The organism is Amycolatopsis sp. NPDC051128, from assembly GCF_040682715.1.
Taxonomy (GTDB): domain Bacteria; phylum Actinomycetota; class Actinomycetes; order Mycobacteriales; family Pseudonocardiaceae; genus Amycolatopsis.
The window spans coordinates 1-99,934 of sequence record NZ_JBFBBN010000039.1 but is presented as its reverse complement, the minus strand read 5'-3'; the positions used below and the strand labels follow the sequence as shown (position 1 = coordinate 99,934).

87 protein-coding genes and 1 other RNA gene are annotated in these 99,934 nt (G+C 72.3%); 54 read left to right on the top strand and 34 right to left on the bottom strand.

The genetic code is table 11. The features are described 5' to 3' along the window. Window positions 1-250: 250 nt before the first annotated feature. A complete protein-coding gene (locus AB0M82_RS32160; RefSeq protein ID WP_364729959.1) occupies window positions 251-1,342 on the bottom strand; it encodes a DnaJ domain-containing protein in 1,092 nt (363 codons plus the stop codon). 448 nt (window positions 1,343-1,790) lie between these two features. Continuing rightward, on the bottom strand, window positions 1,791-2,603 hold the full coding sequence (locus AB0M82_RS32155; protein ID WP_364729957.1) for a CPBP family intramembrane glutamic endopeptidase: 813 nt from the start codon (window positions 2,601-2,603) through the stop codon (window positions 1,791-1,793). A gap of 109 nt (window positions 2,604-2,712) precedes the next feature. On the opposite strand from AB0M82_RS32155, the gene AB0M82_RS32150 reads away from it, so the two are divergent. Continuing rightward, window positions 2,713-3,363, top strand: a complete 651-nt coding sequence (locus AB0M82_RS32150; protein WP_364729955.1) for a TetR family transcriptional regulator C-terminal domain-containing protein — start codon at window positions 2,713-2,715, stop codon at window positions 3,361-3,363. A gap of 78 nt (window positions 3,364-3,441) precedes the next feature. Further along, window positions 3,442-4,392 carry a TIGR03557 family F420-dependent LLM class oxidoreductase gene (locus AB0M82_RS32145; protein WP_364729953.1) on the top strand — a complete coding sequence of 317 codons (951 nt, stop codon included), beginning with the start codon at window positions 3,442-3,444 and terminating at the stop codon, window positions 4,390-4,392. A 23-nt stretch (window positions 4,393-4,415) separates the two neighbouring features. Here AB0M82_RS32145 and AB0M82_RS32140 read toward each other — a convergent pair whose 3' ends face one another. Beyond that, the gene (locus AB0M82_RS32140; RefSeq protein ID WP_364729951.1) at window positions 4,416-5,522 is read right to left on the bottom strand and encodes an aldose epimerase family protein; all 1,107 of its coding nucleotides are present in this window, start codon (window positions 5,520-5,522) and stop codon (window positions 4,416-4,418) included. Window positions 5,523-5,625: 103 nt separating this feature from the next. After that, window positions 5,626-6,873 carry a helix-turn-helix domain-containing protein gene (locus AB0M82_RS32135; protein ID WP_364729948.1) on the bottom strand — a complete coding sequence of 416 codons (1,248 nt, stop codon included), beginning with the start codon at window positions 6,871-6,873 and terminating at the stop codon, window positions 5,626-5,628. Window positions 6,874-7,127: 254 nt separating this feature from the next. Here AB0M82_RS32135 and AB0M82_RS32130 point away from each other — a divergent pair, with 254 nt between their 5' ends. From AB0M82_RS32130 to AB0M82_RS32100, 7 genes are all read left to right on the top strand, one after another. After that, a complete protein-coding gene (locus tag AB0M82_RS32130; protein WP_364729945.1) occupies window positions 7,128-9,137 on the top strand; it encodes an MMPL family transporter in 2,010 nt (669 codons plus the stop codon). Further along, entirely contained in the window at window positions 9,134-10,555 is a 1,422-nt protein-coding gene (locus AB0M82_RS32125; protein WP_364729943.1) for an MFS transporter, read from the top strand. Before AB0M82_RS32130 ends, AB0M82_RS32125 begins: the two co-directional genes overlap by 4 nt. A gap of 93 nt (window positions 10,556-10,648) precedes the next feature. Next, window positions 10,649-12,406 (top strand): fatty acyl-AMP ligase, encoded by a 1,758-nt coding sequence (locus tag AB0M82_RS32120; protein WP_364729940.1) that lies wholly within the window; start codon window positions 10,649-10,651, stop codon window positions 12,404-12,406. Continuing rightward, window positions 12,403-18,963 (top strand): beta-ketoacyl synthase N-terminal-like domain-containing protein, encoded by a 6,561-nt coding sequence (locus AB0M82_RS32115; protein WP_364729938.1) that lies wholly within the window; start codon window positions 12,403-12,405, stop codon window positions 18,961-18,963. The genes AB0M82_RS32120 and AB0M82_RS32115 overlap by 4 nt, the downstream gene beginning before the upstream one ends. Beyond that, a complete protein-coding gene (locus AB0M82_RS32110; RefSeq protein WP_364729935.1) occupies window positions 18,960-20,543 on the top strand; it encodes an acyl-CoA carboxylase subunit beta in 1,584 nt (527 codons plus the stop codon). The genes AB0M82_RS32115 and AB0M82_RS32110 overlap by 4 nt, the downstream gene beginning before the upstream one ends. 9 nt (window positions 20,544-20,552) lie before the next feature. After that, the gene (locus AB0M82_RS32105) at window positions 20,553-21,527 is read left to right on the top strand and encodes an alpha/beta hydrolase family protein (RefSeq protein WP_364729933.1); all 975 of its coding nucleotides are present in this window, start codon (window positions 20,553-20,555) and stop codon (window positions 21,525-21,527) included. A gap of 46 nt (window positions 21,528-21,573) precedes the next feature. Continuing rightward, the gene (locus AB0M82_RS32100; protein WP_364729930.1) at window positions 21,574-22,785 is read left to right on the top strand and encodes a lipase family protein; all 1,212 of its coding nucleotides are present in this window, start codon (window positions 21,574-21,576) and stop codon (window positions 22,783-22,785) included. A 70-nt stretch (window positions 22,786-22,855) separates the two neighbouring features. On the opposite strand, the gene AB0M82_RS32095 is transcribed toward AB0M82_RS32100, so the two are convergent. Further along, on the bottom strand, window positions 22,856-23,515 hold the full coding sequence (locus AB0M82_RS32095; protein ID WP_364729927.1) for a cutinase family protein: 660 nt from the start codon (window positions 23,513-23,515) through the stop codon (window positions 22,856-22,858). Between the two features lie 182 nt (window positions 23,516-23,697). Beyond that, complete coding sequence (locus tag AB0M82_RS32090; RefSeq protein WP_364729924.1) at window positions 23,698-24,375, bottom strand: TetR/AcrR family transcriptional regulator; 678 nt, start codon at window positions 24,373-24,375, stop codon at window positions 23,698-23,700. Between the two features lie 80 nt (window positions 24,376-24,455). Between AB0M82_RS32090 and AB0M82_RS32085 the strand changes: the two genes are divergently transcribed. After that, window positions 24,456-25,649 carry a helix-turn-helix domain-containing protein gene (locus tag AB0M82_RS32085; RefSeq protein ID WP_364729923.1) on the top strand — a complete coding sequence of 398 codons (1,194 nt, stop codon included), beginning with the start codon at window positions 24,456-24,458 and terminating at the stop codon, window positions 25,647-25,649. 93 nt (window positions 25,650-25,742) lie between these two features. Here AB0M82_RS32085 and AB0M82_RS32080 read toward each other — a convergent pair whose 3' ends face one another. Continuing rightward, complete coding sequence (locus tag AB0M82_RS32080; protein WP_364729922.1) at window positions 25,743-26,597, bottom strand: SDR family oxidoreductase; 855 nt, start codon at window positions 26,595-26,597, stop codon at window positions 25,743-25,745. 119 nt (window positions 26,598-26,716) lie between these two features. Between AB0M82_RS32080 and AB0M82_RS32075 the strand changes: the two genes are divergently transcribed. From AB0M82_RS32075 to fgd, 8 genes are all read left to right on the top strand, one after another. Further along, on the top strand, window positions 26,717-27,118 hold the full coding sequence (locus AB0M82_RS32075; protein WP_364729920.1) for a helix-turn-helix domain-containing protein: 402 nt from the start codon (window positions 26,717-26,719) through the stop codon (window positions 27,116-27,118). 122 nt (window positions 27,119-27,240) lie between these two features. Beyond that, window positions 27,241-28,008 carry an SDR family oxidoreductase gene (locus AB0M82_RS32070; RefSeq protein ID WP_364729918.1) on the top strand — a complete coding sequence of 256 codons (768 nt, stop codon included), beginning with the start codon at window positions 27,241-27,243 and terminating at the stop codon, window positions 28,006-28,008. Continuing rightward, window positions 28,005-28,886: an SDR family oxidoreductase gene (locus tag AB0M82_RS32065; RefSeq protein WP_364729916.1), complete on the top strand. Its 882-nt coding sequence runs from the start codon at window positions 28,005-28,007 to the stop codon at window positions 28,884-28,886. Before AB0M82_RS32070 ends, AB0M82_RS32065 begins: the two co-directional genes overlap by 4 nt. Continuing rightward, complete coding sequence (locus tag AB0M82_RS32060) at window positions 28,886-29,626, top strand: enoyl-CoA hydratase family protein (protein ID WP_364729914.1); 741 nt, start codon at window positions 28,886-28,888, stop codon at window positions 29,624-29,626. The genes AB0M82_RS32065 and AB0M82_RS32060 overlap by 1 nt, the downstream gene beginning before the upstream one ends. Next, window positions 29,616-30,479 carry a CoA-transferase gene (locus AB0M82_RS32055; RefSeq protein ID WP_364729912.1) on the top strand — a complete coding sequence of 288 codons (864 nt, stop codon included), beginning with the start codon at window positions 29,616-29,618 and terminating at the stop codon, window positions 30,477-30,479. The genes AB0M82_RS32060 and AB0M82_RS32055 overlap by 11 nt, the downstream gene beginning before the upstream one ends. 73 nt (window positions 30,480-30,552) lie before the next feature. Beyond that, window positions 30,553-31,284, top strand: a complete 732-nt coding sequence (locus AB0M82_RS32050; protein WP_364729910.1) for a CoA-transferase — start codon at window positions 30,553-30,555, stop codon at window positions 31,282-31,284. Beyond that, a complete protein-coding gene (locus AB0M82_RS32045) occupies window positions 31,281-32,336 on the top strand; it encodes a nitronate monooxygenase (protein WP_364729908.1) in 1,056 nt (351 codons plus the stop codon). Before AB0M82_RS32050 ends, AB0M82_RS32045 begins: the two co-directional genes overlap by 4 nt. A 6-nt stretch (window positions 32,337-32,342) precedes the next feature. After that, window positions 32,343-33,347 (top strand): glucose-6-phosphate dehydrogenase (coenzyme-F420), encoded by a 1,005-nt coding sequence (gene fgd / locus AB0M82_RS32040; protein WP_364729906.1) that lies wholly within the window; start codon window positions 32,343-32,345, stop codon window positions 33,345-33,347. 74 nt (window positions 33,348-33,421) lie between these two features. Here the strand turns inward: fgd and AB0M82_RS32035 are convergent, their stop codons facing one another. The 3 genes from AB0M82_RS32035 to AB0M82_RS32025 are packed head-to-tail and all read right to left on the bottom strand — an operon-like array spanning window position 33,422 to window position 36,524. Then, the gene (locus tag AB0M82_RS32035) at window positions 33,422-34,573 is read right to left on the bottom strand and encodes an acetyl-CoA C-acetyltransferase (protein ID WP_364729904.1); all 1,152 of its coding nucleotides are present in this window, start codon (window positions 34,571-34,573) and stop codon (window positions 33,422-33,424) included. Between the two features lie 23 nt (window positions 34,574-34,596). Continuing rightward, window positions 34,597-35,382, bottom strand: a complete 786-nt coding sequence (locus tag AB0M82_RS32030) for an SDR family oxidoreductase (RefSeq protein WP_364729902.1) — start codon at window positions 35,380-35,382, stop codon at window positions 34,597-34,599. Further along, on the bottom strand, window positions 35,379-36,524 hold the full coding sequence (locus tag AB0M82_RS32025) for an acyl-CoA dehydrogenase family protein (protein ID WP_364729900.1): 1,146 nt from the start codon (window positions 36,522-36,524) through the stop codon (window positions 35,379-35,381). Before AB0M82_RS32025 ends, AB0M82_RS32030 begins: the two co-directional genes overlap by 4 nt. An 82-nt stretch (window positions 36,525-36,606) precedes the next feature. Between AB0M82_RS32025 and AB0M82_RS32020 the strand changes: the two genes are divergently transcribed. Genes AB0M82_RS32020 through AB0M82_RS32000 form a run of 5 tightly spaced genes read left to right on the top strand, consistent with a single transcriptional unit; the run spans window position 36,607 to window position 42,101 of the window. Continuing rightward, a complete protein-coding gene (locus tag AB0M82_RS32020) occupies window positions 36,607-38,151 on the top strand; it encodes a FadD3 family acyl-CoA ligase (protein ID WP_364729898.1) in 1,545 nt (514 codons plus the stop codon). Beyond that, on the top strand, window positions 38,148-39,008 hold the full coding sequence (locus tag AB0M82_RS32015; RefSeq protein WP_364729896.1) for an enoyl-CoA hydratase: 861 nt from the start codon (window positions 38,148-38,150) through the stop codon (window positions 39,006-39,008). The genes AB0M82_RS32020 and AB0M82_RS32015 overlap by 4 nt, the downstream gene beginning before the upstream one ends. Then, window positions 39,008-40,138, top strand: coding sequence for an acyl-CoA dehydrogenase family protein (locus tag AB0M82_RS32010; protein WP_364729894.1), 1,131 nt, complete (start codon window positions 39,008-39,010; stop codon window positions 40,136-40,138). The genes AB0M82_RS32015 and AB0M82_RS32010 overlap by 1 nt, the downstream gene beginning before the upstream one ends. Then, window positions 40,135-41,067 (top strand): acyl-CoA dehydrogenase, encoded by a 933-nt coding sequence (locus AB0M82_RS32005; RefSeq protein WP_364729892.1) that lies wholly within the window; start codon window positions 40,135-40,137, stop codon window positions 41,065-41,067. Before AB0M82_RS32010 ends, AB0M82_RS32005 begins: the two co-directional genes overlap by 4 nt. Further along, window positions 41,064-42,101 carry an acyl-CoA dehydrogenase family protein gene (locus AB0M82_RS32000; RefSeq protein WP_364729891.1) on the top strand — a complete coding sequence of 346 codons (1,038 nt, stop codon included), beginning with the start codon at window positions 41,064-41,066 and terminating at the stop codon, window positions 42,099-42,101. The genes AB0M82_RS32005 and AB0M82_RS32000 overlap by 4 nt, the downstream gene beginning before the upstream one ends. Before the next feature lie 18 nt (window positions 42,102-42,119). Here the strand turns inward: AB0M82_RS32000 and AB0M82_RS31995 are convergent, their stop codons facing one another. Together AB0M82_RS31995 and AB0M82_RS31990 are read right to left on the bottom strand one after the other, a co-directional pair. After that, complete coding sequence (locus AB0M82_RS31995; RefSeq protein WP_364729889.1) at window positions 42,120-42,557, bottom strand: VOC family protein; 438 nt, start codon at window positions 42,555-42,557, stop codon at window positions 42,120-42,122. A 10-nt stretch (window positions 42,558-42,567) separates the two neighbouring features. Next, on the bottom strand, window positions 42,568-42,816 hold the full coding sequence (locus AB0M82_RS31990; protein WP_364729887.1) for a hypothetical protein: 249 nt from the start codon (window positions 42,814-42,816) through the stop codon (window positions 42,568-42,570). A 195-nt stretch (window positions 42,817-43,011) separates the two neighbouring features. On the opposite strand from AB0M82_RS31990, the gene AB0M82_RS31985 reads away from it, so the two are divergent. Then, window positions 43,012-44,241: a DUF222 domain-containing protein gene (locus tag AB0M82_RS31985; RefSeq protein WP_364729886.1), complete on the top strand. Its 1,230-nt coding sequence runs from the start codon at window positions 43,012-43,014 to the stop codon at window positions 44,239-44,241. Between the two features lie 71 nt (window positions 44,242-44,312). Here AB0M82_RS31985 and AB0M82_RS31980 read toward each other — a convergent pair whose 3' ends face one another. Continuing rightward, a complete protein-coding gene (locus AB0M82_RS31980; RefSeq protein ID WP_364729884.1) occupies window positions 44,313-45,929 on the bottom strand; it encodes a CocE/NonD family hydrolase in 1,617 nt (538 codons plus the stop codon). After that, a complete protein-coding gene (locus AB0M82_RS31975) occupies window positions 45,926-46,516 on the bottom strand; it encodes a helix-turn-helix domain-containing protein (RefSeq protein ID WP_364729965.1) in 591 nt (196 codons plus the stop codon). The genes AB0M82_RS31980 and AB0M82_RS31975 overlap by 4 nt, the downstream gene beginning before the upstream one ends. 80 nt (window positions 46,517-46,596) lie before the next feature. Between AB0M82_RS31975 and AB0M82_RS31970 the strand changes: the two genes are divergently transcribed. Further along, window positions 46,597-47,610, top strand: a complete 1,014-nt coding sequence (locus tag AB0M82_RS31970) for an alcohol dehydrogenase catalytic domain-containing protein (protein ID WP_364729881.1) — start codon at window positions 46,597-46,599, stop codon at window positions 47,608-47,610. A 151-nt stretch (window positions 47,611-47,761) separates the two neighbouring features. Here the strand turns inward: AB0M82_RS31970 and AB0M82_RS31965 are convergent, their stop codons facing one another. Next, window positions 47,762-48,682 (bottom strand): alpha/beta hydrolase, encoded by a 921-nt coding sequence (locus AB0M82_RS31965; protein WP_364729878.1) that lies wholly within the window; start codon window positions 48,680-48,682, stop codon window positions 47,762-47,764. Window positions 48,683-48,811: 129 nt separating this feature from the next. Here AB0M82_RS31965 and AB0M82_RS31960 point away from each other — a divergent pair, with 129 nt between their 5' ends. Together AB0M82_RS31960 and AB0M82_RS31955 are read left to right on the top strand one after the other, a co-directional pair. Continuing rightward, on the top strand, window positions 48,812-49,714 hold the full coding sequence (locus AB0M82_RS31960; protein WP_364729875.1) for a diiron oxygenase: 903 nt from the start codon (window positions 48,812-48,814) through the stop codon (window positions 49,712-49,714). 4 nt (window positions 49,715-49,718) lie between these two features. Continuing rightward, complete coding sequence (locus AB0M82_RS31955) at window positions 49,719-51,206, top strand: FAD-dependent oxidoreductase (protein WP_364729872.1); 1,488 nt, start codon at window positions 49,719-49,721, stop codon at window positions 51,204-51,206. A gap of 4 nt (window positions 51,207-51,210) precedes the next feature. Here the strand turns inward: AB0M82_RS31955 and AB0M82_RS31950 are convergent, their stop codons facing one another. Together AB0M82_RS31950 and AB0M82_RS31945 are read right to left on the bottom strand one after the other, a co-directional pair. Beyond that, on the bottom strand, window positions 51,211-52,152 hold the full coding sequence (locus AB0M82_RS31950; protein ID WP_364729870.1) for a sugar kinase: 942 nt from the start codon (window positions 52,150-52,152) through the stop codon (window positions 51,211-51,213). Then, window positions 52,149-52,823, bottom strand: a complete 675-nt coding sequence (locus AB0M82_RS31945; protein ID WP_364729867.1) for a class II aldolase/adducin family protein — start codon at window positions 52,821-52,823, stop codon at window positions 52,149-52,151. The genes AB0M82_RS31950 and AB0M82_RS31945 overlap by 4 nt, the downstream gene beginning before the upstream one ends. 56 nt (window positions 52,824-52,879) lie before the next feature. On the opposite strand from AB0M82_RS31945, the gene AB0M82_RS31940 reads away from it, so the two are divergent. Both AB0M82_RS31940 and AB0M82_RS31935 read left to right on the top strand, forming a co-directional pair. After that, complete coding sequence (locus AB0M82_RS31940) at window positions 52,880-53,515, top strand: TetR family transcriptional regulator (protein ID WP_364729864.1); 636 nt, start codon at window positions 52,880-52,882, stop codon at window positions 53,513-53,515. Window positions 53,516-53,546: 31 nt separating this feature from the next. Further along, complete coding sequence (locus AB0M82_RS31935) at window positions 53,547-54,056, top strand: hypothetical protein (RefSeq protein ID WP_364729861.1); 510 nt, start codon at window positions 53,547-53,549, stop codon at window positions 54,054-54,056. Here AB0M82_RS31935 and AB0M82_RS31930 read toward each other — a convergent pair. Continuing rightward, window positions 54,034-55,095: a LacI family DNA-binding transcriptional regulator gene (locus AB0M82_RS31930; protein WP_364729858.1), complete on the bottom strand. Its 1,062-nt coding sequence runs from the start codon at window positions 55,093-55,095 to the stop codon at window positions 54,034-54,036. The two genes, AB0M82_RS31935 and AB0M82_RS31930, sit on opposite strands and share 23 nt — an antisense overlap. Before the next feature lie 167 nt (window positions 55,096-55,262). Between AB0M82_RS31930 and AB0M82_RS31925 the strand changes: the two genes are divergently transcribed. The 7 genes from AB0M82_RS31925 (at window position 55,263) to AB0M82_RS31895 (ending at window position 66,432) form a co-directional block, all read left to right on the top strand. Further along, the gene (locus tag AB0M82_RS31925; protein WP_364729856.1) at window positions 55,263-56,570 is read left to right on the top strand and encodes a sugar ABC transporter substrate-binding protein; all 1,308 of its coding nucleotides are present in this window, start codon (window positions 55,263-55,265) and stop codon (window positions 56,568-56,570) included. 5 nt (window positions 56,571-56,575) lie between these two features. Continuing rightward, entirely contained in the window at window positions 56,576-57,499 is a 924-nt protein-coding gene (locus tag AB0M82_RS31920; RefSeq protein WP_364729853.1) for a sugar ABC transporter permease, read from the top strand. Next, window positions 57,496-58,299: a carbohydrate ABC transporter permease gene (locus tag AB0M82_RS31915; RefSeq protein WP_364729850.1), complete on the top strand. Its 804-nt coding sequence runs from the start codon at window positions 57,496-57,498 to the stop codon at window positions 58,297-58,299. The genes AB0M82_RS31920 and AB0M82_RS31915 overlap by 4 nt, the downstream gene beginning before the upstream one ends. 12 nt (window positions 58,300-58,311) lie before the next feature. Beyond that, window positions 58,312-60,219 (top strand): beta-L-arabinofuranosidase domain-containing protein, encoded by a 1,908-nt coding sequence (locus AB0M82_RS31910; protein ID WP_364729847.1) that lies wholly within the window; start codon window positions 58,312-58,314, stop codon window positions 60,217-60,219. A gap of 147 nt (window positions 60,220-60,366) precedes the next feature. Further along, entirely contained in the window at window positions 60,367-61,452 is a 1,086-nt protein-coding gene (locus AB0M82_RS31905) for an RICIN domain-containing protein (protein ID WP_364729845.1), read from the top strand. Window positions 61,453-61,467: 15 nt separating this feature from the next. Further along, complete coding sequence (locus tag AB0M82_RS31900) at window positions 61,468-64,155, top strand: RICIN domain-containing protein (protein WP_364729842.1); 2,688 nt, start codon at window positions 61,468-61,470, stop codon at window positions 64,153-64,155. 57 nt (window positions 64,156-64,212) lie between these two features. Next, window positions 64,213-66,432 carry a beta-L-arabinofuranosidase domain-containing protein gene (locus AB0M82_RS31895; RefSeq protein ID WP_364729839.1) on the top strand — a complete coding sequence of 740 codons (2,220 nt, stop codon included), beginning with the start codon at window positions 64,213-64,215 and terminating at the stop codon, window positions 66,430-66,432. Window positions 66,433-66,509: 77 nt separating this feature from the next. Here the strand turns inward: AB0M82_RS31895 and AB0M82_RS31890 are convergent, their stop codons facing one another. Together AB0M82_RS31890 and AB0M82_RS31885 are read right to left on the bottom strand one after the other, a co-directional pair. Further along, on the bottom strand, window positions 66,510-67,844 hold the full coding sequence (locus AB0M82_RS31890) for an acyltransferase (RefSeq protein WP_364729836.1): 1,335 nt from the start codon (window positions 67,842-67,844) through the stop codon (window positions 66,510-66,512). A gap of 93 nt (window positions 67,845-67,937) precedes the next feature. After that, window positions 67,938-68,165, bottom strand: coding sequence for a hypothetical protein (locus AB0M82_RS31885; protein WP_364729833.1), 228 nt, complete (start codon window positions 68,163-68,165; stop codon window positions 67,938-67,940). 142 nt (window positions 68,166-68,307) lie between these two features. On the opposite strand from AB0M82_RS31885, the gene AB0M82_RS31880 reads away from it, so the two are divergent. Continuing rightward, the gene (locus AB0M82_RS31880) at window positions 68,308-68,739 is read left to right on the top strand and encodes a heme-binding protein (RefSeq protein ID WP_364729830.1); all 432 of its coding nucleotides are present in this window, start codon (window positions 68,308-68,310) and stop codon (window positions 68,737-68,739) included. Here AB0M82_RS31880 and AB0M82_RS31875 read toward each other — a convergent pair. From AB0M82_RS31875 to AB0M82_RS31865, 3 genes are read right to left on the bottom strand one after another with little or no spacing between them, the layout of a single operon-like run. Then, entirely contained in the window at window positions 68,720-69,361 is a 642-nt protein-coding gene (locus tag AB0M82_RS31875; RefSeq protein ID WP_364729827.1) for a response regulator transcription factor, read from the bottom strand. The genes AB0M82_RS31880 and AB0M82_RS31875 overlap by 20 nt on opposite strands. Window positions 69,362-69,400: 39 nt before the next feature. After that, the gene (locus AB0M82_RS31870; protein ID WP_364729824.1) at window positions 69,401-70,534 is read right to left on the bottom strand and encodes a sensor histidine kinase; all 1,134 of its coding nucleotides are present in this window, start codon (window positions 70,532-70,534) and stop codon (window positions 69,401-69,403) included. Further along, complete coding sequence (locus AB0M82_RS31865; RefSeq protein WP_364729821.1) at window positions 70,531-71,205, bottom strand: sensor domain-containing protein; 675 nt, start codon at window positions 71,203-71,205, stop codon at window positions 70,531-70,533. The genes AB0M82_RS31870 and AB0M82_RS31865 overlap by 4 nt, the downstream gene beginning before the upstream one ends. A 163-nt stretch (window positions 71,206-71,368) precedes the next feature. Between AB0M82_RS31865 and ssrA the strand changes: the two genes are divergently transcribed. Continuing rightward, window positions 71,369-71,736, top strand: a transfer-messenger RNA (tmRNA) gene (ssrA, locus tag AB0M82_RS31860). A gap of 500 nt (window positions 71,737-72,236) precedes the next feature. Continuing rightward, on the top strand, window positions 72,237-72,446 hold the full coding sequence (locus AB0M82_RS31855) for a hypothetical protein (protein ID WP_364729818.1): 210 nt from the start codon (window positions 72,237-72,239) through the stop codon (window positions 72,444-72,446). Window positions 72,447-72,450: 4 nt separating this feature from the next. Here the strand turns inward: AB0M82_RS31855 and AB0M82_RS31850 are convergent, their stop codons facing one another. The 3 genes from AB0M82_RS31850 to AB0M82_RS31840 all read right to left on the bottom strand — a co-directional run bounded on the left by AB0M82_RS31850 (window position 72,451) and on the right by AB0M82_RS31840 (window position 75,980). Beyond that, the gene (locus AB0M82_RS31850) at window positions 72,451-73,689 is read right to left on the bottom strand and encodes a GGDEF domain-containing protein (RefSeq protein ID WP_364729815.1); all 1,239 of its coding nucleotides are present in this window, start codon (window positions 73,687-73,689) and stop codon (window positions 72,451-72,453) included. Between the two features lie 139 nt (window positions 73,690-73,828). After that, complete coding sequence (locus AB0M82_RS31845; protein WP_364729813.1) at window positions 73,829-75,046, bottom strand: MFS transporter; 1,218 nt, start codon at window positions 75,044-75,046, stop codon at window positions 73,829-73,831. Window positions 75,047-75,197: 151 nt separating this feature from the next. Next, entirely contained in the window at window positions 75,198-75,980 is a 783-nt protein-coding gene (locus AB0M82_RS31840; protein WP_364729811.1) for an IclR family transcriptional regulator, read from the bottom strand. 196 nt (window positions 75,981-76,176) lie between these two features. Here AB0M82_RS31840 and hutH point away from each other — a divergent pair, with 196 nt between their 5' ends. The 5 genes from hutH to hutI are packed head-to-tail and all read left to right on the top strand — an operon-like array spanning window position 76,177 to window position 82,973. Continuing rightward, window positions 76,177-77,703 carry a histidine ammonia-lyase gene (gene hutH, locus AB0M82_RS31835; RefSeq protein ID WP_364729809.1) on the top strand — a complete coding sequence of 509 codons (1,527 nt, stop codon included), beginning with the start codon at window positions 76,177-76,179 and terminating at the stop codon, window positions 77,701-77,703. 2 nt (window positions 77,704-77,705) lie between these two features. Next, window positions 77,706-79,358, top strand: a complete 1,653-nt coding sequence (gene hutU, locus AB0M82_RS31830) for a urocanate hydratase (RefSeq protein ID WP_364729806.1) — start codon at window positions 77,706-77,708, stop codon at window positions 79,356-79,358. Beyond that, window positions 79,355-80,551 carry an allantoate amidohydrolase gene (locus tag AB0M82_RS31825; RefSeq protein ID WP_364729804.1) on the top strand — a complete coding sequence of 399 codons (1,197 nt, stop codon included), beginning with the start codon at window positions 79,355-79,357 and terminating at the stop codon, window positions 80,549-80,551. The genes hutU and AB0M82_RS31825 overlap by 4 nt, the downstream gene beginning before the upstream one ends. Continuing rightward, entirely contained in the window at window positions 80,548-81,840 is a 1,293-nt protein-coding gene (locus AB0M82_RS31820) for a formimidoylglutamate deiminase (RefSeq protein ID WP_364729801.1), read from the top strand. Before AB0M82_RS31825 ends, AB0M82_RS31820 begins: the two co-directional genes overlap by 4 nt. Further along, complete coding sequence (gene hutI / locus AB0M82_RS31815) at window positions 81,828-82,973, top strand: imidazolonepropionase (protein ID WP_364729799.1); 1,146 nt, start codon at window positions 81,828-81,830, stop codon at window positions 82,971-82,973. Before AB0M82_RS31820 ends, hutI begins: the two co-directional genes overlap by 13 nt. A gap of 22 nt (window positions 82,974-82,995) precedes the next feature. Here hutI and AB0M82_RS31810 read toward each other — a convergent pair whose 3' ends face one another. From AB0M82_RS31810 to AB0M82_RS31800, 3 genes are all read right to left on the bottom strand, one after another. Further along, entirely contained in the window at window positions 82,996-84,414 is a 1,419-nt protein-coding gene (locus AB0M82_RS31810; protein ID WP_364729797.1) for a nitrilase-related carbon-nitrogen hydrolase, read from the bottom strand. A gap of 427 nt (window positions 84,415-84,841) precedes the next feature. After that, on the bottom strand, window positions 84,842-85,588 hold the full coding sequence (locus AB0M82_RS31805; protein ID WP_364729794.1) for a hypothetical protein: 747 nt from the start codon (window positions 85,586-85,588) through the stop codon (window positions 84,842-84,844). After that, on the bottom strand, window positions 85,585-85,794 hold the full coding sequence (locus AB0M82_RS31800) for a hypothetical protein (RefSeq protein ID WP_003082038.1): 210 nt from the start codon (window positions 85,792-85,794) through the stop codon (window positions 85,585-85,587). Before AB0M82_RS31800 ends, AB0M82_RS31805 begins: the two co-directional genes overlap by 4 nt. Before the next feature lie 41 nt (window positions 85,795-85,835). Between AB0M82_RS31800 and AB0M82_RS31795 the strand changes: the two genes are divergently transcribed. From AB0M82_RS31795 to AB0M82_RS31785, 3 genes are read left to right on the top strand one after another with little or no spacing between them, the layout of a single operon-like run. Beyond that, window positions 85,836-86,558, top strand: coding sequence for a dienelactone hydrolase family protein (locus tag AB0M82_RS31795; RefSeq protein WP_364729791.1), 723 nt, complete (start codon window positions 85,836-85,838; stop codon window positions 86,556-86,558). Window positions 86,559-86,605: 47 nt separating this feature from the next. Then, window positions 86,606-88,186, top strand: coding sequence for a histidine kinase (locus tag AB0M82_RS31790; protein WP_364729788.1), 1,581 nt, complete (start codon window positions 86,606-86,608; stop codon window positions 88,184-88,186). Continuing rightward, window positions 88,183-88,857, top strand: coding sequence for a response regulator transcription factor (locus tag AB0M82_RS31785; protein WP_364729786.1), 675 nt, complete (start codon window positions 88,183-88,185; stop codon window positions 88,855-88,857). Before AB0M82_RS31790 ends, AB0M82_RS31785 begins: the two co-directional genes overlap by 4 nt. Here the strand turns inward: AB0M82_RS31785 and AB0M82_RS31780 are convergent. Continuing rightward, window positions 88,802-89,944 carry an FAD-dependent monooxygenase gene (locus tag AB0M82_RS31780; RefSeq protein WP_364729783.1) on the bottom strand — a complete coding sequence of 381 codons (1,143 nt, stop codon included), beginning with the start codon at window positions 89,942-89,944 and terminating at the stop codon, window positions 88,802-88,804. The genes AB0M82_RS31785 and AB0M82_RS31780 overlap by 56 nt on opposite strands. A gap of 50 nt (window positions 89,945-89,994) precedes the next feature. Between AB0M82_RS31780 and AB0M82_RS31775 the strand changes: the two genes are divergently transcribed. After that, window positions 89,995-90,540, top strand: a complete 546-nt coding sequence (locus AB0M82_RS31775; RefSeq protein ID WP_364729781.1) for a TetR/AcrR family transcriptional regulator — start codon at window positions 89,995-89,997, stop codon at window positions 90,538-90,540. A gap of 132 nt (window positions 90,541-90,672) precedes the next feature. Here AB0M82_RS31775 and AB0M82_RS31770 read toward each other — a convergent pair whose 3' ends face one another. The 4 genes from AB0M82_RS31770 to AB0M82_RS31755 all read right to left on the bottom strand — a co-directional run bounded on the left by AB0M82_RS31770 (window position 90,673) and on the right by AB0M82_RS31755 (window position 95,673). Next, window positions 90,673-91,452, bottom strand: coding sequence for an ABC transporter permease (locus AB0M82_RS31770; RefSeq protein WP_364729778.1), 780 nt, complete (start codon window positions 91,450-91,452; stop codon window positions 90,673-90,675). Next, window positions 91,449-92,363, bottom strand: a complete 915-nt coding sequence (locus AB0M82_RS31765) for an ATP-binding cassette domain-containing protein (RefSeq protein WP_364729775.1) — start codon at window positions 92,361-92,363, stop codon at window positions 91,449-91,451. The genes AB0M82_RS31770 and AB0M82_RS31765 overlap by 4 nt, the downstream gene beginning before the upstream one ends. A 98-nt stretch (window positions 92,364-92,461) precedes the next feature. After that, window positions 92,462-94,846, bottom strand: a complete 2,385-nt coding sequence (gene hrpB / locus AB0M82_RS31760) for an ATP-dependent helicase HrpB (RefSeq protein ID WP_364729772.1) — start codon at window positions 94,844-94,846, stop codon at window positions 92,462-92,464. Beyond that, window positions 94,843-95,673, bottom strand: a complete 831-nt coding sequence (locus tag AB0M82_RS31755; protein ID WP_364729771.1) for a glutamate ABC transporter substrate-binding protein — start codon at window positions 95,671-95,673, stop codon at window positions 94,843-94,845. Before AB0M82_RS31755 ends, hrpB begins: the two co-directional genes overlap by 4 nt. Before the next feature lie 87 nt (window positions 95,674-95,760). Here AB0M82_RS31755 and AB0M82_RS31750 point away from each other — a divergent pair, with 87 nt between their 5' ends. The 6 genes from AB0M82_RS31750 to AB0M82_RS31725 all read left to right on the top strand — a co-directional run bounded on the left by AB0M82_RS31750 (window position 95,761) and on the right by AB0M82_RS31725 (window position 99,555). After that, window positions 95,761-96,267 carry a MauE/DoxX family redox-associated membrane protein gene (locus AB0M82_RS31750; protein ID WP_364729962.1) on the top strand — a complete coding sequence of 169 codons (507 nt, stop codon included), beginning with the start codon at window positions 95,761-95,763 and terminating at the stop codon, window positions 96,265-96,267. Window positions 96,268-96,333: 66 nt separating this feature from the next. Beyond that, window positions 96,334-97,080: a thioredoxin domain-containing protein gene (locus tag AB0M82_RS31745; RefSeq protein WP_364729768.1), complete on the top strand. Its 747-nt coding sequence runs from the start codon at window positions 96,334-96,336 to the stop codon at window positions 97,078-97,080. Window positions 97,081-97,190: 110 nt separating this feature from the next. Next, window positions 97,191-97,538, top strand: a complete 348-nt coding sequence (locus tag AB0M82_RS31740; protein ID WP_364729766.1) for a hypothetical protein — start codon at window positions 97,191-97,193, stop codon at window positions 97,536-97,538. Continuing rightward, window positions 97,535-98,662, top strand: a complete 1,128-nt coding sequence (locus AB0M82_RS31735; RefSeq protein WP_364729763.1) for an NlpC/P60 family protein — start codon at window positions 97,535-97,537, stop codon at window positions 98,660-98,662. The genes AB0M82_RS31740 and AB0M82_RS31735 overlap by 4 nt, the downstream gene beginning before the upstream one ends. Window positions 98,663-98,671: 9 nt before the next feature. Next, window positions 98,672-99,046 carry a YbaB/EbfC family DNA-binding protein gene (locus AB0M82_RS31730; protein WP_364729761.1) on the top strand — a complete coding sequence of 125 codons (375 nt, stop codon included), beginning with the start codon at window positions 98,672-98,674 and terminating at the stop codon, window positions 99,044-99,046. A 5-nt stretch (window positions 99,047-99,051) separates the two neighbouring features. Next, window positions 99,052-99,555 (top strand): YbaB/EbfC family nucleoid-associated protein, encoded by a 504-nt coding sequence (locus AB0M82_RS31725; protein ID WP_364729758.1) that lies wholly within the window; start codon window positions 99,052-99,054, stop codon window positions 99,553-99,555. The last annotated feature ends 379 nt before the right edge of the window (window positions 99,556-99,934 follow it).

The window sequence follows — 99,934 nt, the reverse complement described above, 5'->3', positions numbered from 1 at the left end:
CATGCCGCCCCAGCGCCCAACTTACGGCCGTGAATGGCCCATTGAGGGACTCTATGTCCCTCAATGGGCCATTCACGGCCTTGGGCGAGCACCTGAAACGGGCCAATCGGGTCATTCGGGCAGCTTGGCAGCTCGCTGCCGCAGCTAACTGCCCGGCCTTGCGTGAATGGCCCATTCACGGACGTCAAGTCCCTCAATGGGCCATTGACGGCTTTCCGGGGGTGGCTGCCGAGGACGCGGTCCGGCGGGGTCACGCCGCCCGGCCGCCGCCGACGACCTGGCCGCGGATCGTCCGCAGGGCCTCGTGGTCCACTGTGGACGGTTCGGCGGCGAGCCATTCGCCGATCTCGTGCAGGAAGTCCTCCGGCGTCATCGGCGCGGCGGGCAGGTCGCCGGGGTCGGCCGTGGTCAGGTCGCCGCTGCGGCTCGGGTACACGATCATCGCGCCGCGCAGCGCCACGCCGGGCAGCAGGTCGCGGTAGGCGGCCAGGCTCTCCGTGAGCCGGCTGCCGCCGCCGCGGAACGGCCTGCCGTTGCGCAGCAGCCTGCCGTCCTCGGCGGTTTCGTAGTGCCCGGGCAGCCACAGCTTCGATTCGATGAGGACCAGGCGCTTCCCGCACAGCACGGCGTGGTCGACGTCGGCGAACACCGAGCCCGGCCAGGCGAGCCCGTGGAAGATCCGGGCACCGGGCAGCCGGGTCAGGTAGCCCTCGAGCAGGTCGGCGGTGAGCCGCTCGGCCAGTTCGTCGCGCTCGGTGCCGGGGTTGCCGAAGACGGTGCGGCCGCCGAACTCCTCGGCGTAGGCCTCGCGGGCCCGGGCCGCCCGCAGGTATCCGCGCGCCAGCCGCTGTACCAGCAGCGCGGTGCCGGCGGTCAGCAGCAGCCAGACGATCAGCACCGGCGGCGGGAACCCGACCCCGGTGACCAGCGGCAGCAGCACGAGCACCATCCCGGCGACCGCGGCGACCACCGGCGTGTGCCCCGGCCCGCGGTGGCGGCCGTGCCGCACCCGGGTGTCCTGCCCCGCGAAGTGCCACCACGTCAGGTCTTCGGCGTCCAGCTCGGGCAGGTCGGGGACGAAGCCGGGCTCGTCGCCGAAGCGCCGCCGGGGCCGCGGCCGGACCGGGACGGCCACCACGGCGACGCCGCCCGAGTCGTACCGGGCGCGCCGGACGGGGTCGCTCAGGACGTCGTAGGCCTCGCGGAGCAGCCGGAACGTGCCGACCGTGCCACCGCCGTCCGGGTGCCTGGTCTTGGCCAGCCGGCGGTAGGCCGTCTTGACGTCGGCCGCCGTGGCGTCCCGGCGGACGCCGAGCACCTCGTAGTAGTCGACCTCGGGCACGCGGGCGTTCACCTCCGGATGGCTGCGCGAAGACTTTATGGGGTGGGGTCGCGGGGACGGTCACCGCCTCCGCGGCACGCGAGGGTGATGGTCCCGCGACGCAGGTCAGGGCGGTGTCAGGAGTTTGGGGGGTTCGCGCCCCCGGTTCGCCGGGTGACCGGGTCTCGCGCCGGGGCGTGGGCGCGTTCACGGTGGTCATCAAGTGTCCATTGAGGACAGATTGTCGCCCGGAAGTGTTGCCGTGGCGGGAAACTGGTGGCCTGTGGTGACTTTTCGTAGTCGGAGCTCACCTGAACGGCCCTGAACGGGTGTTCGAATACTCGGCTAGGATCGAGGTGTGTCCCCAGCACTCCCCAGACGTGACGGGCCCATCGCCACCCCACCTCGGCAGCGGGCCCGTCACCCCCGTCAGAGCTCGCGCAGCAGGAAGCGCTGGTCTAGGGCCTGGTCACAGCAGGGATAGCAGGACGGGTATGGCGTTGACGGCACCGTGGATGACGACGATGGGCCACATGGTGCGGTACTTGCTCCAGAGATAGCCGAGGAACAGTCCGAGGACGCCCTGGTTGACGAAGGTCGACGCGAGATCCACCGGCAGGTCACCGGTGCCCTGGATGGCGACGTGCCAGGCGGCCCAGAGCAGGGACGCGAGCACGATCGCCGGCCAACGGCCGAGGATCGCCTCCCACCTGGACTGCAGCCAGCGGCGGTAGAAGACCTCCTCGAGCAGGCTGTTGACGAGGAATCCGACGACGAGTACGAGCACGAGCGTGGCCAGGTCGACGGTTGCCGCGAAGTCGCTGGACGGCATGGCCCACGGGCTCGCGTAACTGAGGACGGCCCACGCGGCGACGGGTATCGCGGGTGTCCAGCGTCGCCACACTTCCGGTTCCGCACCCGCCGGACGCCAGGCCGTTCCGCTGCGCCGCAAGCTCCAGAACATCGCCACGGGAACACCGAGCAGTAGTAGCAGCTTCAACAGGGTGTGGGCGGGCTCGCCGCCACCGGCCAGTCGCAGCGTCACCGCGAAGAGCACGGCTGAGGCCAGGAGGACACCCGCTTCGAGACGGGGTTGGCGTTGCGTCGGCGTGGTCGCGGCGGCCGGGATTGGCATCAGGCGTACCAGCGCGAGGCCGGCGAGTACGGGAATCCAGCGGAACCACATCGGGATGGTGTCGTCGGTGTCCGCCGAGTACCGGACGCCGGTGTTGCCGGTCAGCACGAACCAGAGGGCCGATCCGGCGATCAGCAGCAATCCCACGACGAGGACGACCATCCCCGTGGCCCGCGTGGGTGTAGTGGTGAACCGAGTCTTATTTAGCACAGTTGTACTGTATAAGAGACCGTACAGGCGTGCTATAAACCGGGGTGTGCCGAAGCTCGTCGACCATGACCAGCGGCGTGAGGAACTGGTCCGTGTGGTCTGGGACGTCATCAGCCGGGACGGTATCGAAGGTGTGACCGTGCGGAAGATCGCCGACCGGGCCGGTGTCTCGGTGGGCGGGCTGCGGCACTACTTCGACAGCCAGCGTGGCCTGTTCCTGTTCGCGGCGAAGGCGATGGCCGACAAGGTCGCCGCCCGCATCGCCGGGCATCTCCGCGGCGACCTGCCCGGCCGCGACCGGGCGCGGCTGATACTCGAGGAGTTGCTGCCGCTGGACGCGGACCGGCGGGTGGACGTGGACGTGTGGCTGGCCTGCATGATGCGCTCGCGCTTCGACGAATCACTGGCCGAATTGCACGCGTTGGGACTCCCCGGCGAACGGCACGTCTGCCGGCTCGCGGTGGCGTACTTCTGCGGGCAACCGCCTCCGGAGCGCAACGGGGACCCGCTAGGGGACGCTCACCTCGACCGGCAGGCCCTGCGCCTCCACACGTTCATCGACGGGCTGACCCTGCAGGCGGCGATGTACCCACGGGAGTTCCCAGTCGACGACATCCGGCGGCTCCTGGACGAAGAACTGGCCGCCCTGCTTCCCGATGAACCCCCGAATCAACGACCGGGCGCCTCGGGCCGGTGATCCACTCGACCAACGGAACGGAGAAGCGCTGTCAGGACCGGTCGTTTTCGCCGGGCGCGCCGGTGGTAACCGGCCGTCATGGTGAGTGTCGGATATTTCCTGTCGTCCGAGGAGTTTTCGCCGCGTGAGCTGGTGCGTCAGGCCCGGCTCGCCGAGGCCGCCGGGTTCGAGCGGCTGTGGATCTCCGACCATTTCCACCCCTGGCTCGACGAGCAGGGCAGCAGCCCGTTCGTCTGGTCGGTGATCGGCGCGCTGAGCGAGGTGACGACGCTGCCGATCTCGACCGCCGTGACCTGCCCGATCATCCGGACGCATCCCGTGGTCGTCGCCCAGGCGGCGGCCACCGCGGCCGTCCAGTGCGAGGGCCGCTTCGTGCTCGGCGTGGGCACCGGGGAAGCGCTGAACGAGCACGTGACCGGGGAACAGTGGCCGCCGGCGCCGGTCCGGCTCGAGATGCTCGAAGAGGCGATCGACGTCATCCGGAAGCTGCACACCGGCGAGGAGGTCAGCCACCGTGGCCGGTACTACACCGTCGACCACGCCCGGCTCTACACCGTGCCGGACGAGCCGGTGCCGATCTACGTCTCGGCGTTCGGGCCGGCGGCCACCGAGCTGGCCGCCCGCGCGGGTGACGGCTTCTGCACCGTCATGCCGGACGCCGACCTGGTGCGGGAGTACCGGAAGGCCGGCGGCGGTGACCGCCCCGTGCAGGGCGGCCTGAAGGTGTGCTGGGCGGACTCCGAAGAGGACGGTGCCCGGACGGCGCACCGGCTGTGGCGCAACGAACTGCTGCCCGGCAAGCTGCCCTCGACCCTCCCCACGCCTGCCGACTACGCGGCCGCGTCGAGCCTGGTGACCGAGGACATGGTCCGGGAGCGGTTCGCCTGCGGCCCGGACGCCGACCGGCACGTCGAGGCCGTCCGCGCCTTCGCCGACGCCGGGTTCGACGAGGTGTACGTCCAGCAGATCGGACCCGACCAGGAGAAGTTCTTCGAGGCCTGGCGCACCCAGGTGCTGCCGCGGCTCTGACCCCGGTCAGGCCGCGGTGACCGTCACGACGCCGGACCCTCCGGCAGCCGGTCCGCCGTGGCCAGTTCGACCACCGTCTCCTGGTGGTAGACCTCGCCCGGGCGCAGGACCGTGCTCGGGAAGTCCGGCCGGTTCGGGGAGTCCGGGAAGTGCTGGGCCTCCAGCGCGAACCCCGCGCCGCGGTGGTACGGGCGGCCGCTCGGGCCGGTCAGGTCGGCGGTGAGGAAATTGCCCGAATAGAACTGCAGGCCGGGCTCGGTCGTCCACATCGTGAGCAGCCGGCCGGACGCCGGATCCCAGGCGCGGGCGGCGAAAGGGGCGCCCGCGTCGAGCACCCAGTTGTGGTCGTAGCCGTGCCCGATCGCCAGCTGGGGGTCGGCCGCGCCGAGGCGGGCGCCGATCGTCGCCGGACGGCGGAAGTCGAACGGCGTGCCCTCGACCGGGGCCGGGTCGCCGGCCGGGATCAGGGTGTCGTCGGTGGGGCAGTACCGGCTCGCGTTGATCGCCAGCCAGTGCTCGTGGACGTCGCCGGAGCCTTCGCCGGCCAGGTTCCAGTAGGTGTGGTTGGTCAGGTTGACGACCGTCGGCGCGTCGGTGGTCGCGCGGTAGGTGATGCTCAGCCGGTCGCCCCCGTCGAGGTGGTACGTCACCTCCGTGGTGAGCCGGCCGGGGTAGCCCTGGTCGCCGTCCGGGCTGACCAGCGTGAGCCGCAGGCCGGCGCCGTCGGCGTCGCTGACGTCGGCCGCGGACCACACCCGCGTGTCGAACCCGGCCGGACCGCCGTGGAGGCTGTTCTTGCCGTTGTTCAGCGGGACCCGGTGGACGGCGCCGTCGAGGGTGAAGGTGCCGCCGGCGATCCGGTTGGCGAACCGGCCGATCGCGGCGCCCAGGAAGACCCGCGCCGCGCCGGGCCGGTTGTTGGCGAGGTAGCCGTCGAGATCAGGGAAGCCGAGGACGACGTTGCCCGGCCGGCCCTCGCGGTCGGGCGCCTCCAGCGACTGGATCACGCCGCCGTAGTCGAGGACGCGCACGGTGATCCCGCCGGGCCGGGCCAGGGTGTACCGGTGGACGTCCGTGTCGCCGGCGCGGCCGAAGAACTCACGGGTGAGTCCGGGGCGGGGTGGGGTCATCGGCGAGTCCTTCGGTCCGAGCGCTGTTAGCGCTAACAGACCTTAGGTTCGAGCCCGCCGCGCGGTCAAGGCCCGCGGCGGTGGGCTCAGCCGGACCTTCGGCTCACCCGTCGTGGTCCGGCGGCGGTGTTTCCAGCAGCTGACGGGCGCGCAGGGTCATCTGGATCTCCAGCCGCTGCGCCGGATCGGTCAGCCGGTCGCCGAACAGGTCGCTCAGCTGGCTCACCCGGTAGCGGACCGTCTGGGGGTGGATGCCCAGCGCCTGCGCGATGTCCGGCGTGTTCCCGTTGTGCTCCAGCCAGCTCAGCAACGTCTCGGCCAGCCGGGTCTGCTGCTTCACCGTCAGGCCCGCGAAGGGGGCGAGCGTCTTCGCCGACAGTTCGTCCAGCAGGAACCGGTCGAGCAGCAGCCAGTGCGTGCCCAGGTGGTCGGCCGTGTGCGCCACCGCCCGGTCGCCGGCCAGGCCGCGGCGGACCAGGTCGAGCGTGCGGCGGGCCCACAGGAGTGACGTCGCCGCGTCGGCCGGCCGCACGCGCGGCCCGACCGCCGCGCGCCAGCCCGGCAGGCGGCTTTCGAGCCCCCGCAGGTCGCGGTCCGGGTTCGGGGTCAGCAGGCACGGCTCGGTGCTTTCGAGGTCGAGCAGCACGTCGTCGGCGAGCCGGGGCGTCGGCGCCGGGTGCGGGCCGGTCCGCGGGGCCAGCGCGACCACCGCGACCCACTCCGGCATGGCCCACTCCGCGGCCTTCGCCATGGTCGCGATCGTCGACGGGGACGACGGCGGGGTGGCCAGCAGCAGGCCGAGCAGCCGGCGGCGCCGTCGTTCGAGCGTGCCCGCCGCCATGGCCTGCGCCAGCGTGTATCCCTCGACGGAGTACGACGAAATCTCTTCCACATAAGCGAAAATGGCCTCCGCGCCGACACAGAGCACCGCCGCGGGGAAGCGGTGGGCCTGGCCCAGCTCGGCCACGTAGCGCCACGCCGCCCGGCCGCCCGCGCGGTAGGCGGCCTGCAGCGAGTTGAGGCTGCCGCCGTCGTGGTGGACGCGCTTCCCGACCTCCATGAACAGCTTCGCGTAACTGTCCTGTGTGGACGCCAGATCCTCGATGCTGTCGATGCAGCTGAGCACCGCCTGCTCGATCGCGAGCACGATCATCTTGCCGAACTCGCCCTCGAGTGGCTTGGCGTACTCGGGCACGGCCCGTTGGATCTCCTCGAGGATCCGCCGGGCGAGCGGGTCGGCGTGCGGCCGGAGCCGCCGCGCGATCTCCCTGGGCAACGAGCACCACAGCTGCCGCGCGTGTCCGGCGCCCCGCGGGTGCGGGACCGTGGCCGGCGTGATCGTCCGTGTCATGGAACACCCCTTCCTGCGCGGCGGGACGCCATGTACTCACACGGAGATCGGGCTTGGCAACCGCCGCCTTCGCGGCGAGACCGGGTTCTGTCACGCCGGGATCAACGGCGGAGCCGGCGTTTGTCACCCGTCCGACAAAGCGGGAACACTCATCGCCGCAAGGGTTTTCGCGAGCCGATTTGTGAGGCGGGACGGTATCTTCGTCCGTCCTCCCGTTGTTAGCGTGCTCGACCACGGCCGCGGGAGGAGACGGGATGACGACGCTCGTTGCCCGCTCCTTCCGGCGGGCCGGCGTGGTCGTCGTGCTGTGGCTGGTGGCGCTGGGCGGGCTCGGCTTCGCCGCGCTGCACACCGGCGCGGACTTCCGCGACGCGGTGGACCTGCCCGCCGCGGACAGCACGGCGGCGGCGAACCTGCTGCGCGGCACGGGCGCGGCCGGCGCCGAAGAACGGGTGGTCGCCCGCGCGCCGGACGGCCCGGTCGACAGCGGCGCGGGCCGGGCCCGGCTCGACGTGCTCGCCGCCCGGCTGGCGGCGCTCCCGCACGTCGTGTCCGTCGCCCCGCCGCCCGGCCAGGTCTCCGCCGACCGGCGGACCGCGGTGCTGACCGTCCGGTACGACGCACCGGCCGCGGACCTCGGGCAGGGCGCGGCCGACGCGCTGGAAGCCGTCGTCCGCGACGCGGGCGGACTCACCGCCGGGGCCTCCGGCGAGCTCGCCGCGATGACGGCGGCCGCGCCGGACCTGGGCAACGCGGGGATCGGCCTGCTCGCCGCGGCCCTGGTGCTGTTGGTGGCCTTCGGCTCGCTGACCTGCGTGCTGCTCCCGGTCCTCACCGCGGCGGTGTCGGTCGGCTGCGCGCTGGCCGTCGTCACGCTGCTGTCGCACGTCATGACCGTCCCGAAGATCAGCACCGAGATCGCCGCGCTGCTCGGGCTCGGGGTCGGCGTCGACTACGCCCTGTTCCTGCTCACCCGCTACCGGCAGGGCCGCCAGGAAGGCCGGAAACCGGAGGCGGCGCTGGCTACGGCCGCGGCGACCTCCGGCCGGAGCGTGGTCTTCGCCGGCGTCACCGTGTGCGTCTCGCTGGCCGGGATGCTGACCGTCGGCATGCCGTTCCTCGACGGGATCGCGGTGGCGGCCGCGGTCTCGGTGCTGCTCACCGTGCTGGCCGCGCTGACGCTGCTGCCCGCGCTGCTGCGGCCGGTCGCCCGCCGGACGCGGGTCCGGCCGGCCGGGCGCGGCGGCGGCTGGGCCAGGCTCGCGGGCTCGGTGACCACGCGGCCCGGGCCGTACACCCTCGCGGCGCTGCTGGTCGTGGCCGTGCTCGCGCTGCCGATGACCGGGCTGCGGCTCGGCGTGCCGGACGGCGGGTCCGACCCGCCCGGCAGCGTCACGCGGACCGCAGCCGAACTGCTGGAAGCGGGCTTCGGGCCGGGCGCGGACGCCCCGCTGCTGGTCGTCGGGACCGGCGGCGCCTCGGTGGACGCGCTGCGGGAGGCGCTGCTCGCCAGCGCCGACGTCGGCCCGTCCACCACGCTGCCCGGCGGCGCCTGGCTGCTCACGGTGTTCCCGCGGACCGCGCCCGATGATCCGGCCACCGGCGAACTGCTGGCTTCGACGCGGGTGATGGCCACCGTCATCGCCGGCCCGGACACGCACGTCGGCGGGGTCGTCGCGGCGCGGGCCGACTTCTCGGCGGCGATCACCGAGCGGCTGCCGCTGTTCTTCGCCGCCGTCGTGGGCATTTCGGTGCTGCTGCTCACCTGGGTGTTCCGCAGTGTGCTGATCCCGCTGACGGCGGCGGTGATGAACCTGCTGACCGCGGCCGCGACGACGGGCGCGGTCGTGTTCGCCTTCGGCGCCCCGATCGAGCCGTACCTGCCGGTGTTCCTGTTCGCCGGGCTGTTCGGCCTGTCGATGGATTACGAGGTCTTCCTCATCGCCCGGATCCAGGAGGCGTGGCGCCGCCACGGCGACACCCGCGCGGCCGTGGTCGACGGCGTCGCGGCGACCGGCCGGACCATCACCGCGGCCGCGCTGATCATGGCGCTGGTGTTCGGGTCGTTCGCCTTCGTGGACGCCCGCGTGGTCCGGGAGGCGGGGGTGGGACTGACCGTCGCCGTGCTGCTGGACGCGCTCGTCGTCCGGTGCGTGCTCGTGCCGGCGGTGATGGCGTGGTTCGGCGCCGCCAACTGGTGGTTCCCGCGCCGGAAGGTGACGACCATCGGCGTTTACCGCGTGCTGCAGCGGAGCGCGCGATGACGCGGCGGAGGGCGACCCTGGTGCTGCTCGCGCTCGGCGCCTTCGTCACGACGCTCGACAACACCATCGTCGCGGCGGGCGCGCCGTCGATCGCCCGTGACCTCGCGCTGGACCTCGGCGCGCTGCAGTGGGTCGCCCTCGGCTACATGCTGCCGTTCGCCGGGTTGCTGCTGGTGGCGGGCACGCTGGTGGACCGATGGGGACGGCGCGGGACGCTGACGGCCGGGCTGCTCGCGTTCGGCGTCGGCGCGGCTGCCGGCGGGCTGGCCGGCGCGGTGTGGCTGCTGGTCGCCGCCCGCGTGCTGCAGGGGATGGCGGCCGCGTTCCTGGTGCCGGGCCTGCTGAGCCTGCTCCGCACCAACCTCGACGCCCGCGGCCGGACGCTCGGCGCCGCCGTGTGGACGGCGTGCCTCGCCGCCGCGCTGGCCCTCGGCCCGGCGCTCGGCGGGGTGCTGAGCGAATACCTCGGCTGGGGCTGGATCTTCTTCGTCAACCTCCCGTTCGTGGCCGCGATGCTCCTGCTGCTGCCGGTCACCGTCCCGCCCGGCCGGGGCGGCCCGGCACTTTCACGTGAAAGTGCCGCACCGGTCCCGCCGGCTGCCGGGGCGATGATCCTCGTGACGGCGAGCGTGGTCCTGCTCACCGCGGCGCTGGTCGAGTCGCGAGCCGGCGTCGCGCTGCCACTGCTCGCCGCCGGTGCCGCGCTCGGCGCCGGGTTCGTGGCCCGGGAACGGCGGGCGCGCGAGCGGCTGGTGCCGGCGGCCCTCACCGGGAACCGGGTGTTCCTCGGCTCGCTCGTCGTGCAGGTGCTGTGGGGACTGGGTATTTCGGGCGTCTTCTTCTTCACGCCCTTGCTGCACCAGGAATTTCTCGGCCTCGGCCCGGTCGGGGCCGGGCTGCCGCTGGCGCTGGTCGCGGTCGCGGTCATGGCCGCGACGCCGCTGGTCCCGGTGGCGGTGGCCCGCGCAGGTCCACAGAGGACGGTCGCGGCCGGGCTGGCCGTGGTCGGCGCCGGGCTGCTCGCCCTCGCCGCGGTGAACCACCTCCCGGCGATCGCGCCGCGGGTGCCCGCGCTGGTGCTCGTCGGAGCCGGTTCGGCGTTCACGACCCCGCTGACGTCGCACGCGCTCGACGTCGTGGCCGAACGGTATTCCGGCACGGCGTCCGGGCTGCTCACCGCGTCCCGCGAAGTGTCGAGCGCGCTGGGGGTCGCGCTGATCGGCGCCGTGCTGACGGCGGTCCGCGCGGTCCGGCTCGACGCGGGCGCCGCGCCCGGGCCGGCGCTGGCCGGTGGCTACACCGCCGGTCTGCTCGCCGCGGCCGGGCTGACGCTCACCGGCGCGGTGCTGGCCGCGCGCCCGGTGCGGGCCCGGCCCGCCGCGACCTCGTCACCGCGTGACAAAGGCGCGGTCCCGTAATCCGTTTCGCCATGACTATCCGAGACCGCTTGATTGACAACCCATCGAAAGCAGTCATTCACTGCGCCGGTAAACGCTCTCTGCGAGGGACCCATGGAAACCATTTCCCAGTCGCTTCCCGTCACCGGGGAAACGGACGGCGACGGCGAATCGTTCGCGACCCTGCTCGGGCGGTGGGCGCGCGTCCTCGGCGACGAGGTCGCCGTGACCCACCTGGACCACCGCGCCACCGCGGACGGGCGGGCGGTCACGCTCACCTGGCGCCGGCTCGACGAGCGCGTCGACGCGGTCGCGGCGCGGCTGGGCGAACTCGCCGCCCCGGGGGAGCGCGTGGCGGTGCTGGCCGGGCAGTCCGCCGAGTACGTCGTCGCCTTCCTCGGCACGATCCGGGCCGGCCTGGTCGCCGTGCCCCTGTTCGCCCCGGACCTGCCCGGGCACGCGGGCCGGCTGACCGCGGCGCTCGCCGACTGCGCCCCGCGGGTCGTGCTGACCACGGCGGCGGAGATCGACGTCGTCAGCCGGTTCCTCGCCGGCTCGTCCGCCGGACCGGCCGTGGTCGCGGTCGACGCGCTCGCCCCGGTCGCGGCGGGCCCGCGCGACTGGCCCCGGCCGGATCCCGACGCCCCCGCGTACCTGCAGTACACCTCGGGTTCCACCCGCTCGCCCGCCGGCGTCGTGCTGACCCACCGCAACGTGCTCGCCAACGCCCGGCAGGCGTGCACGGCCTACGGCGCCGAGACCGGCACCACGTCGGCGGTCAGCTGGCTGCCGCTGTTCCACGACATGGGCCTCATCCTCGGCATCGGCGCGCCGATGGCCGGCGGCCTGGCCTCGGTGCTGATGGACCCCCTGGCGTTCCTCGAGCGGCCTTCCCGGTGGCTGCGCGCGCTCTCGGCCAGTCCCGGCGCGATCAGCGCGGCCCCCAACTTCGCCTACGCCTACTGCGCTTCCCGCGTGACCGACGCCGAGAAGGCGTACCTCGATCTGAGCCGGGTCGTCTCGCTGATCAACGGCAGCGAGCCGGTGCTGCCGGCCACCATCGCCAGGTTCCAGGCGGCCTTCGGCGAGTGCGGGCTGCGGCCGGAGGTCCACCGGTCCTCCTACGGCCTGGCCGAAGCCACCGTGCTCGTCTCCGTCACCGACGCCGGGCGGCCGGCCCGGCAGGTCACGTTCGACCGCGCCCGGCTCGCCGCCGGGTTCGCCGAGCCGCCCGCGCCCGGGGCGGCCACCACCACGCTCGTCTCGTGCGGCCGCCCGGCCGGCCAGCGCGTGCGGATCGCCGACCTCGCCGGCGGCCCGGCCGCACCCGGCGAGGTCGGCGAGATCCGGGTCAGCGGCCCGAACGTCGGGCGCGGCTACTGGGGACGGCCCGAAGCGTCGGCGGCCACCTTCGGCCTGCCCCCGCTCGATCCGGAGACCGGCGAAGGCTGGCTGGCGACCGGGGACCTCGGGGTGCTCTTCGACGGCGAGCTGTTCGTGACCGGCCGGCTCAAGGACCTGGTCGTCGTGGACGGCCGCAACCACTACCCGCAGGACATCGAGCAGACGGTGGAGGAGCACCCGGGCGTCCGGCCGCACTCGGCCGCGGCCTTCGCGGTCGACGGCGACAGTGACGTCGACGGGGAAGCCGCGGTCGTCGTCCTGGAACGGGCCAAGCACACCGACGTCGACGTCGCCGCGGTGACAGCCGCGCTCCGGGCGGCCGTGTCGGCCGGGCACGGCCTGCGCCTGCACGACGTCGTCTTCCTGGCGCCCGGGGAGGTGCCGCGCACCTCGAGCGGCAAGATCAGCCGCGCCCGGTGCCGGAAGGCCTACCTGGACGGTGAACTGGCCGCGCGGCGGCTCGGATGACCGCGCCCGGCGCCGCCGCGATCCGCGCCTGGCTCACCGACCGGATCGGCGAGGTGGACCCGGATCGTCCCCTGCACGAGACGGGACTGTCCTCACGGGACGCGGCGAACCTCGCCGCCGACCTGGGCCGGTTCGTCGGCCGCCCGCTCCCGGTCACCCTGGTCTGGCAGTACCCGACGATCACCGCGCTCGCGACGTACCTGTCCACAGTGGAATCGGAGCAGGCGCCCGCTCCGGTGCCGCCGGGGGCGGCCGGGGAACCGGTCGCGGTCATCGGCCTCGGCTGCCGCCTGCCGGGCGGGATCGAGTCCCCGGCGGAGTTCTGGCGGTTCCTCGACGACGGCGGCGACGGGATCGGCGACGTCCCCGAAGGCCGCTGGGAAACGTTCGCGCCCGCGGAAGACCTCGCCGGCCTGCCGGCGCGGGGCGGGTTCCTCGGCGACGTCGCCGGGTTCGACGCGGCGTTCTTCGGCATCACCCCGCGCGAGGCCGAGGCGATGGACCCGCAGCAGCGGATCCTCCTGGAGGTCGCCTGGGCGGCGCTGGAACACGCCGGGATCGCGCCGGACAGCCTGCGCGGCAGCCGGACCGGCGTGTTCGTCGGGCTGTCGGCCACCGAGTACGGCTCCCTGACGATGGCCGACGTCGCGGGGGTCGACGTCTGGGCAGGCACCGGCGCGGCGGCGAGCATCGCCGCGAACCGGCTCTCCTACCTGCTCGACCTGCGCGGCCCCAGCCTCACCCTCGACACCGCGTGCTCGTCGTCGCTGGTCGCGGTGCACCAGGCGGTGCAGAGCCTGCGCCGCGGCGAGAGCGAGACCGCGCTCGCCGCCGGGGTGAACGTGCTGCTCTCGCCCGGCATCACCGCCGGCTTCCACCGCGCCGGGGTGCTCGCCGCCGACGGCCGCTGCAAGCCGTTCGACGCCGGCGCCGACGGGATCGCCCGCGGCGAGGGCTGCGGCGTCGTCGTGCTCAAGCCGTTGCGGGCGGCCCGGCGGGCCGGCGACCGCGTGCTGGCGGTGATCCGCGGCAGCGCGGTGAACTCCGACGGCCGGTCCAACGGCCTGACGGCGCCCAACCCGGCCGCCCAGGCCGCCCTGCTGCGCGACGCGTACGCGGCGGCCGCCGTCGATCCGTCCTCTGTGGACTACGTCGAAGCGCACGGCACCGGCACACCTCTGGGCGATCCGCTGGAGGCGGAAGCGCTCGCCACGGTGCTCGGGGTGGGCCGCGAACCCGGCCGCCCGCTGCTGCTCGGCTCGGTGAAGAGCAACCTGGGCCACCTCGAAGGCGCGGCCGGGATCACCGGCCTGCTCAAGGTCGTGCTGGCGATGACGCACCGGCGGGTGCCGCCGAGCCTGCACTTCCGCGAGCCGAACCCGCACATCGACTTCACGGGGTTGCGCGTGGTCGCGGAGGGCACGGACTGGCCGCGCTACTCAGGCACCGCGCGGGCGGGGGTGTCGGCGTTCGGGTTCGGCGGCACCAACGCGCACGTCGTGCTCGAGGAGTGGCCGGCGGCGTCCTTCCCGCCGCGAGCGGGAGAAGCCGAGGGGCCGCAGGTGTTCGCGCTCTCGGCCCGGTCGGCGGAGGTGCTGCGCGCGCGGGCGGGGGAGCTGGCGGACTGGCTGGAGGTGTCCGAGGCCCCGCTCGGTCCGGTCGCGGCGACGCTGGCCCATCGGCGCGAGCACCTGCCGGTCCGCGGCGCGGTGGTCGGCGAGAGCCGGGCCGAGGTGGTCGAGGGACTGCGCGAACTGGCCGCGGGTCGCGGTATAGCCGGACCTGTGAACGCCCCCAATGTGGCGTTGGGTGCGTTGGATGCACCGAATGCCGCGTTGGGTGCGGTGGATGCACCGAATGCCGCGTTGGGTGCGGTGGATGCACCGAATGCCGCGTTGGGTGCGGTGGATGCACCGAATGCCACTTTGGGTGCGGTGGACGCACCGAATGCCACTTTGGGTGCGCTGGACGCACCGAATGCCACTTTGGGTGCGCTGGACGCACCGAATGCCACTTTGGGTGCGCTGGATGCACCGAATGCCACATTGGGGCGCTTGGGGGTTGTCTTCGTCTTCTCCGGTTACGGCTCGCAGTGGTCCGGCATGGGCCGCCTGCTGCTGCGCTCCGAACCCGCCTTCCTCGCCGAGGTCGACGCGCTCGATTCCGTCTTCCGCGCCGAAGCCGGGTTCTCCCTGCGCGAAGCCCTCGAGCGCGACCTCCCGGACCTGGCCACCACCCAGCTCGCGTTGTTCGGCATGCAGCTCGCGCTCGCCGGGCTCTGGCGCGCCCACGGCGTCACTCCCGCGGCCGTGGTGGGGCACTCGATGGGCGAGGTCGCCGCGGCGGTCGTCGCCGGGGCGCTCGACGTCGCCGGTGGCCTGCGCGTCATGACCACCCGGGCCCGGCTGCTCGCCGAACTCGACCGGACCGGCGATGGCGCGATGGCCGTCGTCGAACTGTCACCGGCGGAGCTGGCCGATTTCCCCGAAGTCACCGTCGCGGTGTACGCGTCGCCGACGCAGTGCACCGTCAGCGGGCCCGCCGGCCAGGTCGACGCGCTCGTCGCGCACGTCGAAGGCCTCGGCAGGCTGGCCCGGCGGCTGCCGGTCGGCGGGGCCGGGCACTCCGCCGCCGTCGACGCCGTGCTCGGCCGGTTCCGCGCCGGCCTGACCGGGATAGCGCCCGCGAAACCGGAAATCCCGTGCTACACCAGCGTTCTCGACGAGCCGCGGGAGACGCCCGCGTTCGACGTCGAGTACTGGGCGGCGAACCTGCGCCGTCCGGTGCGGTTCAGCCAGGCCCTCGAAGCGGCGGCCGCCGACGGGCACACCGTGTTCGCCGAGATCTCCCCGCACCCGGTGGCACTGGCCGCGATCGAACAGACCGCCGGCGAGCAGGCCCAGTGCCTGCCCTCGGCGAGCCGCCGGATCGACGAGCGCACGGCGTTCCTCTCCAGCCTCGCCCGGCTGCACGTCCTCGGCCACCCCGGGGTGCTGGCCGCCCGCCCCCGGGCGCCGCTGGCCGAGCTGCCCGGCCCGGTCTGGCGGCACGAACGGTTCTGGCCGCGCCGGACCACCCGCACCGGCGGCGGTCATCCGCTGCTGGGCGTCCACATCGAACACCCCGGCGGCGGTCACCTGTGGCGTGCCGACGTCGGCACCGCGAACCTGCCGTGGCTGGCCGACCACACCGTGCGGGACACGCCGGTGTTCCCGGCCACCGGTTTCCTCGAGCTGGCGCTCGCCGCGGCGCGGGTGGCCGGCCCCGGCGGGCACGTCCGCGACCTCGACCTGCGGGAGGTCCTCCCGCTGGCGGCACACACCGAGGTGACGACCACCCTCACCGGGACCGAACTGAGCGTGCACGCCAAGTCCGCGCCGGGCGAGTGGGTCCGGCACGCCACGGCCAGGATCGGGTCCGGCGGGGCGCCGTCGGCGCCGTTCGGGGCGGTCACCGGGGACCCGGTCGACCTCTACCGGGCACTGGCCGAGCTGGGCCAGTCCTACGGCCCGGCCTTCCGCGGCCTGCGGCGGGTGACCGCCGCACCCGGGCGCGCCTCGGCGTCGATCGTGCTGCCCGAAGCGGACCATCCCGCCTACGTCCTTCACCCCGCGCTCGCCGACGCCTGCCTGCACGCGCTCGCCGCGGCGGTCGGCGAAGCGGACGCCCTCTACCTGCCGCTGACCGTGGGCGAGGTGGTGGTCGCCGGCGAGCCGCGCCGCGGGGTGCGGGTGGACGCCGTCCTCGGTTCGCTCGACCCGTCCGGCGACGGCCTGCTCGGCAGCGTTCAGCTGGTCGACGCCGACGACGCCGTCCTGGTGGAGTTCCGCGACGTCTACTGCCGCCGGTTCCGCGACGCGGCGACGGCGCGGCTGCTGTTCGAAGCGGCTTGGCAGCCGGCCGATCTGCCCGCCGCTCCGGCGCGCACCTGCCGCTGGATCGTGTTGTCCGAAGCGGACCTGAGCCGGGAATTCCCGGGCGAACCGGCGGCCCGCCTCGGCGACCGCGCCGCGCTCGCGAAGCTGCTGCGCGCCGGCGAAACGACCGGAGTGCTCGCCCTGCTCGGCGAAGCCGGCGAGCCCGACCCGCGGCGGGCCGAGCGGCTGGTCGGCACCCTGTCCGGCGTGGTCGCCGAGCTGGCCGAAGTGCCGGTGCCGCCCCGGTTGTGGCTGGTCACCGCCGGAGCGCTGAGCGTCGAACCCGGCGAGCCCGGCGACCCCGGCCTGGCCGCGCTGCGCGGATTCGTGCGGGTGCTCGCCTTCGAGCATCCCGAACTCCGGGTGAGCCACGTCGACTTCGACGCCGGCCCGGACCCGGCCCGGCTGTGGGCCGGTCAGCTGCGCGACGAGATCCGCGCGGACGGCCCGGACGACGAGATCGCCTGGCGCGAGGGGATCCGGCACACGCGCCGGTTGGTCCGCCCGAAGCTCGGCGACCCGGTGCGTCAGCCGGTTCGCGACGGCGCCTACGTCCTCACCGGCGGGCTCGGCGGCCTCGGCCTGGTCGCGGCGAAGTGGCTGGCCGAGCGCGGGGCGACCCGGCTGGTGCTGAACAGCCGTCGCGCGGCCGACTCCGGCCTGGCCGGACCGGGCCTCGACGTCCGGGTCGTGCCCGGGGACATCGCCGAGCCCGGCACGGCCGAGGCGCTGGTCGCCGCGGCCACCGAAGGGGGCGTGCCGCTGCGCGGGGTGCTGCACGCCGCCGGGGTGCTGGCCGACGGCGCCGCCGTCACCCTGGACGCCGGCGCGCTCGACGCCGTCTGGCGGCCGAAGGCGCTGGGCGCCTGGCGGCTGCACGAGGCGACCGCCGGGCACGACCTCGACTGGTGGCTGGTGTACTCGTCGGCCGCCGCGCTGTTCGGGTCGCCCGGCCAGACCGCGTACGCCACCGCGAACGCGTGGGCCGACGCCCTGGTCGCGTGGCGCCGGGCCCAGGGGCTCCCGGCGGCGACGATCGGCTGGGGCGCCTGGGGCGAGGCCGGCGCCGCGGCCGGGTCCCGCAATCCGGTGCTCGACCCGCTCGGCACCGAGGAAGCCCTGGCGGCACTGGACGTCGTCCTGGCCCGCGACCTCCCGGCGGCCGGCGTCGCCCGGGTGGACACCGCGGCGGTCTTGGACCTCTTCCCGCGGCTGGCCGAACGGCCGTTCTTCGCGCTCTTCGCCCCGCGGACCGAACCGTCCACTTGGGACGGACTGGCGGCACTGCGCGGCGGGCCGCCGGAAGCCGCCCGCGCCGCGATGGCCGACCACCTGGCCGGGCTCGTCGGAGGCCTGCTGGGCTACGCCGAGGTCGACCGGCACATGCCGCTCACGCGGCTCGGCCTGGACTCGCTGTCGGCGATGCGGGCCCGGGGCGCGGTGGAACGCGACTTCGGGCTGCCGCTGCCGATCCCGCTGCTCCTGCGCGGGGCCAGCCTGGCGGAGCTCGCCGGCCACCTCGCCGCGCAGGCCGGCTTCGGGACGGCTTCGCCCGCCGGGCCGGCGGCGGCCGCCGGGCCGCGCGACCCCGCCGAGCGCTGGGTCGCCCGGCACTGGCAGGCCGAGCTGGGCGGCCCGGAACCCGGCGTGCACGACGACTTCTTCGCCGTGGGCGGCGATCCCGAACGCGCGCGGCGGCTGCGGTCGGCGTTCGCGGAGCAGCTCGGCGCGGTCCCCGCCGTGGAGCGGTTGTTCGCCACGCCGACGGTCGCCGCGATGGCCGACCTGCTGCGCGCGGAGCTCGAAGGCCGCGGCGGCGGCCCGGTGCGGCTGCTGCGCGACGGCGTGACGGAGCCGGTGTTCCTGTTCCACCCGGCGGGCGGGCCGTCGAGCGTGTACCGCGAGCTCGTCCGGCTGCTGCCGGAAGGGCGGCCGGTGTACGGGTTCGAACGCATCGACGACGAGGACACCGTCGAGGGCAAGGCCGCCTGCTACACCGAGCTGATCCGCGAGATCCAGCCCCACGGCCCCTACCGGCTGGGCGGCTGGTCGTTCGGCGGCTGCCTGGCGTACGAGACGGCCCGGCTGCTGACCGCGGCGGGCGAGCCGGTCGAGCTGGTGTTCCTGATCGACACGATCCTGCCGCTGCCCGCGCCGGGGAAGCCGGCGGGCGAGCTGCTGCTGGACCGCTTCGACCGGTTCGCCGAGCACGTTTCGCGGACCTACGGCGTGCCGTTCGCGATCCCGCGGGAGGAACTCGCGCGGCTGGACGAGGACGCCCAGATCCGGTGGGTCCTGGACCGGCTCACCGAGCAGGTGCCCGACCTCGGCCCCGGCGTCCTGCGCCACCAGTACGAGTCCTATGTGGACGCACGAGTCGCCGAGCGGTACACGCCCGGCCGGTACGACGGCCGGGTGCTGCTGCTGCGGGCGCGCGACCCGCACCCGCTGACCACGACGCTCGACCCCCGGTACCTGCGCACCGACGACACCCTCGGCTGGGACGAGTTCTCCGCCGGGCTCGAAGTGGCGCGGGTGCCGGGCGACCACGTGTCGATGATCGACCCACCGCACGTGGCGGTGCTCGCCTCGGCGCTCGCCGAGCGGCTCGCCGCGCCGGTGGGGGAGGGAGTCCGATGACGCTCGATGACCTCACCCCGACCACGGCGTTCCGGATCGCCGACCTCGCCGCCCGGCAGGACGAGATCGTCCGCATCGCCGAGAAGCGGGCCGTCGACCGGCAGCACGCCAAGGGCAAGCTGACCGCGCGGGAACGGATCGGGCTGCTGCTCGACCCGGGGTCCTTCGTCGAGCTCGACCAGTTCGCGCGGCACCGCTGCGCCGACTTCGGGATGGACGCCAACCGGCCGTGGGGCGACGGGATCGTGACCGGGCACGGCACCGTCGACGGTCGGCAGATCTGCGTGTTCTCCCAGGACTTCAGCGTCTTCGGCGGCAGCATGGGCGAAGTCTCCGGCGAGAAGGTCCTCAAGGTGATGGACCTGGCCATGTCGCTGGGCTGCCCGGTCGTCGGGATCAACGACTCCGGCGGCGCCCGCATCCAGGAAGGCGTCGTCTCGCTGGCGTACTACGCCGAGCTCGGCCGCCGCAACGCCCACGCCTCCGGCGTCATCCCGCAGATCTCGATGATCATGGGCCCGTGCGCCGGCGGCGCGGTCTACTCCCCGGCGATCACCGACTTCACCGTGATGGTCGACGAAACGTCGCACATGTTCGTCACCGGCCCGGACGTCGTGCACGCCGTCACCGGCGAGCGGGTCACCGCCCAGGAGCTGGGCGGCGCGGCCGTCCAGAGCGAGGTGGCCGGCAACGCCCACCACCACGCGGCCGACGAGCAGGACGCCGTCGAGTGGGTGCAGACCCTGCTCGCGTACCTGCCTTCCAACAACCTCGACCCCGCCCCGGAGTACGCCGACGACACCAGTCCCGACCTCACGCCGGCCGACCTCGCGCTCGACCGGCTGGTGCCCGACTCGCCGAACCGGACCTACGACATGGCCGAGCTGATCGCCGCGCTGGTCGACGACGGCGAGTTCACCGAAGTGCACAGCGCCTTCGCGCCCAACATGATCTGCGCGTTCGGCCGGATCCAGGGCCGCTCGGTCGGCGTCGTGGCCAACCAGCCGCGGCACCAGGCCGGGGTGCTCGACATCGACGCGTCCGAGAAGGCCGCCCGGTTCGTGCGCTTCTGCGACGCCTTCAACATCCCGCTGCTCACCCTCGCCGACGTCCCCGGTTACCTGCCGGGCACCGGCCAGGAACGCGGCGGGATCATCCGCCGCGGCGCCAAGCTGATCTACGCCTACGCCGAAGCGACGGTGCCGAAGGTGACCGTCGTCGTCCGCAAGGCCTACGGCGGCGGCTACGCGGTGATGGGCTCCAAGCACCTCGGCGCCGACGTCAGCATGGCCTGGCCGACCGCGGAGATCGCGGTGATGGGCGCCGAAGGCGCCGTGCAGGTGCTCTACCGGCGGGAGCTGGCCGAGCTGCCGCCGGAGCGGCGGGAGGCGACCCGCCGCCGGCTCACCGACGAGTACCGCAAGCGCCACGGCGGCCCGTACCTGGCCGCCGAACGCGGGTACGTCGACCAGGTCGTCGCGCCGTCCCAGACCCGGCTGCAGGTGTCGCGGGCCCTGCGGGCGCTGCGCACCAAACGGCAGAGCTTACCGGCGAAGAAGCACGGAAACATTCCCCTGTAAGGAGTCGCTGTGAAACGGTTCGCCCTGCTGGCGTTGTCCGTCGTCGTCCTGATCGCCGGTGGCGTGACGGCCGCCCAGGCGAGCCCGGCCGTGGCCGACGACGGCGCGAAAGTCGTCGAGGAGACCTGGCTGGACGCCCGGACGGTGGACCTGAAGGTCAGCTCGCCCGCCCTCGGCACCACGGGGATGGTCCGGCTGATCGTGCCGTCCGGCTGGGCGGCGCAGCCCGGGCGGACCTGGCCCGTGCTGTACCTGCTGCACGGCTGCTGCGAACCGGTCGACTACCGCTCGTGGGACCAGTTCACCGACGTCAAGACGTTCACCGCCGCCAAGGACGCCCTCGTCGTGATGCCGACGGACGGGCCGGCGGGGATGTACGCGAAGTGGTGGAACCTCGGCCTGCGGAACACGCCCGACTGGGACACGTTCCACACCACCGAAGTCCGTCAGATCGTCGAGCGCGGGTACCGCGGCGGCACGCGCCGCGCGGTCGCCGGGCTGTCGATCGGCGGGTACGGCGCGATGGCGTACGCGTTCAAGCACCCCGGGATGTTCGGCGCGGCCGCGTCCTACAGCGGCGTGCCGAACACCCTGTCCGCGGGCGCCCCGGTGTTCGTCAAGGGGATCCTGCTCCGGGCGGGGATCTTCGCCTACCTCGACCTCTGGGGCAGCGACCTGCTGATGCGGCCGATGTGGTCGGCGAACAACCCCTACGACAACATCGACAAGCTGCGCGGCACGGCGCTCTACATCTCCTGTGGCAACGGGCAGACCGGTCCGCTCGACCCGTCCGGGCCGGGCGGCGACCCGTTCGAACCGGCGGCGTTGCTGTCGTCCACCAGCTTCACCGACCGCCTGCGGGCCGCCGGCATTCCGGCGACGGTCGACTACTACGGGCCGGGCACGCACAGCTGGCCGTACTGGCAGCGGGCCCTGCACAACTCGTGGCCGGTCCTCGCCGGCGCGCTCGGCCTGCCGGCCTGAGCGCACTCCTGTATCCGATAGAGCCCCTTCCCTGCTGGAGGTTGTGGTGAAGTCTGTCCGGTTCCGACGCTTCTGGTCCGCGCTCCTGGGTGCTTCACTGGTCGCGCTGGGGGTGCTGGCCACGAGCCCGCCCGCCGGCGCGGCGGCGCCCCTCCTGCCCGGCCCGTTCGACGACTCGTTCTACACCCCGCCGTCACCGCTGCCGGCCGGGAAGCCCGGTGACGTCCTCCGCTGGCGCCCCTCGGTGCCGCTGCTGAACTCGCTCAACGCCGACGCCTGGCAGGTCATGTACCTGTCGACCAACGCGCAGGGCCGTCCGGACGCGGTGACCGGAACCATCCTGGTGCCCAAGGGGAAGGACCCCGCCACCGCGCCGATCGTCGGTTACGCCGTCGGCACGCAGGGCCCGGCGTTCAAGTGCACGGCGTCCAAGGCGACGGAGCGGGGGACGCTCTACGACCAGCCCGCCATCAACGACTCGCTGTCCAGCGGCTACGCCGTCGCGGTGACCGATTACGAGGGCTACTCGCCGGCGACGGTGCCCACGTACATCACCGGGCAGTCCATGGGCCCCGCCGTGATCGACTCGGTCCGGGCGGCGCAGAACCTCCCGTCCGCCCGGCTGTCCAAGTCCGCGAAGGTGATCTTCCAGGGCTACTCCCAAGGCGGCGGCGGATCGATGTGGGCGGGGGAGAAACAGCCCACGTACGCGCCCGAACTGAACGTCGTCGGCGTCGTCGCGGGCGGGGTCCCGGCCGACCTGACCGAGGTCGCCAAGGGACTCGACGGCTACATCGGCTTCGGCTTCCTCGCCTTCGCCGCGATCGGCCTCGACGCCGCGTACCCGGAACTGAACCTGGATTCGTTCCTCAACGCCACCGGCCGTCAGCAGCTGGCCGACGCCAAGAAGAACGCCTGCACCGCCGAACTCCTGCTCAACTACTCGTTCAAGAAGATCAGCGACTTCACCACGTCCGATCCGCTGGGGACCCCGAAGTGGCGGGCGCGGCTGGCGCAGAACAAGCTGGGCGCGAACCCGCCGCGGGTGCCGGTGTTCCAGTACCACGCGAGCACGGACGAGATCGTCAACACCCCGCAGGCGGAGACGCTGCACCGGGCGTACTGCGCGGCCGGGGTCCGCGAGCAGTGGACCTCCTACATTTCCGACCACCTTTCCGGCATCTTCGCCGGCAACGCGGACGCGCACCAATGGATCGTGAAGCGGTTCAACGGGGAACCGGCGCCGTCCAACTGCTGAGGAAAGTCCGTGAATGTCGCATTGAGGGACTTCAAGTCCCTCAATGCGACATTCACGGACTTCGGTGGGATCAGACTTTGCCCGCCACGAACGCGGCCGCGTCCGAGGCGTTGCCGCCGTAGCTCAGGTGGGCCAGGATGTTGCCACCGAACGGCTGGCAGACCGGGTCGCCGAGGGCGCAGTAGTCCTTGGTGCGGCTCTGGTAGGTGCCGGTGACCTGACGGCCGATCGAGCGGATGGGGTTGCCGAACAGCAGGATGGCCGCGATCCGGGGCGCCAGGTCCGCCGGGATGGTCGCGACGATCGGGCCGCCGACGACGGCGCCGGCGCTGCTGATGCCGATCGAGTTGTCGACGACGTTGGCGCCCTGGGAGTAGCCGACCAGGACGAACCGCTGCTGCGGACAGGCCGCGGCCTGCGCCCGCACGTGGTTGACCAGGTCGGTGTTGCCACGCTGCACCGACGTGGGCTGGTTCAGGTCGGCCGGGTAGTTCACCGCGTAACTGCTCACCGAGCGCGGCCGCAGCCGGTTCTGCACCGCCTGGTAGACGGGGTCGCCGACGATGAGGCCCAGGCCGCCGGGTTCGCCGGTGCCGCGGGCCACCGGCATGTCGATGTCGGTGCACGGTGCGGCCGAAGCCGCCGGCGCGGCGGCCACGGTGAGGCCGGCGAGGGCGAGGCCGACCGTGGCGGCGGCGGAGAGCAGACGGGATTTGGGGACACGAATCATGGCTGAACACCTCATTGTGCCGAGACAAAAGGGGGTCGGCAAGCGCTTTCCGTGGGGAGCGGAAATAGTGGCCGCGCTTGCGGTAACGGCAGCGTCGCAGCGGCCCCCGAATGGAGGCAAGAGGGTGTTTCAATTCGTGCCGGTAATTGTTCCGCCGGTGACAAACAGTCCGGAATGGACGCTCAGGTGGCGTACTGTCCGGCCGTGCGCGCGGTGTCGACGCGGTCCAGCAGCACGGGGTCGAGGCCGCGCAACGCGGCCATGACGAAACCCGTGGCCAGTTCGCCCGCCGCGATCGGGTCGACGCTGGGGGAGTGGGAGACGTGCGTCGCGGCGCGCCCGACGAGGCCCACCATCATCGCCGCGAGCAGGTCCGCGGCGGCGCCGTCCGTGCGGCCGTGGGCGCGCAGGTGCTCCCGGATCTGACCGACCACGTGCGCGGTGATGGTGTCGGCCAGCGTCCGGCGCTCGTCCGTCATGTCGTCGACGGCCGAGCCGAACAACAGCCGGAAGCTCTCCGGATGGGCGGCGGCATAGCTGAACATGGCCATCACGGAGAGCCGGACCCGCTCTTCGAGCGGGCGCGCGCTGGCCGTTTCGTAGGCGGTGAACACCCAGTTCCGCAGCGCGGCGACCTCCCGGCCCACGGTGGTGCGGAAGAGGGCCGCCTTGTCACCGAAGTGCGCGTAGAGGGTCGGTTTGGTGGAGTCGGCGCGGTCCGCGATCAGACCCATGGTGGCCTGCGCGAACCCCCGCTCGGCGAACACGGCGCGCGCGGCGTCCAGCAGCTCGTCGTCGGTGGGCCGGGCGGCCGGGCTGCGGCGAGCACTGGATCGATCAGGAGAACTCTGCCGGCTCATGGAGGTGTACTGTACGGTCTCCCCAGCTTTACTGGCCGGTAAAGCTGGCAACTTGGCCCTTCTCCCCGTGGAGGACGCTGGTGTCCCGCGACAGTGCTCGAGAGCGCGTCCCGGTCGACCGGGACGCGGGTGTGGAGGTTCTCCGAAGAGCGGAACTCGCCGCCTTCATGCGGCCGGCCGTCCCGGCGCTGGTGGAGTGGATCGTCCGGGAGGTGTGGCGGGCGGTCCCGGTCTACGCCCGGCCGGCGGACGGCTTCTACGGCCGCGTCACCCGGCACGGCGTCGAGTGCGCCGTCGCGCTGTTCGTGGATCTCGTCCAGGACCCGCTGGCCTCGCGGGAAAAGCTGTACGAGACGTGCCGGCGGCTCGGCGCCGGCGAGGCGCACGAGGGGCGGACCCTCGACGACCTCCAGGCGGCGTACCGCGTCGGGACCCGGGTGGGCTGGCGGTGGATCATGCGGCTGGGCCGGCGGCACCGGCTCTCGTCCCCGGTGATGGCGCAGCTCGCCGAGATGCTGTTCGGCTACGCGGACGAACTGGCCCGGATGTCGAGCCAGGGGTACCGGGAAGCGCGGGCGGAGATCGACGGTACCCGGGCGGGACTGCGGCGGCGGTTGCTGCGGCTGCTCACCGGACCGGGCGTCGTCCCGGACGCGGTGCTCGCCGAACTCGCGGCGGCGGCCGGCTGGCCGGTGCCCCAGGAGGTGGCGGCGGTGGCCGCCGAAGCCGTGGTGAGCGGCCCGTGGGGGCCGGAGGTGCTCGTCGACCTCGAGTCCCCGCAGCCGTACCTGCTGGTGCCCGCCCCGGCGGACGCGCGCGGCCTCGCCCGGCTCGGCACGCGCGTCGCGGTCGGCCCTCCGACGGACCTCGCGGCGGCGGCGCATTCGCTGCGGTGGGCGCGCACGGCGCTGCGGCTGGTGGGGGACGGCGCGCTGCCGGACGTCCCGGTCACGTGGTGCGCGGAGCACCTGACGACGTTGTGGCTGCTGTCCGACGAGGACCTGGCGGACCAGGTCGCGCAGCGGGAACTGGCTCCGCTCGCCCAGTTCCCGGACCGGACCCGGCGCCGCCTCGGCGAAACCCTGTTGTCCTGGCTGCAGAACGGCGGCAACTCCGAGAAGATCGCGGTGGATCTCGCGGTGCACCCGCAGACGGTCCGGTATCGGGTGCGTCAGCTGAGGCAGGCGTTCGGAGAGCGCCTCGACGATGCGGACGCGCGGTTCGCGATGCAGGCCGCCCTGCGCGCGTCGGGGCTTCGTTCCCGCGGCGCGTGACCGAACCGGCCGGCCGGTTCCTGCCGCGCCGCGAGGCCGTGAAGGCACCTCGAGGCACTCAGCGTCCTCAAGGTGCCTTCACGGACTGGAGACTCAGCCCTTCACCAGCGCGGTGGCGGCTTCCGCCAGGGGCGTGGTGGGCCGGCCGATGAGGGTCCGCAGATCGCCCGACGCCGAAGACAGCTCGCCGTCGGCGATGGCGCGGTCGGCGTCGACCAGCATGGCCGCGACCGGCTCGGGCAGGCCCGCGCCGAGCAGGATCTCCCGGTGCTGCGCGGCCGGCAGGTCCTGGTAGGACACCGGCTTGCCGGCGGCGGCGGTGACCGCGGCGGCGAGGTCGGCGTAGCTCCACGACTCGTCGCCGGCGAGCTCGTACACCTTGCCGACGTGGCCCTCGCCGGTCAGCACCTCGACGGCGGCTTCGGCGAAGTCGATCCGCGGCACGCCGCCGAGCCGGCCCTCGCCGGCGCTGCCCGCGAAGGACCCGGTCGCGAGCGCCTGGGCGACCGTCTGCCCGAAGTTCTCGGTGTACCAGCCGTTGCGCAGGAAGGTGAACGGCACGCCCGACTCGCGGATGACCTCTTCGGTGGCCTTGTGGTCCGGCGCGACGAACAGCTTCGTCGTGTCGGCGGCCAGGACGCTGGTGTAGGCGAGGTGGCGCACGCCGGCCTCGCGAGCGGCCGTGACGACGGCTTCGTGCTGGGCGAGCCGCTGCCCGGGCGTGCTGCTCGAGATCAGCAGGACCTTCTCCGCGCCCGCGAACGCCGTGGCGAGGGTCGCCGGGTCGTCGTAGTCGGCGGTCCGCACCTGCACACCGCGGGCGGCGAACTCCTCGGCCTTCCGCGGGTCGCGCACGGCGGCGACGATCTCGGCGGGCGGAACCTTCTTCAGCAGGCCTTCGACGACCAAGCGGCCGAGCTGTCCGGTGGCACCGGTGACGACGATCATGCGTTCACTCCTCGCTTGCGGAACACTTACCATCAGAGTGTACTAACTTCTGGAAAGTGCAACCTCTTGGTGAGCATCCTCACCTGGGTTTCGGCGGCGGGCGGGGTACCGTTGAGGCCATGAGCGAGGCGCCGGAGTGGGTCGACGAGCACGGGCAGGTGGTGTTCGACGTGTTCGCGCAGGCGTGCACGTCCCGGGCGACGCTCGAGCACATCACCGGCCGCTGGGGGACCCTGGCGATGGTCGCCCTCCATGACGGCACTCTCCGCTTCAACGCGCTGCGGCGCCGGGTCAGCGGGGTCAGCGAGAAGATGCTCGCCCAGACGCTGCAGGCACTCGAGCGCGACGGCTTCGTGCACCGCGAAGCCCAGCCGACCATCCCGCCGAAGGTCGAGTACAGCCTCACCCCGCGGGGCAGGCGCACGGCCGCGCTGCTGCTGGCCCTCATCCGCGACGTCGAGGACCAGATGCCCGAGGTCATGGCGGCCAACGCGGAGTACGACGCCGCGAAGCGCGACTGACCGTCCGGAACGAGTTCTAGTTCGGCGGCCCGTGGCGCCGCTCGCCCAACGTCCCGAATGACCAAGGCTGTGGGTAACTGCCCGGCCTTGCCCAAAGCGAGAACGTGTTCTAGTTTTGTGGAGTGAAAACCGATCTCGGGCTGGCCGGGGCCGTCGTGCTGGTCACCGGCGGCGTCCGCGGCGTGGGCAAGGGCATCGCCGCCGTGTTCCTCGCCCAAGGCGCCCGGGTGATCACCTGCGCGCGCCGTGAAGCACCCACCCCGGCCGAGTTCGTCCGGTGCGACGTCCGCGACGAGGCGCAGGTCGCCGCTCTGGTCGAGGGGATCGTCGAGCGGCACGGACGGCTCGACGTCGTCGTGAACAACGCCGGCGGTGCGCCGTACACCCCGGCGGCGGAGGCGTCGCCGCGGCTGCACGAGAAGATCGTGCAGCTCAATCTGCTCGCACCGCTGCTGGTCGCGCAGCACGCCAACGCCGTGATGCAGCGCCAGGACACCGGCGGCTCGATCGTGATGATCTCCAGCGTGAGCGGCACCCGCCCGTCGCCGGGAACGGCGGCTTACGGCGCCGCGAAAGCCGGGCTGGACAACTTGACCGCCAGTCTCGCGGTCGAGTGGGCGCCGAAGGTGCGGGTGAACGCGCTCGACGTCGGGATGGTGCGGACCGAGCAGGCGAATCTGCACTACGGCAGCGAGGCCGCGGTCGAGGCGGTCGGGAAGACCGTGCCGCTGGGGCGGCTGGCCGAGCCGGAGGAAGTGGGCGCGTGCGCCGCGTTCTTCGCCTCGTCGCTGGCGTCCTACGTCTCCGGCGCGACCCTGCGCGTCCACGGCGGCGGTGAGGTCCCGGCGTTCCTCGCCGCGGCCGACGTCAACCAACGGGAGGATTCGTGAGCGGGTTGTGCCAGGACCGGGTGGTCGTCGTGACCGGCGCGGGCCGCGGCATCGGGCGGGCGCACGCGCTGGCGTTCGCGGCCGAGGGCGCGTCGGTGGTGGTGAACGACGTGGAGGAGGGCGTGACCGCGGAAGTCGTCGCGGAGGTCGAGGCGCTCGGCGGGAAAGCGGTGGCCGACACCTCCGACGTCGCCGACTGGGCCGGGGCGAAGGAGCTGATCGGCACCGCGGTGGCGCGCTTCGGCCGCTTGGACGTGCTGGTCAACAACGCGGGGTTCCTCCGGGACCGGATGCTGGTCAACCTCGCCGAGGACGAGTGGGACGCGGTCGTGCGCGTGCACCTGAAAGGGCATTTCGCGCCGTTGCGGCACGCTGCGGAACATTGGCGCGCCGAAGCCAAGGCCGGAAGGACGCCGAGTGCGCGCGTGATCAACACCAGTTCGGGTGCCGGGCTGCTCGGCAGCGTCGGCCAGGGCAACTATTCGGCGGCGAAGGCCGGGATCGCCGGGTTGACGGTGGTGGCGGCCGCGGAGCTGGCTCGCTACGGGGTGACGGTGAACGCGATCGCGCCGGCCGCGCGGACCCGGATGACCGAGGGCGTCTTCGCGGACGCCATGGCCCGCCCGGACACCGGCTTCGACGCGATGGCGCCGGAAAACGTCTCGCCGCTGGTCGTGTGGCTGGGCAGCACGGAGTCCGGGCACGTCACCGGGCGGGTGTTCGAGGTCGAGGGCGGCAAGGTTTCCCTGGCGCAGGGCTGGCGGCACGGTCCGGCCGTGGACAAGGGCGAGCGGTGGGACCCGGCGGAACTCGGCGCGGTGGTGAAGGAACTGCTCGAGCGCGCGCCCGAGCCCGAACCCGTGTACGGAGCGAGCTGATGGGCATCCTGACCAAACGCGACGGGCACGTCGAGCTCGTCACCGTCGACTTCCCACCGGTGAACGCGCTGCCGGTGCAAGGCTGGTTCGACCTCGCCGACGCGCTCACGCAGGCGGGCCGCGACCCCGATGTGCACGTGGTGATCCTCCGCGCCGAAGGGCGCGGCTTCAACGCCGGCGTGGACATCAAGGAGATCCAGCGCAGCGCCGGGTACGACGCGCTGGTCGGCGCGAACCGGGGCTGTCACGCGGCTTTCGGCGCGGTCTACGACTGCGCGGTGCCGGTCGTCGCGGCGGTGCACGGCTTCTGCCTCGGGGGCGGCATCGGCCTGGTCGGCAACGCCGACGTCGTCATCGCATCGGAGGACGCGACCTTCGGGGTGCCGGAAGTGGAGCGCGGGGCTTTGGGCGCCGCGACTCATCTGGCCCGGCTGGTGCCGCAGCACCTCATGCGCACCCTCTACTTCACCGCGCGCACCATCACCGCCGCCGAGCTGCACGCGCACGGCTCGGTCTACCAGGTCGTGCCGCGCGCGGAGCTGGACGACGCGGCGATGGCCGTCGCCCGGGACATCGCGAAGAAGGACCCGCGGGTCATCCGGGCGGCGAAGGAGGCCTTGAACGGCATCGACACCCAGCAGGTGCACCGCAGCTACCGGTTCGAGCAGGGCTTCACTTTCGAGCTCAACCTGCTCGGCGCGTCCGACGAGGCCCGCGAGGAGTTCTTGAATGGCCGATAAGCGCACGACCGCCGACGACGTCGCGGCGGAACTGGAAGACGGCATGACGATCGGCATCGGCGGCTGGGGCTCCCGGCGCAAGCCGATGGCGCTGGTCCGCGCGATCCTCCGCACGCCGGTGCGCGATCTCACCGTGGTGTCCTACGGCGGTCCCGACGTCGGCCTCCTGTGCGCGGCGGGCAAGGTGTCCCGGGTGGTGTTCGGGTTCGTCACGCTCGACTCGATCCCGTTCGACCCGTGGTTCGGCCGGGCCCGCGAGACCGGCGCCATCGACGTCACCGAGTACGACGAAGGCATGTTCGCCACGGCTCTTTCGGCGGCGGCGCAACGGCTTCCGTTCCTGCCGACGCGCGCGGGCCTGGGGTCGGAGGTGATGCGCGCCAACCCGGATCTGCGCACCGTGCGCTCGCCGTACGCGGACGGCGAGGAACTGGTCGCCGTGCCGGCGCAGCACCTCGACGTCGCCCTGGTGCACCTCAACCGCGCCGACGCCCGCGGCAACGCCCAGTACCTGGGCCCGGACCCGTACTTCGACGAGCTGTTCTGCCTGGCCGCGCGGAAGCGGTTCGTGTCGGTGGAAAAGGTCGTCGAGACGGCCGAGCTGACGACCGGGGGACCGGTGCAGTCGTTGCTGCTCAACCGGAGCGACGTGGACGGCGTGGTCGAGGCGCCGCGGGGCGCGCACTTCACCACGGCGGTGCCGGACTACGGCCGGGACGAACGCTTCCAGCGGCACTACGCCGGCTGCGCCAAGGACCTGGACGCGTGGCCGGGGTTCGCCGACCGGTTCCTGTCGGGTGACGAGCGCACCTATCTGTCCGAAGTGGACAAGTTCGAGGCGGAGGCGGCATGAGTGAGCCTGCGAACGAATCATTCAACACTGCGCTCTCCGCTCAGGGCGCACCGAGCGTCAGCGAGGTGTGCGCATGAGCGCGACCCGGGCCGAGATCGCCGTCGTGGCGGTGGCCGAGCTGTTCCGCGGCGACGGTGAGATCGTGGCCAGCCCGATGGGCCTGATCCCGCAGCTGGGCGCCAAACTCGCGCGGGCGACGTTCGAACCGGACCTGCTCATGTCCGACGGCGAGGCGCACCTGATGACCACGGACGGCGTCGTGGAGGGCTGGCAGCCGTTCCGCAAGATGCTCGACACGATCGTCCCGCACGGACGGCGGCACGTCGTGATGGGCGCCAACCAGATCGACCGGTACGGCAACCAGAACATCTCCGCCATCGGCGACCACGCGCGGCCGAAGAAGCAGCTGCTGGGCGTGCGGGGTGCGCCGGGCAACACCATCAACCACCGCACCAGCTACTGGGTGCCCCGGCACAGCACCCGCGTCTTCGTGGACAGCGTCGACGTCGTTTCGGGCGTGGGCTACGACAACGCCGCCAAAGCCGGTCCGTCCGCCGAGAAGTACCACGACGTGCACCGGGTCGTCACGAACCTCGGCGTGTTCGACTTCGCCTCGCCGGACCACGCGATGCGGGCGGTGTCCCTGCACCCCGGCGTCACCCGGGAGGAGGTCGCCGCGGCGACGACGTTCGAAATCGGCTTCTCCGACGCGATCACCAGCAGGGAGCCCACGGAAGAGGAACTGCGGCTCCTCCGCGACGTCCTCGATCCGAAGAGCCTGCGCGACAAGGAAGTTCCGGGATGAAGACGGCGCTGACCCGGCTGGCCGGCGTCGAGCACCCGGTCGTGCAGACCGGGATGGGCTGGGTCGCCGGCCCGCGGCTCGTCTCGGCGACCGCGGAAGCCGGCGCCCTCGGCATCCTCGCGTCGGCGACCATGACCTTCGGCGAGCTCGAAGCGGCGATCGCGGAGGTCAAGAAGCGCACGGAGAAGCCGTTCGGCGTCAACCTCCGCGCCGACGCGGCCGACGCCGGCGCCCGGGTCGACCTGCTCATCCGCGAAGGCGTCAAAGTGGCTTCGTTCGCGCTCGCGCCCCGGAAGGAGATGATCGCGAAGCTGCGCGACCACGGGATCGTCGTGATCCCGTCGGTCGGCGCCGCGCGGCACGCCGAGAAGGTCGCCGCCTGGGGCGCGGACGCGGTCATCGTGCAGGGCGGCGAAGGCGGCGGGCACACCGGGGGAGTGGCCACCACGCTGCTGCTGCCCTCCGTGCTGGACGCCGTCGACATCCCGGTCGTCGCCGCCGGCGGCTTCTTCGACGGGCGCGGCCTCGCGGCCGCCCTCGCGTACGGCGCGGCGGGCGTGGCGATGGGCACCCGGTTCCTGCTGAGCAAGGAGAGCACGGTCCCCGACGACGTCAAGCGCCTCTACCTCGAGCAGGGGCTCACCGGCACGGTCGTCACCCGCCGCGTCGACGGCCTGCCGCACCGCGTGCTGCGCACCGACCTCGTCGACAAGCTCGAACGCACCGGCCGGATCCGCGGTCTCGCGCAGGCCGCGCGCAACGCGCTGCGCTTCCGGAATATCACCGGACTCTCCCCGGTTGCGATGGTGCGGGAAGGCTTCGCGATGAAGCACGGCAACGATCTCACGTGGAGCCAACTGGTCATGGCGGCCAACACCCCGATGCTGTTGCGGGCGGGGCTGGTCGAAGGCCGGACGGACGCGGGAGTGCTAGCGTCGGGGCAGGTGGTGGGCATGATCCACGACCTGCCCACGGTGGCCGAGATCGTCGAGGGCACAGTGGCCGAGGCGGGTGAGATCCTGCGGCGCCTCGGCCGGCGAACGGGAGGATGAGAGAGCGTGGCGCTGAAGGTCGGTTACAAGGCGTCGGCGGAGCAGTTCGGGCCGCGGGACCTGGTCGAGTACGCCGTACGCGCCGAAGAGGCCGGTCTCGACTCGGTCTGGGTGTCCGACCACTTCCTGCCGTGGCGGCACGAAGGCGGCCACGCGCCGTGGGCGCTGGCGTGGATGCCGGCGGTGGCCGAGCGGACCGAGCGCGTCCAGATCGGCACGAGCGTGCTGACCCCGACGTTCCGGTACAACCCGGCGGTGATCGCCCAGGCGTTCGCGACCATGTCGCTGCTGTCGAACGGCCGGGTCATCCTGGGCGTCGGCACCGGGGAGGCGCTGAACGAGATCGCCGTCTCGGGCCGCGAATGGCCGGAGTTCAAGGAGCGCTTCGCCCGGCTGCGCGAGTCGATCAAGCTGATCCGCGAGCTGTGGACCAGTGACAACGTGAACTTCAAGGGCGACTACTACGAGCTGGTGGACGCCAAGATCTACGACCGCCCGGAGCAGCCGGTGCCCGTCTACATCGCCGCGGGCGGCCCAGTCGTGGCCAAGTACGCGGGCCGCGCGGGGGACGGGTTCATCTGCACTTCGGGCAAGGGCATGGACCTCTACACCGAGAAGCTGATGCCCGCGGTCAAGGAGGGCGCCGAGGCGGCCGAGAAGACCGTCGAGGACGTCGACCGGACGATCGAGATCAAGCTGTCCTACGACCGCGACCACGAGAAGGCCTTGGAGAACACCCGGTTCTGGGCTCCGCTGTCGCTGTCGGCGGAGCAGAAGCACAGCGTGTCCTCGGCCGAGGAGATGGAACGGCTGGCCGACGAGCTGCCGATCGACCAGGTCGCCAAGCGCTGGATCGTGGCGTCGGACCCGGACGAGGCCGTGGCCCAGATCAAGCCGTACCTCGACGCGGGCCTGAACCACCTGGTCTTCCACGGCCCCGGCCACGACCAGGAGCGGTTCCTGACCCAGTTCTCCGAGGACGTCCTGCCGAAGCTGCGCGCCCTTGCCTGAGCGGATCGCGGTGCCCGGGTAGGCAACGGCCGTGAATGTCGCATTGAGGGACTTCAAGTCCCTCAATGCGACATTCACAGCCGTTCGATGATGGTGACGTTCGCCGTCCCGCCGCCTTCGCACATCGTCTGCAGGCCATAGCGGCCGCCGCGGCGCTCCAGCTCGTGCAGGAGCGTGGCGAGGAGTTTCGTGCCGGTGGCCCCGATCGGGTGGCCCAGCGCGATGCCGCCGCCGTTGACGTTCACCCGGGACGGGTCCGCGTCCGTCTCGTCCAGCCACGCCAGGACGACGCTGGCGAACGCCTCGTTGACCTCGAACAGATCGATGTCCTCGACGCCGAGCCCGCTCTTGCGCAGGGCCTGCGCGGTGGCCGGGATCGGGCCGGTCAGCATCCACACCGGGTCCGCCGCGCGCACCGACAGGTGGTGGATGCGGGCCCGCGGCGTCAGGCCGTGCTCCCGCACGAACGCCTCCGACGCCAGGAGCGCCGCGCTCGCGCCGTCGGAGATCTGGCTGGCCACCGCCGCCGTCAGGCGGGAACCCTCGCTCAGCGGCTTCAGGCCGCGCATCCGCTCCAGGCTGGTGTCCCGGCGCGGCCCCTCGTCGTGCCGGAACTCCTCGACCGGCACGATCTCCGCGTCGAAGCGACCGGAATCGATGGCCGCGAGAGCTCGCTGGTGGCTGCGCAGCGCGTACTCCTCCATCGCCGCACGGCTGATGTCCCAGTGCTCGGCGATCATGTCGGCGCTGCGGAACTGCGAGACTTCGACGCTGCCGTAGCGCTCCTGCCAGCCCTTCGAGCCGGAAAACGGGTCGTCGAAACCGTATTCGCGCCCGGCCAGCATCGCGGCGCTGATCGGGATGCGGCTCATGTTCTGCACGCCACCCGCCAGCACGAGGTCCTGCGTGCCGGACAGCACGGCCTGTGCGGCGAAGTGGACGGCCTGCTGGCTCGACCCGCACTGCCGGTCGATGGTCACCCCGGGCACGTGGTCCGGGTAGCCGGCGGCCAGCCACGCGGTGCGCGCGATGTTGCCCGACTGCGGGCCCAGGGTGTCCGTGCAGCCGAGGATGACGTCGTCGACCAGGTCCGGGTCGACGCCGGCGCGGTCGACGACCGCCTTGATGACGTGCGCGCCGAGATCGGCGGGGTGCCACCCGGACAGCGCGCCGCCGCGCCGTCCCACGGGTGTGCGGACCGCGTCGAGGAGGAAGGCTTCGGGCACAGTAGCTCCTTAAAGACGGGCTCCTAGGGGTGCTGGCTGCTGACGGAGACGACTTCGCCGGTGAGGTAGCTCGCGTAGTCGCTGGCGAGGAAGACCATGACGTTGGCGACCTCCCACGGCTCGGCGGCGCGGCCGAACGCTTCCCGCTTCGTCAGGTCGGCCAGGAGTTCGTCGCTGGTCACCTTGGCGAGGAACGGATGCATGGCCAGGCTCGGCGCGACGGCGTTGATCCGGACGCCGTGCTCGGCGGCGTCCAGGGCCGAACAGCGGGTCAAGGCCATCACCCCGGCCTTCGCGGCCGCGTAGTGCGCCTGGCCCTCCTGCGCGCGCCAGCCGATCACCGACGCGTTGTTGACGATCGCCCCGCCGCCGCCCTGGGCGACGAACTGGCGCAGCGCCGCCCGGGTGCAGCGGAAGGTGCCGGTGAGGGTGATGTCGAGGACCCGCGACCACTCGTCGTCGGTCATGTCGAGCACGGACTTCGTGCCGCCCAGCCCGGCGTTGTTGACCATGACGTCGAGGCGCCCGAAGTGCTCCACGGCGCCGTCGACCAGCGCCTGGACCTGGTCTTCGGCGGTGACGTCGCAGGGGATGGCGTGGACCTTGCCGAGTTCGGCCAGTTCGGCGGCCTTTTCGGCCAGGCGTCGCTCGTGCCAGTCGCTCACCACCACATGAGCGCCTTCTTCGAGGCAGCGCTTCGCCACCGCGGAGCCGATCCCGGTGCCGGCCGCCGCGGTGACCACGACGACCTTGCCGGACAGCAGGTCGTGGCCGGGCACGTATTGCGGGGTCACGGTCTGGGGGATCATGGACGCGCCTCCCTCGGCAGGCCGAGCACGCGCTCGGCGATGATGTTGCGTTCGATTTCGTCCGAGCCGCCGTAGATCGTGTCGGCGCGGGTGAACAGGTACAGCCGCTGCCAGTCGTCCAGCTCGCCGCCGGACGCGGTCAGCGACCGCGCGCCGCGGGCGCGCACGGCGAGTTCGCCGAGCCCGCGGTGCCACTGCGCCCACAGCAGCTTGCCGACGGCCACTTCGGGTCCGGCGGGCCGGCCGAGGGTCCGCAGCGCGTGGGCGCGCAGGACGCGGAGGCCGATCCGGGCGCGGGTGAGGTCGGCGCGCAGGAGCGGGTCGTCGTAGGTGCCGGTCCGCTTCGCTTCGGCGACGATGTCGTCGAGCTCGCGGCGGAAGCCGATCTGCTGGCCGAGTGTCGAGACCCCGCGTTCGAAGCCGAGGGTCGCCATCGCGATCCGCCAGCCGTCGCCGGGCTCGCCGACGACCAGGCCACTTTCCGTGCGGGCGTCGTCGAAGAAGACTTCGTTGAACTCCGACGTGCCGGTCAGCTGCTGGATCGGCCGGACCGTGACGCCGTCCTGGCGCAGTGGCACGAGGAGGTAGGACAGGCCGTGGTGGCGCTGGGACCCCGGTTCGGTCCGGGCCACGACGAAGCACCAGTCGGCGACGTGGGCCAGCGACGTCCAGATCTTCTGGCCGTTGATGACCCACTCGCCGTCGCGCAGGACCGCGCTCGTCGAAACGGCGGCGAGGTCGGAGCCGGCGCCGGGCTCGGAGTAGCCCTGGCACCAGAGCTCCTCGACCGCGACGATCTTCGGGAGGAACCGGGACCGCTGCTCGGGCGTGCCGAAGGCGATCAGCGTCGGGCCGAGCAGCTGCTCGCCGATGTGGTTGACGCGCGCCGGCGCGCCCGAGGCCGCGTACTCCTCGTGGAAGGCGACCTGCTCGTCGAGCGACAGGCCGCGGCCGCCGAACTCGCGAGGCCAGCCGACGCAGGTCCAGCCCGCGGCGGCCAGGTGGCGTTCCCAGGCCAGCCTCAGCTCGAACGCCTCGTGCTCGCGGCCCGGCCCGCCCAGGCCGCGCAGCTTCGCGAACTCGCCGGTCAGGTTGGCGGCGAGCCAGCCCGCGACCTCGCGGCGGAATCGCGTCGGTTCCACGCACGCCTCCTTGCTGCCGGGCCGGTCCGGCACCTAGGGTAATGAGAACACGTTCTAGTTTGTCGGTCCAGAGGAGGGTGTGGTGGGACAGACCACGATCCCGGCCGTCGTCCGCGATGCCGCCGCGAAGTTCGGTTCCTCGGAGGCGCTGGTCGACGGCGACCTGCGGCTCGGCTTCAGCACGCTTCTGGAACGTGTTCAGACCGTCGCCCGTGCGTTCGTCGCCCGCGGCGTCCGGGCAGGTGACCGCGTCGCGATCACCCTCCCCAACACCCACCACTGGGTCCTGACGGCGCTGGGCGCGCTCTACGCGGGCGCGACGCTGGTGCCGGTCAACACCCGGTTCACCGCCGCCGAGACCGTCGACCTGCTCGTCCGCAGCCGGGCCAGTGCGCTCGTCGTGGCCGCGGACTTCCTCGGCGCCGACCGGCACGCCGCGATCGTGGCGACCGGCGCGGAGCTGCCGGACCTCGGCACCGTCGTCCGCGTTCCCCTGGACGAGCCGCACCGGCCGGTGCCCGGGAGCCTCGGCTGGGACGAGTTCCTCGCGCTGGCCGAGAGCGTCCCCCTGGCCGAAGCCGAGGCGCGGGCGGACGCCGTGCGGCCGGACGACGTGAGCGACATCCTGTTCACCTCGGGCACCACCGGCCGCTCCAAGGGGGTGCTCTCGGCCCACCGCCAGGTGGTCGACGTCGCCGCCGCCTGGGCGGACTGCGGCCAGGTCACCGCCGACGACCGGTACCTGGTGATCAACCCGTTCTTCCACAGCTTCGGCTACAAGGCCGGGATCGTGGTGGGGTTGCTGACCGGCGCGACGATCGTCCCGCAGGCCGTGTTCGACCTGCGCACGACCCTGGCCTTGATCGAGCGCGAACGCATCTCGGTCCTGCCCGGCGCCCCGACCGTCTTCCAGTCGATCCTGCACGAGCCCACCCGTCCCGGCCGCGACCTTTCGTCCCTGCGGCTGGCGGTCACCGGCGCCGCTCCGGTGCCGGCGTCGCTCGTCCGGAGCATGTGGAGCGACCTCGGGTTCGAGACGGTCCTGACCGCCTACGGCCTCACCGAGGCGGTGGTCGTGACGATGTGCCGCCCGGGCGACGAAGCGGAACTGATCTCGAGCACCTCCGGCCGGGCCACGGCGGGCTTCGAAGTCGACGTCGACGGCTCGCCCGGCGAGATCCTCGTCCGCGGGCCGAACGTCATGCTCGGCTACCTCGACGACCCGGAAAGCACCGCCCGCGCGATCGACGACGACGGCTGGCTGCACACCGGCGACCTCGGCTTCCTCGACGCGGACGGCAATCTCGCCATCACCGGCCGGCTCAAGGACATGTACATCTGCGGCGGGTTCAACGTCTACCCGGCCGAGGTCGAGCACGCCCTGACCGAACTGAACGGCGTGCGCGACGCCGCCGTGATCGGCGTCCCGGACGAACGGCTCGGCGAGGTCGGCAAGGCGTTCGTCGTCCGGGGAGACCGCGGGCCGACCGAAGAGGCGGTGCTCGCGTTCTGCCGCGAGCGGCTCGCCAACTACAAGACCCCGCGGTTCGTCGAGTTCCTGGACGAACTGCCCCGCAACGCTTCCGGCAAGGTGCTGAAGCGGCTGCTCAGTGAGGAGAAGGCATGAGCGTCAACGGCGCCTCCGCCGACGTCGTCCGCTACGAGCAGCGGGGGCCGGTCGCGGTGGTCACGATGAACCGGCCCGACTACCGCAACGCGCAGAACTCGGCGATGACCTACGCGCTCGACGACGCCTTCGCCCGCGCGGTGAACGACGCCGGGATCAAGGTGATCGTGCTGGCGGGGGCGGGCAAGCACTTCTCCGCCGGTCACGACATCGGCACCCCCGGCCGGGACGTGGACCAGCCGTTCGACCGGCGCGCGGTGATGTGGTGGGACCACACCGACCGCGCCGGGGGCGACCAGCGGTTCGCCCGCGAGTCCGAGGTCTACCTCGGCATGTGCCGTCGCTGGCGGGAGATCCCGAAGCCGATGATCGCGAGCGTCCAGGGCGCCTGCATCGCGGGCGGGCTGATGCTCGCGTGGGTGTGCGACCTGATCGTCGCCTCCGACGACGCCTTCTTCGCCGATCCGGTCGTGCGGATGGGCATCCCGGGCGTCGAGTACTTCGCGCACCCGTGGGTGCTCGGGCCGCGCGCGGCGAAGGAAGTTCTGTTCACCGGCGAGCGCTTCACGGTCCAGCAGGCCAAGGAGTGGGGCATGGTCACCCGGATCGTGCCGCGAGCCGAGCTGGAACAGCGCACCCTGGACCTGGCGGGGAAAGTCGCCGAGATGCCGCAGTTCGGCCTCGCGCTGGCGAAGAAGGCCGTGAACCAGGCCGAAGACCTGATGGGCCTGCGGTCCGGCATGGATTCGGTGTTCGGGCTCCACCACCTGGCGCACGCCCACAACGCGGAGACGTCGGAGGACTCGCTCGGCGGGCAGTCCGCGCGGTCGATGCGCGACGCGAACAAGGGGGGCTGATGGACCTCGACATCGACGAGGCCTCGGCCGCGTTTCGCGACGAGGCGCGGGCGTGGCTGGCCGAGCACGTGCGGTCGTTGCCGTCCATGGACACCGCCGAGGGGTTCGCGGCGCACCGCGAGTGGGAGGCGGAACTCGCGGACGCGCGGTGGTCGGTCGTGTCGTGGCCGCGCGAGTACCACGGCCGGGACGCGTCGCTGTTGCAGTGGCTGCTGTTCGAGGAGGAGTACTACGCCGCCGGCGCGCCGGGCCGGGTGAGCCAGAACGGGATCTTCATGCTCGGCCCGACCCTGTTCGCGCACGGGACGCCGGAGCAGCGCGACCGGATCCTCCCGCCGATGGCCCGCGGCGAGCAGGTGTGGGCGCAGGCGTGGTCGGAGCCCGAGGCGGGCAGCGACATCGCCGCGTTGCGCAGCACGGCGGTGCGGACCGACGGCGGCTGGCTGTTGTCGGGGCAGAAGACGTGGAGTTCGCGGGCGGCCTTCGCCGATCGCGCGTTCGGGCTGTTCCGCACCGATCCTTCCGCCCAGCGCCATCGCGGGCTGACGTACTTCATGGCCGACCTGCGCGCCGACGGCGTGACGGTCCGGCCGATCCCGCAGCTGGACGGCGAACCCGGGTTCGCCGAGATCTTCTTCGACGAGGTGTTCGTGCCCGACGCCGACGTGATCGGGGAACCGGGGCAGGGCTGGCGGGTCGCGATGACGACCGCGAACAACGAACGCGGCCTGTCCCTGCGCAGCCCGGGCCGGTTCCTCGCCGCGGCTTCACGGCTCGTGGATCTCTGGCGCGCGAACGGCTCCTCCGAGTCCACAAAGGATCGCGTCGCCGACGCGTGGATCCGGGCACGCGCCTACCAGCTTTACACGTTCGGGACGGTGAGCCGGCTCGCCGAGGGCGGCGAGCTGGGCCCGGAGTCCAGCGTGAACAAGCTGTTCTGGTCGCACCTCGACGTCGGCCTGCACGAGACGGCCCTGGACCTGCTCGGCCCGGCCGCGGAAACGGACCGCGGCTGGGTCGATGGCTACCTGTTCTCCCTCGCCGGCCCGATCTACGGCGGGACCGACCAGATCCAGCGCAACACCATCGCCGAACGGCTGCTGAAACTGCCCAGGGAGGCGCGCCGATGAGGTTCCAGCTGTCGCCGGAGCAGCGCCAGTTCTCCGCTTCGCTGCACGACTTCCTGGCCGGCGCGGACACCGCGGCGGTCGCGCGCGCCTGGGCGGCGGGGGAGCACGACCGGGGCCTGAAGCTCTGGCGCGGCCTCGCCGAACTCGGCGTCCCCGCGCTGCTCGTCGACGAGGACCACGGCGGGCTCGGCGCTTCGCTGGTCGACGTCGTGGTCGCGGTCGAGGCGCTCGGCTACCACGCCGTGCCTGGCCCGCTCGTCGAGACGGCCGTCGTCGCCCCGGTCGTGCTGACCGGCGACCGCCTGGCCGCGCTCGCCGCGGGCGATCTCCTCGCCACGGCCATCGCGCCGCCGGAAGTGCCCCTCGCCCTCGACGCCGACGTCGCCGGGGTGGTCCTGGACCTGGCCGGGGGAGAACTCGCCGAGCCGGAGCTCGAGCCCGTCCGGTCGATCGACCCGGCGCGGCGCCTGTTCCGGGTCACCGGCACCTCCCGCCCGCTCGCCACCCCCGCCGCGTTCGACCGGGGCGTCCTGGCCGTGGCCGCCCAGCTGCTCGGCGCGGGACAGTGGCTCCTCGACGCCTCGGTCGCCTACGCGAAGCAGCGCAGCCAGTACGGCCGCGCCATCGGCGAATACCAGGCGATCAAGCACCTGCTCGCCGACGTCGTCACCCAGCTCGAACTCGCCCGCCCGCTGCTCCACGGCGCGGCCGTCGCCGGGGACACTTTCGCCAGGGACGTCTCGGCGGCCAAGGTCATGGCGGGCGACGCCGCGTACCTGGCCGCCCGGACCGCCCTCCAGGTGCACGGCGCCATCGGCTACACGGCCGAACACGACCTCGGGCTGCGGCTGACCAAGGTGCGGGCACTGGCCGGGGCCTGGGGAACCGGGTCGTTCCACCGTTCGCGCGTCCTGGCGGGGCTGCGATGACCGACCCGTTGGAGACCGAAGAAGCCCTCGCGCTGCGTGACGCGGTTCGCTCCCTGCTGACGCGGCGGTCGGGCCCGGAAGCGGTGCGGGCCGCGCTGGAGTCGCCGCTCGGGTACGACGACAAGCTCTGGTCGACCCTGTGCGAGCAGATCGGGGTCGCCGCGCTCGCGATCCCGGAGCACTACGGCGGTGCGGGCGCCGGCCTGGCCGAGGTGTGTGTGGTGCAGGCCGAACTCGGCCGGACGCTCACCCCCGCGCCGATGCTGGGTTCGGCGGTGCTGTGCGGTGCGGCCCTGCTGCGGACCGGGAACGACGAGGCCTGCGAGCGGCTGCTGCCGGGGATCGCCGCGGGCACGACACTCGCCGCGCTGGCCTGGTCCGATGTGGACGGTCAGTGGACGTCGGCCTTGACCGCGTCGGGCGCGGCGCTCGACGGCCGCGCCTGCTACGTGCTCGACGGGGACATCGCGGACGTCCTGCTGGCGGTGGCCCGCACGCCGGACGGGGCCGGGCTGTTCGAGGTGCCGATCGACGCCGTCCGCCGCGAGCGGGTCACGACCCTGGACCCGACCCGGCGCCTCGCGGTCGTCGAATGCGACGCCACTCCGGCCCGGCGCCTCGACACCGGCGGGTTCGACCTGCCCGGCCTGCGGGACACGGCGATCGTGGCGCTCGCGGCCGAGCAGGTCGGGGCGGCCTCGCGGGCGCTGGAGCTGACGGTCGAGTACACGAAGCAACGCCGCCAGTTCGGCCGGCCGATCGGGTCGTTCCAGGCGCTGAAGCACCGGATGGCGGACGTGCACGTCCACCTCGAAGCGGCTCGCTCGGCGCTGTACGCGGCCTTGGCGGACGGCGACGCGGAGGCCGTGTCGGCCGCGAAACTCGTGTGCGGCGAAGCGTTTTCCCACGCGGCGGCGGAGATGATCCAGCTGCACGGGGGCATCGCCATCACCTGGGAACACGACGCGCACCTGTACTTCAAGCGCGCCCACGGAACCGCCCTGCTCTTCGGCGAGCCGGCAAGCGGCGGCTAGAGCGTGCCTGACTGGACGTCAGTTCTTCTTCAGCTCTTCGGCGAGCATCACGATGATGCCGCTGGGACCGCGGACGTACGTGAGCTTGTAGATGTCCTCATAGGTGGCGACGCCGCGAAGCGGACGGCATCCGTGTTTCGCGGCTGTCTCAAGGGCTTTGTCGATGTCGTCGACCGAGAAGGCGACGCGGTGCATGCCGATCTCGTTGGGACGAGTGGGCTTCGACTCGATCGCTTCGGGGTGGATGTATTCGAAGAGCTCGAGGCGACCGTGACCGTCTGGCGTCTGGAGCATCGCGATGTTGGCGTGGTTGCCATCAAGGCCGACGGCGGTGTCGGTCCACTCACCACTGACCGTGTCGCGGCCGACGACCGTGAGACCGAGGTCGGTGAAAAAGGAGATCGCTGCTTCGAGGTCGTGAACGGTGATGCCGACGTTCTCGAGTTTGATGGCCATGTGTTGCATGCTACCGAGCCGGGCCGATCAGCTCCGGTGGCGAGCCGGGACTCGATCGTCGGACCCGGGGATCACGGAGCAGTGTCGCACCGAGTGCGGTGAAGAGCGCCCGCATCACCAGGGCGTGCACGAGGTCGACGGCGAGCAAACCCAGGACTGTGCCGATGGTGACGAGCCACGTGCCGACGCCGATGCCCATCGACTCCCCCGCTCCCGTGATCTTGCCGCCGATCGTACGAGCAGATCCGGGAACGCGCATGTGGGATCCACTGTGGATGACCGTGTCGCGCCTTCAATCACACGTGATGGCTTTCCCAGCTGTGGCTGGGTCAAAGATACGGCTTCGCCGAGGCGGCCTCATTCGTGAAAAGTGTTGCGACGCAAGAACAGTCGCGGGTCACGACTACCCGATCGTGTGACGAACACACGTTCACATACCGGTATTATGGGGGTCATGGACAGCAGCGCTGTAACCCAAGCCGACGCGGTGGCCTTCGCCGACCGCGTCGGTGAACTGCTGACGTCCATGCGGTCTGCCGAAGCCGAACTGGGTAAGCTGTTGGTGGAGATCGAGGGACGCGGAGTACTGGATCTTTTCGGCTACCGCTCGGTCGCGCGGTTGCTGGAACATCTGGCCGATCTACCCAAAGCCGCCGCCGAACGCCTCGTCCACCGCGCCCGTGCCCTCAACCCCGCCCGCACCCTCGACGGCAGCCCCGTTTCTGCGCTCGCCCCGGCCACCGGCGTGACCGCCCGGACCGGGGTGTTGAGCAACCCGATGATCGACACCGTGGTCGGGGTCCTGCAGCAGATCCCCGCCGAGCACCGTGACGCCGCCGAAGCGGACCTGCTGGCCTTCGCCGGACAGGCCGGGCACAAGCAGGTCGCCGCGCTCGGTGCCCGCATCGTGGCCCACCTCGACCCCGACGGACCCGAACCCGACCTCGCCGAACCCGCCGTCCCCGGTCGAGAAGTGTCGTTGCGGCGCAAGAAGTCCGGGGTGTGGGAGTTGCACGGCCGGTTCGACGACGAGACCGGCACCCGCACCAGCGCCTTGCTGGACTCCCTGGCCGAGCGCCGTAGCAGCGACGAGGGCCCGGATTTACGGTCCCCGCAGGAACGCTACGGCGACGCCTTCTCCGACGCCATCGACCTCGCCCTCAATACCCCCGATTTGCCGATGCAGGCCGGGGAACGAGCGCACGTGATGGTCACCGTCTCGCTGGAGAACCTCAAGACCGGTGTCGGCACGGCCCTCCTCGGCGACCTCGGCACAATGTCCGCTGCCGAGGCTCGGCTCCACGCCTGCGACTGCAAGGTCATCCCCGCGGTGCTGGGGGCCAAGAGTGAACCTCTGGACCTGGGCCGGTTCCGTCGGCTGATCTCCCCGGGACTCCGCCGAGCCCTCTATCTGCGCGATCGCGGCTGCACCTTCCCGGGGTGCCACCGACCACCCCGCCACACCCAAGGCCACCACATCCGCCACTGGGCCGACGGCGGCCCCACCGACCTGCACAACCTGACCCTGCTCTGCGCCCACCACCACCGGCTACTGCACCGCTCCGGCTGGGAAGCCCGCATCGCCCCCGACGGCCTCCCCGAATTCCTACCACCAGCATTCCTGGACAAGCAACGAAAACCCAGGCGCAACAACCTCCATCAACCCCTACCCCACGCCGCCTGACGAGTTGTTCTCGTTCATGTTCCTGCTGTTCGCCGTCTACGCCGCCGCCGGCCACCGGCGCCTGCGGGAGGCTAGGAGCGGACGGGGAGCACGATCGCCGACGCGTGGCCGGGGCCGTGGTGGACCTCCTGGTCCGCGGCGCGCAGCGTGACCGCGGTGGCGTGGGGCTCGCCCGTGCCGGGATTGCGGGCGTAGCGCGGGAAAGCGCCGCTGGACACCTGGACCCGGATGCGGTGCCCGCGCCGGAACCGGTGTGCCGTCGGCCACAGCCGCACCGGGACGGCGGCGAGTTCGTCCGCGTGCGTCAGGCTGGTGAGACCGTCGCAGACGTTGACCGAACGGCCGTCCGGGCCGACGTCGCAGAGCCGGACGAAGACGTCGGCGAACCGCAGGCTCGAGCGGAACCAGATCTCCGCGCTCACCTCGCCGATGACCTCGACGTCTTCGTCGAGCGCGGCCGTGGTGTAGGTGAGGACGTCGGCGCGGGCTTCCAGTGCCGCGTTGTCCACCCGGCCCGCGTCGGGGGCCATGCGCACGCCGCCGGCCGCCGGTGTCGGGTCCGCGGGGTCGTAGCGGTAGCGGTCCACTTCGGACTCCGCGGGCACGCCCGGCGACAGCTCGCCCCCGGGCTGGAGGTGGAACCGTTGCGGCGCATAGCCTTCCGGTGGCCACGAAGCGAAGTCGCGCCATTTCTCTTCGCCCATGACGAACAGCCGGACCGGCGCTCGCTCCGGGGGTTCCTCGCCGCGTGCGTGCGCGAGCCCGAATTCGAGGGTTTCCCGGAGGGAGACGCTCGCGCCGACGAGCAGTTCGCCGGCGTGGGTCCACGGCCCGACCGTGAGCCGCGGCCGCCGTCCGGCGTCCTGCAGTGTCCGGAAGTCGCGGAGCTGGCCGGGCAGGAAGATGTCGTACCAGCCGCCGATCGAGCTGACCGGCACGGTGACGTCGGTGACGCGGTCCCGGTGGTCGATCGCCGCCCAGCGCGGGCTGGTCTCCGGGTGGGCGAGGACGTCCTGGATGTAGTCCGAGCGGTGGCCGATGGCGACGACGTCGGCTTGGGCGAGTGGCAGCGTGTTCAGCGCCTGGTTCACCTTTTTCGCCTGGCTGCGCCGCTGGAGCAGCGCGAAGCGGCGCTCCTGGGTCGCGACCTGGACGCCCCAGCCGAACGGCGTCTCCAGCGAAAGGCCGTCCTCCCGCAGGAACTCCAGCGTCAGCCGCGACTCGGTGACGTGCGGGATCATCGCCTTGACCTCCGGCGGCAGCCGGTCGGCCACCGCCCACTGCACGTAACCCAGGTAGCTGCCGCCGGTGAGCACGATCGCGTCGCCGAACCACGGCTGCTTCACGACCCAGTCCAGCGTCGCGAGGCCGTCCTCGCGCTCCTGCCGCAGCGGATCGAAGACACCGCCGGACCCGAAGCCGCCGCGGGTGCTCTGCATCAGCACCTGGAAACCGCGCTCCGCCAAGGGCCTGGCGAAGATCGCGCCGAACACGCCCTTCCGGCCGTAGGGACTGCGCAGCAACGCGGTGGGCAGCCCTTCGCCACCCTTGCGGGGAGCCCACCGGTCGGCGAGCAGTTCGACGCCGTCCGGCATCGGGACGCGCAGGTTCCGCTGGACGACGACGTTCCGCGTGGCGGGGGCGGGCAGCTTGAGCAACCGCTCGAGCAGCTGACTGATGGGGTTCACCGGCGCTCCTTCGTGATCATCGCCGTCACGACCGTGCGGATCCGCATCAGCCGGCCGGTGAACTCTTCCGGGTCGAGCGGCTCCGGCCCCTCGATGACCCACGTGTTGACGACCGCGGCGGCGCCGCCGGTCAGGAAGGCGGCCAGGTCTTCGACCCCGCGCGCGTCGAGCCGCCTGCCGAGCAGCTGGGCGATGTGCTGCCGGTTGAGCGGCAGGAACAGGCCGGTCAGCGCCTTGTTGAGGGCGAACGCGGACGAGCCGGTCAGCAGGGCCCGGTAGAACCGCCGGTGGGCGGCGAAGTGCCGGGCCAAGGCCAGCATCGACGCCCGCTCGTCGTCGGGCAGGTCGTCCAGCAGCTCGCGCCGCACGAGGTCGAGGGCGGCCTCCAGCACCAGCGCGTCGCGGTCGCCGAACTGCTGGTAGAGCACCTGGCGGCTGACGTCCGCCGCCTCGGCGATGTCGGAGACGGGAACGGCCGCCGAATCCCGGGCGCCGACGAGCTCGACGGCGGCCCGCATCAGCGCGGCCCGCGACCGGCGCACCCGCCGGTCCTTGGCGGGGGCTTCGGTCGTCCAGTCGGCCTCCATGCCCCTGATAATGGACATGTGTCAAGAAAATAGCAAGTGTTCAGTAATGGTTCGGTCCTCCGGGATGCGAGGATGCGACCATGTCTTCGACGATGCGGGCCTTCGTGCTCACGGGGCCGGGCGAGTGCTCGGTGCAGGAGGTTCCCGCGCCGGCGGCCGTCGCGGGCGAGGTCGTCGTCGACGTCGAGCGGGCCGGGGTGTGCGGCACCGACGTCGAGTTCTTCACCGGCGAGATGGCCTACCTGCACCAGGGGCACTCCGCGTACCCGATGCGGCTGGGGCACGAGTGGGCGGGCACGGTGTCCGCCGTGGGGGACGGTGTGGACCCGGCCTGGCTCGGCCGCCGGGTCATGGGCGACACCATGCTCGGCGACCGGACGTGCCGCCGCTGCCGCCGCGGCCACCAGCACACCTGCGAGCACCGGCAGGAGGTCGGGATCCGCGGCGGCCGGGCCGGGGCGCTGGCCGAGCGGCTCGCCGTCCCGGCGTGGTCCCTGCACGCCCTGCCCGATTCCGTCGACGCGGTGCTCGGCGCCCTGGTCGAACCGGGTGGCAACGCGCTGCGCGCGGCGCGGGCGGCCAGGGCTGGCGCCGGCGACCGGGCCCTGGTGCTCGGACCGGGGACGATCGGGCTGCTGACGGCCATGTTCCTGCGCGCGGCCGGTGCCGAAGTGCACCTGATGGGTGTCGATTCCCTCGCCTTCGCCCGCGGTCTCGGCTTCACGAACACCTGGACCCGGGACACCCTGCCGGACCTGCCCTTCGACGCGGTCGTCGACGCCACCGGCGCCTCCGGCTCACCCGCGCTCGCCGTGGACCTGGTGGAGCCGGCGGGCCGGGTCGTCTACATCGGACTGTCCGGCCGTCCCAGCCCGCTCGACAGCCGGGCGCTGGTGCTGAAGGACGTCACGGCGGTGGGCGTGCTCTCCGCGTCGCCGGGACTGGCCGACACGATCGCCGCGTACGGCGACGGAGTGGTCGACCCGCGGCCGCTCGTCGCGGCGACCGTGGGCCTCGACCGGGTCGGCGCCGTGCTCGCCGGGGAGCGCGTCGCGGGCGCGGGACCGAAGGTCCACATCGACCCGCGGCGTTAGCGGTCGCCCGATCCGGTGGTCGTCCGGTCGGGGGCCAAGCGCCCCAATGTGGCGTTCGGTGCGTCCAGCGCAACCAACGCCACATTGGGTGCGCTGGACGCAACCAACGCCACATTGGGGCGCATGAGCCGGGCCGGCGGCCGAGTGACGGTCAGAGCTGCTTGAAGAAGTCCAGCAGGGCCGCGTTGACCTCGTTCCGGCGTTCCATCTGGACCCAGTGACCCGCGCCCGGGACGTCGACGGCCCCGCGCAGGTCGGTCGCGATCTCGGCGATGCGGCTGCTGTCGCTGAACGCGCGGGTGATGTCCCCGTCGCCGCAGAGGTAGAACGCCGGTGGGGTGATCGGCCGGTCCTGCCACGGGGCCAGCAGTTCCCAGTTGCGGTCGATGTTGCGGTACCAGTTCAGCCCGCCGGTGAACCCGGAGCGGCCGAACGACTCCACCGCGACGTCGACGTCCTCGTCGGTCAGCCAGGCCGGCAGCGGGTCCGGCTCGGTGAACCGGTCGAGGAAGCCCTCGCCGTCGCGGACGACCGGGGCGTCGGCGCTGCCGCCGAGCAGCTTGCGGAACGTCGTGCGGAGGTCCGCGCCGAACTCGGCTTCGGCGACGCCGGGCCGCTGGAAGTAGATCTGGTAGAAGCCGTCGCCGATCCGCTTGCGCAGCAGGGTCAGCGGCGGCTCGGCGGCCCGGCTCGCCGGTGGCACGCTGAGGCCGGCGACGCCGCGGACCACGTCCGGCCGCAGCAGCGCCGTGTGCCACGCGACCGGGGCGCCCCAGTCGTGGCCCACCACGATCGCCTCCTGCTCGCCCAGCTCGTGGATCAGCCCGACGACGTCGCCGACGAGGTGCAGCATCGTGTACTGGCCGGCGTCGGCGGGGCAGTCCGTGCGGCCGTAGCCGCGCTGGTCCGGCGCCACGACGTGGTAGCCGGCGTCGGCCAGCGGACCCATCTGGTGCCGCCACGAATGGGACGTCTCCGGCCAGCCGTGCAGCAGCACCACCAGCGGTCCCGCGCCCTGCTCGGCGATGTGCGTGCGGAGTCCGCCGACCGAGACGGTCCGGTGCGTGAGCATTTCTTCCCCTGTTCCCCGAGTGGTGTCCACCCCGGACGGTACGACAGGACGCGGGGGTGCGCGCCCTGGCAAGTATGTGTTACGGTTGGTAACAGTGAACGTCGGTAACACCTGACGAGGAGGTCGAGCGTGACGAGCATCAGCGAACCGGGCGTGTCGGACCGGGAGACCATGGCGCGGCGCCTGCTCGATTCGTCGGAGCAGCTCTCCTACGACCCGGTCAAGGAGGTCGACTGGGAGACGCCGCTCGACACCGGCTACCACGGCGCGAGCCCGGAGTGGAGCACGCTCTACGGCACCTCCTACTGGGCCGAGATGACGCCCGAGCAGCAGCGCGAGCTGACCCGCCAGGAGGCGGCGTCGGTGGCCAGCACCGGGATCTGGTTCGAAATGATCCTGCAGCAGATGGTGCTGCGTGACTTCTACGCCAAGGACCCCACCGACCCGGCCTTCCAGTGGGCGCTGACGGAGATCGCCGACGAGTGCCGGCACTCGATCATGTTCGCCCGGGGCGCGGCGAAGCTGCGCGCGCCCGCCTACCGGCCCCGCCGCTTTGTCGTCGAGCTCGGCCGGGTCTTCAAGGCCACCGCGACCGGCGAGGCCGCGTACGCGGCGATCCTCGTCGCCGAAGAGGTCCTCGACGTCATGCAGCGCGACTGGATGCGCGACGAGCGCGTGGTCCCGTTCGTGCGGACCATCAACAACATCCACGTGGTCGAGGAGTCGCGCCACATGAAGTTCGCCCGCGAGGAGACCCGCGAACGGCTCGAAGGCGCCGGGTGGCTGCGGCGGCGGATCAACGGCCTGGTGGTCGCGATCGCGTCGTACTTCATCGTCACCAGCATGGTGAACGCCAAGGTCTACGAGAACGCCGGGCTCGACGGCGAGCGGGCGCGGCGCGAGGCGAAGGCGAACGAGCACCACAAGTCCATGCTGCGCTCGAGCTGCTCCGGGCTGATGGAGTTCCTGCACTCCGCCGGCTTGCTGACCAAGCCGGCGCTGTGGTTCTACCAGCGCGCGAACCTGATCTGACGCCATGGCCTTCGCGATCACCCAGACCTGCTGCGCCGACGCGTCCTGCGTGTCGGTCTGCCCGGTCAACTGCATCCACCCGGCGCCCGGGGAACCGGACTTCGGCCGGACGGAAATGCTCTACATCGACCCGGGCACGTGCATCGACTGCGGCGCCTGCGCCGATGCCTGCCCGGTCGACGCGATCTTCCCGGCCGGCGACCTGACCGGGCCGCCGCGGGCCTACGTGGAGATCAACGCGGAGTACTACGCGGGGCAGGACGTCCTCGCGCAGGCTTCGGTGGCGCCGAACTTCCACCGCTGGGCGCCGCCGGCGTTCCCCCGGGTCCTCCCGAGCGACTTCGCGCCGCTGGACGTCGCGGTTGTCGGAACCGGCCCGGCGGGCATGTACGCCGTCGAAGACCTGTTGCTGCACACCGATTCCCGGGTCACCCTCGTCGATCGCCTGCCGGTGGCGGGCGGCCTGGTCCGCTACGGCGTCGCGCCCGACCACCCGTCGACGAAGAAGATCGGCGAGACGTTCGCGCGGTTCCTCGACCACCCGCGGCTGAAGCTGCGGCTGGGGACCGGCATCGGCGCCGCCCGGGACCTGGCCGGGCGGCACGACGCGGTGATCTACGCGGTCGGCGCCACCGAGGCCCGGCGCCTCGGGATCCCGGGCGAGGACCTGCCCGGCAGCCTGCCGGCCGCCGCCGTGGTGGGCTGGTACAACGGCCACCCGGACCTGGCTTCCGTCGACCTCTCCGCGGAGCGGGTGGTCGTGGTGGGCGCCGGCAACGTCGCGCTCGACATCGCCCGCATCCTCACCGCGGGCCCGGACGCGCTGGCGGGTACGGAAATCGCGCCCGCCGCCCTGGCCGCGTTGCGGTCGGGCAAGGTCCGCGAAGTCGTGCTGCTGGCCCGGCGCGGCCCCGAAACCGCCGCCTACACCCGCCCCGAGCTGCTCGCGCTCGCCGCGCGCCCGGATGTCGGCCTAGTGGTGGACGCGCACGACGCGCGGATCGCCGCGGCCATCGACGGCGCGGAGCCGGGGGACAAGGCGGCCCTGCTGCGGGAACTGCCCCGCGAGGCGGTGGACTGGTCTTCGCCGCCCCCGGACGGCCGCCGGATTGTCCTGCGGTTCCATTCGAGCCCGCTCGCCGTGTGCGGAGACACCGAGGTCCGCGGCGTGCGCGCGTCGGGCCCGGCGGGCGACGTCGAGATCACGGCGGGCCGTGTCGTCCGGGCGGCGGGCTTTCGCGGCGCACCGCTGCCGGGACTGCCGTTCGACGACGACTCCGGGACGGTGCCGAACACGGCCGGCCGGGTCGAGGGGCGACCGGGCACCTACGTGGCCGGGTGGATCAAGCGCGGCCCGTCGGGCGGGATCGGCGCGAACAAGGCGTGTGCCCGCGAGACGGTCGGAGCGTTGCTCGAGGACGCGGTCGCGGGCCGACTGCCGGCGCGGCGGAGAAGAGCCCGGCTGACGGCGAAACTGCTTCGCCGCGCCTGACGCCCTACGCCAGGGTGAGGACCGGGGTGCCAGCGGCGAAGGCGTCCGCGGCGGCGAGGTCGAACTCGCCGTGGTCGCTGCCGAGACCCTGGGCCACCAGAGCCGCGGCCGCGCAGCCGAGCACCGCCGACGCCTCGAGGGACCGGCCGAGGCCGATGCCCCGCAGGAACCCCGCCGAGAACGCGTCGCCACACCCGGTGGTGTCGACCACCGGGACCGCGAACGCGGGCACCGCGATCGTCTCATCCGGCGTCACCACCAAGGCGCCGCGGGCTTCCCGCGTCACGGCGACGCAGCCGACGCCCCGGTCGAGCAGCGCGCGGGCCCCGTCCTCCAGTGTGGCGGCGGTGGTCAGGCCCAGCACCTGTTCTTCGTTGGGCAGCAGGTAGTCCAAAGAGGACAGCGCGGGTGCGAGCCAGGCGAGCACCCCGGGATCGCCGGGCGCGAGCAGGTCGGCGGAGGTCACCACGCCCGCCGCGCGCGCCGGGGCGAGGATCTTCGCCGCCTTCTCGCCGCCCATCAGCTCGGGCCCGCCGAGGTGCAGGTGGGTCGCGCGGGCGATCTCCGCCGCGGGCGCGTCCGAAGGCTCGTAGGTGAGGTTCGCGCCCGGGACGTGGAAGGCGGGCCGGCTGCCGTCGGGCCGGATCGGCAGCACCGACGCCGACGTCTGCACGCCGTCGCGGCGCAGCACCAGCGACGTGTCGACGCCGTGGCGGGCGAGCATCGCCAGCAGTAGGTCGCCGACCGGGTCGGCGCCGATCGCGCCCGCCGTGCGGACCACCGCGCCGAGCTTGGCGAGCGTGACCGCGGTGCCCGCGGCCGTGCCCGCCGGCCCGAACCGGATCTGCTCGACCAGCGCCGCGCCCTGGCCATCCGGGATGGCCTCGACCGGCCGGACCTGCACGTCGAAAACGTGCGCGCCCAGCGTCACGACCGTCTGCGTCATCGTTCCTCCTCGATCCGCCGGGGCCGGCCGTAGCCGCGTCGCACGGCCGCGGCCACCACGGCGTCCTGCTGCCCCTGATCCAGCACCCGCGGCGCGCCCAGCGTCGCGGCCCGCATGTACAGGCCGCAGGCCCACTCCAGCAGCAGCGCGTTGTCCACCGCGGCCTCGAGCGTCGGGCCGTGGGCGATCGCGCCGTGGTTGGCCAGCAGCGCCGCCGCCCGGCCTTCGAGCGCCGCGAGGGTTTCCGAGGCCAGCTCCGCCGAACCGAAGACCGCGAACGGCGCGACCCGGATCGCGCCGCCGAGCGCGAGCTGCTGGTAGTGCACGCAGGGCAGTTCGTCGAGCACCAGGGACACCGCGGTGGCCTGCGGGGAGTGGGTGTGCACCACCGCGCCCGCGCCGTAGCGCCGGTAGATCCCCAGGTGCAGCTCGAGTTCCGACGTCGGCGCCAGCTCCCCGGCGACCACTTCGCCGTCCAGGTCGACGACGGTCACGTCGTCCGGCGTGGCCCGGCCGAGCACGACACCCGTCGCGGTCACCGCGACGTGCTCGCCCGCCCGGACGCTCACGTTGCCCGCCGTGCCGATCAGCAGGCCTTCGCCCGCGAGCCCGTGGCAGGCCCTGGCCACGGCGCGGCGCGCCTCGTCGACAACCGAAGTCAGTGCTGACATGGTGCCGAGGCTAGGATAAAAGTGAATCAAAGTCACGTTCAGGTTTGAGGAGCGGGATGACAGGGCCGGACCCGATCGAAGCCGGCGTCCGGCTGCGCCGGGTGCCGCGTCAGGCGCGGTCGCGGCAGAAGCTCGCCAAGGTGCTGGCGGCCGCCGACCGGCTGCTCGCCGCGGAAGGCGTCGAGGCGCTGACCACGACCCGGGTCGCCGCCGAGGCCGGCGTCTCCGTGGGAGCGCTCTACCAGTACCTGCCGGACCGCGACGCCATCACCGAAGCGCTGGGCGATGTCTACCTCGGCCGGCTGGAAGACCTCATGACGTCGTTCGCCGAGCAGGCGGCGCGCGAGACCTGGGACGACCCCGTCGCCCTGCTCGTGGACGCCTTCGCCGGGCTCTACCAGGCCGAACCCGGGTTCCGTGCCCTGTGGTTCGGCCGGGGGCTCACCGAGGGGACGCGGGAAGCCGACGTCGCGCACAAGCGCGTGATGGCCGCCGGGGTGCACCGCGTGCTCGTCGCCCAGCGCCTGCTCCGCGACGACGACGCGGCCGCGACCGCCTGCCGCACCGCGTTCCTCGCCGCGGACGCCGTCATCCAGGAGGCGTTCCGCGGCGGCCCCGCGGGCGCGGAGGCGCTGCTCGGCCAGCTCAAGGTGATGCTGCGGGCGTACCTCGGCCAGTTGCCCCGGCCGTAGCTCCGGCTCAGCGGCGGGCAAGATGATCGCCGTGACTTCACCGGACGCGCCCCCGGCGCGCGGCTCCGCGCACCTGGCCGCCGTGCTGCGGGAACGCGTCTACGGCGGCATCACCTGCCTCAGCACCCTGCTCGTGCTCGCCGGCCGGCTCCGGGAACCGCTTGTCCCGTGGGCCGCCGTGCTCGACCTGGTGATCGCCACCGGCGGGATCTGGGCGGCGAGCCTGTTCGCCGAGTACGTCTCCCACCTCGCCCTCCACGACGTCGACGGCGAGCGCGTCGACCTCCGGTCGCTGCTGCGGGCCAGCGGCCAGATCCTCGAAGCGGCCGTGCTGCCCGGCCTCGTCCTCGTCGCCGGGGCGCTCGGCGGGATCCCGTTCTCCGTGGCGGTCTGGACCAGCGTGTGGCTGCTCGTCGCCGAGATGGGGCTGTTCGCGCTGCTCGCCGTGCGCCGCACGCGGCTGCCGTGGTGGAAGCAGCTCCTCCTCGTGGTCGCGCTCGTCGCGCTCGGCCTCGGCGTCATTCTCCTGAAGATGGCCTGACCGGGGAGAAGCCCGTCGAATCCCGGATCACCAGCCGGCACGGCCGGGTGTGCCTGCCGGGGGACGGCTCGCCGTTGATCGCCGCCAGGAGCAGGTCGGCGGCGGTCCGCCCGAGCGCCTCCAGCTCCATGTCGACGCTCGTCAGCGGCGGCTGACAGGCCAGCGCCATGACGTCCCAGTTGTCGAAGCCGACCAGGGCGACGTCGTCGGGCACGCGACGGCCGGCCGCCCGCAGCGCGTCGGCGACGCCGCGGGCGATCTGGTCGCTGCCGCAGAACACGGCGTCGAAGGGATCGTTCGCGCCGAGCAGCATCCGCGCCGCCTGCCGGCCCCACGCCTCGCTCCACTCGCCGAACATCGGGACGCCGACCAGGTCGAGCCCGGCTTCGGCGAGCCGTTCGACGGCCGTGGCGGCGCGCACCGCCGCCGAGTGGTGGCGCTCGGGGCCGGTGATGTGGGCGACGCGGCGGCGGCCGGTGGCCAGGAGGTGCTCGACGGCCTTGCGGGCGCCGCCCGCTTCGTCCGGCACGACGGAGCAGTCGTGCGGGTCGGCGGAGCTGATGAACGCGTACACCACGGGGATGGGCAGCGCCGCGCCGATCGGCGGGCGGGCCTGCGTGCGGCGGCCGGTGACGATGATGCCGTCCACCCGGCGGGACAACAGGGTGCGCAGGTAGTACTGCTCGCGGATCGGGTCGTCGCGGGCGTCGCAGAGGAAGACCGACATCTCGCCGGCGCCCAGCGCGTCCTCCGCGCCCATCATCAGCGGGATGCTGAACCGGCCGATGGTGTCGGTGGTGATCATGCCGACCGTGTAGGTGCGGCCCGAGTTCAACGTCACGGCCGCGCGGTTGGGCTGGAAGCCCAGCTGCTCGGCCGCGGACAGCACCCGCTGCCGGGTCTCCGCGCGGAGCGACCCGCGGCCGTTGAGCGCCTTCGACGCGGTCCCGACCGAGACGCCGGCCAGCAGGGCGACCTCGCTGATCGTGGCCGGCTTGGCGACGTTTCCGGGAGTTTCCGAAAGTTTCCGCGGGGGCATGGCAGGCACAGTACCTCCGTGCTCGTCGGCAACTCAACGTAACCCCTGCAAATAGCCCCTTGACGCGCCGGATGAACGGTCCTAGCTTGAGTCGGAAACCGGTTTCTGAAAGTTTCTCCGGTCCTTCTTCGACATCCGCAGGCGGCGGCCTCCCGATAGGAGAGTCGATGATTTCGCACATCCGATCCAGGGCGCGGTGGGGGCGTACCGCGGCCGCGGTCGCCGGCGCGCTCGTCCTCGCGGCCTGCCAGAGCGGCCCGTCCGGGGCGGCGGCGGGGGACACCCCCGGCGTCGACGACGGCACCACGATCACCATGTGGACCCGGTCGCCGACGGCCACCTTCAGCCAGACGCTGATCGACGCCTACAACGCGAGCCACCAGAACAAGGTGAAGCTGACGGTCTTCCCAGCCGACTCCTACCAGCAGAAGGTCGGCACGGCCGCGGGCGCCCGGCAGCTCCCGGACCTGCTCGCGGCGGACGTCGTCTACGCGCCGAACTATGCGGCCAAGGGCCTGTTTCTCGACCTCACCGACCGTGTGAACCAGCTGCCGTTCAAGGGATCCCTCGCGCCCGCGCACATGAAGGCGGCCACCGCCGGCGGCAAGCACTTCGCCGTCCCGCACGACATCGACCTGTCCGCGGTGTTCTACAACAAGGTCCTGTTCACCCGCGCCGGCCTCGACCCGGCCAAGCCGCCGGCCACGCTGCCCGAGCTCGCCACCGCGGCCCGCAAGATCGCCGCGCTCGGCGGGGACGTCAAAGGCTACTTCTTCGGCGGCGCGTGCCCGGGCTGCCAGCTGTTCACCAGCTGGCCGATGATCTGGGCATCCGGCGGCACAGTGCTCAACGATCAGGGCACCGCCGCCACGCTCGACAGCCCGCAGGCGGCGCAGGTCTACTCGCTCCTCCGGCAGCTCTACACCGAGGGGGTCGTGCCGCCGTCGGCGAAGAACGAGTCCGGGCCCACGTGGACGCAGCCGTTCCTCGACGGCAAGATCGGCATCCAGCCGATGGGCGCCACCGCGCTGCAGGGCATGAAAGAAGGACCCGGCCTGCAGGTCGGCGTCGCGCCGATCCCCGGCCTGACCGGCGGCAGCTCGTCGTTCGTCGGCGGTGACGTGCTCGGCATCGGCAGCAACAGCACGCACGCCGCGGCCGCGTGGGACTTCATCTCCTGGACGCTGTCCGACCAGGCCCAGGTCGACGTCGTCGCGAAGAGCAAGAACATCACCGTCCGGTCCGACCTCGCCGACAACACCTACGCCAAGCAGGACCCGCGGCTCGGCGTGTTCAACCGGCTCGCGGGCCAGGGCCAGACGCCGATCTCGGTCAACTTCGGCAAGACGTTCAACGACGCCAACGGTCCCTGGACGCAGACCGTGATCGACGCGGTGTTCGGCGGCGGCGACGTCGGCTCGATCCTGAAGCAGCACAACGCGGCTGTCACCGAGTCGTTGTCCAGCGGCGGCTGACCGTGGTGTCGCTGTTGCCTCCGAGGGTGTCGGCGCCGGAGTCCCCGGCGCCGGCACCCCGCCGCCGAGGCTCGATCGCCCGGGGACGGCGCCGGCTCGGGATCGCCTACGCCACGCCGATGGCCGTGCTGGTCGCCGTCTTCTTCGTCATCCCGCTGGGGCTGATGCTGTGGATGTCGGTCAGCCACTGGCCGCTCGTCGGCGCGTCCGCGCCCAACGGCGTCAAGAACTACGAGGCGCTGAGCGACCCGCTGTTCCTGCGGGCGGTGTGGTTCACGCTGAAGTACACCCTGGTGACGACGGTGGTGCTCAGCCTCGTCGCCTTCGGGCTGGCGCTGCGAGTGCAGCACGACCGGCCGGGCACCGGCGTCGTCCGCACCGTCTTCTTCCTGCCCAGCGCGGTCGGGCTCGCGTCGACCAGCCTGCTGTTCTACGGGCTGTTCAACACCGATTCCTCGGCACTCAACCACCTCGTGGACTACCTCGGCCTCGGCCGGGTGGACTGGCTCGGCTCGGGCGGCGGCGCGCTCGGCTCGACCGTCGGGATGATCACCTGGCGGTTCGCCGGGTTCTACATGCTCATCCTGATGACCGGCCTGCAGAGCATCGACCCCGCGCTGTACGAGGCCGCGCGGATCGACGGCGCGAACCGGTGGCAGATCCTGTGGCGGGTGACGCTGCCGCTGCTGCGGCCGACGCTCGCGCTCGCGATGGTGCTGTCGCTGACCGGCTCCCTGCTGGCGTTCGACCAGTTCTTCATCCTCACCGGCGGCCGGCACGACACCGCCACGGTCGTCATCGACATCTACCGCGAAGCGTTCCTGTCGCAGGACCTCGGCCGGGCGGCCGCGGTCTCGGTGGCGACGCTCGCCGTGCTGATCGTGCTCAACGTCGCGCAGCTGCGGCTGATCCGCCGGGAGGGCCGGTGAACCGGATCCGGGCCGTGGGCCCGCACGTCACGAGCGCGGCGCTGGCCGTGCTGTTCCTGCTGCCGTTGCTCTGGACGCTCTATTCGTCGCTGACCGGGCGGGAGGCCGGGGACGCGGGGACCGACAACTACCGGCGGCTCGCCGGCTACGGCAGCGGCATCGGCACCTACCTGCTCAACACGACGGTGGTGGCGGTCGTCGCGGTGACCGTCACCGTCGTGACGACCACGCTCGGCGGCTACGCGATGGCCCGGCTCGCCTTTCCCGGGCGCAACGTGCTGTTCCTGGTCACGCTGGCCATCCTGATGGTGCCGTACACGACGATCCTGGTGCCGCTGTACATCCTGCTCGGCTGGCTCGGCCTGCAGAACTCGCTGATCGGCCTCGGCCTGGTGATGGCGGTGCTCCAGCTGCCGTTCGGCCTGTTCATGATGCGCAACTCCTTCGAAGCGCTGCCGGTGGAGCTGGAAGAGGCGGCGCTGATCGACGGCTGCTCGGTCGGCGGGGCGCTGCGCCGGGTGCTGCTGCGCGGGGTGCTCCCCGGCATCGTCACCATCGCGCTGTTCTCGTTCCTGGCGGCGTGGAACGAGTTCGTCGCGCCGTTGATCTTCCTCACCGACGGCGAGAAGTTCACCCTGCCGGTCGCGTTGTTCAACCTCCAGTCCGGCAGCCTCGGCTCCGTCGACTTCGGGGCCCTGCAAGCGGGAGTGGTGGTCTCCGCCCTGCCGTGCGTGGCGGTCTTCCTCGTCCTGCAGCGGTATTACATCCGCGGCTTCACCTCGGGAGCCCTCAAGGGCTGACAGGAGCACTCGATGACCGAACGCATCCTCGGGCCCGTGCACCCCACGGCCGCCGCGACGTCGGCGTTGCGGCCGCTCTTCCTCGGCGCCGTCGCCTTCGCGCCGGACAGCCTTTTCGGCGGCTGGCAGGAGCGCAACGCGAGCCGGACCCTGCCGCACTGCGTCGAGCACCTCGACACCGCGGGCGCGCTGGACAACCTCCGCCGCGTCACCGGCGAGGTCGACGGCGACCACCGGAACATGTGGTTCGCCGACTCCGACGTCTACAAGACCCTGGAAGCCGCCGCCTGGCAGCTCGGCCGGACCCCGGACGACGCCGAGCTGCGCGCGTTCCTCGACACCACCGCCGCGCTGGTCGCCAAGGCGCAGGAGGACGACGGCTACCTGAACTCCTACTTCACCGTCGACAAACCGGAGCTGCGCTGGCGGGAGCTGCACTGGAGTCACGAGCTGTACTGCGCGGGCCACCTGATCCAGGCGGCCGTCGCCGCCGCGAGGGCGGGGGTCGGCGCCCAGCTCGTCACGGTCGCCCGGCGCTTCGCGGACCTGATCGTCGAACGCTTCGCGACCGTCGATGACGTCGACGGGCACCCGGAGATCGAGACGGCGCTGGTGGAGCTGTACCGGCTGACCGGGCACCGGCCCTACCTCGACCTGGCCGCGCGGTTCCTCGACCTGCGCGGGCGCGGCCTGCTCAACGGCGAGCGGTTCGGACCGCGGTACCTGCAGGACCACGTGCCCGTGCGCGAGGCCGACGAGGTCGCCGGGCACGTCGTGCGCCAGCTCTACCTGCTCGCCGGCGTCGTGGACGTCGCCGTCGAGACCCGCGACGACGAGCTGCTGGACGCGTCCCGCCGGCTGTGGGCCGACGCGTTCGGCGCCAAGACCTACCTCACCGGCGCCCAGGGCTCGCGGCACCGCGACGAGGCGTTCGGCGACCCGTACGAGCTGCCGCCCGACCGGGCGTACGGCGAGACCTGCGCCGCGATCGCGAGCTTCCAGTGGAACTGGCGGATGCTGCTGGCCACCGGGGAGGGCCGGTACGCCGACGAGATGGAACGCGCGCTGTACAACGCGATCGCCGGCTCGACCGCGCTGGACGGCACGCACTTCTTCTACTCCAACCCGCTGCACCTGCGGACCGGCCACGACGGCTCGCACGAGGACGCGCCGTCGCGGCGTCTGCCGTGGTACTCGTGCGCCTGCTGCCCACCCAACCTCGCGCGGCTGGTCGCGTCGCTGTCGGGCTACGTGGCCACCACCGACCGCGGCGGGCTGCAGGTGCACCTGTACACCGCCGGGGAGCTGCGCACCACTGTGGACGGTTCCGACGTCCACGTCGTCACGCGCACCGAATACCCGTGGGACGGCCGGGTCGAGCTGACCGTGACCACGGAAACGGCGCTCACGCTGGCCCTGCGGATCCCGGGCTGGGCCGACGGCGCCCTGGTCGACGGCGCGCCCGCCGACGTCCACGACGGTTACGCCGAGGTGCGCCGGGACTGGTCCGCCGGAGTCACGGTGACGCTCGAACTGCCGATGCCCGCCCGCGTCGTCCGGCCGCACCCGCGGATCGACGCCGTGCGCGGCTGCGTCGCGGTGGCGCGCGGGCCGCTCGTCTACTGCGTCGAGCAGGCCGACCTGCCCGGCGGTGTCACGCTGGAAGACGTGCGGATCGACCCGGCCGCGCCGCTTTTCACCAGCACCGCCACCGGTACCGCCGCCGGCCGGCCGCCGGAGGTGCCGGTGACCCTCACCGCGCGCGGGAGTCTCGAACCGCCGTCGTCGGACGAGCTGTACGGCGCCCATCCCGGCGCGCCCGGCGAGCCGGTCGAGCTGACCGCGATCCCGTACTTCCTTTGGGGCAACCGGGAATCCGGCCCGATGCGGGTCTGGATCCCGGTGGCCACCGTCGGTTGACCCGTTAGCGGTCGTGGGTGGGAAACAGGGTTTCTCACTCACGACGACGTCGGCACATGGGAGCGCACCCAGCCGTCACTGTTAACGCTAACCGAAGATTGCGAGGACCCGATGACGCGTCCTGTGGAATTTCGGCACAACCGTGGCGTGACGCGGCTGGCTGCCTCCGTGGTGCTGTGCCTGGTGGCGGGCCTGCTCTCGGTGCTGTCCGCGAGCAGCGCCCTGGCCGCGACCGCGTTCACCAGCACGATCGTCAACCAGGGGAACGGCCAGTGCGCCACCGTCCCCAACGGCGGCAGCGCCGTGCAGCTGACCCAGTCGAGCTGCACTTCCGCCGCCGGGCAGTCGTTCCGGTTCACTCCGGTGTCCGGTGACGTCTACACGATCGGCACGTTCACCGCCGGCAGCTGCGTGGACATCTATGGTGCGTCCACTTCGGACAACGCCGCGGTGATCCAGTACGCCTGCCACTCGGGGACGAACCAGCAGTTCCGGCTGCAGTCCTCGGGAAGCGCTTTCCTGCTGGTGGCGGCCGCCTCCGGCAAGTGCGTCTCCCCGGCGGGCACCGGGCTCGTCCAGCTGCCCTGCGCCACGGCGAGCGCGTGGCGGCTGGCCGGCTACCCGACCGGCGGCGGCACGCAGGACCCGCCGGCGAAGACCGTGCGGGTGTGGCTGCTGCGGCCGTCCGACGTGCCCTACGACCAGCGCTACCCGGACGGCATCGCGAACGTCCTGCGCGAGGCCCAGCGGTACTACGGGCAGGAGCTGGGCAAGACGTTCCGGCTCAACGACCCCGTCGTGCAGGTCGTCACCGGCGAGCACGTGAAGAGCTGGTACGAGAACACCCCGAACGGCGGCGAACGCTACTGGTGGGCGGTGTTCAACATGCAGCAGGAGCTGCTGCGCCGGTTCGACGTCAAGGCGCCGGACAGCCGGTGGATCAACGTCGGCGAGGTCATCGCCGAGGGCCCGGGTGCGGGCGGCGGCGGAGGCGGCGGCTGGGTGATCCTCTGCCAGCACGACGCCGACGGCGCGGCCGGCGTCAACGGCCCGATGAACCGCTGGTACGGCGGCATGGTGCACGAGCTCGGCCACGCGTTCGGCCTGCCGGACTCCACGTCGACCGACGGGACCCCGATGTCGGCGTCGTTCTACGACTACCCGAACACGCACTTCAACCAGAGTCAGAAGACCGCGATCCTCAACGGCCCGTACGGCTCCTTCCTGTCCTGAGCTAGGAGAAACCCGATGAGACGTCCCATTCTGCTCGTCGCCGCCTCGCTGGCGGCAGGATTCTTCGTCGTGGCCCCGGCGACCGCCGCGACCACGTTCACCAGCACGATGGTCAACCAGGGCAGCGGCAGCTGCGCCACCGTGCCCAACGGCGACAGTGCCGTGCAGCTGACCCAGACCGCCTGCAATTCCGGTGCGGGGCAGTCGTTCAGGTTCACCCCGGTCGGTGACGCTTACACGATCGGCACGTTCACCTCCGGCAGTTGTGTGGACATTTATGGTGCGTCCACTTCGGACAACGCCGCGGTGATCCAGTACGCGTGTCACGGGGAGACGAACCAGCAGTTCCGGCTGCAGCCGGCCGGGACGAACACCTTCAACGTCGTCGCGGTCAGCTCGGGCAAGTGTGTCGCCCCGGCGAACAACGCGCTCGTCCAGCTGCCCTGCTCCACGGCGAGCGGCAGCGCGTGGCGGCTGCCGGGCTACAACCCCGGCACGCCGGGCACCACCTACGAGGGCATCCCGAACCTCGCGCCGAACGCCTGCAAGAACTCCGGGCTGCCGCGGTCGTACGGCACGAACTTCCAGACGCCGAACGACCCGTACGGCCAGGGCTTCCAGAACACCACGGCGATCGGCTGGGACGGGAACTACTGGCCCGTCTTCAGCTACCTGTCCGGCTCGTTCTTCGCCCGCGGCGTGAACACCACGTACAACGGCCTGTGCGGCGGGATGTACTCGTTCAGCGCGTACACCTACGGCGGCAACCCGGGCGCGCAGTCGGTGCAGTGGACCGAGGACAACGGCTACCTGCCGGCGATGACGACGAGCCGCACCTCGGGCAGCGTCGGGATCACCATCAAGAACTTCGCCGCCAAGGTCACCGTCAACGGCAGCGCATTCATGCTGGTGTACACCCGGGTGTCGATCAAGAACAACGGCTCGTCGCCGGTGACGGTGCCGCCGGGCGGCTCGGGGCCGAACCTGGTCCGGCTCACCTCGTCCGGCTTGGACACCGTCGCGGCGGGACAGACCAGCAACCACGACTTCGTGGTGGCGGTGGACAACTTCGGCAACGGCGCCGCGCTGCCGACCGGCTCGACGTTGTCGTCGAACGCGCCGAACTACGACACCGCGTACACCCAGATGGCGTCGTACTGGAACTCACGGCTGGCCGAGACGAACACGTTCAGCCTGCCCAACACCACCCTGCCCAACACCGGCGGCCTGGCGAACCCGGGCACCGCGATGGCCAACGCCTACAAGGCCGGCACCATCTACAACCTGATCATGCAGGTGGGCAAGGCGCAGTTCTCCGGCGCCAACAACTACAACTGGATCCTCAACCACGACGTCCCCGGCGAGCTGACCGCCAAGTTCCAGACCGGCGACTTCCGGGACGCGCGGAACCTGCTGCTCACCGCGCGGATCTCCCAGCAGGACAACTGGGACGAGGTCGGCGCCAACTGGTACTGGGACGGCGTCTGGAAGACGATGGGCTCCTGGGCGACGTACCTGGCGAAGACGAACGACACCGCGTTCGTCAGCCAATACTTCAACGACACCGGCTCGTGGGGCCCCAGTCTCCGCACCATCGCCCGGGTGAAGTACCCCGCCCAGCTCGCCTCGGACGGGACCCTGCAGACCAACTTCGACAACGACTCCACCGGCCGCTGGCTGTTCAGCAACTTCTCGGCGTTGCAGATGCTGGCGTCCTACAAGTACATCGCGACCAAGATCGGCCAGACCGCCGAAGCGACGTGGGCGAACACCGCCTACACCTCGCTGCTGAACGCGTTGAACACCGTCGTGGGCCGCAACCAGTCCGCGAACGGGTTCAACTACCTGCCTTGTGAGGTCGACAAGCCTAACAGCGCCAACCGCTGCAACACCTTCAACGACGCCAACTGGGCTTCGCCCGGGTGGGTCGGGCAGAACCAGTGGTCGACGATGCTGTCCGGTGGCACCCTGACCGGCATCATGGGCGACCCCGGGCAGATCGACCGGATGTACCAGTGGGGCTTCAACCGGCTGTCCGCCAACGGCTACCCGTTCCCGACCTTCGGGGCGTTCAACGGGTACTCGACGGCGTACAACACGTCGTACTCCTCCGACGGGCTCTACTCGAACAACTACCGCGATCTGCCGATCACCAGCTACGCCTGGCAGCTCAAGACCACCACCGGCGGCCCGAACGCCTGGTGGGAGGCCAACGGCAGCGGGCCGAGCACGGCCAACCCGTGGATCGGCAGTCACGCCGGCCCGCAGTTCGGCGCGTGCCCGTACGCGTGGCCGATCGCGGGGCAGCAGCAGGGCCTGCTGGAGTCGCTGGTGGCCGAAGGGCTGGCGTCGAGCGGCTCCGGGCCGTACACGTTCACCCGGCCGCTCTACATCGGCCGCGGCGTGCCGAACTCCTGGATCGCGCCCGGCCAGACGATCTCGGTCGGCAACCTGACCAACACCTACGACGTCGCGTCGGGCAGCCGGTCCACCTACGGGGTCTCCCTCGCGGTGAGCGGCTCGAGCGGCGCGCGCGTCGTCACGGTGACGCTGTCGGGGAGCCTGCCCGGCGGCGCGGTCGCCATCCAGCTGCCGGTGTTCTTCTCGACCGGCGTCAACTCGGTCAGTGGCGGCAGCTACGACGCGGCCACGCACACGGTCACCGCGAGCGCGAACACGGTGACCATCACCCTCGCGAGCTGAACTCCCCGGGGTGCGCCGCGCCGACGGCGCACCTCGCCCCACCGAAAGGGCTCGATGATGCGTGAACCAACCTTCGACCGCCGCCTGCTGCTCAAAGCCGTGGGCGCCCTTTCCGCGAGCGCGGCACTGGCCCCGGCGTTCGCCGGGACCGCCGCCGCGGCCACGCGGCCCGACATCGGCGTCTCGGTGTTCCCGTTCCCGCTGGGCGCGGTCCGGCTGCAGGCCGGACCGTTCCTCGACAACATGAACCGGCAGCTGGCGTACTTCCGGTTCGTCGACGCCGACCGTCTGCTGCACACCTTCCGGCTCAACGCCGGACTGGCCAGCTCGGCGCAGCCCTGTGGCGGCTGGGAAAGCCCCAGCACGGAACTGCGCGGCCACTCGACCGGCCACCTGCTGTCCGGGCTGGCCCAGGCGTACGCCAACACCGGCGACACGACGTACAAGACCAAGGGCGACTACCTGGTCAACGCGCTGGCCGCCTGCCAGGCGGCTTCGCCGGGGCGTGGCTTCCACGCGGGTTACCTCTCGGCGTTCCCGGAGAACTTCTTCGACCGGCTGGAGAGCGGCCAGTCGGTGTGGGCGCCGTACTACACGCTGCACAAGATCATGGCCGGGCTGCTCGACCAGTACCTGCTGGCCGGCAACCAGCAGGCTCTGGACGTCCTGCTGCGCAAGGCGGCGTGGACGAAGACCCGCACCGATCCGCTTTCGTACAGTCAGATGCAGCAGGCCCTGCGGACGGAGTTCGGCGGGATGCCGGAGGTGCTGGCCAACCTGTACCAGGTCACCGGCGACGCGAACCACCTCGCCACGGCCCAGCGGTTCGACCACGCCCAGATCCTCGACCCGCTGGCCGCGAACCAGGACCGGCTCTCGGGATTCCACGCCAACACGCAGATCCCGAAGATCATCGGGGCCATCCGCGAGTACCACGCCACCGGGACCACCCGCTACCGGGACATCGCCGTCAACTTCTGGCGGATCGTGCTGGACCACCACACGTACGTGATCGGCGGCAACTCCGACGGCGAGTACTTCCAGACCCCGGACGCCATCGCGAGCCGGCTCTCGGACACCACGTGCGAAGTCTGCAACACCTACAACATGCTCAAGCTGACCCGGCAGCTCTTCTTCACCAGCCCGGCATCCGAGTACATGGACTACTACGAACTGGCGCTGTTCAACCAGATCCTCGGCGAGCAGGACCCGGACTCGAGCCACGGGTTCGTCACGTACTACACGCCCATGCGTGCCGGTGGCATCAAGACCTACGCCAACGACTACGACGACTTCACCTGCGACCACGGCACGGGCATGGAGTCGCAGACGAAGTTCGCCGACAGCGTCTACTTCTACAGTGGCGAGACGCTGTACGTGAACCTGTTCCTCGCGTCGGTGCTGACCTGGCCGGGCCGGGGCATCACGGTCCGGCAGGACACGACGTTCCCGGCGTCCTCCGGGACGAAGCTCACGATCACCGGTTCCGGGCACATCGCGCTGAAGATCCGGATTCCGAAGTGGACGTCCGGGGCGGTGGTCAAGGTCAACGGCGTCGCGCAGGGCACGACCGCCCCGGGGTCCTACTTCACGATCGACCGGACCTGGGCGTCCGGCGACGTCGTGGACGTGTCGGTGCCGGCGTCGCTGACCTTCCCGCGGGCCAACGACGACGCGAGCGTCGGTGCGGCGAAGTACGGCGCGATCGTGCTCGCGGGTCAGTACGGCTCGAACAATCTGAGTGCGCTGCCGACGTTGCAGACGGGAACCCTGAAGCAGGATCCCGGGAACCCGTTGCGCTTCACCGGGACGGCGAGCACGGGAGCGGTCACGTTGCTGCCGTTCTACGCCACGCACCACCAGCGCTACACGGTGTACTGGCGGCTCACGAATTCGCCGCCCGCCGGGACGTCGTACGAGGCGGAGTCCGGCACCCTGGCCGGGCAAGCGGCCGTGCGGAGTTCCTCCGGTGCGTCGGGTGGTGCCCTGGTCGGCTATGTCGGCGGGGGCTCGGCGAACTACCTGCAGTTCAACGGCGTCAACGCCACGGCGGGTGCGCATCCGGTGACGATCTTCTACGCGTCCGGTGAGGCGCGGTCGGTGGCCTTGAGCGTCAACGGCGGTGCCGCGGTCTCGGTCGCCACGCCCGGCACGGGTGGCTGGGACACGGTCGGGTCGGTGCAGGTGACGCTGAACCTCGCCGCGGGCGCGAACACGATCCGCCTCGGCAACCCCTCAGGCTGGGCGCCCGACATCGACCGGATCGTCGTCGGCTGACCGGGCGAAAGCCGTGAATGTCGCATTGAGGGACTTCAAGTCCCTCAATGCGACATTCACGGACTGGGGATCGTGGGTCAGCGGACGCCTTGGGCTCGTTCCGAGATCGTCACCGCGCGGCCCAGCAGCCGGGTGCCGAGGGCCGCCACCGGGATGTGCTTGCCCGCCAGGAGGAACCCGGCCGTCGCCAGGACCACCCACGGCACCGGGCCGTGCGCGACGCCGTCCGACAGCGGGGCGAACCCGTGCGCCGCCAGGCCGAGCAGGCCACCGGAGACGAGGAGCCCGGCCACGACCAGCTGCGGCACCTTCGCCGTCGCCTCGACGGCGTCGCGCTGCGTCTCGAAGTGGGCGAACAGCCGCAGCAGCCCCAGCAGCACCGCCCCGCACGACGCGACCCACGCGGGCGCCATGACCAGCCAGAACACCGTGCCCGGCGCCGGCGTCTCGTAGCCGAGGCCGTACACCGTCACCCCCGCCACGACGATCAGCGCCGGCATGTGCCAGAGATAGACGCTCATGAACCGCGCGCCCAGCCAGCTCAGCGCGTTGCCGACTCCCGGCCGCTCCGCGAGCGCGTTGAGCTGCGGGCGGAAGGCGAGCAGCAAGCCGATCTGGCCGACGGCGAGGAACGCCAGCAGCACGGTCGGCGGGCTCATGTTCGACACCGGCGCCCCCGGCATGCCGATCATGCTCGCCGGGTACGGGCCGAACGCGACCATCAGCGCGGTGGTGCCGAACCCGGCCGCCGACAGCGTCAGCGCGGCGCGGCGGGTCAGCGAACCGAGGCGGCCTTCGACGTAGTGGAAGCCCAGCTGGTGCACCGCGACCCAGACGAACACGGCGTTGGCGTACCCGACGTAACCGAAGTCGTTGAAGCGCGCGACGTCGACGAGCACGCCCGCCACCGCCATGACCAGCGGCACCTTCAGGCCCCAGCGCCGGTGCGCGGCCACCATCAGCGGCGTGAGCAGCACGACCAGCACGTACACCGCGAGGAACCACAGCAGCTGCGCGGCGATCGCGCTCGCGACCTGGAGCGGCTGGGGTGGCACGCCGAGGCCGCGGAGGAAGTCCGGCATGACCAGCCACACGGCCATCAGGGGCAGCACGGGCACCATGAGGCGCCTGATGCGCCCGGCGAGCCACTCCCGGGGCGACCCGGCCCGGCGGAACGAGATCAGGTTGGCCGCGCCCCCGGCGAAGAAGACCAGGGGCATCACCTGCGACAGCCAGGTCACGATCCACCAGCCCGGCGTCGCCAGCGCGTTGCCGGTGGCGAGGCGCCCGTCGGAGTAGGACAGCACCGGCATGACCCAGTGCTGGGTGATGACGGCGAGGATGGCTCCCGCCCGGACGACGTCGAGAAACCTGTCCCGGCCGCCGCTCGCGGTCCCCTGGCTTGTCTCCATGCAGTGAGTTTGGCCGCTTCGACCTGGGGGAACAGCGGTGCTGACCCGCGTCTTCGGCCTCCGGCCAGCCCCCGCCCCGACCGGGGGTTTTCCCTACCTCAGGCCGTCCGGCTCGGGTTCGTGCTGCGCCGTGGCGACGCGGTACTCCCAGCCGCTTTCGGTGAGGCCGAGCTCGTAGCGCGTCTCGATCTTCGGGCCGCCGTGCAGGTGGATGTGCCGGATGACGGTGCCGGGCACCGGCTCGGCGTCGCCGATTTCCTGGACGCGGCCGTCGAGCGGTCCGCCGAAGAAGCGGACGCAGCGGGACGGCTCGTCGGACATCCGGGCACTCCTCTCGCCGCCGGGTCCGCTCATGGTAAGTGAGCGGTCGCCGGGGTGCCGCCCGCGGAACGGGTGACCCTATGTCCACTTTACGGAACTTTTGGTCACTGTCCGTCTTTCCCGCGGCGCTAAAATCGCCTTCATGATCGAATCGCCCCGCCTTCCGGGTCTCACACTGGCCGATGCCGACCGGCTGGTGGACGCCGCGTTGTCCGTCGGAGCCGAACGCGGGTTCCCGCCGCTGGCCGTGGCTGTGCTCGACGTCGCCGGCGAAGTGATCGCGCTGCGCCGCGCCGACGGCGGGATGCCCATGACCAGCCGGATCGCCGTGGCCAAAGCGCGCACTGCGCTGACCGCGCTGAAACCGTCGGGGCAGATCGAGCTGCCGGGCGCGATCGTCGACAGCATCCAGCACCTCTTCGGCGGCGACTTCGTCCCCTTCGCCGGAGGCGTCCTCGTCACGGACGGGGACGTGATCCTCGGCGCCGCCGGCGCTTCGGGCGCGCACGCGCTCGAAGACGAGCAGGCGGTGCGGGTCGCGGAGGAGCGGTGGCTCAGCGACCGAGATAGGTGAGGACCGCCCGGACGCGGCGGTGCTCCTCCGCGCTCGCTTCCAGCCCGAGCTTCGAGAAGATGTTGCCGATGTGCTTCTCCACCGCGCCGTGCGAGACCACCAGTGAGTTCGCGATCGCGGTGTTCGACAGGCCCTGCGCCATCAGGCCGAGGACCTCCGACTCGCGGGCGGTCAGCGCGTCGAGCGGGTTGCGGCGGCCTCGGGCCATCAGCTGGGCGATGACGTCCGGGTCGATCGCCGTGCCGCCGCCCGCCACCCGGCGGACCGCGTCCAGGAAGTCCGCGACGTCCGCCACGCGCTCCTTCAGCAGGTAGCCGACCCCGCCGGCGCCGCCCGAGAGCAGCTCCACCGCGTACGACTCCTCGACGTACTGCGAGAGCACCAGCACCGGCAGCCCCGGCACCTCCTTGCGCGCCGCCAACGCCGCCCGCAGCCCCTCGTCGGTGAACGTCGGAGGCATCCGGACGTCGACGATCGCCAGGTCGGGACGGTGTTCGGTGATGGCGCCGAGCAGATCGTCCCCGTTGTCGACGGCCGCGACCGTCTCGATGCCCTCATCGGCCAGCAAGCGGGTCACCCCCGCCCGCAGCAGCACAGCATCCTCGGCGATGACTACCCGCATCCGACCCCCAGGTTCGTGGATGAACGGGCTCCAGCCTATTCACCACTGACAGGGGAGGTCTGCCCGGATTACGGTCGGCCCGCCCACCGGGCTGACCACCGTGATGACGCCGTCGATCGTCGCGGCGCGGTCGGCCAGGCCGGCCAGCCCGCCGCCGGGGCGCACCTCGGCGCCGCCGTGACCGTTGTCGGTGATCTCGACGACGACGTGGTCGTCGGTCCGCCACACCTTCACGCCCGCTTCGGTCGCTCCGGAGTGCTTCGCGATGTTCGTCAGCGTCTCGCCGACGATGAAGTACGCGGTGGTCTCCACGGCCGCCGGCGGCCGCGGCTCGACGTCGACCCGCACGTCCACCGGGATCGGCGACTTCGCCGCCTGCGCCGACAGCGCCGCGTCCAGCCCCCGGTCCCCGAGCACCGCCGGATAGATCCCCCGCGCCAGATCCCGCAGCTCCGACACGGCGAGCTTCGCGTCCGAGTGCGCTTCGTCGATCAGCTCCCGCACCGCCTCCGGGTCGTGGCCGAACTTCGACTTCGCCCGGCCCAGGCTCATCGCGACCGCCACCAGCCGCTGCTGCGCGCCGTCGTGCAGGTCACGCTCGATGCGCCGCCGCTCGGCCTCCGCCGCGTCGACACCCCGGGCCCGCGAAGCCTGCAGCCGCTCGGCCTTCTGCTCGAGCCGCTTCGTGCGGTCCGGGCCCAGCAACGCGATGCCCAGCTCACCGTGCAGCCAGCCCAGCCACGGCGTCACCCAGATCGCCATCGGCAGCAGCACGATCGACGCCAGCGCGATCGCCAGCTCCGCGCACGCCAGCGGGAACGCCACCATCAGGTACGCCAGATCCCGCCACGTCGTCGGGTCGCTCAGCCGCACCACCCACCGCCGCAGCAGCGGCAACCCGCCGTACGGGCGCCGCTCCGCCGGCGGCAACGGCACCCGCAGCATCGTCCCCAGCCACGCCCGCTCCCGGTCACCCGACCAGCGGATGAAACTCGTCGTCGCCAGCAGGATCGGGAACCCGACCCACACCACCGCCGTGCTCACCCCCACCGCGATCCCCGTGACGATCAGCACGAACTGCAGGATCCGGAAGACGAAGCTCACGATCATGTACACGATCGTGCGACCCGAGTGCGGCCGCGGATGCTCCACCGGCGCCAGCTTCCCGCTCATCCCGCCACCAGATTCTTCTCTTCCGCGACTTCCCACCAGCGCTCCATCCGACGGCGCTGCGCCACAGTCGGCGCCAGCAGCGCGTTCGCCAGCCGGGCATGCAACCCCGCCAGCGCCTTCGTCAACGCCACCGACAACGCGACGAACAACACCCCCAACGCCGCCCACGGTAGCGCCCCCACCGTCGAATCCACGGTCAGCCACCGCACGTCCGCCGACGGGAAGTAGTACGCGCCGTCCGGCAGCCACCGGAAGTAGACCGGCAGCCCCGCCAGCGCCAAACTCGTCGCCCAGAACGCCGTCACCAGCACGAACTCGACCAGCCCGAGCGGGAAGAGGACGAAGAAGTACGCCAGGTCCCGCCACGTCGACGGATCCTTCAGCCGCCCCTTCCACCTGAGCGCCTGCTTGCCGGCGGGCAACGGCAGGTACGGCAGGTCGATGTACCGGTCCAGCAGCGCGTAGACCCTCGCGCGCTCCAGGCGCGCGCCACCCCGCACCGCCAGCACCACGAGGGCGAGCAGGCCCACCCCCACCCACACCACCGCGGTCCCCAGACCCGCCGCCGTGAACGCCGTCAGCAACCCGAACGCCAGCACCCCCAACGGCAGGTTCATCAGCAAGAACACCAGCGATCCACCGAACGGCGGATCCCGCCTTTCGCCCACCATGGCGAGGCTCCCTTCATCCCAACGATGGTCCAAGGATCGCCGTCCGGCAGGGTCGCCGACATGGTGCGCGCGGGCATTCCCGCAGTAGGGCTGGCCCTACCCCAGGTCACGGACTAAAGCCCTGGCACCCCGCGTTATGATGTACGGGTAGTTGTCCCGCCAAGGGGGTGAACGGTTTCGACTTTGGACGTTGATTCAGGAGAAGCGTGCCGGTGCAGGCGAGAGACCACCGTAAGCGTCATCGCAACCAAATAAGCGCCGACTCCAGTCAGCGCGAGTACGCCCTCGCCGCCTGAGCGAGTGCGTCTCTGTCGGCCCGGGTTCGCCTCCGGCCCGGGTACCGGCATCAGCTAGGAGGCTCAGCGACTGTCCCGGCCACGGGGAACAGTCGTGAAGCAAACAGTGGCTGGGCTCGTCACCTCAGCTTGTTCGCGTGACTGAGGGAGCCAAGCAGAGACGTAGCGGACTGCGCACGGAGAAGTCCTGTTGATACGCCAGAGGACCCGGGTTCAATTCCCGGCACCTCCACTACGAGAAGGCCCACGCCCCTTCGGGGCTGGGCCCTCTCTTCGTTCTCGGGTGTTTTTCTGGGGGTCGAACCCCCAGACCCCCGCCAGGCGGGCTTCGCCCCCTGGACCCCCGCCCGGGGGCTTCGCCCCGGACCCCTCCTTGGGGCTCCGCCCCTAGCCCCCGTTCTCTCCGGGGCTCCGCCCCTGGACCCCGGTTCTCTCCGGGGCTGCGCCCCTGGACCCCTCAATCGGGGGCTTCGCCCCGGGGGCCGTTGGGCGCTGGCTTCGCCCCTGGACCCCGGTTCTCTCCTGGGCTGTGCCACTGGGGCCCGTCTTTCTCGGGGCGTCGCTCTGGGGCTCGTTTGGGGGGTTTTGCTCTGGCTTTGGGGGTGGGGTTGGGGGTTGCTTTTGGGTGGTTTTTTGGGGGTGGTGGGGGCCACTTGTGGGTTAGGGGGGTAGGGGTGTCATGCTTGGGGTCTTCGATGGTCCTGGCACCGGCTGGGGCTGGAAGTAGGTGGCCACATGACTTGGGCCCGGCACAGCGGCAGCTCTCTTGCCAATGATGAAGACAGCCGTATGGGCGTCATACGGGCTGAAGAGGCGGTGCGGCTCGGTGAGCAGAACGATCGGGCGCTGATCACCGTAGCGGGACACTCCGCCGATTCGCGGGAGTGTGCCGAGTTGCTGGCCATGCTCGGGCTTGATGTCGGGCGGCGGCAGAAGACCGCCTGAGGCTTCATGCCAGGTCCGCTACGTGGACCACCTTGTTCCGGCCCGTGGCCTTCGCGTGGTAGAGCGCCGTGTCTGCCGCGTCCAGCAGGCGCTGGATCGAAGTTCCCGCGGTGGGGTAGACGGCTATGCCGATCGAGGTCGACAGACCGGTGATCGTCAGCTGGCCCGCTGGGACCTTCAAGGTGCTTATCGCCCTGCGGATTCGCTCGGCCACCTGGCCGATGTCCGGGTGGCCGACGCCGGGCAGGAGCACGACGAACTCCTCGCCGCCGAAACGGCCCACCGCGTCGCCTCGGCCGCGGACCGCCGAGATGATCGTCTGGGCGACCGCTCGCAGCACCGCGTCGCCCGCCAGGTGGCCGTAGGTGTCGTTGACCTGCTTGAAATGGTCCAGGTCCAGCATCAGGAGGCCGAACGTCGTGTGCTGGCGGGACGCCGTCGACAGCGTTCGCTCCGCCAGCACGTGCCAGCCGCTCGGGTTGTAGAGACCCGTCTTCCCGTCACGGTGGGCCGCCACCTCCAGCTGCTTCACCAGCACCGTCCGGTGCAACAGCAGCAACGGTGGAAGAACCAGCACCACCAGGCCTGGCAACGTCGCCAGCGTCACGGCGTTCAGCGCGCCCAGACAGAGCGTGGCCACTTCCAGGCCGTTGTCCGACCACGTGCCGAACAGCGCTTCCGCTGTGTGGCCGACTTCGCGGCGAGCCGGGAGCACCAGCAGCGCGTTGACCACGAAGAACGTCACCCCCGCCGCCGCCACCGCGAACGTTCCCGTCCAGCCGTGGGTCATGGCCGAGCGGATGTCGCCGTCGCAGGTCAGGCGCAGGACGGCCTGGGCCGCGTAACACGAGAGCACGATGATCGCCGCGTTGCTGACCGTCCGCGAGGCCGGGACCCGCTGCAGGCGGTACCAGCTGCGGACGGCCAGGTGCCCGTACAGGCCGCCGACCAGCACCGCCAGGAGCAACGGCGGGAGCAGCAGCACGCCGGCGAACGTCCAGACCGACGTCATGTTGATGTGCGGAGTCTCCGACACCCGGCGGCGGATCCGCTCCAACCGCCGGCCCGTCTCCGACTGGACCACCCCGAGAACCAGCAGGGAGCCGAGGATCAACAGGGTCCGGCGGTCCACCGCCACCGGGGACGGGCGCAGCGTCAGCGCCACCGCCACGACCTCGCTGAGCAGGCAGTAGACGATCACCCGCGGACCCTGGCGCCACAGCGCCCACCGCCGCGGTGCCACGAGGACGTCACGAAAGCTCGATCCAGGGCGCGAACCCCCACCCCCGGTCCGCATACTCATAGTATCCAGCCGGTGACGGAGCCGGTCCGGCCCGAGATCCTGAAGGGAGGCGCCCCATGTGCGGACGCGACAACTGAGGTCATCGTTCCTCCTGCCTGGCCCGGCCCCACGCCAATGCGATCGGCACCGCCACCGCGGCACCCGCCGTGCCGGCCACGGCGATGGTGCGGGCCGGGCTCAACACTTCGGCCAGCGCGCCCGCCGCGGCCGCGCCGACCCCCTGCACGGTGATCAGGCCCGCGGAGTTCACCCCGGCGCACTGCGCGCGGTGCTCGTCCGGCACCCGCCGCATGAACGACACCGTGCCCTGGATGTTGTAGCCGGTGGCCAGCAGCCCGGACGCCGCCAGCAGCACCACCGACGGCACCAGCCCCGGCCGGAAGACGAACACCACCAGCGGCAGCCCCGCCGCGATCCCCAGCCACCCCAGCACGCGGATCTGCAGGCGTTCCGGGATCCACTTGCCGAACACGACCCCGCCGAGCACACTGCCCGCCGGATCCGCCGCCATGAGCAGCCCCACCAGCGTCGCGCCGGCGCCGATCCCGGCCGCGTACGGTGCGGCCAAGGCCTCCGGCACGACGTAGAACCCGGCCAGCCAGTTGAGCGCCACCAGCGTCCGCAGTGCCGGATCACGGCAGATCAGCCGGAGCCCCGCAGTGGTCGACGAGAGCCACGCGGCGCGGACCGCCTGCGCGACCGCCGCCCGCCGTCGGACCCCCATGACCAGGAGCAACGCCGAGAGCAGGAACGTCGCCGCGTCCAGCGCCAGCGCCGCGGACGGCGCGAGCGCGGCGATCAGCAGGCCGCCGCCGGCGAACCCGGCCAGCTGCGCGCCCTGGATCGTCACGTTCCGCAGAGCCATCCCGACCAGGTACCGCTCGCCTTCGAGGACCGTCGGCAGCAGCGCCTGCTGCGCTGCCTTGAACGGCCCGCTCAGCGCCGTCATCGCCGCGACCAGCACGCACAACACCCACAGCGGGACGCCGGGGATCGCGATGACCGCGACCAGCGCGGCCCGGACCAGGTCAGCCGCGATCATCACGTCCCGCCGCGGCCAGCGGTCACCCGCGCCGGCCAGCAGCACGCCGCCGAGCAGCGAAGGCACATACGTCAGGGCGTAGGTGAGGCCGGTCAGCGCGGCCGAGGACGTCCGCTGGAAGACGAGGACCGCGAGCGCGACCCTGGCGAGCTGGTCACCGCAGACGGACAGCAGCTCGGCGGCCCACATCGCCCGGAATTCGGCGACGGCGAGCACCGCGCCGAAGCCTGCCTTCGTCGCCCGTGCGTCATCCATCAGCCGGCGCCTTCCCCTCGCGCCCCACATCGCCGGTGCCCCTCGAACCGCTGTTCAGTCACGGTAGTCACCCAGCGGAGTGGAATCGAGCCGTTCGGTGACAGTTGCCCCGATCGCGCCAGCCGATGCGCCCGGACGGACCTCGACGGGGTCAGCCGGGGTGGCCGCCGATGCGCGCGGTCAGCTCGGCCGCCGTCGCCGCGACTTCCGCCGCCAGCTCCGGCCACGTCTCCGCGCACGGCTCCGCCGCGCAGTGGTGGCGCAGGGTCACGCTGATCGCCGCCATCGGGCGGGCCCCGTGGTCGAAGACCGGGCAGGCCACCGAGGCGAAGCCGTCGGTGACGTGGCCGTCCTCGACCGACCAGCCGAGGCGGCGCTCGGCGGTGAGCGTGCGGCGCAGCTCGGCGAGGGTGCGCGGGCCGCGGCCGGTGCGGAGCACGAACGCCGACGCCGACGGGAACAACGCCCGGACATGCGCCGGTGGCAGGTGGCGCAGGATCGCGCGGCCGGACGCGGTCAGCTGGGCCGGCAGCCGGACGCCCACCTCCGTCACGAGTGTTTCCGGACGGGCCGGGCGCTCCTTGATCAGGTACAGCGACTCGTTGCCGTGCAGGACGCCCAGGTGCGCGGTGTGCCCGGCCCGGTCGACGAGCTTGCGCAGCAGCGGCCCGGCCAGCCGCTCCAGCGGATCGTGCCGCAGGTAGGCCGAGCCCAGCTCGAAGGCCGCGATGCCCAGGCCGTAACGGCGTTCCGCGGGCAGGTGCACGACGAAGCCGGCCGCCTCCAGCTCGTTGAGCAGGTGGTACGTCGTCGACCGGGGGAGCCCGGCTTCCCGCGCGATCGCCGCCGCGGTCACCGGACCCGGGCGCGTCGCCAGCAGCCGCAGCACCGCGAGCCCGCGGCGCAGCGCCGGGACCTCGCTGCTCTCGCCCATGCCCGGCCTACCTCCTCATGCGCCCCAATGTGGCGTTCGGTGCGTCCAATGCACCCAATGTGGCGTTCGGTGCGTCCAGCGCACCCAATGCCACATTGGGGCGGTTGGGACCAGGCTAACCCGCTTGTCTGGGATCCCAGACACAACCACTCGTTGAGGCATCCCACCAGTGGGAAGGAGGGAGTCCAATGGGCTCATGCCGGAAAAAGTGCTCCTGGGCCCGGAGCCCCTGACCGCCGCCCAGGTCGTCGACGTCGTCCGCGGCCACGCGCCGGTCGGGCTCACCGACGCGGCCGAGAAGAACCTCGCCGCGACCCGCCTGCACATCGAGGACCTCGCCCACGCCGCCACGCCCACCTACGGCGTCTCGACCGGCTTCGGCGCGCTCGCCACCCGGCACATTCCGGTGGAGAGCCGGACCGCGCTGCAGCGCGGCCTGATCCGTTCGCACGCCGCCGGCGCCGGGCCCGCCGTGGAGGCCGAGGTCGTCCGCGCCCTGATGCTGCTGCGGCTGCGGACGCTCGCCAGCGGCTACACCGGCGTCCGGCCGGGCACGGCGCAAACGCTTGCGGCCCTGCTCAACGCCGACATCACGCCGATCGTCCACGAGTACGGCTCGCTCGGCTGCTCCGGCGACCTCGCTCCGCTCGCGGCCGTCGCGCTCGCACTCATGGGCGAAGGCGAAGTCGTCCACAACGGCGTGACCAAACCGGCGGCCGAAGCGCTGAAGCAGGCCGGGATCGAGCCGATCGTCCTCGCCGAGAAGGAGGGCCTGGCCCTCACCAACGGCACCGACGGCATGCTCGGCATGCTCCTGCTCGCCGCCGCCGACCTGCACCGGCTCTTCGACATCGCCGACCTCACGGCCGCGATGAGCGTCGAAGCCCTGCTCGGCACCGACCGCGCGTTCGCCGCCGACCTCCAGGCCCTCCGGCCGCACCCCGGGCAGGCCGAATCCGCGGCCCGGATGTTCAAGGCGCTTCAGGGCTCGAAGATCGTCGAGAGTCACCGCGGCCCCGACTGCAACCGCGTCCAGGACGCCTATTCGCTGCGGTGCGCCCCGCAGGTCCACGGCGCCGCCCGGGACAGCCTCGCTCACGCCGAACTCGTCGCCGGCCGCGAACTCGCGTCCTCTGTGGACAATCCGGTCGTCCTCGCCGACGGCCGCGTCGAGTCCAACGGCAACTTCCACGGCGCGCCCGTCGCCTACGTGCTCGACTTCCTGGCCATCCCGGTCGCCGACGTCGCCAGCATCGCCGAGCGCCGCACCGACCGCATGCTCGACAAGGCGCGCTCGCACGGTCTGCCGCCGTTCCTCGCCGACGACCCCGGCGTCGACTCCGGGCACATGATCGCCCAGTACACGCAGGCCGCCATCGTCAGCGAGCTCAAGCGGCTCGCCGTGCCCGCGTCGGTCGACTCGATCCCGAGCAGCGCGATGCAGGAGGACCACGTCTCCATGGGGTGGTCGGCCGCGCGGAAGCTGCGCAAGGCCGTCGACGGCCTGACCACCGTGCTGGCCATCGAACTGCTGACGGCGGCCCGTGCGCTGGACTTCCGGGCGCCGCTGACGCCGTCGCCGGTCACGGGCGCGGTCCGCGACCTGCTCCGCACGAAGGTCGCGGGCCCCGGCCCCGACCGGCACCTGGCGCCCGAGATCGCGGCCGCCGAAGAACTCGTCCGCTCCGGCGCCGTCCTCGACGCCGCCCGTCTGGAGGTCTGAGAATGTCCCGCGTAGTCCGCGCCGCCCGTGGCACCCAGCTCACCGCGAAGTCGTGGCAGACCGAAGCCGCGCTGCGGATGTTCCACAACAACCTCGACCCCGACGTCGCCGAGCGGCCCGAGGACCTGGTCGTCTACGGCGGCACCGGCAAGGCCGCCCGCAACTGGGCCAGCTTCGACGCGATCACCCGCGAACTGACCACTTTGGACGTCGACGAGACGCTGCTGGTCCAGTCCGGCAAGCCGGTCGGCGTGTTCCGCACGCACGAGTGGGCGCCGCGCGTGCTCATCGCGAACTCGAACCTGGTCGGCGACTGGGCGACCTGGCCCGAGTTCCGCCGCCTGGAGCAGCAGGGCCTGACCATGTACGGGCAGATGACCGCGGGCTCATGGATCTACATCGGCACCCAGGGCATCCTCCAGGGCACGTACGAGACGTTCGCCGCCGTCGCGAAGAAGAAGTTCGGCGGGTCGCTGAAAGGCACCCTCACCGTGACCGCGGGCCTCGGCGGCATGGGCGGCGCGCAGCCGCTCGCCGTGACCATGAACGACGGCGTCGCGCTGGTCATCGAGTGCGACCCGCAGCGCGCGCACCGCCGCGTCGAGACCCGCTACCTCGACGAGGTGGCCGACGACCTCGACGACGCGATCGCCCGCGTCACGAAGGCGAAGCAGGAGAAGCGGCCGCTGTCCGTCGGCGTCGTCGGCAACGCCGCCGAGGTGCTGCCGGAGCTGCTGCGCCGCGGCGTCGAGGTCGACATCGTCACCGACCAGACGTCGGCGCACGACCCGCTTTCGTACCTGCCCAAGGGCGTCGACGTCGCCGACTGGCACGACTACGCGGCGAAGAAGCCGGACGAGTTCACCGACCGCTCGCGCGAGTCGATGGCCGACCACGTCGAGGCCATGCTCGGGTTCCTCGATCGCGGTGCCGAGGTCTTCGACTACGGCAACTCCCTGCGCGGCGAGGCCAAGCTCGGCGGCTGCGAGCGCGCGTTCGACTTCCCCGGCTTCGTGCCCGCCTACATCCGCCCGCTGTTCTGCGAGGGCAACGGCCCGTTCCGCTGGGCGGCCCTTTCCGGTGACCCCGAAGACATCGCGGCCACCGACCGCGCGATGCTGGAACTGTTCCCGGAGAACGAATCCCTCGCCCGCTGGATCAAGCTGGCCGGCGAGCGCGTGGCGTTCCAGGGGCTGCCGGCGCGCATCTGCTGGCTCGGCTACGGCGAGCGGCACCTGGCCGGGCTCCGGTTCAACGAGATGGTCGCCAGTGGCGAGCTGAAGGCCCCGGTCGTCATCGGCCGCGACCACCTCGACTCCGGCAGCGTCGCCTCCCCGTACCGCGAGACCGAGGGCATGGCCGACGGCTCCGACGCCATCGCCGACTGGCCGCTGCTCAACGCGCTCGTCAACACGTCCTCCGGCGCGAGCTGGGTGTCGATCCACCACGGTGGCGGCGTCGGCATGGGCCGATCCATCCACGCCGGGCAGGTGAGCGTCGCCGACGGGACGGCGCTGGCCGCGCAGAAGCTCGAGCGGGTGCTCACGAACGACCCGGGCATGGGCGTCATCCGGCACGTCGACGCCGGTTACGATCGCGCGGCCGAGGTCGCCGACGAGCGCGGCGTGCGGGTGCCGATGCGGGAGGCCGAGTGAGCGCCTCGGGGCTCCTCGGCGAGATTGCCGACGTCGGGCGCGATCCGAAGCGCGGCGGCTATTCGCGGCACGCCTTCGACGGGCCGGAGCAGGACCTGCGTGCGTGGTTCATCGAGCGCGCGCTGGGGCTCGAACTGGATGTCGAGACCGACCGCAACGGCAACATCTGGGCCTGGTGGGGGCCGCCGGGGCGCAACGCCGTCGTCACCGGAAGCCACCTCGACTCGGTGCCCGGCGGCGGCGCCTTCGACGGCCCACTGGGTGTCGCGAGCGCGCTGGCCGCCGTGGAGACGCTGCAAGCCAAGGGGTTCCGGCCGCGCAAGCCGCTCGCCGTCGTCGTGTTCGCCGAGGAGGAGGGTGGCCGGTTCGGCGTCCCGTGCCTCGGTTCGCGGCTGCTCACCGGCACGATCGACGCGGACAAGGCGCGCGGGCTGCGTGACGCTGACGGCGTGACGTTCGCCGAGGCGGCCGCGAAGGCCGGGTTCGACCCGGCGCGGATCGGGCCGGACCCCGAGCGGCTCGACCGGATCGGGCGGTTCGTCGAACTGCACGTCGAGCAGGGACGCGGGCTGATCGACCTCGGCTCGCCGGTGGCCGTCGGCAGCACGGTGATCGCCCACGGGCGCTGGCGGTTCTCCTTCTCCGGCCAGGGAAACCACGCGGGGGCGACCTTGCTGGCCGACCGCGCGGACCCCATGCTGCCCGCGGCCGCGACGGTCACCGCCGCCAGGCGGCTGGCCGCCAAGGTGCCGGACGCGCGGGCGACCGTCGGCCGGCTCGTGCCGACGCCCGGCGGCACCAACGTCATCGCGTCCACAGTGGACCTCTGGCTCGACGCGCGCGTCCCCGGCCAGGCGACGCCGGGACTGGTCGCCGAGATCAGCCGGGCGGCGGCGGACGCGGCGAAGGAAGAGGGCTGCCGGGTCGAGGTCACCCGCGAGTCCTACTCCGGTGACGTCGTGTTCGACGACGCCCTGCGCCGCGACCTGGCCGACCGGCTCGGCGGGCCGCCGGAGCTGCCGACCGGCGCCGGCCACGACGCGGCGATCCTCGCCGGCTTCGTCCCGGCCGGGATGCTCTACGTGCGCAACCCCACCGGGATCAGCCACTCGCCCGAGGAGTTCGCCGAGGCCGAGGACGTCGAGGCCGGCGCGAAGGCCCTCACCGACGTCCTGGAGCACCTGGCGCGATGACGACGTACTGGTGCGAGCGGGCCTGGCTGCCCGGCGGGATCGCGCGCGGGGTGCGGATCGACGTCACCGACGGCCGGATTTCTTCGGTGACAACGGATGTGGCGCGGGCGGGGACCGTGCTCGAGGGGCTCACGCTGCCGGGGTTCGCGAACGGGCATTCGCACGCCTTCCACCGGGCGCTGCGGGGGCGGACGCACCACGAGCGCGGCACCTTCTGGACGTGGCGCGAGCGGATGTACGCGCTGGCGTCCCGGCTCGATCCCGAGACGTACTACCGGCTGGCCCGCGGGGTCTACGCCGAAATGGTCCTGGGCGGATACACGAGCGTGGGGGAGTTCCATTACCTGCACCACGCGCCCGGCGGCAAGCCGTACGCCGACCCGAACGCGATGGGGGAGGCGCTGCGGCAGGCCGCCGCGGACGCCGGGATCCGGCTGACCCTGCTGGACACCTGCTACCTGGCGGGCGGGATCGGCGCCGAGCCCGACGAGGTCCAGCGGCGGTTCTCCGACGGCACGGCGGCGGCGTGGGCGCGTCGCGTCGCTTCCCTCGAAGAGGGCGAGTTGTTCCGCGTCGGGGCCGCGATCCATTCGGTGCGGGCCGTTCCGGCGGATCAGTTGTCTCTTGTGGACAGTTCGCGGGTGGTGCACGTCCACCTCTCCGAACAGCGCGCCGAGAACGAGCAGTGTCTCGCCGCGTACGGCCGCACGCCGACGGAGCTGCTGGCCGAGCGAGGGGTGCTGACCGACCGGCTCGTCGCCGTGCACGCCACGCACCTGACGCCGTCCGACATTGCCCTGCTGGGCGCGGGCCGGGCGCGCGCGTGCTTCTGCCCGACCACCGAACGCGACCTCGGCGACGGCATCGGCCCGGCCCGGGCGCTGCTGGACGCCGGTGTGCGGCTCGGGATCGGCAGCGACAGCAACGCCGTCGTCGACGCCTTCGAGGAGACCCGCGCGCTGGAGCTCGACGACCGGCTGGCCAGTGAGGAACGCGGCCGGTTCACCGCGGAGGAACTCCTCGAAGCCGGCACCGGCCACGCCGCCGTCGGCTGGCCCGAGGTCGGGCGCCTCGAGGCCGGTCAGGGCGCGGACCTCGTCACCGTGGGCCTGGATTCGGTGCGGACGGCCGGGATCGAGCCGTCGGGTGTCGTGTTCGCGGCGTCCGGGGCCGACGTCCGCCACGTCGTCGTCGCGGGCCGCGCGGTGGTGCGCGACGGGGCGCACCGGCTGATCGAACGACCGGAAACCGTCCTCTCCAAGGAGATCGAGGCACTGTGGCAGTCCTGATCACGGGAATCGGCGAACTCACCACGAACGATCCGGCGCTGGGGCGGCTGACGGACGCGGCGCTGGTCGTCGAGGGGTCGGAAATCGCCTGGGCCGGACCGGCGTCGAGCGCGCCGGACGCCGACGAGCGCGTCGACGTCGAAGGCCGCGCGGTGCTCCCCGGCTGGGTCGACAGCCACACGCACCTCGTCTTCGCCGGCGACCGCACCGCCGAGTTCGAGGCCCGGATGGCCGGGAAACCCTATACCGCCGGCGGAATCGCGATCACCGTCGGCGCGACGCGGGAGGCGTCCGACGAGCAGCTGGCGGCGAACCTGCGTCGCCACGTCGGCGAAGCCGCCCGGCAGGGGACGACCTGCCTGGAGACGAAGACGGGCTACGGGCTGACCGTCGCGGACGAAGCGCGCTCCGCCCGGATCGCCGGGGAGGTGGCCGACGAGGTCACGTTCCTCGGCGCGCACCTGGTGCCGCCGGGCGCCGACGCGGAGTCCTATGTGGACCTCGTCTGCGGCGAAATGCTCGACGCCGTGGCGGGAAGCGTGCGCTGGGCGGACGTGTTCTGCGAGACCGGCGCGTTCGACGAGGCCCAGTCGGCGCGGGTGCTGAAGGCCGCCGCCGGCCGCGGGCTCGGCCTGCGGGTGCACGGCAACCAGCTCGGCGAGGGTCCCGGCGTGCGGCTGGCGGTGGAACTCGGCGCGGCGAGCGTCGACCACTGTACCTATCTTTCGGACGCGGACGTCGAAGCGCTGGCGGCGTCCGGAACGGTCGCGACCTTGCTGCCCGCGTGCGACCTGTCGACCCGCCAGCCCCTGGCCCCGGCCCGGCGGCTGCTCGACGCGGGCGCGACGGTCGCGCTGGCCAGCAACGCCAACCCGGGCAGCTCGTACACGACGTCGATGGCGTTCTGCGTCGCGACGGCGGTGCTGCAGATGCGGATGACGATCGAGGAGGCGGTCTGGTCGGCGACGGCCGGTGGTGCGCAGGCGTTGCGCCGGGATGACGTCGGCGTGCTGCGGCCCGGCGCCCGGGCGGACGTCCACGTGCTGGACGCGCCTTCGGTGACGCACCTGGCTTACCGGCCGGGGGTGCCGCTGACGCACTCGGTGTGGCGCGCCGGAGATCGGGTCCGCTAGCGGCGTCGGCGACCCGGCCAGGTCAAACGGGCTCCGCGACGGGACGGCGCTCGGCGGGTGACCGGCGGCGGACCGACACGACCGTGCCGGCCAGCGCGAGCAGGCCGCAGAGCCAGGCGAACCAGTCGCCGAAGCGGGCGTACGGCGTGTGGCCGGCGCCGATCGGGACGTCGGCGACGACCACCGAGAACGGGCGGCCGCCGGTGTGGGTGTCGGCCAGGACGTGGCCCTGGGCGTCGGCCGGCATCGGCGTGCCGCGGGCCGCGCTCCACGCCACCGAGAAGCCGTTCTCGACGCCGCGGATGAGCGCCGTGCGGCTGTGTTGCCAGCCGTCGACGTCCTCGTCGGAGGCCGGGATGAGGACCAGACCGGTACCGGCCTGGCCGTATTCGCGGCTCGGGTCGGCGAAGTTGACGTCCATGCACACCAGCAGGCCGATCCCGGCGAAGTGGGCGGTTCCGGTGCCGGACACGATGTTCTTCGCGTCGCCGTTGTGCCGCTGGTGGTATTCGACGGGCTCGCCGGACGGTGGCACGGCGAGGGCGGCGTTGAACCGGCCTTCCGGGGTGGTGTCGTGGACGCCGGTGACGACGGCGAGGTTCTTCGTCCGGGCCACCCGGCCGAGCGAATCGACCAGGAACGGCCGGCTCGCCTGGTTCACCGCGAAGGCGGCTTCGGGCAGCACGACGGCCTGTACCCCGGCCGGCAGCCGGCCGATCTCGTCCACATAGGACTGGACGAGCGCCTGGCCGTCCGCGGTCGCGACGTCGACGGCCCAGCGGCCCTTTTCCGGGGCGATCAAAGCGATCCGTGCGGGCGGTCCGGTGAGCGGCGGAGCGGTCCAGAAGGCGATTCCCGCCAGCACCGCGGCGACGGCGACGGTGGCGGCGAGCCGCGTCCGGCCGCGGACCCCGGGTGCGAGCGCGGCGGCCACGGCGGCCGGGACGAACAGGACCAGGAACTCCACGCCCCAGCCGCCGGTGACCGCGGCGATCCGCAGCACCGACGGCCGGTCGGCCTGCGTGGTCATGAACGTGCCAACCAGGCCGGTCGGGTTGACCAGCGAAACGACGTACAGCGCGACGGTCCACAACGCGGGCGCGGCGACTGCTGCCAGCACCGCGTGATTCCGCCGGACCAGCAGCCCGGACAGCCCGGCGGACACCGCGAACAGCAGCGCGCTCCCGCCGAGGATGCCGATCGCGGCGGGGCGGGGGATCGACAGCGAATGCCAGAAGTAGCTCCAGCTGCCGGCGCTGCCCGCGAGGTAGGCGGCGAACGCGCAGGCGAGCGCGACCGCACCGGGTACCCGCGGTACCAGCATCAAGATCGGCAGGGGCGCCAGCCAAGCCAGTTCCGGCACCGGATCGAGACCCGTCCCGAAGAAGAACAACACCGCCGACGCCACTGTCGCGACGACCGCCCACCCCAGCTTGTTCATCCTTGCCCCTTTCGTCTTGGGGAGACGGTCGCAGGCTGGACGGGCGGACGCACTGGGCCGGACCACCGCGCCCGTGGTCGGGTTGTCCCTACCCCTGGTTCTCATGCGCCCCAATGTGGCGTTGGGTGCGTTGGATGCACCGAACGCGGCTTTGGGTGCGTTGGATGCACCGAACGCGGCTTTGGGTGCGTTGGACGCACCGAACGCGGCGTTGGGTGCGTTGGATGCACCGAACGCCACATTGGGTGCGTTGGATGCAGCGAACGCGGCGTTGGGTGTGTTGGATGCACCGAACGCCACATCGGGTGCGCTGGACGCAACCAACGCCACATTGGGGCGATTGGGCCAGGAAAGCGCCTGCCGGTTCGGGTGTTGGCCGGTTTGGCCGCTGCTTCGTCGCCCCGGCGGCGATCAACGGGTACGGGAGCTACTTGAGCGTTGCCTCAGCGCGTTCCCGCAGGCCGGTGGGCAGGCCGCCGAGCATCGGCTTCAGCGTGGCCCGGCGCGCGCCGCTCAGGTGGGTCAGCAGGTCCAGCGCCGGGGTCCACAGGTCCTCGTCCGTGCCCGCCGTGGTGATCAGCCGGCCGAGCCGGTGGGCCGGCAGCAGGCCGATGACGTGGTCGATGCGGTTCTTGTCGTCGAGCACGAACGCGATCCGCAGCAGGCCGGGGTCGTCGATCTCCTCCAGGGCGCGCCGCACCGTCGGGTCCGGCAGGTGTCCGACGAACCGGCTGAGCGTGATCCAGTCCTCCCGGCGCGTCAGTTCGGCGGCGACCGCGAGAACGGTCTCCAGGGGGATGCGCGTGATGATCGCGCTCGCGCGCCGCGGGTCGAGTTCGGCCGCGACCTCGGCCAGGAACCGGGGGGTGAGGCGCTTCGCGACGTCGACGCCGCGCGAGACGTCGACCAGGCCGGCGATCCGGGCGCACAGCAGCGGGCCGAACACCTTCTCGGCGATCTTGGCGAGCACCCCGCCGGGCAGCAGCCGCGCCGCCGTGGCCATCCGCTGCAGCGCGGCGATGTTCGCGTCGAACAGGGTGTCGGTGACCTGCTCGCGGAACGCCCGCAGGTCGTCGGCGTCGACGCGGGCGAGGTACTCGAGCCGTCCGGGCTCGACGCCGAGGACGCGGGCCAGCTTCAGGATCTCCCCGCGCGCCGCGTAGTCCTCGGTCACAGGCCCACCGCCTTCCGGACCGCGCCGCGCAGCAACGCGGGAACGTACCGGAGGCCTTCCTCGCCCGCTTCGGCGAGCGCTTTCGCCTGCCGCCGCCGCGCGTCGCGCAGCGCGTCGGCGAGGTCCTGCCGCTCGTGCTCTTCGAGGGCCTCGATGCCTTCGGGGAGGTAGCCGCCCAACTGATCGGCGAGGGTGCGCTCGGCCATGGTGGATCATCATGCAACACCGCGGGCGCTACCGTGCGGATATGCGCATCGAGACGTCCACCGTCCAGGTCGGCGAACTGTCCGCGTACCTTGCCCGCCCGGCCGGCCGCGGTTCTGGAGACACAGCGGCGTCCGGGATGCTGCTCCTGCCGATGATCACCGGGATCGGCGAGCAGGTCCGTGTCTGGGCCGACGAGCTTGCCGGCCGCGGGATCACGGCGTTGACCTGGGACGTCTTCCACGGCGCGAGCACCGACAACACTTCCCGCGAGGACCTCGGCGCGAAGCTCGGCGACCTGCGCGACGAAGCCGCGCTCGCCGAGCAGACGGCGTTGCTCGACCACCTGCTCGGCGACCTCGGCTGCGCGACCGCCGGCGTCATGGGCTGGTGCCTCGGCGGCCGCTTCGCGCTCCTGCTCGCCGCGCGTGACCAGCGGCTTTCCGGGGTCGTCGCCTACCACCCGACCGTCCGCGACCCGGCGCCGCCGAACCACGACCTCGACGCGGTCGCTTTGTCGACACGGATCACCGCGCCGGTGCTCGTCGCCTACCCGTCGGCCGACGCCGTCGTCTCGCCCGAGACGTTCGCCCGGCTGCAGACGGCGTTGCAGTCGCGGCCGCGGGGTGCGACGTTCACCCAGCACTTCCCGGGCGCCGAGCACGGTTTCAGCGACTCTTCGCGGCACGGCACCGCGGTCAACGCCGACGCGTTCGCGCTGTCCTGGCCGCAGACCCTGGCCTTCCTGGACGTCCTGAAGGGTTGACTTTCGGCAGTGGCCGCCCCGTCGTCACGCCTTGTAGCTTCGAACCCGTGCGAGAGGTGACGAAGCGCAGGTGGCGCGTGACGCTCGACGTCGCCGTCGGGGGGTTCCTGGCGTTCGTCGTCGTCGTGGGCACGGTGGAGACCCGGTCGTACGGGGAGCTGGCCGCCGGTCTCGCCGTGGTGGCCGGCTCGGTCGCCACGGCCCGGCGGTACCCGGCCGTTTCACTCGGCATCGCGCTGGCCGGGGCGCTGGCCGTGCCGTTCCCGTACGGCGACCACCTGCCGGTCTGGGTGGTGTTCGTGCTGGTCGCGATGAGCTACCAGGCCGGACTGCGGATGCCGCGCGCCCGGCCCGGGATCCTGACCGGGGTGGCCTTCGCGGTCCTCGGGCTCCCGCTCGCGCTCGTCTTCGGCCAGGACGGTCTCGGCGACTGGGCGGCGATGGTCGCGATCCTGGTGTTCGCCGGGCTTTCGCCGTGGCTGCTCGGCCGGTACATCCGGGTGCGCGGCGAGCTGGCCCGCACCGGCTGGCGGCGGGCCGAAGAGATGGAGAGCAGGCAGCGGCTGATCGCCGACCAGGCCCGGCTGCGCGAACGCGCGCGGATCGCCAGCGACATGCACGACTCGCTGGGGCACGAGCTGAGCCTGATCGCCGTCCGCGCCGCCGCGCTCGAGGTCGCGGGCGGCCTCGACGACGTCCAGCGTGACGCGGCCGCGCAGCTGCGGACCAGCGCCGCGGCGGCGACCGAGCGGCTGCGCGAAATCATCGGCGTGCTGCGCGAGGACGCCGCGCCGGTCGAACCGGTGCGGGGCGACCTCGGCGAGCTGATCGGCAGGGCCCGCGCGTCCGGGCTGCTCATCGAATCCACAGTGGACAGTGATGGGGTGCCGCCGATGGTCGCGCGCGCCGCCTACCGCGTGGTGCAGGAAGCGCTGACGAACGTGGCGAAGCACGCGCCCGGCGCCGCCGTGACGGTGCGGGTGGCCGGCTCCGGTGGGGTGACCGACGTGAGCGTCGTCAACGCGCCGCCGCCCGCCGGGCCGCTGCCGGGAGCCGCGTCCGGCCACCTCGGCCTGATCGGCCTGCGCGAGCGCGTCCGGCTCGTCGGCGGCACGCTGCGGGCCGGGCCGCACGAGGGCGGGTTCGCCGTCACCGCGACGCTGCCGCACGACGCCGCGCCGGTCGAGGAGTCCCCGGAGCTGCGGGAGGCCGCCGACGACGAAGTCGGGCAGCCGACGTCGGCCCGGGCCCTGGAGCTGGCCCGGCGCGACGTGCGGCGCAGCCTGATCCAGGCGGTCGCCGTCCCGCTCGCGTTGTTCGGGGTGGTCGTCGCGGTCAGCGGGATCGTGTTCCTCTACGAGTGGAACTCCTCGGAGCTGCCCGGCCCGGTCTACGAGCGGCTGCGGATCGGGCAGTCACGCGCCGAGCTGGCGCCGCAGCTGCCCGAAAACGAGCGCGTCGCCCGCCCGGTGCGGGGCGAGCCGCCGCTGCCGCAGGTGCCCGGGGTCGCGTGCGAGTACTACGGCACGGGAAGATCGTGGCTCGACAACGACTACGCCGCCTTCCGGCTGTGTTTCGCCGGTGGGACGCTGGTCGCCAAGGACAGGTTCGCCGAGGGGGCATCGTGATCAGGGTCGTGCTGGCCGACGACGAAGCGCTGATGCGGGCGGGGGTGGCGGCGATCCTGGGCGCGGATCCCGGGATCGAGGTCGTCGCCGAAGCCGCTGACGGCCGGGAAGCGGTTTCACAGGTGCTCGCCACGCATCCGGACGTCGTGCTGCTCGACATCCGGATGCCCGGGCTGGACGGCCTCGGCGCGGCCGCGGAGATCCGGCGGCTGCTGCCCGCCACCGGCGTGATCATGCTGACCACGTTCGGCGAGGACGAGTACATCGAACGCGCGCTGGGTCTCGGCGCGGGCGGGTTCCTGCTGAAGTCGGGCGATCCGCGCGAGCTGCTGGCCGGCATCCACGCGGTCGCCGGCGGGGCCGCGTTCCTCTCGCCGAAGGTGGCGCAGCGGGTGATCGCCCGGCTCGCCGGCGGCCGGCTGGCGCGCGCCGCCGCCGCCCGCGAGCGGATCGCCGTGCTGACTCCGCGGGAGCAGGAAGTGCTCGTCCTGGTGGGTTCCGGACTGTCCAACGCGGACATCGCGGCGAAGATGTTCGTCGTCGAAGGCACGGTGAAGGCGCACGTGAGCACGATCCTGACCCGGCTCGGGGTGAAGAACCGGGTGCAGGCGGCGATCACGGCGTACGAGGCCGGACTGGTCGGGGGAGCCGCGGAGGCCGCCAGCCCGTGATCCGCGCGCCCGCCCGGGCGGTCACCTTCGCCGGGAGGAGGCGCAGGACGGCCGTGCGCAGCGCCACCGCGACCGGGTTGGCCAGCTGGGGGCCGAGCTTGCCCATCCGGACGGACTCGCGGGCGACGTGCTGGCTGCGGGGGCGCCGTTGCTCGTCGTAGCGCTTGAGCGCGGCTGCGACGGTGTCCTCTGTGGACACCGCGTGGGCGAGGACGACGGCGTCTTCGAGCGCCTGGCAGCCGCCTTGGCCGAGGAACGGTGGCATCGCGTGCGCGGCGTCGCCGAGCAGGGCGATCCGGCCTTGGGTGTAGGTCTTGAGCGGCGTCCCGAGGTGGTAGAGATCGTGGTGCAGCACGGCTTCCGGTGGGGTCGCGTCGATCAGCGCCGGGATCGGGTCGTGCCAGCCGCCGAAGGCTTCCTTGAGGTCGACGGGCTGCTCGCCCGGCTCGGTGCGGTACGAGATGAACCAGTAGACGTCGCCGCCGGTCAGCGGGAGGACGCCGACTTCGGTGCCGGGGCCGAAGCTGGTGCTGAGCCTGGCCCCCGGGTACCGGGTGACGCCGCGGAACGCCGTGCTGCCGGCGTACACCGGCTCGGGGTGGTCCGGGAACAGCGCGTGGCGGATCGGGCTGCGAATGCCATCGGCCGCGACGACGAGGTCGGCCTGGAGTTCGCCGCCGGTGAAGCGGACTTTGCCGTCTGTGCCGACCTCGGTGACTTCGGCGCCGGTCTTCAGGCTCTCGGCGGGGACGGCTTCCCGGAGGGCGGCGATGAGGTCCTTCCGGTGGATCCCGCCCAGCGGACGGCCGTGGACGCGTTCGAACGCGGCGGTGTCGTAGCGGGTGATCCGGCGGCCGCGGCGGTCGCGGAACCCGCCTTCTTCCTGGGTGGCCAGGCGGTCGCCGAGGTCGATCCCGAGTTCGTCGAGGCAGGCCAGGGCGTTCGGCCAGAGTGAGATGCCGGCGCCGACGTCGCCGAACGCCGTCGCCTGTTCGAGCACGGTGACCGTCCAGCCGGCCCGGTGCAGGCCTGCCGCCGCACCCAGGCCGCCGATACCGCCGCCCACCACCACCGCGTGTCGTCCCATGACTCCTCCTCTACATCTGTAGAGGACTCTACACCTGTAGAGTGCGCCTTGTGGAACGACTCGAGGTGATCGGTGACACGGCCATCGCGGTGATCGCGGCGGACGGGATGCGCGGCCTGACCCACCGGGCGGTCGACCGCGCCGCGGGGCTCCCAGCGGGCTCGACGTCGTACTACGCGCGCACCCGGGCGGCGCTGCTGGAGCTGGCCATCTCGCGGATCGTGGAGCTGGACCGCGTGGACGTCCCGCCGCCGGCGGGCGGCCCGGCGGAGTTCATCGCGGGTTACGCGCACGAGGCGATCACGTCCGGCCGGACGCGGATGCTGGCGCGCTACGAGTTCGCGCTGGAGGCAACGCGGCGCCCGGAGTTGCGCGCGGTGTACGACGAGGGTGGCTTGCTGATCCGCCGCCAGGCGGCTTCGATGCTGGCGGCTTCCGGCTCGGCGGACCCCGAGCGCCACGCGACTTTGGTGGTCGACTGGATGGAGGGGACGATCTTCGGCGCACTGGCCGGGACGGGGTCGCTCGCGCCGCCCACTCTGGAGGCTCTTACCGCCAGTGCCCGGGAAATCCTGGCGGGCATCGGGGTGGGCTGACGAGGCCCGGTTGTCCACACCCCCGTCGGGATGTGGACAACCGGGCCTCGGCTGCGGCGTTTCCCGGCTTTCGTCAGTGGCCGCCGGTAGACTGGACTCGGGGACGCCCCCCCAGGGCCGGGCGGGGGAGTGTCAGGCGTCCCGGCGGTGCAGCACCGCCGCGCCCGTCAGCAACGCCGCCGCCGACCAAACCGCGCAGATCGCCAACCCTGCCCACGGCGCGTACGGTGCGACCGTCATCGTGATCGGGTTGGGCTGCCCGGCCTCCACCATCGCGTTCACCCCGGCGATGCCCGGGAAGTACGGCATCAGCTCCGGCAGCCCCAGCGACGCCACGATCAGCGGCAGCGGCACGAGCAGCACGATCACCGACACCAGCGCCCCGGCCGCGCTGCGCAGCGCCCAGCCGAAACCGGTGCACAGCAACCCCAGCAGCGCGTAGTAGCCGCCCATGCCGGACGTCGTCGTGAAGCCCGCCGCGAACGACGTCGGCAGGCCGTGGCCGTCCTTCACCGTGCTCGCCAGCGCCATCCCCGCGCACGAAAGCAGCACGCCGTAGCCGGCCAGCACCGGCAGCAGCACCGCCGCCTTCGCGAGGACGACCCGTGAGCGCACCGGCGTCCACAGCAGCGTCGAACGGATGCCGCCGCCGGCGTACTCGCTCGTCACGAACAGTGTCGCCGCCGCGATCACCGCGAACTGGGCCAGGTAGAAGCCGCCGCCGAGGGCGATCGTGTGCGCCCCCATCGGCCGGTCGCCGTCGTAGCGCTGGGCGATCCCCGACAGCGTGCTGTAGCCCAGCATCAGCGCGGTTCCCGCCGCCAGGCACCACCAGGTCGCCCGGACCGACCAGAACTTCGTCCATTCCGCCGCCACCGCGCCGGTCAAGCCGCCGCCCACCGCGGTAGTCATGCCGACACCCCGTATTCCACCGAAGAAGCGGTCAGTTCCATGTACGCCTGCTCGAGCGACGCCGTCCGCTCGGCGAGCCCGTGCATCCGGACCCCCAGCTCGTGCGCGAGGTCGCCGACATGCGTGACGGCCAGGCCGTCCACCACCAGCTCGCCCGGCTCGCCGGGGTGCGTCAGCCCGCCCTCAGCGCGCAGCCGCCGGTCCAGCGCGTCGCGCTCGGCGTCGGCGGGGACGACCACCGACACCGTCGTCCGCGAGTTGCCCGCGATGAACTCCGCGACCGGCGCGTCGGCCAGCAGCTTGCCCTTGCCGATCACCACGAGGTGGTCGGCGGTCAGCTGCATCTCGCTCATCAGGTGGCTCGAGACGAACACCGTGCGCCCCTCGGCCGCCAGCGACCGCATCAGCTGCCGCACCCAGCGGACGCCGTCCGGGTCGAGGCCGTTGACCGGCTCGTCGAACATCAGCACGCCCGGGTCGCCGAGCAGCGCGCCCGCGATGCCCAGCCGCTGGCCCATGCCCAGCGAGAACTGCCCGGCCCGTTTGCCGGCGACGTCCGAGAGCCCGACGGTCGCGAGCACCTCCTCCACGCGGCCCGGCGCGATCCCGTTGCTGCGCGCCATGGCCAGCAGGTGCTTCCCCGCACTGCGGCCGGGGTGCAGCGCCTTGGCGTCGAGCAGCGCGCCGACCTCGCGCAGCGGGTGCCGCAGCTCGGCGTAGTGCCGCCCGCCGACCAGGGCTTCGCCGTCCTGCGGACGGTCGAGCCCGACGGTCATCCGCATGGTCGTCGACTTCCCGGCGCCGTTGGGGCCGAGAAACCCGGTCACCCGGCCCGGTTCGACGTCGCAGGTGAGCGCGTCGACGACGGTCTTCTCCCCGTAGCGCTTCGTGAGTCCTCGAAGCGTGATCATGATCCCTCCCGGTTTTCGCCTGTACCGGGAGTCTGGGGTTTCCGTGGTGGCGGAGGCATCGGACGACGGTCGCGGGCGACCCCCGACTTTCGGCGGGGTCAGCCGCGGCGGCGGGCGTGCCGCGTCGGGACGGCCGTGGCGGGGTCCTCCGGCCAGGCGTGCTTCGGGTAGCGGCCGCGCAGGTCGGCGCGCACCGCCGGGTAGCCGGTGGTCCAGAAGCTCGCGAGGTCGGCGGTGATCGCGGCCGGGCGGCCGGCGGGGGAGAGCAGGTGCAGCACCACCGGGACGCCGGCGAGCGCGGGCGTGCCGGCCCAGCCGAACGTCTCCTGCAGCTTCACCGCCAGCACCGGCTGGTCGCCGCCGTAGTCGACGCGGATGTGCGACCCCGACGGCACTTCGAGACGGTCCGGGGCGAGCTCGTCCAGCTTGGCGGCTTCCGGCCACGGCAGCAGGGCCTTCAGCGCGGTGCCGGCGTTGATCCCGGCCAGATCGGCGCGGCGGCGGGCGCCGGAGAGATCGAGCCAGCTGTCCACATCGGACAGCAGAGCGGCGTCGTCCACCGACGGCCACGGTGGGCCGAGCACCCGGTGGAGGAACGCCATCCGCTCCCGCAGGCGGGTCGCGTCCTGGCTCCACTTCAGCAGGCCGAGACCTTCGGATTTCAGCCCGGCCACGAGGGCGTCGTGGACATCGGCGTCCTTCAACGGCTTCGTGGAGAGGGTGATGGCACCGAGCTTCCGGACGCGGCGGGCGGTGACGTCGCCGTCGGCCCAGGCGACTTCGTCCACTTCGGACAGCAGGGCGGGAGCGGCGCGGGTGGCCAGCTGCTCGTCGGCGGCCGCGGCGAGCCGGATGGTGCCGTGCACCCGGCCGGGATCCCGGGTCGCCTCGGCGACGGCCAGCCACTCGGAGTGCAGCCCGCTGCCGGCCGGGAGTTCGGCGGCGGTGCCGCCGGCCATGAGGTAGACGGGCGCGCCACCGGGACGCCGCCGGGCCAGCCGTTCGGGATGCGCGAGGGCGACGACCAGCGCGGCGTCGGCCTTGCCTTCGCCGGTCACGAGTTTCGAGAGGCGTTGGACTTCACGCTTCCAGCGTCGCGCGGGTTCGTCGGTCGCCGCGCGGAGTCTTCTCAGCTCCGCCTCCACGTCCGTCAGCGTCGCGCCCGCGTCCAGCAGGGCCACCACCTCCGCCGCGGGGCGGGCGCCCACCGCTTCCGCGCCGTCCAGCAACGCCCGGGCCAGCCTCGGATGCAATCCCAGCTCGGCCATCCGCCGGCCGCGTGGGGTCACCGTTCCGTCCGGGGCCGTCGCGCCGAGCGTCGCCAGCAGGGCCCGGCCCGCCGCCAGCGCGCCCTCGCCCGGCGGGTCCCACCAGGCCAGCCCGCTGCCGTCGGGCGTCGACCAGCAAGCCAGCTCCAGAGCGAACCGGGCCAGCTCCGCCGTGCGGATCTCCGGCTCGGGATACGCCGGCAGCAACGCCTGCTCGTGCTCCGCCCAGCAGCGGTAGACCCGGCCCGGCGCCTCGCGTCCCGCGCGCCCGGCCCGCTGCGCGGCCACCGCGACCGACACCCGCACCGTGGCCAGGCCGGGCAGCCCGCGCCGGTGGTCGACCCGCGGCACGCGCGCCAGACCCGAATCCACCACCGCGCGCACGCCCGGCACGGTCAGGCTCGACTCCGCCACCGCCGTCGCCAGCACCACCCGCCGCCGGTCACGCGGCCGCAGCGCGTCGTCCTGGTGCGCCGCCGGCAAGCGCCCGTGCAACGGCAGCACGTCCACATCGGACAATCGAAGCAAGCTCGACGTCCGGGCGATCTCCCCGGCGCCGGGGAGGAACGCCAGCACGTCACCGTCCCCTTCGGACAGTGCCGTGCGAACGGCGCGCGCCACGGAACGTTCGACACGCTCACCGCGCGCGGGTGGCAGGTAGGACGTCGTCACCGGGTAGGTCCGCGCCGAAGCGGTGATCACCGGCGCGTCTCCGAGCAGCGAAGCGAGGCGCCCGGACGCGACCGTCGCCGAAGTGGCCAGGAGCCGCAGGTCGTCACGCAGCCCGGCACGGACGTCCAGGAGCAGCGCCAGCAGCAGGTCGGCGTCCAGGTGCCGCTCGTGGCACTCGTCGAGCAGCACCGTCGCCACCCCGGGCAGTTCCGGGTCGCCCTGCACGCGCCGCACCAGCAGCCCCGAGGTCACGACCTCGATCCGGGTCCGCGCGGACACCTTCCGGTCGCCGCGCACGGCGTAGCCCACCGTCTCGCCGACCGGCTCCCCGAGGATCGCCGCCATCCGCGCCGCCGCGGCCCGCGCCGCCAGCCTTCGCGGCTCGGCGACCACGACGCGGCCGCCGGAAGCCGCCAGCGCCAACGGCACCAGCGTCGTCTTCCCCGTCCCGGGCGGCGCCACGAGCACCGCGGTGCCGTGCGCGTCCAGCGCGGCCAGGACGTCGGGCAGCACTTCCCGCACCGGGAGATCGGGCAGCTTCACTTTTCGGTGACCTCAGGAGGTGGGGGCAGCTGATAACCGGACGGGCCGATGTTCGCGTTGAGCGAGCGCAGCCATTCGCCGGAGGAGATCATCTTGCGGATCGCGTCGTCGACCGCGGCCACCCCCTGGGTGTCGTCCTTGCGCAGGCCGACGCCGTAGTTCTCCTTGGAGAACGGTTTCCCGGCCAGCTTCAGCAGTTCCGGGTCGCGCGCGACGTACCCGGCGAGGATCACCGCGTCCGTGGTCACCGCGTCGATCTGCCCGGCGAGCAGCGCGGTGACGCAGTCCCCGTACCGCGGGTACTCGACCAGCTGCACCGCCTGGGCGAACTTGTCCTTCACCTGCTGCGCCGGCGTCGAGCCGGTGACCGAGCACAGCCGCCGCCCGTTGAGCGACTCCGGGCCGGCGATGTCGGCCGACGTCCGGCGCACCAGCAGGTCCTGGCCGGTGCTGAAGTACGGCCCGGCGAACGACACCAGCTGCTTGCGCTTGTCGGTGATCGAATAGGTCGCCACGACCAGGTCGACCGCGCCGGAGGTGAGGTCGGTTTCGCGCGTCGCCGACGTCGTCTCGCGCCACGTGATGTCCTTCGCGGGGACGCCGAGCTCACTCGCCACGAAAGTGGCGACGTCGACGTCGAACCCGACGAACCGGCCGTCCACGGTGTGCTCCGAAAGCCCCGGCGCGTCGAACCGGATGCCGATGGTCAGGTGATCCGCGGCACTGGCCCTGGTCACCAGCGAGTCGGTCGGCGAAACCCGGCCCGGCCCGCACGCCGACGCCGTGACCAGCAGCAACGTCGAGCCGAGGAGCGTGCGCCACCGCATCCAGCCGCTCCCTCCGCCACTGCCCTGCCTCACGAAGTTCTCAGGTCTTCCCGTTAGCCTAAGCGCGTGGTGCGACCGTCCCAACCCGTGCTGGACGCCGTCGGCACGCTCGCCCGGCTCGGGCTGGCGGCCGTCTGGCTGGTTTCCGGCGCGCTCAAGCTGGCGGATCCGGGACAGACGCTGATCGCCGTGCAGGCGTACGACGTGCTGCCGGACGCACTCGAAGACGTGGTGGCCATCGCGCTGCCGCTCGTCGAACTCGTGCTCGGGCTGTTCCTGCTCGCCGGCCTGATGACCCGCTGGGTCGCCGGCGCCGCGCTGGTGCTGCTCGTCGTGCTCATCGCCGGGATCGCCCAGTCGTGGGCGCGCGGGCTGAGCATCGACTGCGGGTGCTTCGGCGGCGGCGGCCAGGTGGCGGCGGGGCAGACCGAGTACCCGCAGGAGATCCTCCGCGACTCCGGTTTCGCGCTGCTGGCCGTCTGGTTGCTGGCGCGGCCGCGCACGTGGCTGTCGGTCGACGGCTGGCTCGCGCGAGATCGCGGGAACTCCACCGGGCCCGAGGCCGACTACTCGGGTATCGCGGAAGGGAACTGATACACAGTGGGTGGAGCTGAGCGGACCGCTCGGAAGCGTCGTCAGGCCGCACAGGCCGGTCCGAAGGTGGTCGCGCAGGCCAGAGGGGCGTCCGGCGACCGGCGGAAGTGGATCATCGGAATCGGCGCCGTCGTCGTCGTGGCCGCGCTCGTGATCGGCGGCGTGATCTGGACGATCTCGGACAAGAACAAGACCGAGGGTCAGGTCATCGATCCGAGCCAGGGCAGTAGCGCGCTGACCCCCGAGGTGACCCAGAAGCGTGACGGCGTCGTCGTCACCGTCGGCAAGACCGGCGCCAAGGCCTCGATCGACGTCTACGCCGACTTCCTCTGCCCGATCTGCGGCAAGTTCGAGGAGCAGTACAAGGCCGGCATCGAGCAGGCGATCAACGACGGCAAGCTGCAGGTGCGCTACCACATGGTGCCGCTGCTCAACGAGAAGTCGAGCCCGCCCGGCTACTCGCTCGACTCGGCGAACGCGGCGCTCGCGGCCGCCGACGCCGGCAAGTTCCTCCAGTTCCACGACGCGCTGTTCGCGAACCAGCCCGAAGAGGGCAAGCGCGGCTACGACAAGGCCCAGCTGGTCGAGCTCGGCAAGAACGTCGGGATCACCGACCCCGCGTTCGCTCGGACGGTGAACGCCGGCACCTACGACCAGCAGCTCAACGCCGCGTTCCAGCAGATCGAGAACGACCCGAAGCTGGCGCAGGACTTCGGTGGCGGGCAAAGCGGCTTCGGCACGCCGACGGTCACTTCGAACGGCACGATCGTCTCCTGGCAGGACCCGGACTGGCTCAAGAAGGTCACCGGCTGACTCCGGGCAATTCGCCCACCCGGGTAGGGACCGTGGTCTAGGCTGAATCCCGCATCAGGGGAACCGGGGGTGGCGCGCGCACGTCGCACCCCCGGTGACAGGGAGGGCCAGTGGACGGTTCGCATTCGGGGTTTCACGTCGACGACGGCGCGTACACGCGGTACGCCCGCGAAGTCGACCCGCTCGGTGAAGACGTCAAGGGTGCCGCGGACAAGCACGTCGGCCCGCACGTGACGCTCGGCGGCCACGGCTTCTCGGAGATGGGCGGCGAGTCCGGCTTCGCCGGGGCCTACAGCGGCCGGATGCGCGCGCTGCAGGAGAAGATGCACCGCGTCGGCGGCGGCTGGCGGCAGGTCGGCGAAGCCGCCCGGCAGACCGACCGCAACTACACGGCGGTCGAGGCCGAGCACGGCGACGTCGTCCGGCGGCTCGGTGGCGACCTCGGGCAGGACGCGTGACCGAGCACGCCGACCAGCTCGTCCGGCACGGCCTGGACACGACGAACCAGTTCGCGCGGAAGCTGCGCCACGACCCGGCCGCGATCGGCGGCGCGCGCGACGCGCACGTCTCGCTGCAGACGTCCGTCGGCCAGACCCGCGACCACGCCTCCGCCCAGCGCGTCACCCTGACCTCCGCCAGCTCGGGCACGACGACCGACCGCGCCACGGCGACGTCGCGGAGCCTGGAGAAGGAAGTCCAGGACCTGCTCGACGAAAGCGCCGAGATCGAAAAGGCCGTCGCCGAGGCGGCCGAGACGCTGAACCTGGGCGAGATCAAGAACGACCAGGTCCGCGACCAGATCATCAAAGAGATTTCGGCGTCGATGAAGGCGCTCGCGGCGGTGAAGACCATTCAGCCGCCGGAGAGCCGCGGCGCCGCGTCCCGCGACATCCTGATGAAGCTGCAGACCAAGATCAGCCAGCTGACCGGCCAGGCCGCGACGTTCAGCGAGCAGACGATCAACCAGCTCACCGACATCGGCACCCGGCTCGGCGGTGGCGAGCAGACGACGTCGTCGAGCAGCGCGTCGTCGACGAAGGTCGGTTCGTCCTTCAACAGCAACAATGGCTACTCCGGCGGCGGCTCCGATGGGGGCGGTGGCGGCGGAGGAGGCGGCGGCGGGGGTGGCGGCGGCGCCGTGCACAAGCCGCGGCTGCCGGTCGCGATCCCGCCGCAGCCCGGCAGCGGCGTCGCGATCAACCTGCCCGGCGGCAAGCAGGTCATGGCGCCGAACGAGACCGCGGCCAAGGCCGTGCGCAACGCGCTTTCGCAGCTCGGTGTGCCGTACGTCTGGGGCGGGACGGCGCGAGGCGTCGGTCTCGACTGCAGCGGCCTGACCATGACCTCCTACCAGGACGCGGGGCTGCAGCTGCCGCGGACGGCGGCGCAGCAGACGGTCGGCGCCGAGGTGCCCTCGATCGACCAGCTGCTGCCCGGCGACCTCGTCGTGTGGTCCGGGCACGTGGCGATGGTGATCGGCGACGGCCAGATGGTCGAGGCCGGCGACCCGGTGCACATCAGCAAAATCCGCACCACGAACGCGGGACAGTCGTTCATCGGCTTCTACCGCCCGACGGGATAACGTCTCACCGTGGCTGAATTCGACGTGGACCTGGCGGCGGCCCGGATCGCCGAGCAGGCGGAGCGAGCGGGGCGCGAGGCTGCCGCGCGCTTCGAACGCTCGGGTCCGGTGGTGGGCAAGGCGTCGTCCGACGCCATCGAGGTCGAGGTGGCGCCCGGCGGATTGCTCACCAGCGTGACGATCCACCGGTCGGCGCTGCGGCACGGGTCGTCGGTCATCGCCGACCAGATCCTCGAGCTGGCCCAGCGCGCGACCCGCCGTGCGGGCGACAAGATGTACCACGCGCTGGCTCCGGTCGTGGACGCGTCGCAGCTGGAAGTCCTGGGGTACGAGCCGATTCCGGACGACGACCCGGACGCCGACACCTACTCCTACGGAAGGTGAGCGCGATGTCCACGACGCGCCAGCTGATCGCCCAGGCCCGGGCCCGGGAAGAGGCGATGGCCCGGGTCGACGAGCTTCTCGCGTCGGCTTCCGGCACGGCCCACGACATCGACAACCAGGTCGAGGCCACCGTCGACGCGCGCGGCAAACTGCTGCGGCTGTGGCTGGCGCCGTCGGCGGTGAACCTCGGCGACCGCCTGGGCCCGCTGGTGGTGGAGATCGCCCAGGCGGCCATGCGCGAGGCGACCCAGGACGGCTACAACAAGGTCGCCCTGCTGCTCGGCGAGGACATGACGTTCATGATCGAGCAGATGACGGGCCTCCCGGCCCCGGCCCGCGCCGAAGACGACGACCCGGGCATGACGGTCGAGGAGTTCCAGCGGCTGCGGGCGGAACGGCTGGGAGCCGCTGGAACTCCCGCGTCTCCCGCTACCGCGGCTTCGAGTGGCGAGGACGAGGACGCGTACTGGGAGTCCTTCGACCCGGCTTCGCTGCGCTCGGATCGGTAGCGTTCGGAGCAGCCCCCGTTTTCCACGCTACCGGTGAGCACCGACAAATCCCGGTGCCGTCGGTGCGTTGGGCCCGGCTTGTCCACAGTGCCGGCCATGCGCCCCAAAGTGGCGTTGGGTGCGTCAGACGCACCGAACGCCACATTGGGTGCGTTGGACGCAACCAACGCCACATTGGGGCGTTTGGGCAAGGCCGGGCAGTTAGCTGCGGCAGCGAGCTTGCCCCCGGCGGGGATCCGCTGTGCCCCGGTGTCGGTGCGGCCACCCTCGGCGGGGATCCGCTGCGAACCGGTGCCGGCCCGGTGTCGGGGCGGCCGGTACGAGGCGCAGATCGACGCGGTGGGGAAGCAGGGCGAATGACCGAGCCGAAGAAGAGCAT

What these genes read in the sequence shown, in the direction of transcription:
- AB0M82_RS32145 (WP_364729953.1), top strand. Translation starts at nt 3,442, where the DNA reads ATGGTGAGTGTCGGATATTTCCTGTCGTCCGAGGAGTTTTCGCCGCGT.
- AB0M82_RS32140 (WP_364729951.1), bottom strand. Translation starts at nt 5,522, where the DNA reads ATGACCCCACCCCGCCCCGGACTCACCCGTGAGTTCTTCGGCCGCGCC.
- AB0M82_RS32135 (WP_364729948.1), bottom strand. Translation starts at nt 6,873, where the DNA reads ATGACACGGACGATCACGCCGGCCACGGTCCCGCACCCGCGGGGCGCC.
- AB0M82_RS32130 (WP_364729945.1), top strand. Translation starts at nt 7,128, where the DNA reads ATGACGACGCTCGTTGCCCGCTCCTTCCGGCGGGCCGGCGTGGTCGTC.
- AB0M82_RS32125 (WP_364729943.1), top strand. Translation starts at nt 9,134, where the DNA reads ATGACGCGGCGGAGGGCGACCCTGGTGCTGCTCGCGCTCGGCGCCTTC.
- AB0M82_RS32120 (WP_364729940.1), top strand. Translation starts at nt 10,649, where the DNA reads ATGGAAACCATTTCCCAGTCGCTTCCCGTCACCGGGGAAACGGACGGC.
- AB0M82_RS32115 (WP_364729938.1), top strand. Translation starts at nt 12,403, where the DNA reads ATGACCGCGCCCGGCGCCGCCGCGATCCGCGCCTGGCTCACCGACCGG.
- AB0M82_RS32110 (WP_364729935.1), top strand. Translation starts at nt 18,960, where the DNA reads ATGACGCTCGATGACCTCACCCCGACCACGGCGTTCCGGATCGCCGAC.
- AB0M82_RS32095 (WP_364729927.1), bottom strand. Translation starts at nt 23,515, where the DNA reads ATGATTCGTGTCCCCAAATCCCGTCTGCTCTCCGCCGCCGCCACGGTC.
- AB0M82_RS32090 (WP_364729924.1), bottom strand. Translation starts at nt 24,375, where the DNA reads ATGAGCCGGCAGAGTTCTCCTGATCGATCCAGTGCTCGCCGCAGCCCG.
- AB0M82_RS32080 (WP_364729922.1), bottom strand. Translation starts at nt 26,597, where the DNA reads ATGATCGTCGTCACCGGTGCCACCGGACAGCTCGGCCGCTTGGTCGTC.
- AB0M82_RS32075 (WP_364729920.1), top strand. Translation starts at nt 26,717, where the DNA reads ATGAGCGAGGCGCCGGAGTGGGTCGACGAGCACGGGCAGGTGGTGTTC.
- AB0M82_RS32060 (WP_364729914.1), top strand. Translation starts at nt 28,886, where the DNA reads ATGGGCATCCTGACCAAACGCGACGGGCACGTCGAGCTCGTCACCGTC.
- AB0M82_RS32055 (WP_364729912.1), top strand. Translation starts at nt 29,616, where the DNA reads ATGGCCGATAAGCGCACGACCGCCGACGACGTCGCGGCGGAACTGGAA.
- AB0M82_RS32050 (WP_364729910.1), top strand. Translation starts at nt 30,553, where the DNA reads ATGAGCGCGACCCGGGCCGAGATCGCCGTCGTGGCGGTGGCCGAGCTG.
- AB0M82_RS32045 (WP_364729908.1), top strand. Translation starts at nt 31,281, where the DNA reads ATGAAGACGGCGCTGACCCGGCTGGCCGGCGTCGAGCACCCGGTCGTG.
- AB0M82_RS32030 (WP_364729902.1), bottom strand. Translation starts at nt 35,382, where the DNA reads ATGATCCCCCAGACCGTGACCCCGCAATACGTGCCCGGCCACGACCTG.
- AB0M82_RS32015 (WP_364729896.1), top strand. Translation starts at nt 38,148, where the DNA reads ATGAGCGTCAACGGCGCCTCCGCCGACGTCGTCCGCTACGAGCAGCGG.
- AB0M82_RS32010 (WP_364729894.1), top strand. Translation starts at nt 39,008, where the DNA reads ATGGACCTCGACATCGACGAGGCCTCGGCCGCGTTTCGCGACGAGGCG.
- AB0M82_RS32005 (WP_364729892.1), top strand. Translation starts at nt 40,135, where the DNA reads ATGAGGTTCCAGCTGTCGCCGGAGCAGCGCCAGTTCTCCGCTTCGCTG.
- AB0M82_RS32000 (WP_364729891.1), top strand. Translation starts at nt 41,064, where the DNA reads ATGACCGACCCGTTGGAGACCGAAGAAGCCCTCGCGCTGCGTGACGCG.
- AB0M82_RS31995 (WP_364729889.1), bottom strand. Translation starts at nt 42,557, where the DNA reads ATGGCCATCAAACTCGAGAACGTCGGCATCACCGTTCACGACCTCGAA.
- AB0M82_RS31990 (WP_364729887.1), bottom strand. Translation starts at nt 42,816, where the DNA reads ATGCGCGTTCCCGGATCTGCTCGTACGATCGGCGGCAAGATCACGGGA.
- AB0M82_RS31985 (WP_364729886.1), top strand. Translation starts at nt 43,012, where the DNA reads ATGGACAGCAGCGCTGTAACCCAAGCCGACGCGGTGGCCTTCGCCGAC.
- AB0M82_RS31975 (WP_364729965.1), bottom strand. Translation starts at nt 46,516, where the DNA reads ATGGAGGCCGACTGGACGACCGAAGCCCCCGCCAAGGACCGGCGGGTG.
- AB0M82_RS31970 (WP_364729881.1), top strand. Translation starts at nt 46,597, where the DNA reads ATGTCTTCGACGATGCGGGCCTTCGTGCTCACGGGGCCGGGCGAGTGC.
- AB0M82_RS31965 (WP_364729878.1), bottom strand. Translation starts at nt 48,682, where the DNA reads ATGCTCACGCACCGGACCGTCTCGGTCGGCGGACTCCGCACGCACATC.
- AB0M82_RS31955 (WP_364729872.1), top strand. Translation starts at nt 49,719, where the DNA reads ATGGCCTTCGCGATCACCCAGACCTGCTGCGCCGACGCGTCCTGCGTG.
- AB0M82_RS31950 (WP_364729870.1), bottom strand. Translation starts at nt 52,152, where the DNA reads ATGACGCAGACGGTCGTGACGCTGGGCGCGCACGTTTTCGACGTGCAG.
- AB0M82_RS31945 (WP_364729867.1), bottom strand. Translation starts at nt 52,823, where the DNA reads ATGTCAGCACTGACTTCGGTTGTCGACGAGGCGCGCCGCGCCGTGGCC.
- AB0M82_RS31940 (WP_364729864.1), top strand. Translation starts at nt 52,880, where the DNA reads ATGACAGGGCCGGACCCGATCGAAGCCGGCGTCCGGCTGCGCCGGGTG.
- AB0M82_RS31930 (WP_364729858.1), bottom strand. Translation starts at nt 55,095, where the DNA reads ATGCCCCCGCGGAAACTTTCGGAAACTCCCGGAAACGTCGCCAAGCCG.
- AB0M82_RS31925 (WP_364729856.1), top strand. Translation starts at nt 55,263, where the DNA reads ATGATTTCGCACATCCGATCCAGGGCGCGGTGGGGGCGTACCGCGGCC.
- AB0M82_RS31910 (WP_364729847.1), top strand. Translation starts at nt 58,312, where the DNA reads ATGACCGAACGCATCCTCGGGCCCGTGCACCCCACGGCCGCCGCGACG.
- AB0M82_RS31900 (WP_364729842.1), top strand. Translation starts at nt 61,468, where the DNA reads ATGAGACGTCCCATTCTGCTCGTCGCCGCCTCGCTGGCGGCAGGATTC.
- AB0M82_RS31895 (WP_364729839.1), top strand. Translation starts at nt 64,213, where the DNA reads ATGCGTGAACCAACCTTCGACCGCCGCCTGCTGCTCAAAGCCGTGGGC.
- AB0M82_RS31890 (WP_364729836.1), bottom strand. Translation starts at nt 67,844, where the DNA reads ATGGAGACAAGCCAGGGGACCGCGAGCGGCGGCCGGGACAGGTTTCTC.
- AB0M82_RS31885 (WP_364729833.1), bottom strand. Translation starts at nt 68,165, where the DNA reads ATGTCCGACGAGCCGTCCCGCTGCGTCCGCTTCTTCGGCGGACCGCTC.
- AB0M82_RS31880 (WP_364729830.1), top strand. Translation starts at nt 68,308, where the DNA reads ATGATCGAATCGCCCCGCCTTCCGGGTCTCACACTGGCCGATGCCGAC.
- AB0M82_RS31875 (WP_364729827.1), bottom strand. Translation starts at nt 69,361, where the DNA reads ATGCGGGTAGTCATCGCCGAGGATGCTGTGCTGCTGCGGGCGGGGGTG.
- AB0M82_RS31870 (WP_364729824.1), bottom strand. Translation starts at nt 70,534, where the DNA reads ATGAGCGGGAAGCTGGCGCCGGTGGAGCATCCGCGGCCGCACTCGGGT.
- AB0M82_RS31865 (WP_364729821.1), bottom strand. Translation starts at nt 71,205, where the DNA reads ATGGTGGGCGAAAGGCGGGATCCGCCGTTCGGTGGATCGCTGGTGTTC.
- AB0M82_RS31855 (WP_364729818.1), top strand. Translation starts at nt 72,237, where the DNA reads ATGACTTGGGCCCGGCACAGCGGCAGCTCTCTTGCCAATGATGAAGAC.
- AB0M82_RS31845 (WP_364729813.1), bottom strand. Translation starts at nt 75,046, where the DNA reads ATGGATGACGCACGGGCGACGAAGGCAGGCTTCGGCGCGGTGCTCGCC.
- AB0M82_RS31840 (WP_364729811.1), bottom strand. Translation starts at nt 75,980, where the DNA reads ATGGGCGAGAGCAGCGAGGTCCCGGCGCTGCGCCGCGGGCTCGCGGTG.
- hutH (WP_364729809.1), top strand. Translation starts at nt 76,177, where the DNA reads ATGCCGGAAAAAGTGCTCCTGGGCCCGGAGCCCCTGACCGCCGCCCAG.
- hutU (WP_364729806.1), top strand. Translation starts at nt 77,706, where the DNA reads ATGTCCCGCGTAGTCCGCGCCGCCCGTGGCACCCAGCTCACCGCGAAG.
- AB0M82_RS31820 (WP_364729801.1), top strand. Translation starts at nt 80,548, where the DNA reads ATGACGACGTACTGGTGCGAGCGGGCCTGGCTGCCCGGCGGGATCGCG.
- AB0M82_RS31810 (WP_364729797.1), bottom strand. Translation starts at nt 84,414, where the DNA reads ATGAACAAGCTGGGGTGGGCGGTCGTCGCGACAGTGGCGTCGGCGGTG.
- AB0M82_RS31800 (WP_003082038.1), bottom strand. Translation starts at nt 85,794, where the DNA reads ATGGCCGAGCGCACCCTCGCCGATCAGTTGGGCGGCTACCTCCCCGAA.
- AB0M82_RS31795 (WP_364729791.1), top strand. Translation starts at nt 85,836, where the DNA reads ATGCGCATCGAGACGTCCACCGTCCAGGTCGGCGAACTGTCCGCGTAC.
- AB0M82_RS31780 (WP_364729783.1), bottom strand. Translation starts at nt 89,944, where the DNA reads ATGGGACGACACGCGGTGGTGGTGGGCGGCGGTATCGGCGGCCTGGGT.
- AB0M82_RS31770 (WP_364729778.1), bottom strand. Translation starts at nt 91,452, where the DNA reads ATGACTACCGCGGTGGGCGGCGGCTTGACCGGCGCGGTGGCGGCGGAA.
- AB0M82_RS31765 (WP_364729775.1), bottom strand. Translation starts at nt 92,363, where the DNA reads ATGATCACGCTTCGAGGACTCACGAAGCGCTACGGGGAGAAGACCGTC.
- AB0M82_RS31755 (WP_364729771.1), bottom strand. Translation starts at nt 95,673, where the DNA reads ATGCGGTGGCGCACGCTCCTCGGCTCGACGTTGCTGCTGGTCACGGCG.
- AB0M82_RS31725 (WP_364729758.1), top strand. Translation starts at nt 99,052, where the DNA reads ATGTCCACGACGCGCCAGCTGATCGCCCAGGCCCGGGCCCGGGAAGAG.